The organism is Halopseudomonas salegens (assembly GCF_900105655.1).
GTDB lineage: Bacteria > Pseudomonadota > Gammaproteobacteria > Pseudomonadales > Pseudomonadaceae > Halopseudomonas > Halopseudomonas salegens.
Genome location: NZ_LT629787.1, coordinates 3,445,252 through 3,560,594 on the forward strand (window position 1 = coordinate 3,445,252; position 115,343 = coordinate 3,560,594).

At 58.6% G+C, this 115,343-nt stretch carries 99 protein-coding genes and 1 riboswitch (2 of these 100 only partly in view); of the genes, 59 read left to right on the plus strand and 40 right to left on the minus strand.

Annotation, left to right across the window (positions count from 1 at the left end; all coding sequences use genetic code 11):
• Nucleotides 1-670 carry the 5' portion of a transcriptional regulator HexR gene (gene hexR, locus BLU07_RS15985; protein WP_092388920.1) on the minus strand. 206 nt of this gene lie to the left of the window's left edge, so only the first 670 of its 876 coding nucleotides appear in the window; the start codon lies at nucleotides 668-670; its stop codon lies off the left edge, out of view.
• Between the two features lie 96 nt (nucleotides 671-766).
• On the opposite strand from hexR, the gene zwf reads away from it, so the two are divergent.
• Entirely contained in the window at nucleotides 767-2,239 is a 1,473-nt protein-coding gene (zwf, locus tag BLU07_RS15990; protein WP_092388922.1) for a glucose-6-phosphate dehydrogenase, read from the plus strand.
• Here zwf and BLU07_RS15995 read toward each other — a convergent pair whose 3' ends face one another.
• Nucleotides 2,240-5,077, minus strand: coding sequence for a GGDEF domain-containing phosphodiesterase (locus tag BLU07_RS15995; RefSeq protein WP_092388924.1), 2,838 nt, complete (start codon nucleotides 5,075-5,077; stop codon nucleotides 2,240-2,242).
• Between the two features lie 210 nt (nucleotides 5,078-5,287).
• Here BLU07_RS15995 and uvrD point away from each other — a divergent pair, with 210 nt between their 5' ends.
• From uvrD to BLU07_RS16080, 17 genes are all read left to right on the plus strand, one after another.
• A complete protein-coding gene (gene uvrD / locus BLU07_RS16000; protein ID WP_092388926.1) occupies nucleotides 5,288-7,459 on the plus strand; it encodes a DNA helicase II in 2,172 nt (723 codons plus the stop codon).
• Between the two features lie 289 nt (nucleotides 7,460-7,748).
• On the plus strand, nucleotides 7,749-8,846 hold the full coding sequence (locus BLU07_RS16005) for a TRAP transporter substrate-binding protein (protein ID WP_092388928.1): 1,098 nt from the start codon (nucleotides 7,749-7,751) through the stop codon (nucleotides 8,844-8,846).
• 102 nt (nucleotides 8,847-8,948) lie between these two features.
• Nucleotides 8,949-9,193, plus strand: a riboswitch (cobalamin riboswitch).
• A 114-nt stretch (nucleotides 9,194-9,307) separates the two neighbouring features.
• A complete protein-coding gene (gene btuB / locus BLU07_RS16010) occupies nucleotides 9,308-11,191 on the plus strand; it encodes a TonB-dependent vitamin B12 receptor (RefSeq protein WP_407920081.1) in 1,884 nt (627 codons plus the stop codon).
• A 57-nt stretch (nucleotides 11,192-11,248) separates the two neighbouring features.
• A complete protein-coding gene (locus tag BLU07_RS16015) occupies nucleotides 11,249-11,827 on the plus strand; it encodes a hypothetical protein (protein WP_092388932.1) in 579 nt (192 codons plus the stop codon).
• Nucleotides 11,824-12,435 (plus strand): cob(I)yrinic acid a,c-diamide adenosyltransferase, encoded by a 612-nt coding sequence (gene cobO, locus BLU07_RS16020; protein WP_092388934.1) that lies wholly within the window; start codon nucleotides 11,824-11,826, stop codon nucleotides 12,433-12,435. The genes BLU07_RS16015 and cobO overlap by 4 nt, the downstream gene beginning before the upstream one ends.
• The gene (locus BLU07_RS16025) at nucleotides 12,432-13,724 is read left to right on the plus strand and encodes a cobyrinate a,c-diamide synthase (protein ID WP_092388936.1); all 1,293 of its coding nucleotides are present in this window, start codon (nucleotides 12,432-12,434) and stop codon (nucleotides 13,722-13,724) included. Before cobO ends, BLU07_RS16025 begins: the two co-directional genes overlap by 4 nt.
• The gene (gene bluB / locus BLU07_RS16030; protein ID WP_092388938.1) at nucleotides 13,721-14,371 is read left to right on the plus strand and encodes a 5,6-dimethylbenzimidazole synthase; all 651 of its coding nucleotides are present in this window, start codon (nucleotides 13,721-13,723) and stop codon (nucleotides 14,369-14,371) included. Before BLU07_RS16025 ends, bluB begins: the two co-directional genes overlap by 4 nt.
• Nucleotides 14,368-15,159, plus strand: a complete 792-nt coding sequence (locus tag BLU07_RS16035; protein WP_172830123.1) for a cobalamin-binding protein — start codon at nucleotides 14,368-14,370, stop codon at nucleotides 15,157-15,159. The genes bluB and BLU07_RS16035 overlap by 4 nt, the downstream gene beginning before the upstream one ends.
• Complete coding sequence (gene cbiB, locus BLU07_RS16040; RefSeq protein WP_092388942.1) at nucleotides 15,159-16,088, plus strand: adenosylcobinamide-phosphate synthase CbiB; 930 nt, start codon at nucleotides 15,159-15,161, stop codon at nucleotides 16,086-16,088. Before BLU07_RS16035 ends, cbiB begins: the two co-directional genes overlap by 1 nt.
• A complete protein-coding gene (gene cobD / locus BLU07_RS16045; RefSeq protein WP_092388943.1) occupies nucleotides 16,081-17,100 on the plus strand; it encodes a threonine-phosphate decarboxylase CobD in 1,020 nt (339 codons plus the stop codon). Before cbiB ends, cobD begins: the two co-directional genes overlap by 8 nt.
• Nucleotides 17,097-18,578, plus strand: a complete 1,482-nt coding sequence (locus BLU07_RS16050) for a cobyric acid synthase (RefSeq protein WP_092388945.1) — start codon at nucleotides 17,097-17,099, stop codon at nucleotides 18,576-18,578. The genes cobD and BLU07_RS16050 overlap by 4 nt, the downstream gene beginning before the upstream one ends.
• A complete protein-coding gene (gene cobU, locus BLU07_RS16055) occupies nucleotides 18,566-19,087 on the plus strand; it encodes a bifunctional adenosylcobinamide kinase/adenosylcobinamide-phosphate guanylyltransferase (protein WP_092388947.1) in 522 nt (173 codons plus the stop codon). The genes BLU07_RS16050 and cobU overlap by 13 nt, the downstream gene beginning before the upstream one ends.
• Entirely contained in the window at nucleotides 19,084-20,139 is a 1,056-nt protein-coding gene (gene cobT, locus BLU07_RS16060; RefSeq protein ID WP_092388949.1) for a nicotinate-nucleotide--dimethylbenzimidazole phosphoribosyltransferase, read from the plus strand. The genes cobU and cobT overlap by 4 nt, the downstream gene beginning before the upstream one ends.
• Nucleotides 20,136-20,714: a histidine phosphatase family protein gene (locus BLU07_RS16065; RefSeq protein WP_092388951.1), complete on the plus strand. Its 579-nt coding sequence runs from the start codon at nucleotides 20,136-20,138 to the stop codon at nucleotides 20,712-20,714. Before cobT ends, BLU07_RS16065 begins: the two co-directional genes overlap by 4 nt.
• Complete coding sequence (locus tag BLU07_RS16070; RefSeq protein WP_092388953.1) at nucleotides 20,702-21,445, plus strand: adenosylcobinamide-GDP ribazoletransferase; 744 nt, start codon at nucleotides 20,702-20,704, stop codon at nucleotides 21,443-21,445. Before BLU07_RS16065 ends, BLU07_RS16070 begins: the two co-directional genes overlap by 13 nt.
• 88 nt (nucleotides 21,446-21,533) lie before the next feature.
• Nucleotides 21,534-21,827 (plus strand): BrnT family toxin, encoded by a 294-nt coding sequence (locus BLU07_RS16075; protein ID WP_092388955.1) that lies wholly within the window; start codon nucleotides 21,534-21,536, stop codon nucleotides 21,825-21,827.
• A complete protein-coding gene (locus tag BLU07_RS16080; RefSeq protein ID WP_092388957.1) occupies nucleotides 21,820-22,029 on the plus strand; it encodes a BrnA antitoxin family protein in 210 nt (69 codons plus the stop codon). The genes BLU07_RS16075 and BLU07_RS16080 overlap by 8 nt, the downstream gene beginning before the upstream one ends.
• Nucleotide 22,030: 1 nt before the next feature.
• On the opposite strand, the gene BLU07_RS16085 is transcribed toward BLU07_RS16080, so the two are convergent.
• The 3 genes from BLU07_RS16085 to BLU07_RS16095 are packed head-to-tail and all read right to left on the minus strand — an operon-like array spanning nucleotide 22,031 to nucleotide 24,375.
• On the minus strand, nucleotides 22,031-23,401 hold the full coding sequence (locus BLU07_RS16085; RefSeq protein WP_092388959.1) for a TRAP transporter large permease: 1,371 nt from the start codon (nucleotides 23,399-23,401) through the stop codon (nucleotides 22,031-22,033).
• Nucleotides 23,401-23,970, minus strand: a complete 570-nt coding sequence (locus BLU07_RS16090) for a TRAP transporter small permease subunit (RefSeq protein ID WP_092388961.1) — start codon at nucleotides 23,968-23,970, stop codon at nucleotides 23,401-23,403. Before BLU07_RS16090 ends, BLU07_RS16085 begins: the two co-directional genes overlap by 1 nt.
• Before the next feature lie 12 nt (nucleotides 23,971-23,982).
• Nucleotides 23,983-24,375 (minus strand): acyl-CoA thioesterase, encoded by a 393-nt coding sequence (locus tag BLU07_RS16095; RefSeq protein WP_092388963.1) that lies wholly within the window; start codon nucleotides 24,373-24,375, stop codon nucleotides 23,983-23,985.
• 252 nt (nucleotides 24,376-24,627) lie between these two features.
• Between BLU07_RS16095 and BLU07_RS16100 the strand changes: the two genes are divergently transcribed.
• The 5 genes from BLU07_RS16100 to phoU all read left to right on the plus strand — a co-directional run bounded on the left by BLU07_RS16100 (nucleotide 24,628) and on the right by phoU (nucleotide 31,452).
• Nucleotides 24,628-25,602, plus strand: coding sequence for a PstS family phosphate ABC transporter substrate-binding protein (locus BLU07_RS16100; RefSeq protein ID WP_092388965.1), 975 nt, complete (start codon nucleotides 24,628-24,630; stop codon nucleotides 25,600-25,602).
• A 207-nt stretch (nucleotides 25,603-25,809) separates the two neighbouring features.
• Nucleotides 25,810-28,107, plus strand: coding sequence for an ABC transporter permease subunit (locus tag BLU07_RS16105; RefSeq protein ID WP_197675028.1), 2,298 nt, complete (start codon nucleotides 25,810-25,812; stop codon nucleotides 28,105-28,107).
• A 19-nt stretch (nucleotides 28,108-28,126) separates the two neighbouring features.
• On the plus strand, nucleotides 28,127-29,791 hold the full coding sequence (gene pstA / locus BLU07_RS16110; protein ID WP_092389931.1) for a phosphate ABC transporter permease PstA: 1,665 nt from the start codon (nucleotides 28,127-28,129) through the stop codon (nucleotides 29,789-29,791).
• 88 nt (nucleotides 29,792-29,879) lie between these two features.
• Nucleotides 29,880-30,689 carry a phosphate ABC transporter ATP-binding protein PstB gene (gene pstB, locus BLU07_RS16115; RefSeq protein ID WP_092389933.1) on the plus strand — a complete coding sequence of 270 codons (810 nt, stop codon included), beginning with the start codon at nucleotides 29,880-29,882 and terminating at the stop codon, nucleotides 30,687-30,689.
• Nucleotides 30,690-30,708: 19 nt separating this feature from the next.
• Entirely contained in the window at nucleotides 30,709-31,452 is a 744-nt protein-coding gene (gene phoU / locus BLU07_RS16120; protein WP_092388967.1) for a phosphate signaling complex protein PhoU, read from the plus strand.
• Between the two features lie 64 nt (nucleotides 31,453-31,516).
• On the opposite strand, the gene BLU07_RS16125 is transcribed toward phoU, so the two are convergent.
• A complete protein-coding gene (locus tag BLU07_RS16125) occupies nucleotides 31,517-31,840 on the minus strand; it encodes a c-type cytochrome (protein ID WP_092388969.1) in 324 nt (107 codons plus the stop codon).
• Nucleotides 31,841-32,139: 299 nt separating this feature from the next.
• On the opposite strand from BLU07_RS16125, the gene BLU07_RS16130 reads away from it, so the two are divergent.
• Complete coding sequence (locus tag BLU07_RS16130) at nucleotides 32,140-33,297, plus strand: iron-containing alcohol dehydrogenase (RefSeq protein WP_092388971.1); 1,158 nt, start codon at nucleotides 32,140-32,142, stop codon at nucleotides 33,295-33,297.
• A gap of 57 nt (nucleotides 33,298-33,354) precedes the next feature.
• Here BLU07_RS16130 and BLU07_RS16135 read toward each other — a convergent pair whose 3' ends face one another.
• The 7 genes from BLU07_RS16135 to BLU07_RS16165 form a co-directional block, all read right to left on the minus strand.
• Complete coding sequence (locus BLU07_RS16135; RefSeq protein ID WP_197675029.1) at nucleotides 33,355-34,248, minus strand: metallophosphoesterase family protein; 894 nt, start codon at nucleotides 34,246-34,248, stop codon at nucleotides 33,355-33,357.
• Nucleotides 34,249-34,271: 23 nt separating this feature from the next.
• On the minus strand, nucleotides 34,272-36,242 hold the full coding sequence (locus BLU07_RS16140) for a PhoX family protein (RefSeq protein ID WP_092388973.1): 1,971 nt from the start codon (nucleotides 36,240-36,242) through the stop codon (nucleotides 34,272-34,274).
• A gap of 11 nt (nucleotides 36,243-36,253) precedes the next feature.
• Nucleotides 36,254-37,069, minus strand: a complete 816-nt coding sequence (locus BLU07_RS16145) for an energy transducer TonB (RefSeq protein WP_092388974.1) — start codon at nucleotides 37,067-37,069, stop codon at nucleotides 36,254-36,256.
• A 1-nt stretch (nucleotide 37,070) separates the two neighbouring features.
• A complete protein-coding gene (gene tolR / locus BLU07_RS16150) occupies nucleotides 37,071-37,511 on the minus strand; it encodes a protein TolR (RefSeq protein ID WP_092388976.1) in 441 nt (146 codons plus the stop codon).
• Nucleotides 37,512-37,516: 5 nt separating this feature from the next.
• Nucleotides 37,517-38,197 (minus strand): protein TolQ, encoded by a 681-nt coding sequence (tolQ, locus tag BLU07_RS16155; protein ID WP_092388978.1) that lies wholly within the window; start codon nucleotides 38,195-38,197, stop codon nucleotides 37,517-37,519.
• Nucleotides 38,198-38,286: 89 nt separating this feature from the next.
• Nucleotides 38,287-40,236 carry a phytase gene (locus BLU07_RS16160; RefSeq protein WP_092388980.1) on the minus strand — a complete coding sequence of 650 codons (1,950 nt, stop codon included), beginning with the start codon at nucleotides 40,234-40,236 and terminating at the stop codon, nucleotides 38,287-38,289.
• Between the two features lie 65 nt (nucleotides 40,237-40,301).
• A complete protein-coding gene (locus BLU07_RS16165; protein WP_092389937.1) occupies nucleotides 40,302-42,815 on the minus strand; it encodes a TonB-dependent receptor in 2,514 nt (837 codons plus the stop codon).
• Between the two features lie 331 nt (nucleotides 42,816-43,146).
• Between BLU07_RS16165 and BLU07_RS16170 the strand changes: the two genes are divergently transcribed.
• The 3 genes from BLU07_RS16170 (at nucleotide 43,147) to BLU07_RS16180 (ending at nucleotide 46,156) form a co-directional block, all read left to right on the plus strand.
• Nucleotides 43,147-44,064: a GGDEF domain-containing protein gene (locus tag BLU07_RS16170; RefSeq protein WP_231701652.1), complete on the plus strand. Its 918-nt coding sequence runs from the start codon at nucleotides 43,147-43,149 to the stop codon at nucleotides 44,062-44,064.
• On the plus strand, nucleotides 44,028-45,089 hold the full coding sequence (locus BLU07_RS16175; RefSeq protein ID WP_231701653.1) for an AraC family transcriptional regulator: 1,062 nt from the start codon (nucleotides 44,028-44,030) through the stop codon (nucleotides 45,087-45,089). Before BLU07_RS16170 ends, BLU07_RS16175 begins: the two co-directional genes overlap by 37 nt.
• Nucleotides 45,090-45,196: 107 nt before the next feature.
• The gene (locus tag BLU07_RS16180) at nucleotides 45,197-46,156 is read left to right on the plus strand and encodes a response regulator (RefSeq protein ID WP_092388986.1); all 960 of its coding nucleotides are present in this window, start codon (nucleotides 45,197-45,199) and stop codon (nucleotides 46,154-46,156) included.
• Between the two features lie 9 nt (nucleotides 46,157-46,165).
• Here the strand turns inward: BLU07_RS16180 and phoR are convergent, their stop codons facing one another.
• From phoR to BLU07_RS16200, 4 genes are all read right to left on the minus strand, one after another.
• Nucleotides 46,166-47,470, minus strand: a complete 1,305-nt coding sequence (phoR, locus tag BLU07_RS16185) for a phosphate regulon sensor histidine kinase PhoR (protein WP_231701654.1) — start codon at nucleotides 47,468-47,470, stop codon at nucleotides 46,166-46,168.
• 32 nt (nucleotides 47,471-47,502) lie between these two features.
• A complete protein-coding gene (phoB, locus tag BLU07_RS16190) occupies nucleotides 47,503-48,192 on the minus strand; it encodes a phosphate regulon transcriptional regulator PhoB (RefSeq protein WP_092388988.1) in 690 nt (229 codons plus the stop codon).
• A gap of 110 nt (nucleotides 48,193-48,302) precedes the next feature.
• Nucleotides 48,303-49,190: a 4-hydroxybenzoate octaprenyltransferase gene (gene ubiA, locus BLU07_RS16195; protein WP_092388990.1), complete on the minus strand. Its 888-nt coding sequence runs from the start codon at nucleotides 49,188-49,190 to the stop codon at nucleotides 48,303-48,305.
• An 8-nt stretch (nucleotides 49,191-49,198) separates the two neighbouring features.
• Nucleotides 49,199-49,783 (minus strand): chorismate--pyruvate lyase family protein, encoded by a 585-nt coding sequence (locus BLU07_RS16200; RefSeq protein WP_092388992.1) that lies wholly within the window; start codon nucleotides 49,781-49,783, stop codon nucleotides 49,199-49,201.
• Nucleotides 49,784-50,011: 228 nt separating this feature from the next.
• Between BLU07_RS16200 and BLU07_RS16205 the strand changes: the two genes are divergently transcribed.
• Complete coding sequence (locus BLU07_RS16205) at nucleotides 50,012-50,284, plus strand: HU family DNA-binding protein (protein ID WP_092388994.1); 273 nt, start codon at nucleotides 50,012-50,014, stop codon at nucleotides 50,282-50,284.
• A gap of 69 nt (nucleotides 50,285-50,353) precedes the next feature.
• Here BLU07_RS16205 and BLU07_RS16210 read toward each other — a convergent pair whose 3' ends face one another.
• The 4 genes from BLU07_RS16210 to dauA all read right to left on the minus strand — a co-directional run bounded on the left by BLU07_RS16210 (nucleotide 50,354) and on the right by dauA (nucleotide 56,711).
• Complete coding sequence (locus BLU07_RS16210) at nucleotides 50,354-51,754, minus strand: aminoacyl-tRNA deacylase and HDOD domain-containing protein (RefSeq protein WP_092388996.1); 1,401 nt, start codon at nucleotides 51,752-51,754, stop codon at nucleotides 50,354-50,356.
• 109 nt (nucleotides 51,755-51,863) lie between these two features.
• Nucleotides 51,864-53,948: an ATP-dependent DNA helicase RecG gene (recG, locus tag BLU07_RS16215; protein WP_092389942.1), complete on the minus strand. Its 2,085-nt coding sequence runs from the start codon at nucleotides 53,946-53,948 to the stop codon at nucleotides 51,864-51,866.
• A gap of 4 nt (nucleotides 53,949-53,952) precedes the next feature.
• Nucleotides 53,953-54,873 (minus strand): hydrogen peroxide-inducible genes activator, encoded by a 921-nt coding sequence (locus tag BLU07_RS16220; RefSeq protein ID WP_092388998.1) that lies wholly within the window; start codon nucleotides 54,871-54,873, stop codon nucleotides 53,953-53,955.
• A gap of 77 nt (nucleotides 54,874-54,950) precedes the next feature.
• Nucleotides 54,951-56,711, minus strand: a complete 1,761-nt coding sequence (dauA, locus tag BLU07_RS16225) for a C4-dicarboxylic acid transporter DauA (protein WP_092389000.1) — start codon at nucleotides 56,709-56,711, stop codon at nucleotides 54,951-54,953.
• Between the two features lie 174 nt (nucleotides 56,712-56,885).
• On the opposite strand from dauA, the gene BLU07_RS16230 reads away from it, so the two are divergent.
• Complete coding sequence (locus BLU07_RS16230) at nucleotides 56,886-57,746, plus strand: SDR family oxidoreductase (RefSeq protein WP_172830124.1); 861 nt, start codon at nucleotides 56,886-56,888, stop codon at nucleotides 57,744-57,746.
• A 160-nt stretch (nucleotides 57,747-57,906) separates the two neighbouring features.
• Here the strand turns inward: BLU07_RS16230 and BLU07_RS16235 are convergent, their stop codons facing one another.
• The 3 genes from BLU07_RS16235 to rpoZ all read right to left on the minus strand — a co-directional run bounded on the left by BLU07_RS16235 (nucleotide 57,907) and on the right by rpoZ (nucleotide 60,771).
• Nucleotides 57,907-58,287, minus strand: a complete 381-nt coding sequence (locus tag BLU07_RS16235; protein WP_092389004.1) for a RidA family protein — start codon at nucleotides 58,285-58,287, stop codon at nucleotides 57,907-57,909.
• 18 nt (nucleotides 58,288-58,305) lie between these two features.
• Nucleotides 58,306-60,444 (minus strand): bifunctional GTP diphosphokinase/guanosine-3',5'-bis pyrophosphate 3'-pyrophosphohydrolase, encoded by a 2,139-nt coding sequence (gene spoT / locus BLU07_RS16240; RefSeq protein ID WP_092389944.1) that lies wholly within the window; start codon nucleotides 60,442-60,444, stop codon nucleotides 58,306-58,308.
• A gap of 66 nt (nucleotides 60,445-60,510) precedes the next feature.
• Complete coding sequence (rpoZ, locus tag BLU07_RS16245; protein ID WP_092389006.1) at nucleotides 60,511-60,771, minus strand: DNA-directed RNA polymerase subunit omega; 261 nt, start codon at nucleotides 60,769-60,771, stop codon at nucleotides 60,511-60,513.
• 497 nt (nucleotides 60,772-61,268) lie between these two features.
• On the opposite strand from rpoZ, the gene BLU07_RS16250 reads away from it, so the two are divergent.
• The 13 genes from BLU07_RS16250 to BLU07_RS16310 all read left to right on the plus strand — a co-directional run bounded on the left by BLU07_RS16250 (nucleotide 61,269) and on the right by BLU07_RS16310 (nucleotide 78,515).
• Nucleotides 61,269-62,579 carry a nucleotide sugar dehydrogenase gene (locus tag BLU07_RS16250; protein ID WP_092389008.1) on the plus strand — a complete coding sequence of 437 codons (1,311 nt, stop codon included), beginning with the start codon at nucleotides 61,269-61,271 and terminating at the stop codon, nucleotides 62,577-62,579.
• A gap of 142 nt (nucleotides 62,580-62,721) precedes the next feature.
• On the plus strand, nucleotides 62,722-64,149 hold the full coding sequence (locus tag BLU07_RS16255; RefSeq protein ID WP_092389010.1) for a mannose-1-phosphate guanylyltransferase/mannose-6-phosphate isomerase: 1,428 nt from the start codon (nucleotides 62,722-62,724) through the stop codon (nucleotides 64,147-64,149).
• 53 nt (nucleotides 64,150-64,202) lie between these two features.
• Nucleotides 64,203-65,708, plus strand: a complete 1,506-nt coding sequence (locus BLU07_RS16260) for a glycosyltransferase family 2 protein (protein ID WP_092389946.1) — start codon at nucleotides 64,203-64,205, stop codon at nucleotides 65,706-65,708.
• Between the two features lie 23 nt (nucleotides 65,709-65,731).
• Complete coding sequence (locus tag BLU07_RS16265) at nucleotides 65,732-66,895, plus strand: PilZ domain-containing protein (RefSeq protein ID WP_092389011.1); 1,164 nt, start codon at nucleotides 65,732-65,734, stop codon at nucleotides 66,893-66,895.
• Between the two features lie 9 nt (nucleotides 66,896-66,904).
• A complete protein-coding gene (locus BLU07_RS16270) occupies nucleotides 66,905-68,335 on the plus strand; it encodes an SEL1-like repeat protein (RefSeq protein ID WP_092389013.1) in 1,431 nt (476 codons plus the stop codon).
• Nucleotides 68,332-69,714: an alginate export family protein gene (locus tag BLU07_RS16275; RefSeq protein WP_092389015.1), complete on the plus strand. Its 1,383-nt coding sequence runs from the start codon at nucleotides 68,332-68,334 to the stop codon at nucleotides 69,712-69,714. The genes BLU07_RS16270 and BLU07_RS16275 overlap by 4 nt, the downstream gene beginning before the upstream one ends.
• Nucleotides 69,715-69,728: 14 nt before the next feature.
• Complete coding sequence (locus BLU07_RS16280) at nucleotides 69,729-71,156, plus strand: MBOAT family O-acyltransferase (protein ID WP_092389017.1); 1,428 nt, start codon at nucleotides 69,729-69,731, stop codon at nucleotides 71,154-71,156.
• Between the two features lie 9 nt (nucleotides 71,157-71,165).
• Nucleotides 71,166-72,281, plus strand: a complete 1,116-nt coding sequence (locus BLU07_RS16285; protein ID WP_092389019.1) for an alginate O-acetyltransferase — start codon at nucleotides 71,166-71,168, stop codon at nucleotides 72,279-72,281.
• A gap of 47 nt (nucleotides 72,282-72,328) precedes the next feature.
• A complete protein-coding gene (locus BLU07_RS16290; RefSeq protein WP_231701656.1) occupies nucleotides 72,329-72,934 on the plus strand; it encodes an alginate O-acetyltransferase AlgF in 606 nt (201 codons plus the stop codon).
• 28 nt (nucleotides 72,935-72,962) lie between these two features.
• Nucleotides 72,963-74,375 (plus strand): alginate O-acetyltransferase AlgX-related protein, encoded by a 1,413-nt coding sequence (locus BLU07_RS16295; RefSeq protein ID WP_231701657.1) that lies wholly within the window; start codon nucleotides 72,963-72,965, stop codon nucleotides 74,373-74,375.
• Nucleotides 74,354-75,466: an alginate lyase family protein gene (locus tag BLU07_RS16300; protein ID WP_231701658.1), complete on the plus strand. Its 1,113-nt coding sequence runs from the start codon at nucleotides 74,354-74,356 to the stop codon at nucleotides 75,464-75,466. The genes BLU07_RS16295 and BLU07_RS16300 overlap by 22 nt, the downstream gene beginning before the upstream one ends.
• Before the next feature lie 18 nt (nucleotides 75,467-75,484).
• Entirely contained in the window at nucleotides 75,485-76,975 is a 1,491-nt protein-coding gene (locus tag BLU07_RS16305) for a right-handed parallel beta-helix repeat-containing protein (RefSeq protein WP_092389026.1), read from the plus strand.
• Nucleotides 76,976-77,405: 430 nt separating this feature from the next.
• Nucleotides 77,406-78,515: an alginate lyase family protein gene (locus tag BLU07_RS16310; protein ID WP_092389028.1), complete on the plus strand. Its 1,110-nt coding sequence runs from the start codon at nucleotides 77,406-77,408 to the stop codon at nucleotides 78,513-78,515.
• Nucleotides 78,516-78,585: 70 nt separating this feature from the next.
• Here the strand turns inward: BLU07_RS16310 and gmk are convergent, their stop codons facing one another.
• Nucleotides 78,586-79,209: a guanylate kinase gene (gene gmk, locus BLU07_RS16315; RefSeq protein ID WP_092389030.1), complete on the minus strand. Its 624-nt coding sequence runs from the start codon at nucleotides 79,207-79,209 to the stop codon at nucleotides 78,586-78,588.
• A gap of 244 nt (nucleotides 79,210-79,453) precedes the next feature.
• On the opposite strand from gmk, the gene folE2 reads away from it, so the two are divergent.
• The 4 genes from folE2 to hisI are packed head-to-tail and all read left to right on the plus strand — an operon-like array spanning nucleotide 79,454 to nucleotide 84,309.
• A complete protein-coding gene (gene folE2 / locus BLU07_RS16320; RefSeq protein WP_092389032.1) occupies nucleotides 79,454-80,380 on the plus strand; it encodes a GTP cyclohydrolase FolE2 in 927 nt (308 codons plus the stop codon).
• On the plus strand, nucleotides 80,377-82,407 hold the full coding sequence (gene thrS, locus BLU07_RS16325) for a threonine--tRNA ligase (protein ID WP_092389034.1): 2,031 nt from the start codon (nucleotides 80,377-80,379) through the stop codon (nucleotides 82,405-82,407). The genes folE2 and thrS overlap by 4 nt, the downstream gene beginning before the upstream one ends.
• Nucleotides 82,400-83,782, plus strand: a complete 1,383-nt coding sequence (locus tag BLU07_RS16330; RefSeq protein ID WP_197675030.1) for a dihydroorotase — start codon at nucleotides 82,400-82,402, stop codon at nucleotides 83,780-83,782. The genes thrS and BLU07_RS16330 overlap by 8 nt, the downstream gene beginning before the upstream one ends.
• A gap of 14 nt (nucleotides 83,783-83,796) precedes the next feature.
• Complete coding sequence (hisI, locus tag BLU07_RS16335) at nucleotides 83,797-84,309, plus strand: phosphoribosyl-AMP cyclohydrolase (RefSeq protein ID WP_092389036.1); 513 nt, start codon at nucleotides 83,797-83,799, stop codon at nucleotides 84,307-84,309.
• A 32-nt stretch (nucleotides 84,310-84,341) separates the two neighbouring features.
• On the opposite strand, the gene dksA is transcribed toward hisI, so the two are convergent.
• From dksA to BLU07_RS16360, 5 genes are all read right to left on the minus strand, one after another.
• Entirely contained in the window at nucleotides 84,342-84,746 is a 405-nt protein-coding gene (dksA, locus tag BLU07_RS16340) for an RNA polymerase-binding protein DksA (protein ID WP_092389952.1), read from the minus strand.
• Between the two features lie 90 nt (nucleotides 84,747-84,836).
• The gene (locus BLU07_RS16345) at nucleotides 84,837-86,588 is read right to left on the minus strand and encodes a hypothetical protein (protein WP_092389038.1); all 1,752 of its coding nucleotides are present in this window, start codon (nucleotides 86,586-86,588) and stop codon (nucleotides 84,837-84,839) included.
• Nucleotides 86,575-87,558 (minus strand): glycosyltransferase family 2 protein, encoded by a 984-nt coding sequence (locus BLU07_RS16350; protein WP_231701659.1) that lies wholly within the window; start codon nucleotides 87,556-87,558, stop codon nucleotides 86,575-86,577. The genes BLU07_RS16345 and BLU07_RS16350 overlap by 14 nt, the downstream gene beginning before the upstream one ends.
• Nucleotides 87,559-87,580: 22 nt before the next feature.
• Nucleotides 87,581-87,988: a GtrA family protein gene (locus tag BLU07_RS16355; protein WP_092389042.1), complete on the minus strand. Its 408-nt coding sequence runs from the start codon at nucleotides 87,986-87,988 to the stop codon at nucleotides 87,581-87,583.
• A gap of 80 nt (nucleotides 87,989-88,068) precedes the next feature.
• A complete protein-coding gene (locus BLU07_RS16360; protein ID WP_092389044.1) occupies nucleotides 88,069-89,826 on the minus strand; it encodes a hypothetical protein in 1,758 nt (585 codons plus the stop codon).
• 211 nt (nucleotides 89,827-90,037) lie between these two features.
• On the opposite strand from BLU07_RS16360, the gene BLU07_RS16365 reads away from it, so the two are divergent.
• From BLU07_RS16365 to BLU07_RS16390, 5 genes are all read left to right on the plus strand, one after another.
• A complete protein-coding gene (locus BLU07_RS16365) occupies nucleotides 90,038-92,317 on the plus strand; it encodes a hypothetical protein (protein ID WP_157719230.1) in 2,280 nt (759 codons plus the stop codon).
• The gene (locus BLU07_RS16370; protein WP_092389048.1) at nucleotides 92,310-93,995 is read left to right on the plus strand and encodes a hypothetical protein; all 1,686 of its coding nucleotides are present in this window, start codon (nucleotides 92,310-92,312) and stop codon (nucleotides 93,993-93,995) included. Before BLU07_RS16365 ends, BLU07_RS16370 begins: the two co-directional genes overlap by 8 nt.
• 278 nt (nucleotides 93,996-94,273) lie before the next feature.
• On the plus strand, nucleotides 94,274-98,173 hold the full coding sequence (locus BLU07_RS16375; RefSeq protein ID WP_092389050.1) for an RHS repeat-associated core domain-containing protein: 3,900 nt from the start codon (nucleotides 94,274-94,276) through the stop codon (nucleotides 98,171-98,173).
• Nucleotides 98,158-98,628: a hypothetical protein gene (locus BLU07_RS16380; protein WP_092389052.1), complete on the plus strand. Its 471-nt coding sequence runs from the start codon at nucleotides 98,158-98,160 to the stop codon at nucleotides 98,626-98,628. The genes BLU07_RS16375 and BLU07_RS16380 overlap by 16 nt, the downstream gene beginning before the upstream one ends.
• 963 nt (nucleotides 98,629-99,591) lie before the next feature.
• Nucleotides 99,592-99,975: a hypothetical protein gene (locus BLU07_RS16390; protein WP_092389057.1), complete on the plus strand. Its 384-nt coding sequence runs from the start codon at nucleotides 99,592-99,594 to the stop codon at nucleotides 99,973-99,975.
• A 112-nt stretch (nucleotides 99,976-100,087) separates the two neighbouring features.
• On the opposite strand, the gene BLU07_RS16395 is transcribed toward BLU07_RS16390, so the two are convergent.
• Both BLU07_RS16395 and BLU07_RS16400 read right to left on the minus strand, forming a co-directional pair.
• Complete coding sequence (locus BLU07_RS16395) at nucleotides 100,088-101,293, minus strand: IS256 family transposase (protein WP_092389059.1); 1,206 nt, start codon at nucleotides 101,291-101,293, stop codon at nucleotides 100,088-100,090.
• Between the two features lie 156 nt (nucleotides 101,294-101,449).
• On the minus strand, nucleotides 101,450-102,316 hold the full coding sequence (locus BLU07_RS16400) for a YicC/YloC family endoribonuclease (RefSeq protein ID WP_092389061.1): 867 nt from the start codon (nucleotides 102,314-102,316) through the stop codon (nucleotides 101,450-101,452).
• A gap of 137 nt (nucleotides 102,317-102,453) precedes the next feature.
• Here BLU07_RS16400 and rph point away from each other — a divergent pair, with 137 nt between their 5' ends.
• Nucleotides 102,454-103,173 carry a ribonuclease PH gene (gene rph, locus BLU07_RS16405; protein ID WP_092389063.1) on the plus strand — a complete coding sequence of 240 codons (720 nt, stop codon included), beginning with the start codon at nucleotides 102,454-102,456 and terminating at the stop codon, nucleotides 103,171-103,173.
• Between the two features lie 119 nt (nucleotides 103,174-103,292).
• Entirely contained in the window at nucleotides 103,293-103,670 is a 378-nt protein-coding gene (locus BLU07_RS16410; protein WP_092389066.1) for a DUF4870 domain-containing protein, read from the plus strand.
• Nucleotides 103,671-103,684: 14 nt separating this feature from the next.
• Here BLU07_RS16410 and BLU07_RS16415 read toward each other — a convergent pair whose 3' ends face one another.
• Nucleotides 103,685-104,464 (minus strand): exodeoxyribonuclease III, encoded by a 780-nt coding sequence (locus BLU07_RS16415; RefSeq protein ID WP_092389068.1) that lies wholly within the window; start codon nucleotides 104,462-104,464, stop codon nucleotides 103,685-103,687.
• Between the two features lie 71 nt (nucleotides 104,465-104,535).
• On the opposite strand from BLU07_RS16415, the gene pyrE reads away from it, so the two are divergent.
• Nucleotides 104,536-105,186: an orotate phosphoribosyltransferase gene (gene pyrE / locus BLU07_RS16420; RefSeq protein ID WP_092389070.1), complete on the plus strand. Its 651-nt coding sequence runs from the start codon at nucleotides 104,536-104,538 to the stop codon at nucleotides 105,184-105,186.
• Nucleotides 105,187-105,250: 64 nt separating this feature from the next.
• Nucleotides 105,251-105,853: a hypothetical protein gene (locus BLU07_RS16425; RefSeq protein WP_092389072.1), complete on the plus strand. Its 603-nt coding sequence runs from the start codon at nucleotides 105,251-105,253 to the stop codon at nucleotides 105,851-105,853.
• Between the two features lie 24 nt (nucleotides 105,854-105,877).
• Here BLU07_RS16425 and BLU07_RS16430 read toward each other — a convergent pair whose 3' ends face one another.
• The 5 genes from BLU07_RS16430 to coaBC are packed head-to-tail and all read right to left on the minus strand — an operon-like array spanning nucleotide 105,878 to nucleotide 111,445.
• On the minus strand, nucleotides 105,878-106,309 hold the full coding sequence (locus BLU07_RS16430; RefSeq protein ID WP_092389074.1) for an acyl-CoA thioesterase: 432 nt from the start codon (nucleotides 106,307-106,309) through the stop codon (nucleotides 105,878-105,880).
• A complete protein-coding gene (gene argB, locus BLU07_RS16435; protein ID WP_092389076.1) occupies nucleotides 106,296-107,216 on the minus strand; it encodes an acetylglutamate kinase in 921 nt (306 codons plus the stop codon). The genes BLU07_RS16430 and argB overlap by 14 nt, the downstream gene beginning before the upstream one ends.
• A 22-nt stretch (nucleotides 107,217-107,238) precedes the next feature.
• Nucleotides 107,239-109,734 (minus strand): phosphomannomutase/phosphoglucomutase, encoded by a 2,496-nt coding sequence (locus tag BLU07_RS17995; RefSeq protein WP_092389077.1) that lies wholly within the window; start codon nucleotides 109,732-109,734, stop codon nucleotides 107,239-107,241.
• 29 nt (nucleotides 109,735-109,763) lie between these two features.
• Nucleotides 109,764-110,219: a dUTP diphosphatase gene (gene dut, locus BLU07_RS16445; protein ID WP_092389079.1), complete on the minus strand. Its 456-nt coding sequence runs from the start codon at nucleotides 110,217-110,219 to the stop codon at nucleotides 109,764-109,766.
• Nucleotides 110,220-110,224: 5 nt separating this feature from the next.
• Nucleotides 110,225-111,445 (minus strand): bifunctional phosphopantothenoylcysteine decarboxylase/phosphopantothenate--cysteine ligase CoaBC, encoded by a 1,221-nt coding sequence (coaBC, locus tag BLU07_RS16450; RefSeq protein ID WP_092389954.1) that lies wholly within the window; start codon nucleotides 111,443-111,445, stop codon nucleotides 110,225-110,227.
• Between the two features lie 173 nt (nucleotides 111,446-111,618).
• Here coaBC and radC point away from each other — a divergent pair, with 173 nt between their 5' ends.
• The 3 genes from radC (at nucleotide 111,619) to rpmG (ending at nucleotide 112,874) form a co-directional block, all read left to right on the plus strand.
• Entirely contained in the window at nucleotides 111,619-112,293 is a 675-nt protein-coding gene (gene radC / locus BLU07_RS16455; RefSeq protein ID WP_092389956.1) for a RadC family protein, read from the plus strand.
• Between the two features lie 177 nt (nucleotides 112,294-112,470).
• Entirely contained in the window at nucleotides 112,471-112,707 is a 237-nt protein-coding gene (gene rpmB, locus BLU07_RS16460; RefSeq protein ID WP_092389081.1) for a 50S ribosomal protein L28, read from the plus strand.
• 11 nt (nucleotides 112,708-112,718) lie between these two features.
• On the plus strand, nucleotides 112,719-112,874 hold the full coding sequence (rpmG, locus tag BLU07_RS16465; protein ID WP_092389083.1) for a 50S ribosomal protein L33: 156 nt from the start codon (nucleotides 112,719-112,721) through the stop codon (nucleotides 112,872-112,874).
• A 72-nt stretch (nucleotides 112,875-112,946) separates the two neighbouring features.
• Here rpmG and BLU07_RS16470 read toward each other — a convergent pair whose 3' ends face one another.
• Nucleotides 112,947-113,837, minus strand: coding sequence for a peptidoglycan DD-metalloendopeptidase family protein (locus BLU07_RS16470; protein WP_092389085.1), 891 nt, complete (start codon nucleotides 113,835-113,837; stop codon nucleotides 112,947-112,949).
• A gap of 25 nt (nucleotides 113,838-113,862) precedes the next feature.
• On the minus strand, nucleotides 113,863-115,047 hold the full coding sequence (locus BLU07_RS16475; protein ID WP_092389087.1) for a DesA family fatty acid desaturase: 1,185 nt from the start codon (nucleotides 115,045-115,047) through the stop codon (nucleotides 113,863-113,865).
• 148 nt (nucleotides 115,048-115,195) lie between these two features.
• On the opposite strand from BLU07_RS16475, the gene BLU07_RS16480 reads away from it, so the two are divergent.
• On the plus strand, nucleotides 115,196-115,343 hold the beginning of the coding sequence (locus BLU07_RS16480) for a putative bifunctional diguanylate cyclase/phosphodiesterase (RefSeq protein WP_092389089.1). It continues 2,138 nt past the right edge of the window; 148 of the gene's 2,286 nt are visible here — the first part of the coding sequence; the start codon lies at nucleotides 115,196-115,198; the stop codon falls past the right edge of the window.

Below are 115,343 nucleotides of genomic sequence, written 5' to 3' on the forward strand. Positions count from 1 at the left end.
GAATGTGAATGCCGGCCAGCTCGGCCAGCGGTGTCTGGCTCGGGCACAGGCTGATCAGCGTAGCGCCGGTTTCGCCGACCAGGCTCGCAGAATGCAACAGGTCCTTGGTCCGTCCGGTTTGCGAGATGGCGACCGCGACATCATCCGGCCCCAGGGTGACTGCGGACATGGCCTGCATATGCGGGTCGGAATAGGCAGCCGTTGAAACCTGCAAGCGGAAGAACTTGTGCTGGGCATCGCTGGCCACTGCGCCAGAGGCACCAAATCCGTAGAATTCGACCCGCCGTGCGCGCGCCAGGGCGGCAATCGCCAGTTCCATCGCGGCGGGATCCAGGCGTTCACGTACATCCATCAGCGTTGCCAGGGTGGTGTCGAAGATCTTTTGCGACAGTTCTTCAACATCATCATCTTCACTGATGGAAAACTGGCCAAAGCTGGCGCCGGCGGCGAGATTCTGGGCCAGTTTCAGTTTCAGGTCCTGAAAGCCACTGCAACCGATGGCACGACAGAAACGCACGATGGTCGGTTCACTGACCCCTACCTGCTGGGACAGGTCGGCCATGGACGAATGCATGACCTGCGCGGCCTGGGCGAGCACATAGTCGGCTACTTTGAGCTCGGATTTGCGCAAGACAGGGCGACTGGCGGCGATGTGTTGAAGTAGATTCACAATGGCTTCGTGGTAGTCTGCTAGACGAATGGATCGGGTTTTTTGTAGTTATACTACAAAACGCGCGGCAATGCCTTTTATACGGGGGGATTGGGGATGGCGACGCAACCAGGAATCGCGTGCGATATCGTGGTCTTTGGCGGTACCGGGGACCTGGCCTTGCGCAAATTGCTGCCTGCCCTTTACTACCTGCACCGTGAAGGCCACCTGCATGCCGACACGCGCATACTGGCGCTGGCCCGGCGTAACGAGAGCAACCAGGGCTATCGTCACTGGGTGCGGCGCCAGGTCAGCCAGTATCTGGCGCCCGGCGATTTCAGCGACACCGTCTGGTCCGGCTTTGCCGAACGGCTGGATTACCTCAGTCTGGATGTCAGTCAGCGGGTCGAGTTTCCCCGTCTGGCCAGGCAGCTGGGTCAGCAACCCGGACGAGTGCGGGTGTTCTATCTGGCTACCTTGCCCAACCTGTTTGCCGCTACCGCCCGACACCTGGCTTCGGTGGGTCTGGCAGACGAACAGGCACGCATCGTACTGGAAAAACCTTTGGGTGAGAGCCTGCCCACGGCTGCCCGGATCAACGATGAGATCGGTGAGTATTTCAGTGAGTCGCGGGTCTTTCGTATCGATCACTACCTCGGCAAGGAGGCGGTGCAGAACCTGCTGGCACTGCGTTTTGGCAATGCATTGTTCGAGCCCTTATGGCGCAATGCGCATATCGAACATGTACAGATCAGTGTGCTGGAAACTGTTGGTGTGGAAAACCGCGGGGATTATTACGATCGGGCCGGCGCCATGCGCGATATGGTCCAGAACCACCTGCTGCAATTACTCTGTCTGGTCGCCATGGAAGCCCCGGTGCACTTTGAGCCCGAGGCTGTGCGAAACGAGAAGCTGAAGATTCTGGAGGCTCTGCGACCGATAACCGGCATGGACGTGCAGGATGTCACCGTGCGTGGTCAATATGCGGCTGGCAAGCGTGCCGGTGAAGAGTTGCCGGCCTATTATTTCGAGAAAAGTGTCGACCACGACAGCAACACCGAAACCTTTGTCGCGCTCAAGGTCGAGATCGACAACTGGCGCTGGGCTGGCGTGCCCTTCTATTTGCGCACCGGCAAGCGCCTCGCGCAACGAAAATCCGAGATCATCATCCAGTTCAAATCGGTGCCGCACCGGCTGTTTGCCCAGGGACATGAAACGCCGACCGAAAACCGCCTGGTGATCCGCTTGCAACCGGATGAGAGTATTCGTCTGTCACTGATGGCAAAGAGTCCCGGACGCGGGATGACGCTGCAGCCGGTTGACCTTGATCTCAACTTTGCCAAGGCGTTCAAGAAGCGTCGCTGGGATGCCTACGAGCGTTTGCTGCTGGATGTGATTCAGGGCGATGCCACGCTCTTCATGCGGCGTGACGAGATCGAGGCTGCCTGGCGCTGGATTGATCCGATCCTGACCGGTTGGCAGGACTGTTATCGTTCACCCAAGCCCTATGCCTCGGGTAGCTGGGGGCCTGACGCAGCGAACAGTCTGGTCGAACGCCTGGGGCACCAATGGTTTGAGACAGACGCCTGATTACAGGCTGTCGATGGGTAATTCCCGGGCCAGATGCGGGGTCAGTTCATTGGCCGGCATGGGGCGTCCGATCAGATAGCCCTGCAACTGATCGCATTGGTAATCACGCAGTAATTGCCGCTGCGCCTCGTCCTCGACCCCTTCAGCAACCACCTGCAAACCCAGGCTGTGCCCCATGACGATGATGGCGCGCACAATGGCGGCATCCTGGGCGCCTTGCTGCAACCCGGCGATAAAGGTGCGGTCAATTTTCAGCGTATCGATCGGAAAGCGTTTGAGGTAGGCCAGTGAGGAGTAACCGGTGCCGAAGTCGTCGATTGCCAGGCTGACACCCAGTGCTCTCAGCGCGGCAATATTCTGCTCGACCACATCGAGTTGCTCCAGGAGCATACTTTCGGTCAACTCCAGCTGCAGGTAGTGGGCTGGTAGCTCGGTGGCCAGCAGAACCGCAGCAACCTGTTCGGCAAAGCCGCGCTGGCGCAGTTGCTGTACCGAGAGATTGACCGCGATCTGCATCGGCTGGCCATTCTGATACCACTGGCTGGCCTGAGCGCAGGCCTGCTGAAGCACCTGTTCGCCGAGACGCACGATCATTCCGGTTTCTTCCGCCAGCTCGATAAACGCCGCAGGAGCCAGCAACCCGTGCTGAGGATGTTGCCAGCGCACCAGTGCTTCGGCCGAGCGCAGAGCACCTCCCGGCAAGTCCTGCTTGGGTTGGTAATAGACCACCAGTTGGGCGTCATCCAGCGCCTTGCGTAGCTGGTTTTCCAGCTGCAGGCGCTCGATGCCATGGGTTTGCAAATTGTCCGAGTAGAACTGATAGCCGTCGCCACCAAGGTACTTGGCATGCTGCATGGCCTGGTTGGCCTGGGTAATCAACAGCAACCCGTCGCGCGCAGTATGCGGGAACAGGCTGATGCCTACGGAAGCACTGACAACCAGTTCATGGCCTTCCAGATTCACCGGGCGGCGCAGATTTTGCAGCAGGTGCTCGGCCAGCTGGCTCAGCTCGCTGCGTTGCAGGTTGCCTTCGACAATCAGCACGAACTCATCAGCTGACAGGCGCGCGGTTGCAGCGCTGTCACCGGCGGTTTCCACCAGCCGCTGGGCAACCTGGCGCAGCAGGTTGTCGGCAATATGATGGCCGAGGGTATCGTTGATGTGCTTGAAGCGATCCAGATCCACATGCAACAGGGCAACATCCTGCTTGAACTGTCGGGCCCGGCTGACGGCCTCTTCCAGTTGTTGGGTGAACAGGTTGCGGTTGGCCAACTGGGTCAGCGGATCGAAATTGGCCAGGTACTGCAGCCGCTGTTCGGTTTGCCGGTGGCTGGTCTGGTCACTGAAAAAACCGACGTAATGGGTAATCTGTCCCTGCGGGTTGCGCACAACGGTCAGTTGCAACCACTGCGGATAGCGCTCGCCGCTGCGGCGTTGCTCCATCAGCTCACCCTGCCAGCGGTCTTCCGAATCCAGGGTGCTTTTCAGGTGTTGGTAAAAGCGATTGCGATCCGGGTCTTCACTCAGCTGATGCATCGGGCTGCCGCAGAGATCATCGGCAGCATAGCCGGTGATAAAGCTGAAAGCCTGATTGACGGTAAGAATGTGGAACCCTGGGTCGAGTATGAAAATACCCTCGGCAGTGGCATCAAACACGGTCGCGGCCAGCTGCGCCTGCTGCTCCCGGGCCAATCGTTCACTGACATCACGGCGGGTGCCGATCATCCGGGTGACCCGACCCCGGGCATCCCACTCAACGGCCCGCCCACTGTCTTCCACCCATACCCAATGGCCGTCAGCATGGCGTACCCGATACTCAATCCGGTAGGCCTTGCTGCTGCCCTGCATGTGCTGTATCAGGGTCGAGCGCACCAGCTCCCGGTCATCCGGATGAACCAGCGGAGTGAGGTGGTCCAGCATGCGGGTCACCGCCTCGCCGGATAAACCGAAAATTTCTTCCAGATGCGAGTGGTAGACCTCATCGGTATCCAGATTCCAGTCCCACAGCCCCAGCTGGCTGGCTTCGATGGCCAGGTTAAGCCTCGCTTCGCTGGCTTCCAGCCGCTCGCTGGTAGCTTGCAGGGCCGCAGTGCGATCAGCCACCCGTTGTTCCAGCGCTTCGTGACTCTGGCGCAACTCGCGTTCAGCCAGGCGGCGATGATTGATTTCCCGGGTCAGTTGCCGGTTCAGTTCTTCCGATTGCTGCTTGGCTTCATCCAGCCCGAGAACCAGATCCTTGTTGCGTTCATTCGCGGTAATAATCGCTGTTGCGGTGCGATTGAGAAAGGCGGCTGCAAGCAATATGCAGCCGAACAGGGTAATGCCCATCACCCCCCAATAGGGACTGGTCTGATCATCTTGCCAGAGCAGATACAGGGTGGGTGGCAGCCAGGCTGGCAGGGTAAAACTGAGAAAGGCGACAAACTGCGTTGCATAAATGATGCTGACGCAGAGGGCGATACCGCTGGCCAGAGCATAGGTAACGGCCTGCAATTCAAAATTATCCAGCGGGACAATATAGATATGCACAAAGGCCAGGCTGAATCCGGAAGCCAGATTGCCGAGGTAGAAAAAAGCATACCAGCGTCGTTGTTGCCGTTGTCCCGGAGTGCTGTCACGGTAATGACGAACCAGCACCGCACGCAGCAGGGCCAGGCTGCTTATGACAGCCAACCAGCCGAGCAGCAGGTTATGCGGGGCATGCGGCCACATGACCAGAACCACACCGACGGCACTCAGCAGGATTAGCCATTGTGGCAGGCGCGAGTAGGCATAGAGCAGGTCCAACTGGCGGGTCTGCACCCGGCTGCTGGTGGCACGTAAATCGTTAGAGGTCATAAAGTTGACTGTACCTCAAAACGCAGGGCGTCTCTTGTTATAATTTTGACGTGGCGGACGAGCAGCACCGCCTGAGTATCCCTTAACCTTACACCAGCTGCATGCCCCGGCCCAGCCCCCGGGGGTATGAAATTTTCCTCTGAATGCCTCTAATTGGGACATTTGCGGCTTTTCTTCCGGCGGCGGCACGCAGCCTGCTAGAATGCGCCGATGGATATTTCGCATCTGCTCGACTCACTCAATGAAGCCCAGCGCCAGGCGGTCAGTGCCAGCCCGGGTCAACAACTGGTGCTGGCTGGCGCCGGTTCCGGTAAAACCCGCGTGCTGGTTCAGCGTATTGCCTGGCTGGTCGAGGTCGAACAGGCTTCGCCCTGGAGCATTCTTGCGGTCACCTTTACCAACAAGGCGGCGCATGAGATGCGCCAGCGTATCGAACAGCTGCTGGGCATTTCGCCCCGCGGCATGTGGATCGGTACCTTTCACGGTCTGGCGCACCGCCTGCTGCGCGCCCACTGGCAGGAAGCCGGACTGGTTGAGCAGTTCCAGATTCTCGACAGTGATGACCAGTTCCGGCTGGTCAAGCGGGTGGTTCGTGAACTCGGTCTGGACGAGAATCAGTGGGCGCCGCGTCAGGCCCAGTGGTGGATCAACGGCCAGAAAGACGAAGGCCTGCGGCCCCAGCATATCCAGCCGTCGGGTGATCTCTACCTGACTACCATGGTGCGCATCTACCAGGCCTATGAAGAAGCCTGCGCGCGCGCCGGCTCGGTGGACTTTGCCGAACTGCTGTTGCGTTCGCTGGAACTCTGGCGCGATAACCATGCCCTGCGGGAACAGTATCAGGCGCGTTTCCGGCATATGCTGGTCGACGAATTCCAGGACACCAACGCTGTGCAGTATGCCTGGCTGCGGCTGATCGCCGGCAAGAGCCCGAGCCTGATGGTGGTGGGTGATGATGACCAGTCGATTTACGGCTGGCGCGGCGCCAAGATCGAGAATATTCATCAGTTCCAGCGGGATTATCCCAACGCCGAAATGATCCGTCTGGAGCAGAACTACCGCTCCACCACCACTATCCTCAGCGCCGCCAACGCGCTGATCGACAACAATGCCGGACGTCTGGGCAAAGAGTTATGGACTGACGGCAGCGAGGGCGAGCCGATTTCCCTGTATGCCGGCTTCAATGAACAGGACGAAGCGCGTTTTATCGTTGATCGCATCGAGCAGGCGGTGGGCGAAGGCATGGCGCGCAGTGAAATGGCCATTCTCTACCGCTCCAACGCCCAGTCGCGGGTACTGGAAGAAGCCCTGTTGCGCGCCGGTGTGCCCTATCGCATCTACGGCGGCCAACGCTTTTTCGAGCGGGCGGAAATCAAGAACGCCATGGCCTATATGCGCATGGTCGGCAACCGCGATGACGATGGCGCCCTGGAGCGCATCATCAACCTGCCGACCCGGGGCATCGGTGACAAGACCGTCGAAGCCCTGCGCCAGCAGGCACGGGAGCGCGGCACCTCGATCTGGCAGGCGGCCTGCGACCTGATCGACCTCAAGGCACTGCCGGGCCGTGCCGCCAACGCCGTGCAGGGCTTTCTGCAGCTGATCGAGGAACTGGCCGAGCGTACCGAGGGTTTACCCCTGCACAGCCGGGTACAGCAGGTGGTCGAGCAAAGCGGCCTGCTGCGCTTTCATGAAAATGAAAAGGGCGACAAAGGCCAGGTACGGGTGGAAAACCTCGAAGAGCTGGTGTCCGCCGCACGCGCCTTTGAAAACGATCAGGCGGAGCTGGAAGCGGAGGGCGACGTGCTGATTGCCTTCCTCGCCCATGCCTCGCTGGAAGCCGGCGATACCCAGGCTGATCAATATGAAGACAGTGTGCAACTGATGACCCTGCACAGTGCCAAGGGGCTGGAATTTCCGCTGGTGTTCCTGGCGGGTGTCGAAGAAGGCCTGTTCCCGCACAAGATGAGTCTGGAAGAGCCGGGCCGGCTGGAAGAAGAGCGCCGCCTGGCCTATGTCGGTATCACCCGCGCCATGCAGCAACTGGTGATTACCTGGGCCGAAACCCGCCGCCTGTACGGTAGCGAAACCTTCAACAAGGTCTCGCGCTTTGTGCGCGAAATACCCAGCGAACTGATCCGCGAAGTGCGCCTGGGCAACCAGGTCAGCCGCCCCTTCGGTCCCCGTCACAACATGTTCCAGGCGGAAGCCACTGAAAGTACCGGTTTTGCCCTGGGTCAGCGGGTATTGCACAGCCTGTTTGGTGAAGGTGTGGTACTGAATTACGAAGGCCAGGGCGCACAAGCCCGCATTCAGGTCAATTTTGATGGCGAAGGCAGCAAGTGGCTGATGGTTGCCTATGCCAAGCTTGAGGCGCTCTAGCTTATGAAGTGCCCGAGAGTTTTTTGCTTCAGGCTTAAACGGGCGGGGCTTTAAAGTCTAAAGACTGCACAAAGCTCTGATAGCCCGACTGTCACCCACCGGTTCTGGACCGTTAGATGCCAGGGATGGCATCTACGAGCCCCCAGGGAAGGGTTTACGGCGTGTCCAGAACCGGTGGGTGACAGTTGGGCTAACATGCCGAACCGGTTTAATCGGTATTTTTGGTGTCGAGTAAAAATAACAATGATGTGTGCACAGCTAGCTTGCTGCTGGTTACTTGGAGCTTTAAATGAAAAGACGTGAACTACTGACCGCCGCTGGACTGGGCTTGGGTGCGGCGGCCCTTAGCGGTTGCCGCAGTGATGAGCCGGCAGTAGCAGGCGAGGGCCAGGCACAACAGCGTTTTCGCTGGCGCATGGTCACGTCCTGGCCAAAGAATTTCCCCGGCCTGGGCACCACGGCCGAGTACTTTGCCGACCTGGTCAACCAGCTCTCTGGCGGTCGTCTGCAGGTGCAGCTGTTTGCCGCCGGTGAACTGGTGCCCGCACTGGAAGTCTTTGATGCCGTCGCCGGCGGCACTGCCGAGTTGGGGCACAGTGCAGCCTACTACTGGCGTGGTAAAACCTCCGCCGCCTCCTTTTTTACCGCCGTGCCCTTCGGCCTGAATGCCCAGGAAATGAATGCCTGGCTGTATAACGCGGGTGGTCTGGAGCTCTGGCAGCGCGCTTATGCCGATTTTGGCGTCATGCCCTTGCCCTGCGGCAACACCGGGGTGCAGATGGCCGGCTGGTTCAATCGTGAAATCAACAGCCTGGATGACCTGCGCGGGCTGAAAATGCGCATCCCGGGTTTTGGCGGTGAGGTCATGTCACGCGCCGGTGTTACCACCGTGAGCATTCCCGGCAGTGAAATGTTTACCGCGCTGCAAACCGGGGTTATCGATGCCACCGAATGGGTCAGCCCCTACAACGACCTGGCCTTTGGTCTGCACCAGGCGGGCAAATATTATTATTACCCCGGCTGGCAGGAGCCCTGTGCGGTACTGGAACTGACCATCAACCAGCAAGCTTTCGAGCAACTGCCAAGTGATTTGCAGGAAGTTGTCCGTGCTGCCGCCCGAGCGACCAACCAGGCCATGCTCGACGAATATACCCTGCGCAATGCCGAAGCGCTGGATACATTGGTTAACCAGCATCAGGTCCAATTGCGCAAACTCCCGGATGATGTGCTGACTCGCCTGCACGAACTCTCTATCGATGTGCTGGAAGAAACCGCTGACAGCAGCGAACTCAACCGCGAAATCTGGGACTCGATGGAAGCTTTCCGCAAAAAGGTCTGGCCGAGTCAGCAGTTGGGTGAGCAAGCGATGTATGCCTTGCGCGATTAAGCGTCGCAGGCAGAGCACTACCGCAAGCGTCAAGGGAGCGCTTGCTGTGGCGCGGCCGTCAACGGCTCGCCGGCCGATTGACCCCATCCGCAAAACCCACTAACCTCCATCGCTGCTTCAGGTGCCCAACGGCCAAGTGCCAACGGGTGAAACTGGGAAGCCGGTGCGTTCTGCTATTCAGAACAATCCCGGCGCTGCCCCCGCAACGGTAAATGAGTGCCCGCCACCCTCAGGGTGTGCTGCGGCAGATGATCCTGTATCGCCACTGTGAAAATCACGGGAAGGCGGGATCATCGGACCCAGGTCCGCTCATGAGTCCGGAGACCGGCCTGCTGCATTTCACGACAGTGCGGCGGGCGCTGTGGGTGCATGGCCCGTTTGTGTGGTCGTCTGCCTGTTCGCTAGCTGCCTGTCATCAGCTACCAGTTGTCGTACGGGTGAGTACGACGGAGCGAACACAGATGATGATGTTGCCACGCACGCCCCTGGGAAACCTCTGCAAAACTACCTGCCTTGCTGCGCCTGCCTCGCCTACGTTTTTCAGAGGCTTCTCCGCCCTGGCTTTGATGACCAGTGCCTGCCTTTCCCATGCTGCCCCCCTGCACCTGGACCACCAGGTGGTCACCGCGACCCGCACCAGCCAACCGATCGCCGCCAACCTGGCTGCTGTGAGTGTGATTGATCGCGCCGCGATTGAGCGCCTGCAAGCCACTGACGCGCTGGATGTTCTGCGTCGTACGCCCAGCGTAACGAGAGTCAATAATGGCGGCCCCGGCAAATCCAGCAGCATTGGCATTCGCGGCACCAACAGTGACCATGTACTGGTACTGATTGATGGCGTGCGCGTCGGCTCGGTAACCAGCGGTAATGCGGCCCTGCAGAACCTGCCGATTGAACAGATTGAACGCATTGAAATTGTCCGTGGGCCGCGTTCCAGCCTCTATGGGTCGGAAGCCATCGGTGGGGTCATCCAGATATTTACCCGTCAGGGCAGCACGGGCGCGCCCAAAGCCTGGGCGTCGGCCACGGCTGGTAGCCGCAACCACCATGTTGGCAGCGCCGGGGTGTCGGGCGGTGCGGGTAATGCCTGGTACAACCTCGGGGTCAGCAGCCTGTCGACCCGGGGTATTGATGCTCGCCCGGGGCGGGGGGATCCGGACAATGACGGCTACCGGGAACTCTCCGCCAACCTCAAACTTGGTTATCGCTTCGCCAACGGGCTGGAAATCGACGGCCACGTGCTGGAAAGTCACTCCAGCAATGACTTTGATTCCGGCTTCAAGGCCAACACCGATGCGGTGCTGAAGACGCACGGCGTGAATGCCCGCTTTGCGCCGCTCGACCCCTGGCGTGTCACCCTGCAAGCCGCGCGCAGCGAAGACAAGAGTGACAATTTCAACGGCAGTACCTTCAACAGCCGCTTCGATAGCCGCCGCGACAGCCTGGGTTGGCAGAACGATATTGACCTCGCGCCGGGTCAGTTGCTGACCCTGGGTATGGACCACCTGACCGACCAGGTGAGCAGCACCACCGATTACCGCAAGGCCCGGCGGACCAATCTGGGCTATTACGCCCAGTACCTCGGCCAGCAGGGTCGCCATGAATGGCAACTGGGTCTGCGCCATGACGACAACCAACAGCATGGCCAACACACCACCGGTAATCTGGGCTACGGCTTTCAACTCACCGATAGTCTGCAAGCCGTCGGCAGTATTGGTACCGCCTTCAAGGCGCCGACCTTCAATCAGTTGTATTTCCCCAACTTTGGCAACCCGGACATCAAGGAAGAAACGTCACGCAACGTCGAGCTCGGGCTGCGTGGTCAGCACGATTGGGGGAACTGGGCCGTGAATGTATTCCGCAACGAAGTAGATGACCTGATTGCCAGCGTGAACCTGGGTGGCGGTGTCTGGCAGGCGGAGAACGTCAACAAGGCCGTGATCAAGGGTATTGAGTTGGATCTGGCCGGGCATTGGTGGGGCTGGGATCTGGCCGGCAACCTGACCTTGCAGGACCCGTCCAACCGTTCGCGGCGACCGGGGCAGGGTGATTTGCTCGTCCGTCGGCCCGAGCAGCTGTTCAATCTGGATGTCGATCGCCGCTTTGGCCGTGTCTCCGTGGGTGCCAGCCTGCATGCCGAAGGTCGCCGCTGGGACAACGCTGCCAATACCAACGAATTGTCCGGCTACAGCACCCTTGATCTGCGCGCGGAATATGGTTTCAACCATCAGTGGCGCCTGCAGGCACGGATCAGCAACCTGTTCGATACCGACTACGAAACCGCGGCCAGCTATCAGCAGCAGGGTCGCGCAGGTTATCTGACCGTGCGCTACCAGATGCTCTAGACGGACATTCAGCAAGTAAAAGTAACAGTGGAAACCAAACCATCCAAGGAGGATGACATGATCGCACTATCCAAACGCAGCCAGTTGGCTGTTGGTCTTGTACTGGTGTTGTTGATGGCCATGACGCGCGGCACGCACTTCAGTCTCGTCAATTTGCCCAGCGCCTCCTGGGCGGTGTTTTTTCTTGCGGGGGTGTTCCTGCGACCGCGCTGGGCCTTCCCCGTGCTGTTCCTGCAGGCGGTGGTCATGGACGTGCTCAGCGTGGGCTGGATCAATGCCGGCCACCACTGCATGACGGTGGCTTACTGGGCCTTGTTGCCGGCCTACGGCAGCCTGTGGTTTGCCGGTCGGTTGTACGCCGGTTGGCACCGTGATCACCCGGTAACCCTCCTGGTGTTGGCGCCGACCGTGGCGACGGCAGCCCTGGTGTGCAACCTGTTTTCCAGTGGCGGTTTCTACTTTTTCTCCGGTCGCTTCGAAGAGACCAGCTTCGGCGGGCTGGTCGAGCGCATTGCCACTTACTATCCGCAATACCTGAGCAACCTGGCGATGTATGTAGCGGCAGCGGCGATTGTTTATCTGGTGTTTTACCTGCTGGCTGAACAGGGATTGCTGGGTCAGGACCGCAAGGCATGAGCGAGCCCACCGATCGCGATCAGCGCCATCGCCAGCGCATGCAGCGCAAAAAGGTGGTGGTTGACCAGAAGATAGCCGAGGCGCGGGATGAGCGTGGCCTCTTGCTGGTGCTGACCGGTAACGGCAAGGGCAAAAGCAGTTCCGCCTTTGGCATGGCCGCGCGGGCGCTGGGTCACGACATGCAGGTCGGCATCGTGCAGTTTATCAAGGGCGCCAGCAGCACCGGGGAAGAGGCCTTTTTCCGCCGTTTTCCCGAGCAGGTGCGTTACCACGTGATGGGTGCCGGTTTTACCTGGGAAACCCAGGACCGGCAGGACGATATCGCCAAGGCGCAGGCCGCCTGGGCCATCGCCGTCGAGCTGATGCGTGACCCGGCGGTAGCCCTGGTGATTATGGATGAGCTGAATATCGCGCTGAAATACAAATACCTGGAGCTGGATCAGGTGGTGGCCGATATCGCCGGTCGCCCGGCTCACCAGCATGTGGTAGTGACCGGGCGCGGCGCACCGCCAGCCCTGGTTGAAGCCGCTGATACGGTGACCGAGATGGGCATGCTCAAGCATGCCTTCAAGGCCGGTATCAAGGCGCAGAAGGGAGTGGAATTTTGAGTCAGTTACAGTGCCCGGCAGTTTTGATCGCCGCCCCGGCCTCTGGCCAGGGCAAGACCACGGTAACCGCCGCGCTGGCACGTTTGCACAGCCGGCAGGGGCGGCGTGTGCAAGTGTTCAAGTGTGGTCCGGATTTTCTCGATCCGATGATTCTGGCCCGCGCCAGCGGCCAGCCGGTCTACCAGCTCGATCTGTGGATGATTGGCGAAGCGGAAAGCAAGCGCCGGCTGGCTGCAGCCGCTGCCAGCAATGACCTGATCCTGATTGAAGGGGTAATGGGGCTGTTTGACGGCACTCCCTCGGCAGCTGATCTGGCGCGACGCTTCGGCGTGCCGGTACTGGCGGTCATCGATGGCTCGGGCATGGCGCAAACCTTTGGCGCCATGGCCCATGGCCTGGCCAGCTATCAGGCGGATCTGCCATTTGCCGGGGTGCTCGGCAACAAGGTCGGCAGCGCCCGGCATGGCGAGATGTTGCGCGACTCCTTGCCTGCCGGTATCGCGTGGTTTGGCGCGCTGACCCGCGATGCCGCAGTGGAATTGCCCAGCCGCCATCTGGGATTGGTGCAGGCCGCCGAGTTGGCGGATCTGGATGCCCGACTGGATGCCGCCGCCGATGCCCTGGCCGCCACGGCCGATACCCGCTTGCCCCCCGTAGTCGGCTTTGCTCCGGTAGTGGCAGAGGACATACCACCGCTGCTGGCCGGGGTACGTATCGGTGTGGCGCGGGATGCGGCCTTTGCCTTTCTTTATCAGGCCAATCTGGACCTGCTGGAAGCCTTGGGTGCGCAATTGCACTTTTTCTCCCCGCTGACCGACAGCAGCCTGCCGGAGGTCGATAGTCTCTACCTGCCCGGCGGCTATCCGGAGCTGCACCTGGCGGCCCTGGGCAACAATCAGGCTATGGCCGCAGCCATCCGTGACCACCATGCTGCCGGCAAGCCGATCCATGCCGAATGCGGTGGCATGCTCTACCTGTGTCGACAATTGACCGACGTACAGGGTCAGAGTGCCGAGCTGCTGGGTCTGCTACCCGCCACAGCCAGCATGCAGCCACGGCTGACGGCGTTGGCATTGCAGGACGTTGCCCTGCCGGAAGGCACCCTGCGCGGCCATACCTTCCACCACTCGGCGATCAAATGCGACCTGGAACCCTTGGTGCGCGGCGAATGCCCCAACTACAAGCGCACCAGTGAAGCGGTCTGGCGCCTGGGTCGGCTGACGGCCTCTTACATTCACTGCTACCTGCCGGGGAACCCGCAGGCGGCAGCGGCCCTGTTCAGGCCATGAGCAGCCAGGGCTACTCTGACGCCGAACGCGCGGCCATCTACCGGGTGATTCGCGAGCGGCGCGATATGCGCCATTTCAGCGGTGGCAGTGTCGCGCCTGACGTCCTGATGCGCCTGCTGCAAGCTGCGCATCAAGCACCCAGCGTGGGCCTGATGCAGCCCTGGCGCTTTATCCGCATTACCCAGCCAGGGCTGCGTGAGCAATTGCATGCACTGGTTGAAGAAGAGCGGGTGCGCACCGCGCACGCACTGGCTGAGCGCAGCGATGATTTTATGCAACTCAAGGTTGAAGGCCTGCTTGACTGTGCCGAGTTGCTGGTCGCGGCGCTACCGGACGGCCGTGAAGCCCATGTTTTTGGCCGCCGCACCCTGCCGGAAATGGATCTGGCCTCGCTGGCCTGTGCCATCCAGAACCTCTGGTTGGCCGCCCGTGCCGAAGGCCTGGGCCTGGGTTGGGTGTCCATGTTCGAGCCGCAAGGGGTGGCCGAGCTGCTGGCCATGCCTGCCGGCGCCAGGCCGGTCGCCTTGCTGTGCCTGGGGCCGGTTAACGAATTCTATGCCCAGCCAATGCTGGTCGAGCAGGGCTGGGCACAAGTACAGCCGCTCGACAGCATGCTGTATACCGATCGATGGGGAGAACACACATGAAAGGACCGCAGCGCATTGTCTGTCTGTCCACCGAAACCTGTGAAGTGCTCTACCGTCTGGGTGAGCAGGATCGCATTGCCGGCATCTCCGGCTTTACCGTGCATCCACCCCGGGCGCGCAAGGAAAAGCCCAAGGTATCGGCCTTTACCAGCGCCAAAACAGAGAAAATTCTCGCCCTCAAGCCGGATCTGGTATTGGGCTATTGCGACCTGCAGGCGGACATTGCCGCTGAACTGGCGCGCGAAGGGCTGGAGGTGCACCTGTTCAATCAGCGCGATATTCAGGGCATTTTCCAGATGATCGATACCCTGGGTGCGCTGGTGCGCAGCAGCGACAAGGCCGAGCAACTGATCGGCGAGTTACAGCAGGGCCTGGATCAGGTGCAGGCTCGGGGCGCAGCACTCAAGGCACGACCAAAAGTGTATTTTGAGGAGTGGAATGAGCCGCTGATCAGCGGTATTCGCTGGGTCAGCGAGCTGATCGAGATGGCCGGGGGCGAAGATTGCTTTGCCGAGCTGAGCCATCACGCCCGCGCGCGTCAGCGCTTTATTACCGACCCGCTGGAGGTGGTGCGTCGGGCACCGGATATTATCGTCGGCTCCTGGTGCGGCAAACGCTTTCGCCCGGAGCAGGTGCGTGCCCGTCCCGGCTGGGAGGCGGTACCGGCCGTGCGTAATGGGCAGCTGTTCGAAATCAAGTCTCCGGACATTCTGCAGCCGGGCATTTCCGCCCTGACCATCGGCGTGCAGCAATTGCAGGGTCTGCTACAGGACTGGGACCAGCGCTGATGGTCAGTGCGCCGCTGTTGCTCGCCGGGGTGGTGCTCGATCAATTACTGGGCGAGCCCCGGCGCTGGCACCCGCTGGTCGGTTTCGGCCGGCTGGCCGGCTGGCTCGAGCGGCGCTTGAATCAACCGGCACTAGCGCAGCGGGCAAGCCGGTGGCGTGGTGTCTGTGCCTGGCTGCTGGCGGTGTTGCCCCTGACGCTGGCAACCTGGGCCCTGGCCAGCCTGCCCTGGGTAGGCTGGCTGGTATGCCTGCTGGCACTCTACCTGGCCCTTGGACTACGCAGCCTGAATGAGCACTGTCGACCCATTGCCCGGGCGCTGGAAGCGGGTGAGCTGGACCTGGCCCGCGAGCGGGTGGGCTATATCGTCAGCCGCGATACCCGGGCGCTGGATGCCGAGGGCATAGCGCGGGCAACCACCGAATCCGTACTGGAAAATGGCAGTGACGCGGTTTTTGCCGCGCTGTTCTGGTTTCTCCTGCTGGGCGCGCCTGGTGTGGTGCTGTATCGCCTGGCCAATACCCTGGACGCCATGTGGGGTTATCGGACCACGCGTTACCGGCATTTCGGCTGGGCCGCAGCGCGGCTGGATGATGGCCTGAACTATCTGCCGGCTCGGCTGGTCGCACTGACCTACGCCCTGTGCGGCCATACTTGTCAGGCTCTGGCCTGCTGGCGCACCCAGGCCCCGCAGTGGGACAGCCCGAATGCTGGCCCGGTCATGGCCGCCGGCGCCGGTGCCTTGAATCTGCAGCTGGGCGGTGGCGGTCATTACCACGGCCAATGGCACATCAAGCCAACACTGGGCGCCGGACCTGCTGCCGCCCCGCAGGATATCGGGCGTGCCTTGAGACTGGTACGGCGCGGCGTCGTGCTCTGGGTGGGGCTGGCGCTTCTGCTCTGGTTGGCCGGAGGGTACTGGCATGCTTGAGCACGGCGGGCGTTTGCGCCAGGCGGCGCAGCAATACGGCATCAAACTGGCTGCCTGGCTGGATTTGTCCACCGGGCTGGCGCCCTGGGGCTGGCCCTTGCCCGTATTACCGGCCAGTTGTTGGCGGCAACTGCCAGAACCGGATGATGGCTTGATCGTGGCGGCGCAGGATTACTATCAGGCTACCAGCCTGTTACCGGTAGCCGGCTCACAGGCCGCGATTCAGGCGCTGCCCTGGCTGCGCCCTGCCTGCCGGGTGCTGATCCTTGGCCCTTGTTATGCCGAACATGCCCAGGCCTGGGCCCGTGCCGGGCATCAGGTACAGGTCTGGAATGAGCTGACGGAGAGTCAGCCACCCCTGGATACCTGCGACGTGCTGGTGCTGGTCAATCCGAACAACCCGACCGGGCGTTTGCTTGCGCCGGATACCCTGCTGGCCTGGCATGCCGAACTGGCTGCCCGGGGTGGCTGGCTGCTGGTGGATGAGGCCTTTGCCGATCTGCAACCAGAATTCAGCCTGGCCCGCTACAGCGACCGCCCCGGACTGATTGTATTGCGCTCACTGGGCAAGTTTTTTGCGTTGGCCGGGGCGCGGGTTGGTTTTGTTCTGGCGGAGTCTGCGCTCTTGGCACAACTGGAAGAGCAACTTGGCCCCTGGGCAGTCAATGGTCCGGCGCGTCTAGTGGCTCAACAGGTACTGGTTGACCGCGCTACCCAGCAAGCCTGGCGCCTTCGCTTACAGCGCGACGGCCGGCGCTTGCAGCAGCTACTGAGTGAACAAGGTCTTACCTCCGGCGGCGGCTGTGCCCTGTTCCAGTGGGTACCCCATCCGGCCGCGGCGAGCTTACACCAGCAATTGGCCGGTCAGGGCATTCTGACCCGGCTGTTCGATCAGCCAGCGGCTGTGCGTATCGGCTTGCCGGGCAATAAAGCCGGCTGGGACCGGTTGCAACAAGCACTGCAGGCTCTGGCGCTACCTCCCGCAGACGTTACCGTGGAGAACGTACTATGAGTACATTGATGATCCAGGGCACCACCTCGGATGCCGGCAAAAGTACCCTGGTCACAGCCCTGTGTCGCTGGCTCAAGCGTCAGGGGGTCGCTGTGGCGCCGTTCAAGCCACAGAATATGGCGCTGAATGCCGCCGTCACCGTCGATGGTGGAGAAATTGGCCGTGCCCAGGCGGTACAGGCCGAAGCCGCCGGGCTGCAACCGCACACGGATATGAATCCGGTACTGCTGAAACCCAATACCGATATCGGCGCCCAGGTGATCATTCACGGCCATCCGGTCGGCAGCATGGATGCGGTGAGTTACCACGCGTACAAGCCCACGGCGCTCAAGGCGGTGTTGGCCTCGCACCAACGTCTGTGCCAGCGTTATCAGGCCGTGCTGGTGGAAGGCGCCGGCTCGCCGGCAGAAATCAATCTGCGTGCCGGTGATATTGCCAATATGGGCTTTGCCGAAGCGGTTGACTGCCCGGTGCTACTGATTGCCGATATCGACAAGGGCGGCGTCTTCGCGCACCTGGTCGGTACTCTGGCGTTGCTGTCCGCCAGCGAGCAGGCGCGGGTCAAAGGCTTTGTCATCAACCGCTTTCGCGGCGATATCGCCCTGCTCAAGCCGGGGCTGGACTGGCTGGAGCAGCACACCGGCAAGCCGGTGCTGGGCGTGCTGCCTTACCTGCATGACCTGCATCTGGAAGCCGAAGATGCGGTCAATACCCGCCAGCCGGCCAAACAGGGGCCGGTGCTCAAGGTCGTGGTGCCGGTACTCAAGCGCATCAGCAACCATACCGACTTTGATCCTTTGCGCCTGCATCCCCAGGTGGATCTGCACTTTATCGGCCCTGGCCAGGCCTTGCCGGCCGCTGATCTGATCATTTTGCCTGGCTCGAAAAGTGTGCGCAGTGATCTGCAGTTTATGCGTGAGCAGGGTTGGGATGCGGATGTACAGCGCCATCTGCGCTACGGCGGCAAGCTGCTGGGTATTTGCGGTGGCTTGCAGATGCTGGGTGAACAGGTGGCTGATCCGCTGGGGCTGGAAGGTGAGCCCGGCAGCAGCGAAGGCCTCGGCTTTCTGGCCTTCCGTACCGAGCTGACGGCGCACAAACGCCTGACCCGGGTCAGCGGGCATGTGCAGTTTAGCCCTGAAGGTGCTGATCAGGTGCCACTGACGGGTTATGAAATTCACGCCGGACGCAGTCAGGGACCAGCGCTGCAACGGCCTCTGGTGCGGCTCGACGATGGCACCCCGGATGGTGTGCTCAGTACCGACAACCAGATCGCGGGCAGTTACCTGCATGGCTTGTTCGAACAGCCGGCGGCCAGCGCTGCGCTGCTGCACTGGGCTGGCCTGAAAGAGGCTCAGGCGCTGGATTACTCGGCTCTGCGCGTGCGGGATATCGACCGCCTGGCCGATCTGGTTGAACAGCATCTGGATGTCGAACGCTTGCGGCACTTATGTGGAGTCCAGCCATGCACGAACTGATCCTTGGCGGCGCGCGTTCAGGCAAAAGCCGGCATGCCGAAATCCGGGCTGAAGCCAGCGGCCTTGAGGTGGTGTATATCGCTACCGCCCAGGCGCTGGACGATGAAATGGCCGCCCGGATTGCCCGGCATCGTGGGCAGCGGCCGGCTGAATGGGGGCTGGTCGAGGAGCCGCTGGCGCTGGCCGCCGCCCTGCAGCGTGAAGCCGCAGGAGATCGCTGTTTATTGGTCGATTGCCTGACCCTGTGGTTGAGCAACCTGCTGCTGACCGATGAACCTGACCGTCTGGCCAATGAGACAGAACAACTGCTCGCCCTGCTGCCCGACTTGCCGGGTCATATTATTCTGGTCAGCAATGAAACCGGCCTCGGTGTAGTACCCATGGGTGCCCTGAGCCGGCGCTATGTGGATGCCGCGGGCTGGCTGCACCAGGCACTGGCAGCGCACTGTCAGCGAGTGACCTTCTGCGTTGCCGGCTTGCCGCAGGTGCTCAAGGGTGAGCCGGTATGAACACACGCTGGTGGCAGAACAAGGTAGCCCAGCCGAGCGAGGCGCATGCTGAGCGCGCCCGCCTGCAGCAGGCGCAATTGACCAAACCTGCCGGCTCACTGGGGCAGCTGGAAGCGTTGGCAGTGCAGCTGGCGGCGATGCAGGCCAGCGAACAGCCACGGCTGGAGCGCCTGACCATTGCCATCTTTGCGGCTGATCACGGGGTGGTCGCTGAAGGTGTTTCTGCTTATCCGCAAGCGGTCACCGCTCAAATGCTGGCCAACTTTGCCCAGGGTGGCGCGGCCATCAGTGTGCTGGCGCAGGATCTGCACGCCGACATGCAACTGCACGCGCTGGGCCTGGCTACCCCGCTGGGCGACCTTGCGGGTGTGCGCCACTGGCAGATCGCGCCGGGCACGGCCAATCTGCGGCGGCAACAGGCGATGACGCCGGAGCAATGTATCCGCGCCATGGCGGCAGGGCGTGAGGTGGTGTTGCAAGCGGCTGGCCGGGGTTGCGAGCTTTTTATCGGCGGGGAGATGGGTATTGGTAATACCACGGCGGCTTGCGCCCTGGCCTGTGCGCTGCTGGATCAACCGGCCAAGGCACTGGTTGGCCCGGGTACCGGGCTGAATGCCAAAGGCGTCGTGCACAAAGCAGCGGTGATTGATCAGGCGCTGGCCTTGCATAGGCCAGCCTGCAACGAGCCATTTGACTGGCTGTGCCATGTTGGCGGGTTGGAGCTGGCAGCACTGGTTGGCGCTTATATCAGCGCCGCCCAGTTGGCCTTGCCGGTATTGGTGGATGGCTACATTGCCAGTGCTGCGGCACTCTGCGCCGCACGCCTCAACCCGTCCAGTCGCGACTGGTGGCTGTTCAGTCATCAGGGGGCCGAACCCGGCCATGCCGCGCTCCTGGCCGCCTTGCAGGCAGAGCCTTTGTTGCATTTGGGGTTGCGCCTCGGCGAAGGTTCCGGCGCCGCGCTTGCCGTGCCTTTGCTACGCCAGACCTGTTTGCTGCACAACCGTATGGCCAGCTTTGCCAGTGCTGGCGTGGCGCGGGGGTTGGCATGACCCTTATTCTGGACCTGCTGCGCCATGGCGAAACCAAACAGGGCGGCGGATTTCGCGGCAGTATTGATGATGCGCTGACGCCCCAGGGTTGGCAGCAGATGCAGGCCAGCCTGGCCGGGCGCAATGGCTGGTCGGCGGTGATCAGTTCGCCCTTGCAGCGCTGCGCCGACTTTGCCGCCACAGCGGCTGAAAGCCACGCCTGTCCGATGATTCTTGCACCGGGGCTGCGCGAATTGCATTTCGGCTGCTGGGAAGGCCGTAGTGCCAGTGAATTGATGCAGACCAGCGCCGATGCGTTGGGGCAGTTCTGGGCGGACCCCTATGCCTATACCCCGCCTGAGGCTGAACCCATGGCCGCCTTTGCTGATCGCGTGCTTACCACCATCACAGCATTTCAACAGACGCATCCGCAGCAGCATTTGCTGGTGGTCACCCACGGTGGCGTCATGCGCTTGCTGCTGGCCCGGGCCCGGGGTTTGCCGGCCAAAGACCTGTTGCAGGTTGAAGTCCCCCATGCCGGGCTGTTCCGCCTGCGGCTGGATATCGACGGAGAATTGAGCGAATGCCCTTGCTGATAGCGCTGCAATTTTTGACTCGGCTACCGATTCGTTTGCCGCGCGCGCCCAGCCCGGCGGAGCAGGGGCGTTCATTGCTCTATTACCCCTTGGTTGGTCTGCTGTTGGGTGGTGTGTTGGCGAGCCTGGCCTGGTTGCTCAGCTCAGTCTCCCCGCCGCTGCTGGCCGTCTTGGTGCTGGCTCTGTGGGTTGTCGCCAGTGGCGCGCTGCATCTGGATGGTCTGGCCGATACGGTGGATGCCTGGGTGGGTGGTTATGGCGATCGCGAGCGCACCCTGGCAATCATGAAAGACCCGGCCTGCGGCCCCATGGGGGTCACTGCTCTTGTATTGGTGTTGCTGCTTAAATGGGCCGCGCTCTATAGCCTGCTGCAATACGAGCTTTACTGGGCCCTGCTACTCGCCCCCTGGCTCGGTCGCAGCTGCCTGCCAATCTTGTTGCTCTGGCTACCCTACGTGCGCGCCAACGGCCTGGGCGCGACCATGGCCGCCAATCTGCCGCGAAAAAGCCTGCTCGGCATACTGCTGGTGCATGGCCTGCTGATGTTGGCACTCGGCTGGACTGGCCTGCTGGCAATGGCCATGGCGGCCGTCACCTGCAGCTGGGCCGGCTGGCGCTTCCTGCAACGGCTGGGCGGCACTACCGGTGACACGGCCGGAGCCACAGTTGAACTGGTCGAGTGTACGGTAATGGTTGGCCTGGCACTTTTTCTGACGTTTGGAGTCGCATAAGCCTCTAATCTAGTCAACCAGTGAATCGGCGAGACATGACCAATCGCACCACCTTGAAAATAACTACAATGTAACTACAATATAAGTTATGAGTCAGCTGATATTTGAGTGGGATTTGCGTAAGGATGCGGCTAATCAAAAGAAACATGGCGTTTCCTTTGATGAAGCAAGGTCAGTTTTTACCGATGAGTATGGTCGCTTGATTGCCGACCCCGACCACTCTGGCGAAGAAGACCGATTTATTCTGCTCGGCACCAGTATAAATGCACGTCTCCTGCTGGTGTGCCACTGCATCAGAGATGGCGAATCAATCCGCATAATCTCAGCGCGCAGGGCCAACAAGCGTGAGACCAAGGTATATCAGGAGTATAGATATGCGTGACCATTATGATTTCTCCGAATCGGTCAAGAACCCTTACGCGAAGAAACTGAAGAAGCAGGTGACGATCCGGCTGGATGAGGACACCATTGCCTACTTCAAGCAATTAGCCGAAGAAAAGGATCTGCCCTACCAGAGCTTGATCAATCTCTATTTGCGTGACTGCGCCCAGTCACAGAAAGATCTCAAGTTAAGCTGGCAATAGCTCACATCTTTCCGGGCAGCCAGGTAATCAGGCCCGGCCAGATGGCGGCGATGATCAGCAACAGTATCTGAATGGCAATAAAGGGCAGTACGCCTTTGTAGATCGCTGTAGTGGGCACGCTGAGTGGTGTCACGCCGCGCAGATAGAAGAGCGCAAAGCCGAAGGGCGGTGTGAGGAAAGAGGTTTGCAGGTTCAGCGCAATCATTACACCGAGCCAGATCGGGTCCAGCCCCATGGCCAGCAACACCGGGCCGACAATGGGCACCACCACAAAGGTGATCTCGATAAAGTCGAGAATAAAGCCGAGCAGAAAGATCAGCAGCATCACCAGCAGGGTGGCGGTAAACAGTCCGCCGGGCAGGGCATTGAACAGGCCGTGTATCAGGTCTTCACCACCAAAACCACGGAATACCAGCGAGAAAATCGAGGCGCCGATCAGAATCATGAACACCATGGCGCTGATCAGGGTGGTGGATTCGGCAACTGACTGCAAACGACGTACAGTCAGGCGCCGCTTGAGCAGGGCCAGCAGGCTGGCACCCAGAGCACCGACGGCCGCTGCTTCGGTCGGGGTGGCGATACCGACGAGGATCGAGCCGAGCACCGACATGATCAACAGCAATGGCGCGAACAGGCTGAGCAGTAGGCGCGGCAGACTGATGGTTGGCAGTTCATCAACCGGCAGGGCCGGCATCTTCTCCGGTCGCCACCAGGCCATAAACAGTAGATAGAGCAGATACAGGCCGATCAGCAGAATGCCGGGCAACAGGGCGCCGACAAAGAGGTCACCGACGCTGACCGTCTGCGGCGAAAAAATGCCCTGGCGCAGTTGCGCCTGCTGGTAAGCGCTGGACAGCACATCACCCAGCAACACCAGGACGATGGATGGCGGAATGATCTGCCCCAGCGTCCCGGTTGCAGCCAGGGTGCCGGTGGCGACAGCCGGGTCATAACCACGCTTGAGCATGGTTGGCAGGGCCAGCAAACCCAGAGTGACCACGGTGGCGCCGACAATGCCGGTACTGGCTGCGAGCAGGGCACCGACCAGGCAGACCGCAATCGCCAGCCCGCCGCGCAGGCTGCCGAACAGACGTGACATGGCATCCAGCAGGTCTTCGGCAATGCGCGATTTTTCCAGCATGACGCCCATAAACACGAACAGGGGCACGGCGAGCAATGTCTGGTTGTTCATGGTGCCGAACAGACGGCTGGGCAGGGCGCCGAGAAAACCGGGCTCGAAGACGCCAAACAGCATGCCGGCGCCGGCAAACAGAAGTGACAGCCCACCCAGGGTAAAGGCCACCGGAAAGCCCAGCATCAGCGCCAGGCAGATACAGATGAAAAGCAGGACGGCGATCCATTCGAGGCCCATCAGAGTACCTCGTCCTGGTGGTCGTCAGGGTGCTCAAGGAAGTCGCTGCGCAGCCCACGGCATACGGCCAGGGTTTTGATGACCTGTGCCAGTGCTTGCAAGAAGAGTGTGGCGATCAACAGCAGAATGAAACTTTTCTGAATAAAGACGAATGGCAGGCCGCCGGTATCAGCGGATGTTTCCTGGCGGGCCCAGGAATTGGCTACGTAATCCCAGCAGTTCCATGCCAGGAACAGGCACATGGGCAAAAGCAGGAACAAGGTACCGATGAGATCAATCAGTGCCTGGCGCTGGCGGGAAAAGCGGCGGTAGAACACATCTACCCGCACGTGGCTGTCTCGTTGCAGGGCCCAGGCGGCGGCACCGAGAAACATCAGTCCGTGGGCATACAGGGTAAGTTCCTGCAGGGCCGTGTTGCCCCGTTCAAAGCCATAGCGCAGCACTACCACGGTTACGGTAAACAGAACCAGGAGAACGCTGAGCCAGGCCAAAGCTCGACCCAGTGTACGGTTCAGGCGGTCAATGGCGTTGGCGAGTGGCAGGCCGAGCTGCAACAGGGTATCGGGCATGGTGACCAGTATTCAGGATGGAATGATCCGGGTGCGGCCACGGTCATCAATGGCAACAAACACGAAGGTGGCTTCGGTGACCTTGCGGCACTCGTCATGCGCCAGATCTTCGCTCCAGACTTCGACCTGAATCTTCATCGAGCTGCGGCCAATGTCCTGCACCAGGCAGTAAAACGCCAGCTGCGCACCGACCGGGACCGGGACCATAAAGCCCATACGGTCGATCGCCACGGTGGCGACGCGGCCGCGGGCAATGCGTGAGGCGGTACCCGTGCCGGCGAGGTCCATTTGTGAAACCAGCCAACCGCCGAAAATGTCTCCCCAGGCGTTGGCGTCTCGCGGCAGTGCGGTTACCTTGAGTGCCAATTCACCCTGTGGAATCGGATCCTGATCAACATCATTCATGTCAGTCTCGTAATGGCCATTGTAGTTATTGGGTCACTTAAGCATTCTGTATCATGCTTGACAAGTGGCAGGCGGCGCTATATTACGACCTGCGCTGTCCAGTCTCAATCAAAAGCGCGCAAGAATTTGCCTGCAAGCCTCCTGATCCGGTCGTGATTTAACCAAACTGTCATATTTCGGGCATAGAGTTGTCATATCGCATCCCGATACTGAGCCACGTGATGCCAAACACGTCCTCTCAAGGAGACAAGCATGAAACTGAAGCAACTCTGTGTCGCCGTAAGTATTGCCAGCGCTGCTGCATTCAGCACCGTTAGTGTCGCTGAAGTAGATCCGAACCTGCCCACGTATGAGCGTGTCGGCGGTATCTCGGGCAACCTGTCCAGTATCGGTTCCGATACCCTGAACAACCTGATGACCCTGTGGGCTGAAGAGTTCAACAAGCTCTATCCCAACGTCAATATCCAGATTCAGGGCGCTGGTTCATCTACTGCACCGCCGGCGATCACCGAAGGGACTGCCAACCTGGCTCCGATGAGTCGTGCCATGCGTGACACTGAAGTCCAGACCTTTGAAGAGCGCCATGGCTATGCACCTTATGCTATGCCGGTTGCGGTTGACATGGTTGCCGTATACGTCAACAAGGATAACCCGATCAAGGGCATGACCCTTCCGGAAGTTGACGCGGTTTTCTCAGCCACTCGCCGTTGTGGTGGCAGTGAAGACATTACCCGTTGGGGCCAGTTGGGTCTGACCGGTGCCTGGAGCAACCGTGACTTTGCCATCTATAGCCGTAACGCTGTATCTGGTACCTATGGTTTCTTCAAGGACAGCGCTCTGTGCGGTGGTGACTACAAGTCCAGCATCAACGAACAGCCGGGTTCTTCCTCAGTGGTTCAGGGTGTGACCGAGTCCATCAACGGTATCGGTTATTCCGGTATCGGCTACCGTACTTCAGGTGTTCGCGTAGTGCCACTGGCTGCCGAAGACGGTGGTGAGTATTTTGAAGCCAACTCTGAAAATGCGGCTTCTGGTGACTATCCGCTGGCCCGCTACCTGTACGTTTACATCAACAAGAACCCGAACGAAGATCTGGATCCGTTGACCCGTGAATTCGTTCGCATGCTGTATAGCAAGGAAGGCCAGGGCGTAGTACATCGTGATGGTTTTGTTACTCTGCCCAACTCGATTGGTCAGCGTGTAATGGGCGAATTGGGCATCGACTGATTCGTTCGTTTCCATGGAATGGAAGCTGAAGAGGGGGCCTAACCAGGCCCCTTTTTTTGTGTCTTGTACTGTTGCCGTAGGCAGACTCAAAGGCAACGAATCGCCGTTAGTTGATAGCCAGGCAATTTTTCCCGCGGTGTAACAATCCTGTCATATAAAGCCATTAGCCTGAGCGGCACCATGGCAGTGACCTGCGAGTAGCCCATTATGACTGATCTGACGAGAACCATGGCGGAGAGCGAACCTGCGCCATCTCTGCTTCCCGATACCAATGCGCGGCAACGCTTGCGCAAGCGGCGTGCCCGCAAGGATACGCTGTCACGCTGGGGTATCAGCGCGGCTGGCTTTGGCGTGGTATTCGCCCTGGCGATGATTTTTGTCTATTTGTTCTACGAGGTTGCACCGATTTTTCGCGGTGCAACAGTCACGCCTATGGTGACGCTGGAACTGCCAGTCACCGAGTCTGAGACGCAAGCGCTATTGATTGAGCGCTATGAAGAGCTGGGCTTCCAGTATACGGATGATGGCCACGCCACCTTTTTCCAGTTGGACGATGGCAGTGTGCGCGCCGAGCTTGATATGGGTTTGCCTGAAGACGCCAGCGTTACCAGCTTTGCCTCGGGCAACCCGAGCTCGAACATTGTTGTTCAAGGCCTGAGCAATGGCCAGGTGCTGGTGGTCGAGCACGATTATGACCTGACGTTCCCGGACGGGGTGCGGCACATCGCCCCCATGTTCAAATACCCGCTCGGTAATCAGCCGATCGAGTTGGATGAGCAGGGTGCTGCATTGCGCCATGTCGCCATTGAGCGTCGCACACGCGGCCGGGAGGCCACACTGATAGCCGGTTACACGGAAGATCAACGCCTGGTGCTGGCCAATATTACCACTCGCAGCAACTTGATGACCGGGGAAACCTCCGCTCAGGTAGAGCGGTTTACTCTGCCTGCGGTACCAGGCGAGCCGATGAAAATGTTGCTGGATCAGCAGCTGCGCAACCTGTTTGTGGTCGACACGACCGGTCAGATTCACTACTACGATGTCAGTGAGCCAGCCAAGGCACGCCTGGTGCAGTCGGTGGATGCTGGTAATGGCAGCCCGATTACCGCGATCGAGTTGCTCAACGGTACGGTATCCCTGATTGTCGGCACCGAGCGCGGCGAGCTGAGTCAGTGGTTCCTGGTCCGTGACGAGAACAACAATTACGACCTGGAGCATGTGCGCGACTTCCGCTCGCATTCTGCGGCCATTACCAGTCTGGCGCCGGAATACAACCGCAAGGGTTTTGTTGCCGGTGATGCCGAGGGTCATATCGGCATCCATTACGGCACCTCGGCGCGTACCCTGTATCTGCAACAGTACGTCGATCAGCCGATTACTCGAGTGACCATTTCACCGCTTAATGGCATGTTGCTGGCGAAAACGCCAGATGGAAATATCCACGTCGCTGAAGTCTGGAACGAACACCCGCAATTGTCCCTCAATGCGTTGTGGAATCGTGTCTGGTATGAAGGACGCAGCGACCCGGAATTCATTTGGCAGTCGTCATCGGGGTCGGATGAATTCGAGTCCAAGTTCAGTTTGACGCCCTTGACCATTGGTACGCTGAAAGCCGCCTTCTATGCCATGCTGTTCGCCATGCCGCTGGCGATTGCCGGGGCGATTTATACCGCCTACTTCATGACGCCCAAGCTGCGTGGCTTCGTCAAACCCAGCATCGAAATCATGGAAGCCTTGCCAACGGTTATTCTCGGCTTTCTGGCTGGTCTCTGGCTGGCACCTTTTGCAGAGGACCACTTGCCGGCAATCTTCAGTATTCTGCTGTTATTACCGCCCATCATGCTGTTGTTTGCCTGGTTTTGGTCAACAGTAGTGCCTCGTTCAATCCGTCAGAGTATCCCCGATGGCTGGGAAGCGGCATTGCTGGTGCCGATTATTCTGGCCTTTGGCTGGTTGGCGGTCACCATGAGCCCGCTGATCGAAGTCTGGTTCTTTGGCGGCAGCATGCGCCAGTGGTTTACCGATGTAGGCATTACCTATGATCAGCGCAACGCCTTGATCGTCGGTATCGCCATGGGCTTTGCAGTGATTCCGACCATCTTTTCGATTGCTGAAGATGCCGTATTTACGGTGCCCAGACACTTGACCCAGGGCTCGCTGGCACTCGGGGCTACCAGTTGGCAGACAGTCGTGGGTGTGGTGCTGCCCACTGCCAGCCCGGGGATTTTCTCCGCAGTGATGATGGGCTTCGGGCGTGCAGTGGGTGAAACCATGATCGTCTTGATGGCGACCGGTAACAGCCCGGTGGTCAACTTCAATATCTTTGAAGGGATGCGCACCCTGTCCGCCAATATTGCTGTCGAATTGCCGGAAACCGCAGTGGGCTCTTCTCACTTCCGCGTACTGTTCCTGGCTGCTCTGGTGCTGTTGGCGATGACCTTTGTGGTCAACACCGCGGCAGAAATCATTCGCCAGCGTCTGCGCACGCGCTACAGCAGCCTGTAATCGGCCATAGGGGAATATGATGAAATCCTGGTTCAAGAGTGGTGCTCCCTGGATCTGGCTGAATGCCGGTGCGGTGGCAATATGCATGATCATGGTGGTAGGTCTGATCGGATTGATTGCGGTGCGCGGTTTTGCGCACTTCTGGCCGGCCGATGTCGCTCAGGTGGCCGTGGTCGAGACTGACGGTACGCGCAGTGAGATTCTTGGTGAGGTGGTGCGCTCGCAAACCATTCCGGCCGCTGTAGCGATTGACGCTGGTTACAAGGTGCCCGAGGACAAGGAGTTGGTCACCCGCTTTCTGTTCAAGCAGGGTAACCGTGATCAGACCGGCCGTGATTTTGCCTGGTATACCGAATTCGGTATGGGCGAATTCAAGTATCCGGACAACGTATGGGTAATCGAACGCCGCGAATGGGGCAATTTCTACGGCTATCCGGTCAGCCTGGAGTATGACGGTGAACGACTGACGCCACAGGATGAGAACTTCTGGACCGCTACCCAGGAAACCATTGATCGCAGCCTGCAGCTGCATGACAACATCAAGTCGATCGAGCGTGGCGAGATTGGCCGGATCAACGCAGGTATCGAGCAACTGCGTCTGGACCGGCGTAATCTGGATCTGCGCAATGTGACCGGCACCGAGCGTGCACTGGCTGAGGAGCGGATCGCTCAGCGCAAGGCGGAGCTGGATGCCGATTACGAAGTGTTGCGTGCCGAACTGGATATTCTGTACAACAGTACTCACCGTGACACCTTGCGCATGCGCATGAATGATGGCAATGAGCTGGATATCTCGTTGGCGGATGTCGTGCGAGTAACTGCGCCCAATGCCATGAGTACGCCGGACAAGCTGGGGCAGTATTTTGTCCGCATGGGCGAATTCATCGTTGATGAACCGCGTGAGGCCAATACCGAGGGGGGGATCTTCCCGGCGATTTTCGGGACTGTGATCATGGTCTTCGTGATGTCGATCATCGTCACGCCCTTCGGTATCTTCGCGGCCATTTATCTGCGCGAATATGCCAAGCAGGGTCTGATAACGCGGATCATACGCATCTCGGTGTATAACCTGGCCGGGGTACCGTCGATCGTCTACGGGGTTTTTGGTCTTGGCTTCTTCGTGTACTTCCTTGGTGGCAGCATCGACCAGATGTTCTATGAAGCTGCCATGCCGGCACCCACGTTCGGTACTCCGGGTCTGTTCTGGGCTTCCTTGACTCTGGCCCTGTTGACCCTGCCAATCGTGATCGTGTCGACCGAAGAAGGTCTGGCGCGGATTCCGAGCACCATCCGTCAGGGCAGTCTGGCGCTGGGTGCTACCAAGGCAGAGACTCTGTGGAAGGTCATTGTTCCGCTGGCTACTCCGGCGATGATGACCGGTCTGATTCTGGCCATTGCGCGGGCTGCCGGTGAAGTCGCTCCACTGATGCTGGTGGGTGTCGTGAAACTGGCTCCGACCCTGCCGGTGGATGCCGAATTCCCCTTTATCCACCTGGAACGCAAGATCATGCACCTGGGCTTCCATATCTACGACGTCGGCTTCCAGAGCCCCAACGTAGAAGCGGCTCGCCCGCTGGTCTATGCCACTGCGCTGGTACTGGTACTGCTGATCGTGGCGCTCAACCTGACCGCTATCTCGATCCGCAACCACCTGCGTGAACGCTACCGCAGCGCTTCCGACTAAGCGCACTGACGACAGGAATTATCTTATGACTACTGAGAGCACAGGCATGAACACACCGGCCAACCAGCCCGAGCAGAATCCGATTTCGATGTCCGCCAGCCAGGCGCTGGGACACAAAGGCGAGGTTTTGTCGCTGGCTGATGAAAAAATCAAGATTGAGGTCAACAACCTGGAATTGCACTACGGCAATGACCGGGCGTTGAACGGGATTGATCTGCGTATTCCGGAGAAAAAGGTCACTGCGTTTATCGGCCCGTCCGGCTGCGGCAAGTCAACGCTGTTGCGTTGCTTCAATCGCATGAATGACCTGGTCGATATTTGCCGTATCACCGGCGAAATCAACATGGACGGCAAGAACATCTATGGCCGCGATGTCGATGTTGCCGAGCTTCGTCGCAGTGTCGGCATGGTATTCCAGAAGCCTAACCCTTTCCCCAAGTCGATCTACGAGAACGTGGCCTATGGCTTGCGCCTGCAGGGCGTCAACTCCAAGCGTGATCTTGATGAAGTGGTCGAACGTTCGCTGCGTGCAGCGGCACTCTGGGATGAGGTCAAGGACCGCCTGAACGACAACGCCTTCGGCATGTCCGGCGGCCAGCAACAGCGTCTGGTGATTGCCCGGGCCATTGCCATCGAACCGGAAGTGATTCTGCTCGATGAGCCGGCTTCGGCCCTTGATCCGATCTCTACCCTGAAGATCGAGGAGCTGATCAACGAGCTGAAAAATGACTACACCATCGTCATTGTGACGCACAACATGCAGCAGGCGGCGCGAGTGTCTGACTACACCGCCTTCATGTATATGGGTGATCTGATTGAATATGGTGACACCAACACCCTGTTCACCAACCCGAGCAAGAAGCAAACCGAAGACTACATCACCGGCCGTTACGGCTGATCCCGAGGGGGGATGCACGATGAACAAGGAAACCGAAGGTTTCAGCCAGCACATTTCCCAACAGTTCAATGCCGAACTCGAGGAAGTCCGCACCCAGATGCTGGAGATGGGTGGGCTGGTGGAGAAGCAGATCAATGACGCGGTCAACGCACTGATCAATGGTGATGGCAATCTGGCCGAAAAGGTGCGCGACAGTGATCAGGCGGTCAACCAGATGGAAGTGCAGATCGACGAGGAATGCATGCGCATTCTGGCCCGCCGTCAACCGGCGGCCAGTGATCTGCGTCTGGTCATGAGCATCAACAAGATCATTGTTGATCTGGAGCGGATTGGAGACGAAGCATCCAAGGTCGCCAAGCGCGCCCTGCATCTGGTCGATGAAGGTCAGTCGCCACGTGGTTACGTGGAATGTCGCCACATCGGCGCCCACGTGCGCAAGATGGTTCAGGATTCCCTGGATGCCTTTGCTCGCCTGGATAGTGATCTGGCCTTTGCTGTAGCCCGCGAAGACAAGATTGTCGACCAGGAATACAAGACTGCCATGCGTGAACTGGTTACTTTCATGATGGAGGACCCGCGCTCCATCGGTCGAGTGCTGAATGTGCTCTGGGTGCTGCGCTCACTGGAAAGGGTAGGTGATCATGCGCGCAACATTGCCGAACAGGTGATCTACCTGGTGATTGGTCGTGATGTCCGCTACAAGGGACTCAAGAGCATGGAGGCGACCATCCAGGAAGATCAGGGTGAGGTTGGCAAGTCCTGACATGCTGGTAGCTTGTGAGTAAAAAAACCCGCATTAGCGGGTTTTTTTTATCGCACAGCCTGAATCAGCGGGTCATAACCCACTCGGCAAGAATTTTCGCCTGTTCTTCGGTAATGGCGGCGTTGGCAGGCATGGGAATCTGTCCCCAGTTGCCCACATTGCCGTTTTTGATGCGGCCTGCCAGGGTGGCGACAATGGCTTCCTGGTCCTCATCGGCATAGCGTGCCTGCACGGCAGCCATACCCGGACCCACGCGCTGGCTGTCATCCAGAGCGTGGCAGGCAGCGCAGGCTTTGGTGGCAAACAGTTGTTCGGGATCGTCGGCCATGACGACTGGAGCGGCCAACAGTGCGGCCAGAGACAGGGTAGACATCAGAATTTTCATCATGGTTATCCTCAAGGCATTGAAGCGGATGCAAAATGCGCTGTGATCAGCGCTTATCAGCACGGCAAGCCAGGGATTACTGGTTTGGGCTTACCCGTATGCTCCAATACTTACTGTCTGCAAGCCGGAAAGCAAGTGGCCAATTGTCGCAGCAGATGTTATCGGGCATGGACGTAGGCGGCAGTTTTGGGTATGTTGCGGGACACAAATCGGTTCTGTATCCCGGTAGTCAACTGGCCTGATTGACCGCCCGCAACCACACCGATACCCCCTTCCAATAACGAGCTTTTAGCGGAGACAGCATGGACATCACTTCTTACAGCATGAACTGGCATTACCCGACCTTGATGCGTGTTGGCCCTGGCCGCATCAGTGAGCTGCCCAAGGCCTGCAAGCAGTTGGGCATGAAAGCGCCCTTGCTGGTCACTGACCCGGGCCTGGCAGCGCTGCCAATGGTTGATGCAGCGATACAGTCATGCCGTGATGCCGGACTCCAAGCCGCTGTGTTCAGCGATGTCAAAGGGAACCCGAGCAGCGCCAACGTGCTCAACGGGGCTGCCGCACTGAAAGCCGGCAACCACGATGGCGTGATCGCTTTTGGTGGCGGTTCGGCGATTGATGCGGCCAAGGCGATTGCGCTGTTTGCCTATCAGGGTATCGACTTGTGGGATGCCTTCAAGCCCTCCAATGTCGATGCCAGCAAGATGCTGCCGGTGGTTGCCGTGCCGACCACGGCGGGTACCGGCTCTGAAGTGGGTCAGGCCTCGGTGATTACCGACGAAGAGAACCATGCCAAGCGGCTTATGTTCCACGCCAAGCTGGTCCCGGGCATTGTCATTCTTGACCCCGAGCTGACGATTGGTCTGCCACCCAAAATGACCGCCGCCACGGGTATGGACGCGCTGGCGCACTGCCTGGAAGCCTTCTGTGTACCGCTGTTCCATCCCATGGCTGAAGGTATTGCTCTGGAAGGTATGCGCCTGGTCAAGGAAAACCTGCCGCGTGCCACCAGGCAAGGTACTGATATTGATGCGCGCATGCAGATGCTGGTTGCATCGACCATGGGCTGTACCGCCTTCCAGCGTGGCCTCGGCGCGATTCACGCGCTGTCGCACAGCCTGGGGGCGGTCTACGATGCGCACCATGGCACCCTGAACGCGATTGTGATGCCCTATGTGCTGCAAACCAACCGCAGTGCCATCGAGCCAGAGATGGAGCGTGCCGCCCGTTACCTGGGGCTGCCCAAGCAGAACTTCGATGGCATGCTGGACTGGGTACTGGATCTGCGTCAGGAACTGGACATCCCGAATACCCTGGCCGATATTGGTATCGACGATGCACAGGCGGAAACCCTGGGCGCCATGTCGGTCAAGGATCCGAGTGCCGGCACCAACCCGATCAAGCTGGATGCCGCGCAATACCAGCAACTGTTCCTGAATGCCTTGCAGGGCAAGCTCTGAGCTTGCGTTGAACGAACACAAAACCCGCCGATTGGCGGGTTTTGTGTTTCTGGCACTTCAGTCAGCAGTCGCCCAGGGTTGTATTCTGAAGCGGTAATCGAATTCCGCGATCGGCTCTAATGAGCCGTCGGCAATAAAGGTCTCGACGTCCAGTGTGCCGTCGGCATACAGAGCAAAGGTCCGAAACATCGGGGTGTGGTGTGACTCATCGGGAATCTTGGTGCGCTCCAGAGCCGGGATGTGCAGATAGTGAATATCGCCAATCTGCTTGGAGTGCTCGACTCTGGGCATGTCCATATGCAAGTCACCGGAAATGATCGCAGCCAGGTTGGGTTGGCGGATCACCCGGGCAAAATCCGGGTGAGTAATACCCTTGTCAGGATTTTCCGGATAAACCCCGGTCTGGGCGCCATGCACGACGAGTAACACGGGCTTTGGCGCCAGGGCTTGCAGCTGCTCGGTGACCCAGGCGATACCTTCATCCGCAAAATCGCGGCCATGGTCCGGTGAGGCCAGTACCACAGCAATGTGCTCGAATTCCAGCACATAGCTCGGGACTTCAAGGCCGGCCAGTTCCGGGTTCCAGCGTTGTGCAAACTCCAGGAAGCGCGCCACGGTGCTGCCGTGCTCTTCATTGCCCATGATCGGGTAAAACGCCAGTGACAGCCGTTCCAGCTCATGGCTGGCTGCCTGGTATTGCACCAGCGTCCCTTTGTGGGCGATGTCGCCGACGCCAATGGCAAAATCCAGCTGTTCTTGCTTCGCCAGCAGATTTACGTCATCGACGGCGGCAGCCAGACCCGGAAACCGGGCTTCCGGCTTGGGTTCGGCGTCACCGAGGGCGACAAAGCGCAGTATCGGTTCGCGCACTTGCGTAGCAGGCGCGCCCAGCGCGTGGCTGCCAGCAAATAATAAAACAAGGGTAACAACGAGCTGTTTCATGCTGAACATAGGAATTCCTTTGGGTAAGAAGGTCACGCGCCGATGATGCCGCCATCTTCGCGGGTGATCATGACGGTGGTTGAGCGAGGACGTGAGTGCCCGTCACTGGCCGGGTAGCTGATGCCCGGGTGTTGCACATTGATCCACAACGTCCGGTAATCCGGGCTCCAGGTAATGCCGGTGATCTCAGCCCCCCAGGGGCCAACCAGAAAGCGGCGCACCTCGCGGCTGTTGGGGTCGGCACACAGCAACTGATTGCAGCCCATGTTGTGGGTATGCGGGGCGCTCTCATCGGCATCGGTCTGAATCCACAGCCGGCCATCAGCATCAAACGCCAGGCCATCGGGTGACGAGAAGCTATCGCCCCGGATAGTCCCGATCAGTTCCTCGGCTACCGGGTAGCCATCGGCATCCAGTGCACCGGGTGCGTCGCCGGCAAGCAGGAAAAGCTCCCAGTCAAAGCTGAGTGCGGTCGGCAGGCCGCCATCTTCGCTCCAGCGCAGGATCTGGCCGTGTTGATTATTCGGTCGCGGGTTGGCGGCATCCAGCGCAAAGGTACTGCCGCGCTGATGATTGTTGGTCAGGCTGACATAGACATCGCGATTGAGCGGGCTGACGGCCACCCACTCAGGACGATCCATCGGGGTGGCGCCGAGCAGGTCGGCAGCGCCGCGGGCATTGAGTAGCACGGCCTGCTGGTCGGGAAAGCCGTTGGCGGCAGTCAGCGGCCCCTGGCCGTGGATCAAGGCCAGCCAATGGCCACGGCCGTCGGCATCAAAACGCGCGGCATAAAGGGTGCCTTTGTCCAGCAATGCGCGGCTGGCGCGCGGGTTATCCGGATCGTGGCGGCCATCGGGGATGAACTTCCAGACATATTCTCCCCGCGCATCATCGCCGGAATAGAACGCCATGCTGCCGTCATCAGCCAGTGAACAGACGGAGCATTCACGACCCAGGCGGCCCATCGCGGTCAGCTTGCGCGGTGTGCTCTGCGGGTCGAAGGGGTCAATCTCAACTACCCAGCCAAAGCGATTGGGTTCATTCACATGTCCCTGATGCGGTTGTTCTGGCTGGGGGGTAGCATCAAAGCGCGGATCGACAGATTCCCAGGCGTAGTAGCGGCTACTGGCACCATTGCCGATTCCATAGCGCTGGTGCTCCGGGCGAATGGCATGGTCATTCGGGTCGCGGTTAACGAAGTAGTTGTGGAAGTTTTCTTCGCAGGCCAGATAGGTGCCCCAGGGCGTGACGCCCATGGCGCAGTTGTTCAGGGTGCCGATCACGTCCCGGCCGCCAGGGTCGCTGGCAGTGCACATGCGCGGGTCACCGGCTAGCGGGCCGCTGAGACGCATGGGCGTCAGACTGCTGATACGCCGGTTATAGTCACCCAATACCCGCTGCCAACGGCCGGAATCGTTGCGCTTGAGCTCGATAATGCTGATGCCATGGGCGGCTTGCTCCTTGAGGACCTCTTGCAAGGTTCGTTGACGGCTACCGTCGGCATGCGGGTACTCGGTTGCTCCGTCGGGGTGCAGGGTGGGGTTGATGTATTCATGATTGATCACCAACAGGCCGTGATTGTCCGGGTCACTGGCAAAAGGGAAAAAGTGCATGCCGTCGTGGTTGTCACCGGCTTGCAGCAACTGTGCCTGCCAGTCTTCGCTGGCATCTCCCCGCCAGATTGGCGCATTGGGCAGCACCGGATCACCCCAGGAAAAAAAGGGCTCGGCCCGGTAGCCAGCGGGTACCACGACCTGGTCGAAACTGTCCGAGGTCTGGGCGGCCACCGAGGCAAAGCCCAGCAGCGTGCTGGTTTGTGTGCCCGTCTGGTTTTGGCAGGCTGTCAGCAAGGGCGCGAACAACCCCATCATGCTCAGGGCCAGACCTCCCTTGAGGACCTGGCGCCGACCGAAACTGTCGGGTAGCCCGCGTGGGTTGAGAATACGATCATCACAGGCCTCGATGGCGTTGTGAAAATCCTGATGCTGTTGTCTATCAGGCATGAGAGTTACCTTTATTCGATGCGATAGCGGAAGGTGTTGCGCACGCCAGGCACGCGAATGGCCTCGCCGTTGACCCGATGTGGCTCGTAGCGAAACGCGGCTGCAGCACGTAGCGAAGGGCGCTCGAACAGCGGGTCATCGCAGCTGACGATACTCGGCTGGCTGACACGGCCATTGGGGGTAACGTCGTACTGCACGGTACAATCGCCCTCAATGGAATGATCCAGAGCCCGCCGCGGGTAATCCGGTGCAATCTTTCTGACAGGCTGGTACTGGCTGATCTGCTGGCGTGCCCGGGCCTCTTGCTCGGCGGCCAGACGGGCCTGTTCAGCCTTGGCAGCCAATGCCTGTTGATGCTGCCGTTCCTGCTGACGCCGCTGCTCTTCACGGGCGCGCTCCCGCTCGCGTTCGGCCTGTTGCTCGCGCTCAAGAGCCTGCTGCTGGCGTTCGTGCTCCTTGAGCCGCTCCCGCTCTTGCTCCCGGGCCCGGCGCTCACGAGCAATCGCCGCCTGGTCAACTACCGGCTCGGGCGCCGGCTTGGTGACCGGTGCTGGCTGCGGTGGTGGTTCGACAACTGCTTCCGGCAAAGGTGGTGGCGGCGGGGGTGGCAGCGGCATACTCATCAGGGTCAGACTGACGCTGTCAGGTGCGTGCGCCGGAGCGGGCGCAACTGGAGCCCAGTTCACTGCCAGCGTGGCCAGCGCCAGGCCGTGAACCAGAAGCGTGGCACAGGCAGGCCAGCCCCATTGACGCCATAGCGCTGTGCCCGAGTACGGATTCGGTTGCCGGGTCAGGGAGTCATTGTGCAAGGCCATACGCATGGTCATCTCAAGGAGCCTCGGTGATCAGGCCGAGACGACTCACGCCACCTTGCTGCAATGCCCCGATGGCACTGGCGACATGACCATAGTCGGCTGCGCTGTCAGCACGGATGAATACCTGGGTATCGGGGTTACTCTCGACCACGGCACCGATGCGCGCGCTCATGTCCTGGAGATCAGCACTGCTGTTGCTGTAGCTATCGGTATCGACGGTTTCACCCTGGTTCCAGTGAAACTGGCCATCAGCATCGATCGACAGGGTGACGATGGACAGGGGATCACTGTCATCCAGGGTTTCAGCTGCTACCCTGGGCAGCTCGACCGGGATGCCCTGGGTCAGCATGGGTGCGGTAACCATGAAGATCACCAGCAGTACCAGCATGACATCGATGTAGGGCACTACATTCATTTCTGCTTTGGGCTTGAGTACGGAGCGGGGTGGTCGCATGACAGTTACCCCCGACCCAGATGCAGTTGGCGGTGGACATTCGCGCTGAGCTCCCCCGCCAGGCTGTAATAGCGGGCAATCATCTCTTCACCGCGCGCAGCGAAGCGGTTGTAGGCGATCACGGCGGGAATCGCGGCAAACAGGCCAATAGCCGTAGCGATCAATGCTTCGGCAATCCCGGGAGCGACGGCGGCCAGCGTGGCCTGCTGTACCTGAGACAGGCCGATAAAGGAATTCATGATCCCCCAGACGGTACCAAACAGGCCGATATAGGGACTGACCGAGCCCACGGTGGCAAGAAATGGCAGGTTGCGCCCGAGCCGCCGTTCCTCCCGCGAGATGGCCAGTTGCATGGCACGCTCTACGCCGTCCAGCACGACTTGCGGATTGCCATTGGGTTGTTGCTGATAGCGGTTGAATTCATGGCGGCCGGCCTGAACGACTGTGCTGGCTCCCGTCTGGGCTTCAGCCGATTCAGCGTGGAATGTCAGCAGGTCAGCCTGCTGACACTGTTGTTCGATATTGTCCAGCGCTCGACGTGATTGCTTGAACACTGTGCTGCGCTGGATGATCACGAACCAGGACAGCAGAGAGGCCAGAACCAGGGTCAGCATGACCAGTTGCACCAGAACACTGGCTTCTTCGACCAGCGCCCAGACATACATACTATCGACTGTGGTGGGCATGGGACTTACTCCTCGCGTGGAGCGCCGAGGGCGCTCCGTTTCATCAATGGAATGGAAAAATGGTTACGCTTGTGTGATGCCGGGCCGGATCAGGGCAGTTCGAGCAAGTCGGCGACTGCCTGCCAGGGCACATATTTGTAGTTCTGGTTGTCTTCCGGCATACGCTTGCGACCGTCCTGCACCACCAGCAAACCCTGCTGCCAGGGGCCACCCAGATTGCTGGAAGTAACCTCCAGGCCATCGGTTTCCGAGGCGCCGTCAATATTCAGCTCGGCATTGAGGCCGATGCGAAAGGCACCGCGCTTGGCATAAGGCGGTTCGGCATCAATGACTACATAGCTGTTGTTGCCCTGGCTGGAAATCACCAGGTAGGGGTGGTCAGCGTCCTGATACAGTGCCAGGCCTTCGATATCCGCCTGCACCAGGCCGCCGACATCGATCACCTTGTGCAGCTCGCTGTCAGCCTCGGCTGAGGCATCCAGGGCCCAGACGGCGACGTTTTCCTCACCAATGAATAACCGCTGACGCAGATCGTCGGCAACGCAGCCCTCCGGCTGACTGGCAACCTCGAATTCACGAACCAGCTCGCCGTGGGCCTGACCGTTCGGCGCGCTCAAGCGGTACTGCAGGAAGCGTCCATCCTTGTCATTGACGATGGCGTAGATGTCGCCGGCGGGTGACTGGCTCATGCACAAGCCGTAGATTTCTCCGAGCGGTGTCTCGACCTGGCCGATATCGGTCAGCTCACCGCTGCTGCGGTCAATGCTGAACAGGTGCAGGCTATTGGCGTCACGGTTGCTGGCCACGGCCAGGTCGACCGTCTCTGCCGCAAGGCGAAAGCCGGAGCGGACATCGACATTGTTCAGTCGACCACTGGACAGAAATTGCAGTTGCCGGCCGGCGAGATCATAGACACCCAGACCTGCGCGTTTGTCGGTACCCAGGACACGGCTGTGTTCAGGCTGTTCGGGATGCTGCCAGATGGCCGGGTCGTCGGCAGCGTCACCGACACTGGGTACCGGGTCGGTAGCGACCAGTGCCAGAACCGTTGGCAGCGGCGTGGCAGCCTGTTCGGATTGTGGCAAGTCAGACAATCGAGTCTGGTACAGGGCACCATCGGCATCGTCGACCAATAAAACGTCGACACCCTCGTCTGATGCGCGGCTACTCAGCCATTCCGGTTCTTCACTGACATTCAGATCCAACGGAGGCAGGGACGACCAGCCCTCGGCAGTGGCCTGATAGGTGCGTAACTGACGCGCGCTGGGATCAGTTGCCAGCAGAATGCCCCGGCTCACACTCAGAGCGCCGGCACTGCCGGCGATTGAGCCAAAAGGCTGTCGCAGATCCACCGGTTCGCGGCTCAGCTCTGCCTCAGGGTGGGCGCCATAAGCCCAGATACCGACATTTTCTTCGTTGACGTACAGCAGATGACGGTCATCGTCGACGGCGCAGAATTCGCTTTGCGGTGGCATGCTCAGGCTGCGCACGTGCTGTGCCTGGGCTAACAGGCCGTGTTGGCTGGCAACCAGCCATTGATCACCCAGCCCTTCCTCGCCCAGCGTGAACAGCAATAAATTGTTGGCGTCATCGCGGTACAGGCACAGGCTCTCGACCTTGTAAGGGCTGGGGGGGAGCAACAGTGGCTGGCCGAAACCATGCTGCTGGCTGTCGTAGCGCACCACCAAGGGTTGCTCTACACCGGTCGTTACGCTGGCCAGAATCAGCCCGTCACGGGTGCTACGCAGATCCAGGCCGGCCAGACTTCCGGGCATGTGGGCAATCGATTCGCCGTTGCTGTCGACCAGCCAGAGGCCATCGCTGTTGGCAGCGGCGCGATCAATCGAGCTGCCTGCGGGCACCAGGCGCCAGTGTTCGGACGCAATGACCGCTGACCATGGGCTCAGTGAATGACTGCTGGTGGCTGTTGCGGCGACAGCGGTTTCAGGGGTGTCGGCACTGGGACCGGAACAGGCGCTGAGCAGCAGGCCGCTCAACATCAGGCCGGGCAGCAGGCTGTATTTGTGTGACATAAACATGGAGTAATCCGTTTCCTGCAAAGTGACAGAGTCCCGCCGGGGTTACCCGGCGGGTGACTGGTGAATCAGAAATGGCTGAGCGTCAGGCCCAGCTTGTAGCTCGGGCCGTATTCTTCGTACTGGGCGTTGAAATCATTGCGCCCGGTGAAGACGTAGTAGGATTCATCTGTCAGGTTCTGGGCTTCGAAGAACACCTGCAGTTGATCGGTGATGAAGTAGTTGGCACTGAAATCAACGAACAGCTGCTCATCGACCTGGTAGTCATAGCGTTTGTCGAGAACATCACCGACCTCGTCGAGATAGTCCGACTTGTAGTTGGCCGAGAGGCGCAGGCTCATGCGCCGATTTTCCCAGCCGAGAGTGAGGTTGCCGGTGACGTCCGACTGACCGGGCAGGCTGATGTCGCGCTTGCGTATTTGCCCCAGATCCTCGTCAAACTGTTCAATGCCGGCCCGCGATCGGGTCAGCGTGGTATTGGCGTTGAGCAGCAGGCCGTTCCAGGGTGCCGGCAGCCACTTGAACTGCTGTGCATAGGCCAGTTCCAGACCATAGACGCTGGCTTTGTCACCGTTGACGAAGGTAAAGGCTTCATCGAAATCAACATATTCACCGGTACCTGCCAGGTCGGCCTCGTAGACGAAGTGGCGGATGTCCTTGTAGAAAGCAAAGGCCGAAACGGTGCCGGCACGACCCATGAAGTGCTCGATACCGATATCCAGGTTGCTGGATTCCAGTGCTTTCAGGTCGGGGTTGCCGAATTCCGCTTCATCGCCATCCAGGACAAAGCCGGGGAACAGCTGGCCAAAGGTGGGTCGTACCACGGTGTTGGTCCAGGCGGCGCGTAACTGGGTAGTCGGGCTGACCTGGTAGATAGCGTGCAGGCCGGGTAGCCAGTGGTCGTAGTTGTTGTTGCGTTGAGTGGCCTCAAATTCACCTTCATTCAGGCCAGTACCTTTGGCTTTCAGGCGGGTGGATTCATAGCGTAAACCGGCAATCAGGCGCAGGTCGTCGATATCCAGCGTATTCATCAGGTAGGCGGCGTTGATGTTTTCGCGAATACTGAAGTCGTTGATGCGTGACTCTTCGTCATCGAAGAAGTCATCACGATTCAGGCCGCTGATCAGATGCCGGACTGCGGTGGGTGAAATAGTCGGTCCAAACTGCCCCAGGCCATAGTGGGCGCGGCCGGTGCTGACATTGCCCAGGTTGAGTTGTTCGTCCGTGAAGCCGAGGTCCGCAAAGTCTTCATAGACCCAGATATCCAGATCATTGTCCTTTATGCGTCGGCTGCCCTTGGCGCCAAATTTGAGCTGCGATGGCAGGCCGTTCCAGACAAAATCATGCTGAAGATCAATGCGCAGATTGCGTTCGGTATCGGTGGTGATCTGCTCTTCCCACTCGACGGCGTCCAGGCTGAAGTTGCCCGCCGCAAAGAAGCCCGGGTCGATACTCAGGCGAGGTGTGCGAGTGTTGCTGAAGCCAGCATTGGTGAAGTCGTCGTTGCCGGCAAAATCGGCTCCGCCGATGCCGCCAGGCGAGTCTTCACTGGCCTGGCTATAGCCAGCCTGGCCAGACAGTGTCCAGTCGCCCCAGCGTTTTTTCCCGCCCAGCACCAGGCTTTTGACTTCCTGGGTTTCTTCTCGGGCCTTGAGCGAGCGTTCGGCTTCCGCTGCACCGAATTCACCCGGCAATTGCGGATCGGCAAACTCGATGACATTGCCGACGCGGACTTCATCATCCTTGAATCTGCTGTAGAGAGTCCGCAGGTAGAGCTCGCTGTCAGCGCTTGGGCGGTAGTCGAGGTTCAGGCCAAAGCCGGCCCGTTCGCGGGTAATGTCATAGCGACGCTGTTCGAGTTCTTCCAGCCGCGGTTCTCCGTCGAAGTCCCAGGCACCCCCGGTTTCCACATTGTCGGAGCCGAATTTGCGCTCTTGCCAGCTAATGGCGGCGGCCACACCAACGTTGTCGATGCCGTCGCCGAGACTGAACCGGTTGCTGAATGCGCCAGACAGCTTGGGGCTGTTCTTGCCGGTATTGTCGTCATGGCTGGCTTCGCCGTTAAGACTGTAAAACAGCCCGTCATGATCAAACGCGGAAAGGCTTTCCACTTCGATGGTGCCGCCCAGCGAGTTGGCATCCATATCCGGTGTCAGCGTCTTGACCACTGACAGCGATTGGATCAGCTCACTGGGCAATACATCCATTGCTACTGCCCGACGATCATCTTCAGGTGCGGGAACCAGGGTGCCATTGATGGTGACGGCGTTGAGGTCAGAACCCAGTCCGCGTACCCGGACAAAACGCCCTTCCCCCTGATCGCGCTCAACGGATAGCCCGGGGATTCGTTGCAGTGCCTCGGCGGCATTGTCATCCGGCAACTGCCCAATTGCATCGGCATGCACCACACTGCGAATGGCGTCCGATTTGCGCTGGTCATCCAGCGCCTGTTCTAGCTGGGCTGCCTGACCAATGACCTCGACAACTTCCGGTTGTTGGGCCCAGGTGTGTGTGCTGGTGGCGATGGCCAGCGCCAGGGCGCTGACCTTGAAGCTGAGCAAAGCGGTATTGCGGGCGTGCATAGCCATGTGAATCCCCCTCCCATTGGTAAAAGCGGCCGCTACTTGGCCGTCGTTGGCAGGGGACATTAGGCAGAGTGAATTGCAGTTCTGTGACAGGTTGGCGAGTTACCTGCCTGAAAACCGCTTTTTTACCGGTTTTCAAGGCAAATATGAGCTATTTCGACCCGGTCTATCCGGCTCAATCAGCCGGAATGCTGGCTGTCTGGCTCAAGCTTGGGTGCGGTGCACCTTTGCAGCGGTTGTCGTCTGAGCTGAATTGACCCCCGAGGCTGCAACCGGGCTGTCACACGGGCTGTTTAGCCTGTGGACATTGCTCATGGAGGTGGTTGGCGTGCCGTTCTGGATTCCACACAAAATAAAATTGCTGATATTGCTGGGCCTGACCAACCTCGGTTTGCTGACGCATTTGCTGTTGGGTGATTTGAAACTCTTTGCCGATTGGGACTGGCTGGATATTCTGGGTGAAGGCGGCTCGGCCTTGCTGGTCATGTTGTGGATCGCCTTGCTGTTGAAAAGCCGGCCAGCGGGTTTGGTCACCACCTTGTTGTTCGCCGGTCTCGGCTGTCTGTTTTTCTCCCTGTTCATGGACACTCTGGACGAGTTTATCGCTCAGTCACCAGCGGCGCGCTGGGATGCCTGGCTGGAATCGGGACCGATGCCGTTGGGCTTTATTCTGTTGACGCTGGGGATCTATCACTGGCATCGGGAGCAATTGGCGATCAATGCCCAGATGCGCAATCGCGAACGGGTGTTTCGTGAGCACCGGCAGTTTGATCAGTTGACCCCGCTGGGGGATGCCAACTATTTGCGTGACCAGTTGGAGCTGGCTATGGAGCAGTCGCGTCAGCTGCAACAGCCGCTGTCTTTGGTGATGCTCGACCTGGATGAATTTTCCAGCTTGAACCGGGAAAATGGTCAGGCAGAGGGTGATCGGGTCCTGCAGGTCTTGACCCAACTGGTCCTGCTCAATTTGCGCGCGCACGACTTGCTGTGCCGATTGGCCGGTGATTGCTTTGTGGTATTGCTGCCGAATACGGGGGAGCGTCAGGCGCGAGAAATTGCCACTGAACTGCAGGCTGCCGTGCAATCACTGGCCTATAAAACAGTGAATGAAGGTGAGCGGCTTTTTCTTCGCGCCAGTACTGTCGCGCTCATGGCCCGGCAGGGTGACGCGCACTCGCTGTTGGAGCGGCTTAATCTGGCGATGGCCAGATGCAAACAGTCTACCCAGATGCAGAGGGTTGTCTGATGGAGTTCGGTCTGGAGTGTTCCAGTCCCTTTGTTCCGGCGCACTACCAGCCGGCATGCCTGCTGGATCTGGCGGTTAATCGCGGTGTAGACAGTCATCGACTGCTGCGCGGCACCGGCCTGTTCCATGACGATATACTGCAGGGGAACCGCGCGATCAGCCCGGCAGAGTTCTTTCAGCTGATTGCCAACCTGCGGCAGACGCTGGGCACTGATGACAGCAGCTTTCTGCTCGGTCAGCACTGGCTGCCTGGGCATTTCGGCCCCGCCAGTCATGCCATCCGGCATGCCGACAACCTGCACATTGCATTGCAGCGACTGGAGGCATTGAGTTGTGTACTCAGTCCGCTGCAGAAGCCCCGATTGCGCGTCGACGAGCACTATGCCTATGTGTACTGGCTGGACAGCTATGGCTCAGGGGGGCAACGGGTTTTCCTGCTGGAAGCCTTGTCAGCGGCGCTGACAAGCATGTGCCGCTGGCTTTCCGGCCAGCGCCTGCCCTGGCAATATCAATTCCGTCATGCACAGCCACGTTATATCGAGCAATACTGGGTTCACCTGGGTGAGGATGTCAGGTTTGGCTGCCCGTTGGATCAGATGCGGATTCCGCGCGAGTATCTGAGTCAGCCCTGGAGCAGCGCCTCGGTAACTGCCGGGCAAGTGGCCGAACGTGAAGCCCATGCATGGCTGCAGCAGTTACCGGCTTCGGCGGGTTTTCTCGATCAATTGTATGACTACCTGCAGGAGAACCTGCGGCAACCGCTTGGCCTGGAGCGGGTGGCAGAGGTTTTTCAGGTGAGCCCGGCGACCTTCAAGCGCAAGCTGCACAAGCATGCTACGGGTTTTCAGGAGCAGCTGGATCAGGCCCGAACCAGCGTTGCGGTGTATCTGTATCTGAGTCAGGGCTACAGCAACGACGAAGTGGCCAATTACCTGCATTTCAACGATAGTGCGAACTTTCGCCGTGCCTTCAAGCGCTGGACCGGAATGTTGCCAAGCGAGCTCAAGACGTTTCTGCTTCTCTAGGGCATCTGGCACTTGATGAAAATTGCAGCAGTTTTTACTGCTCGCCTGCGCTAAGCTAGTAGCCATAATCAGCCTTGCCCTGGCGGGCATCAGTGGATACGTGTGTTATGGCAAAAGTTTCCGTCCTGGTTGTGGACGACGCCCCCTTTATTCGTGATCTGGTCAAGAAGGCCCTGCGGAGCTATTTCCCCGGCCTGCAGATCGAAGAGGCGACCAACGGCCGCAAAGCTCAGCAGCTGCTCAGTCGTGTCAGCTTTGACCTGATTCTGTGTGATTGGGAAATGCCTGAAATGAGTGGCCTCGAGCTGCTGGAGTGGTTCCGTGCCCAACCGGACCAGGGCAAGGTGCCTTTTGTCATGGTGACCAGCCGCGGTGACAAGGACAATGTTGTCCAGGCCATTCAGGCCGGCGTGTCAGACTATGTCGGCAAGCCGTTCACCAATGAACAATTGATCGCCAAGGTAAAGAAAGCCCTGCATCGCGCCGGCAAGCTGGCTGATTTTCAGCAGCGCAGCGTGACCCCCAGTGGTGGTACGGCAAAAGACAGTGTGTCTGCACTGATGGGTGGTCGGGCGCCGAGCAGCAAGCCGGCCAGTCCTCCAGCACCCAGTCCGGGTAGCAGTAGCGGCAGCATTGCTGCGTTGACCGGCGGCCCGTCAACCAGTGCGGCCAAACCGGCACCAGCGGCGACCCCTGCAGCGCCGGCAGCGCCACCCAAAAGCAGCCAGCCGGTGCGTGGTCAGGGTCAGTTGCGGGTGGCCGGTGAGCAGTTTGCCTGCGTCGTCAAGACGCTGAGTCTGCGTGATGCACTGGTGGTGGTTCGCCGTGGTGAACGAATGCCGCAGGTGTTTGAAAGCGGTGTGCTGGATCTGGAGCAGGATGGTGACAAATCCGTCGCGCGGATCAATGGCTATATCCATGCCGTTGCTGCGATGGAGCCCAAGGTCGATAGCGAATGGCTCAAGGTCACGGTCAAGTTTGTTGACCAGGACCCGGAGAAGATGGAATACCTGTCGCGCCTGATTGCATCGGGTACCGCGCAATCGCACTATTCGCCCAGCGCCTAGGCGGCCATTCTAGACAGTATCGATCAGCCGTGCTTCCGGGAGGTGACAGGTAAAGGTACTGCCCTTCTCCGGCGTGCTGGCAATGCTCAGGTAGCCCTGGTGGCGCAGCATGACATGCTTGACGATAGCCAGACCGAGTCCGGTACCGCCGGTGCTGCTGTTGCGGCTGGCATCAACCCGGTAGAAGCGCTCGGTCAACCGGTTCAGGTGCTCCGGGGCAATGCCGGCGCCGTTGTCACTGACGCTCAGATGCCCACCGTGCACATCTTCCCACCAACGGATACTGATCTGGCCGCCATCCTGGGTGTACTTCACCGCATTGAACACCAGGTTGGAAAAGGCGCTGCGCAACTCGGCCTCAACACCCTTGAACAGGGCGCCCCCCTGAATCTCCAGCTTGATCTGATGGCCGCGCTCGCCGGACACGTCTCGGGCATCCTGATGGATGCTGTGCAGTAACGGGGCCAGTTGAATCACTTCCTCGTCGCGCCCCAATTCATCATTTTCCAGCCTGGCCAGCAACAGCAGATCAGTCAGCAGCGCCTGCATGCGTCGGGCTTGCTGTTGCATCTGATCCAGTGCCCGTTTCCAGCGCGGGTTGATGGCATCGGCATTGTCGCTGAGGGTTTCCAGGTAACCGACAATCACGGTCAGTGGAGTTCGCAGCTCGTGGGAGACGTTGGCAACGAAATCCTTGCGCATCTGTTCCAGGTTATGCAGCCGGGTCACGTCGCGCACCACCATCAGGCGCTCGCCACGGCCATAGCGGGTGAGGGAAAACATCAGCTGTACATTGGGGTCGATATGCGAAGGGATGTCGAGTCCTTCACGGGCATGATGGGTCAGCTCGAAATAATCGACAAATCGCGGATCACGAATCAGATTGGTTACATGCTGGCCGGCATCGTCCGGACTGCGCAGGCCCAGCAGAGTGTTGGCTGCCTGATTCCACCATTCCAGGTGGCCGTCGCGGTCAATCATGACAACGGCATCACTGAGCGCCGTGGTGGAGCTCTGAATGCGGTTGATCACCGACTGCATGCGTTTGCGCACTTCGTGCTCGCGCCGGCGCATGTGGTGCAAGGAGTCGAAGACTTCACCCCAGAGTCCGCGTGCCTCCGGGACCTGACTTTTGTAAGGACTGTTCAGCCAGTGGAGCAGGCGTTGCAGCTGGTGCAAGTGCCAGACCAGGCAAAGCAGCAGTGCCCCTGCCAGCCCGAGGCCGATATGACCGAGCAGGCCGCCCAGCAAGGCGCCGGCAAGGCTGATCTTGAGCAATTGCAGAATGGCAGAACGCAAGGAACTTGGGGTCACACAGAGTCCAGTCGCCAGCAGTTAAACAACACTCAGCTTCGCGTTGAAAAGCGATAGCCGGTACCGCGTACAGTTTGTACCAGATGTTCGTATTTGTCGCCCAGGGCCTTGCGCAGGCGACGGATATGCACATCCACCGTGCGTTCCTCGACGTAGACATTGCCGCCCCAGACCTGGTCCAGCAGCTGCCCGCGCGTATAGGCACGTTCCTGATGGGTCATGAAGAATTGCAGCAAACGGTATTCGGTCGGCCCCATATCCGCTGGCGATTCGTCGATAGTGACCCGGTGGCTGACCGGATCGAGGATCAGCCCGTCAACCTCGATCGGCGATTCGCTGTCTGCGGGGCCCGCTCGGCGCAACACGGCTTTCAGGCGAGCCACCAGTTCACGCGGCGAGAAGGGTTTGGTGATGTAGTCATCGGCGCCGACTTCCAGGCCCTGGATCTTGTTGTCTTCCTCGCCCTTGGCAGTGAGCATGATGATCGGCATTTCACTGGTCATTTCTTCGCGCTTGAGGCGGCGCGCCAGCTCAATACCGGTGGTGCCGGGCAACATCCAGTCGAGCAGCAGCAGGTCGGGCTGGCGATCAACAATCAGTGCATGCGCGGCCTGGGCATTTTCGGCTTCCAGGCACTCGTAGCCGGCCATTTCAAGGGCCACGGCGATCATTTCACGGATCGGGGTTTCGTCATCGACAATAAGAATGGTCTTGCCAGCCATGCGTCTGTGTCCTGTTACAGGGTTTCCAATACTGCACGATTAGATAACACCAATGTTGCAGTTATATGACGGTTAGGCAAAAGCGTCCATTTCTGGCGCATTGCAGCGCCCTATAACGCATGATCCAGGACAATGCCGATAAATACGACAAGACCGCTCCAATGGTTGAACAGAAAAGCCTGCAGGCAGGCCTGGGGTTCCCGTTCGCGCAATAGCCAGTGTTGCCAACCAAAGGAGACAGCCATGGCAACCAAGCCGAGATGGAAATACAGGCCCAGATCGAAACGTGCGCCGATCAGCAGCAGGCAGATCAGCGTCAGCCCCTGCAACAGGCCGATAATTGCCCGATCGGCTTCACCAAAAATAATGGCAGTGGATTTGACCCCGATCTTCAGGTCATCTTCACGATCACACATGGCGTATTCGGTATCATAGGCCACTGTCCACAGCAGGTTGGCAATATAGATCAGCCAGAGGGTAACCGGCAGAGTGTTGCTCTGGGCGGCAAACGCCATGGGAATCGCCCAGGAAAATGCCGCGCCAAGAACAATCTGCGGATAAAAGGTAAAGCGTTTACAGAACGGGTACAGCGTAGCCAGGAAGACCCCGCCCAATGACAGCAGCGCCGTCAGCCAGTTGGTAAACAGCAGCAGGCTGGCGCTGGCAACGAGCAGGATGACAAACAGTATCAGTGCTTCACGTGGCTGGATTTTCCCGGTTGCCAGCGGGCGTGACCGGGTACGACTGACATGGCCGTCAATATGGCGATCGGCGAAGTCGTTGATCACGCAGCCAGCAGCGCGCATGAGAATTACGCCAAACACGAAGACGGCCAGCAAGTGCCAGTCGGGCACCCCTTCGGCCGCCAGCCACAAAGCCCAGAGCGTCGGCCAGAGGAGCAAGTAGGTGCCGATCGGGCGATCCAGCCGCATCAGCTGGATAAAATCGGTGGCACGTGGATGTACGTGATGCAAAGGTTTGATCAACAGGCCAAGCATGCAAGCACCTAATGAGAAGAAAGTGGGGTAGAAACCAGCTGCTGCCAAGCGCCCAAGAATACTTCACAGACCAGCAACTGCAAGCCACTGCGCCGAAACAGCGAACGCCGGGCCCAGCAACCCTGCTCCTGCCGGCCGATGGGTAACCAGTCTGCAGGATAGCGGCTGATTTCCAGTGGCCCGCGTTGAATCTCCGGGTGACTGAACAGCAGTTCACCCAGGCTGCGCGTACCCAGGCGCTGCAGGTCAAGACCGGCGGCGCTGACACTGGCAGTAGTGGCGGCACTGCGAGCGAATACGCGCGGCTGGCCAGCCGACCAGAGCATTACTTCGCGAATCCATAGCGGACTACCAGTGGGTACGCCGAGGGCCGCCGCTTCGTCAGCACGCGCCGGTGCCTCGCACTGACGCAGAAGTTCGACGGCAAACTCGCCATCGCCCGCTGCGGTCAGACGTTGCGTCAAAGAGCCCTGGTCGGTCAGCCAGTCAATCAGCGGTGAGTCCGGGGCGTCGGAATGGTGGTCGGCGGCAAGCCAGCAGGGTTCAGTCACGGCAATCGAATTCGGGTTATCGCGGGATGCCAAGGGTAGCATGCCAGCGGTCGAACTGCTGCGCGCACTGCCAGACCGTCATCAGTACCGGCATTTGGTCGGGAAAACCAGCCCGGAAGGCCCTGTTTCCGTGGCTGCAGGCTGGCATAAGCGCGCAAGTCATGCCATGCTGACCGGGTTGCCTTGTGTGGCTCGGCAGTCACTTTGGCAGCGCGCCGTCGGCTCGGCGGTAAAACAACAACAACAGTCATACAATACGAGGCATTTTCTATGCGTAAACCGGATCTCGCCCAGGCGATTGCCGACAAGGCCGATCTCAGTAAGGATCAGGCTAATCGGGTACTCAACGCCGTGCTTGATGAGATTACTCAGGCTCTCAGCAAAAAAGACACCGTTACCCTGGTGGGTTTCGGTACCTTCCTCCAGCGTCACCGTGGCGCGCGTACCGGCAAGAACCCGCAAACCGGGGCACCGGTCACTATCAAAGCCAGCAACACCGTATCTTTCAAACCGGGCAAAAGCCTGAAGGATGCCGTCAACTGAGTCCCGTGACCGGAGACCGTCACGGTCTCCGGTCCTTGTCCTGCCGGGCGCTCAGCCCGTTACCCTGACTCAGCCGCGTTGATACTGGTTGACCAGCGTTTTCAGCGCATCTTCCGCAGCAAGCACCTTGTCGACCGCCGCTATGGCATCGGCCCGCTCGATCCCCAGACGTTCCAGCAAGTCATCGCTGATCGGCATGTCCGGTCCGGCACCAATGCCGTTCTCGCGCAGCAGTGCCTGTGCCAGATAGACCAGATTGGCATAGGCGGCATGCTCGCCGGTGTAGCCCGCGCTGTGCTGATGGCGCAGCGCGGTCGCCACTTCTGCGGGCATGTCCCAGTAGCGCATCAGCCAGCTGCCGATCTGATCCCGGGTGACTCCGATCAGGTGTTGATCGATCAGGTGCGGCGGAACGTGCGGATTGGCTTCCTGATGCCGACAGATGGTGCGGAAGTAGGGCGGAAAAATATACGCCAGAACCAGATAGCCGAAGTTGTGCAGCAGCCCGGCCAGGTAGGTCAGGCCCAGTTCCGGGCGCTGTGCCCGTGGAATCTTGCGTGCCAGGCCTTCGATGGTGGCGGCGGTATAGATTGCCTGCTTCCAGTAGGGCGTGGTGCGCTCGGCGCTGTCGGCCGGTAGTTTGAAGGTTTTGCCGAGAGCCAGACCCACAGCCAGGTTGATCACCAGATCAAACCCCAGCACGCGGCCGATGGCATCTTCAACCGAACGGATCTTGCCGGGTGCCGCATAGAAGGGCGACGCCGCCCAGCTGACTACCTGCGCGGCCAGGCTGGGATCGGTTTCTACCACATCAGCCAGGTCATCTACCGTAGCATCCGGGTTGACGCGCAGCTTCATGACCCGCTGAGCGGTTTCCGGCAGCGGCGGAATCTCGATGGTTTCTTCCAGCCGCTGGCGCATGCGCAGGGCGGTGAAATTGGTCATGGCCTGATGCAGGTCAGCGCTGTCTTGCTGCGGGTCATCCGGCAACGGAGGAATACTGCTCAAGGGTACGCCCAGTTTGGCGGCGCTGGCTTTGGCCACCAGCTTTTCCGCATCGGCTTGCTGGATTTGCAGGACCCAGCCATCCAGGCCGCTATCCAGCCAGACTTCATCGTGCTGCAGCAGGCTTTGCTCGTACACGCAGGGCGAACTGAACAGAACGGGCAGGGCAGGTAGCTGATTCAGCTGATGCTTGGCCAGTGTGCGTTGCAGTTCGACATCACGTACCGGCACCAGCTCACGCCCCAGCAGCTCATGCAGACGCTTCAGGTCAAGCAGATGGTCTTTGGGAATCAGCGTCAGCACGTTGCCAATGTTGTCCGAGAGCAGGCAGGCCTGGACTTGGCGAGATGCCGGGCCGGCATGCTGCTGAAGCCGGAGCTGGTAGGCTATGTCCTGATCTTGCAACAGTTTTTCGATCAGTTGTGGCAGGGTGGTCGGGCTATCTTCCAGCGGCAGGGTATTCATGGTCCATCCTTTTCACTGCGGGCGGCATGCGGAACGCAGTGTTCTGTATTGTTGGTAACTGCATGGGCTGATACTAGCATGCTGTTTATGCACGTGCCGTTATCGCTGGTCAGACCTGGGCAAATTGCTGACCGGTGGCCAACCAGCGGTCGATCAGTGGCTGTACCACCTCGGGATGCGCTTGTTGCAGCTGGCGGGCGGCCTGCTGAACGGCGGGTAAAAGATCGGCATCGCGTTGCAGATCGGCAATGCGAAACTGCACCAGACCGGTCTGCCTTGTGCCCAATACCTCACCGGGGCCGCGAAGTGCCAGGTCGCGTTCGGCAATGACGAAGCCATCACTGCTTTCGCGCATGATACCCAGGCGCTCGCGGCCGAGTGCCGACAACGGCGATTGATACAGCAACACGCAGTGGCTGGCAGTATTGCCACGGCCGACGCGCCCGCGCAGCTGATGCAGCTGAGCCAGACCCAGGCGTTCCGGATTTTCGATGATCATCAGGCTGGCATTGGGGACATCGACACCGACCTCGATTACCGTGGTGGCGACCAGCAGATGCAGATCGCCAGCCTTGAAGGCGGCCATGATCTCGACTTTTTCAGCCGCTTTCATGCGCCCGTGAATCAGTCCGATGGACAGTTCGGGCAAGCTGTCACACAGGGTTTGCCAGGTCGCTTCGGCGGCCTGAGCCTGTAATTGCTCGGACTCTTCGATCAGGGTGCAGACCCAGTAGGCCTGTCGCCCTTCGGCGCAGCCAGCCTGCACGCGGGCAATCACTTCTTCGCGACGGTGGTCGGCGACCAGAACGGTGTTGACCGGGGTACGGCCCGGCGGCAACTCGTCGAGTACCGAGGTATCCAGGTCAGCATAGGCACTCATGGCCAGGGTGCGTGGAATGGGTGTGGCGGTCATGATCAGCTGATGCGGGCAGTAGCGGCCGGCCGCACCCTTGTCACGCAGGGCCAGGCGCTGCTGCACGCCAAAGCGGTGTTGCTCGTCAATAATCGCCAGGCCCAGGCGCTGGAACTGCACCTCGGCCTGGAACAGTGCATGGGTGCCGACCACCATGGCCGCATCACCGCTGGCGATCAATTGTAATTGATTGGTGCGTGTCTTGCCCTTGAGCTTGCCACTCAGCCAGGCAACGGAAATACCCAGCGGCGTCAGCCAGTGCTGAAAGTTGTTGAAGTGCTGCTCTGCGAGAATTTCGGTGGGTGCCATCAAGGCGACCTGCCAGCCAGCTTCAATCGCCTGCAACGCCGCCAGCGCGGCGACCACGGTTTTACCCGCACCAACATCGCCCTGTACCAGGCGCAGCATGGGTTTGGGTTGTTGCAGGTCGAGACTGATTTCTTCCCCAACCCGTGCCTGAGCCCCGGTCGGAGCAAAGCCCAGGCGCTGTAAAAACTCCCTGGCCAGTGTGCGGCTCGGTTGCATCGCCGGAGCCTGATGCTGTCGAATCTGCGCGCGCAATTTGCGCATGACCAGCTGATGCGCCAGCAATTCTTCAAAAGCCAGCCGGTGCTGGGACCAGTGGCGACCTTCGTGCAGGGCTTCAAGGTCCACCGAGGCAGGTGGACGATGCAGGGTGTGAATGGCATCCGTCAGGTTGCCCAGCTGGTAGTCAGCACGCAGATCGTCGGGTAGCAACTCAACCAGGCTGTTGCCTTGCTCCAGCCAGGCCAGTGCGGCTTCGCTGAGCGCGCGCAGACGCTGTTGCGACAGGCCTTCGGTGGTCGGGTAGATGGGCGTCAGGGTGGTGCTGACAGGTATGCTGTGCGCACCCTCGGCGGCTTGCAGTTCCGGGTGGTAGATTTCCAGACCGGAGGCGCCGGGACGCACTTCGCCATAGCAGCGCACACGGCTACCGGGGGCCAGTCGCGCCTTGAGCGCGGCAGTGAAGTAGTAGAAGCGCAGGCTGAGGATGCCGCTGCCATCCTGCAGGCGACAGAGCAGGCTGCGCCGGCGCCCCATGACCACATCGCAGGCCGCAACCACGCCTTCTACCACGGCATCGGTGCCGGGGCGCAGCGCACCGATCGGGGTAATGCGAGTGCGGTCCTGGTAGCGCAGCGGCAGGTGAAACAGGATGTCCTGCACGCTGTGCAATTGCAGGCGCTGGAGTTTTTCCGCCAGCGCCGGGCCAACACCCTTGAGCGCAGTCAGCTCGGTTGCGGTGCGCGGGGTGCTCACCACATCAAGCCTGTTGCTGCGGTTTACCAATGGAGCACAATCGAATCGAGTCGCTGAGCATTTCAATGGCTTTTGGCCGCGGGAAGCTGGCACGCCAGGCTATCGCCACGGTACGGTAGGGAGCCGGGCTGGCGAAGGGCTTGGTGATCAGCAGGTCAGAGCTGTAGTAGCGGTCATCGGCTGCGGACATCGGCAAAACCGTCATGCCAATCCCGGAGGCCACCATATGCCTGATGGTTTCCAGTGAGCTGGACTCCACCGTGGTGTGCCTGTGCTGCTCTTCACCCTTGCGCACGCTGGGGCAGGCTTCCAGCACCTGGTCACGGAAGCAGTGGCCCTCACCCAGCAGTATCAGCTTGTTGTCGTCCAGTTCGTCCAGGGTCACGCTGTCGCGCTTGGCCCAGGCGTGTCTGGCCGGCATCAGCAGGCTGAAAGGTTCGTCATACAGTGGCCTGGTCAGGACATCCGGTTCGTTGAACGGCAGTGCAATAATGATCGCATCGAGATCGCCATTGCGCAGCTTGTCACGCAGGATGTGGGTGAAATTCTCTTCGATATACAGCGGCATTTCCGGCGCTACGCGATTCAGTTGCGGCACCAGATGCGGGAACATATAAGGCCCGATGGTATAGATGGCGCCCACCTTGAGTGGCGCGGCCAGTTGATTCTTGCCAGCGGTAGCCAGTTCGCGAATGGCCAGTGACTCTTCCAGCACCTTTTGTGCCTGGGCAACAATCTTTTCGCCGATCGGGGTAACCCGCACAGCGCTTTTGCTGCGCTCGAAAATCATGACGCCGAGCTCGTCTTCCAGCTTTTTCACGCCGACGCTGAGCGTCGGTTGGGACACATGGCAACGTTCGGCAGCATGGCCAAAATGTTGCTCCTGGGCCAGGGTCACGATGTAGCGCAGTTCGGTCAGGGTCATGGCAGCGTCTGTGGCTAATGATTCAGTCGTACTAGCATAGCTGCTTGATCAATAGAGGAAAACAATGATTCAGCGTATCAAGCAGTGGAACTGGTCGTGACTGGTTGTTCCAGCCAGCCCAGCGCCCGTCTGCCGGCATGCTCGAGATCCCGGGCGAATCCCAGCTGACCGGGGATTTTGCGGACCCCTGCGCGCAGCAGCTTGCGCCGAATATGCGGTGCCATTCCGGCAAGAATCAGCTGAATATCGGCTGCCTGCAGGTCGGCAATCAGTGTTTGCAGAGCGACCATGGCGCTGGCATCCATGCTGGGCACGTCATGCAGATCGAGGATGATGACCTTGACCTGTGGCTCGATACGGTGCAGCAGGCGCAGAGCTTTTTCGGCGACCGCAAAGAACAGCGGGCCGTTGATGTCGTAAACGGCAACGCTCTTGGGCAGTGCTGCAATCATCGGGTGTTGCGCGTCGGCCAGCAAGTCGGTCCGGGTTAACTGTGCCATGCGGCGGATAAACAGCGCCGCGGCAAGGCCGACCCCCACGGCCACGGCCAGCACCATGTCGAAGAGCACCGTCAGGCTGAAACAGGTCAGCAGAACGGCCACATCGCCAACCGGGGCCGAACGTATGGTATGCCACACATGACGGGCTTCGCTCATGTTCCAGGCGACGATCAGTAGCAGGGCGGCCAGAGCAGCCATGGGCACCAGCCCCAGCAGTCCGGCCAGCGCCACCACGGCGAGCAAGACGACCAGAGAGTGGATGACCGCTGCAATGGGTGAGCGAGCACCGCTTCGTACATTGGTGGCGGTGCGGGCAATTGCGGCGGTCGCAGTGATACCGCCAAACAGTGGGGCAAGAATATTGCCCAGGCCCTGACCAATCAGCTCGGCATTCGGGTCATGCCGGGTCTTGCTCAGCCCGTCGGCAACGACTGCGCAGAGCAAGGACTCGATTGCTCCCAGCATGGCTATGGCAAAGGCCGGACCGAGCAGGGCACGGAACAGCGCATAATCAATAACCAGCGGCTCGCCGTTCGGTCCGGGTAACTGCCAGGGCGCGATCAGGGTTGGGGGTATGGGGGGAATACCCGTGCCGCTCTCACCCCCTGCCTGCCAGGTAAAACGGGAAGCGATGGTATCGACGACATTGCCGCCGAACCAGTGATTCAGTGCGTAGGCTGCCAGGGCGCCAGCGACCAGGCCGACCAGGGGCGCCGGCAACGGAATGTTCAGGCGCGGCCAGATGAGCATCAGTCCGAGACAGAAAAATGCAAGGGTCAGCTCAAGCGGGTTCAGGGTCGGCAATGCGGCGGCAATCAGGGTGATGTTGTGCAGGAAGTGCTCGCCCAGCTGGCGGGTTTCCAGCCCGAGCAGATCAGGGATCTGCAGCACGGCAATCACCACGGCAATGCCGGCGGTAAAGCCGAGCACCACCGGGTAGGGAACGAACTGTATCAGGCGCCCAAGGCGCGCGACCCCCATGGCCAGCAAAATGACGCCGGCCATCATGCTGGCCAACAGCAAACCACCCAGCCCGAACTGTTTGACGACAGGAAACAGGATGACCACGAAAGCGGCGGTGGGGCCGGACACATTGAAACGTGTCCCGCCGGTAAGCGCGATTATCACCCCGGCAACAATGGCGGTATACAGACCGTGCTGTGGCGGCACCCCGGTCGCAATGGCCAGTGCCATGGACAGGGGGACGGCAACCGTGCCGATAGTCAGGCCAGCCAACACGTCCTGGCGCAGGTCGTTCAGCCCGTAACCCGCCTGCCAGGCAGCACGCATCCCGCTGGCAATGGGCGGCAAGGAAATCGAAAAGCGTCGGCGTGCCATGTGCTCCCCCTGTAGTCAGTCAACTGATGACGAAAGATCATCGGTGGTTGCCGGATCCTGTGATAACGTCGTTTTCAGTTTGATCCGCTCGCCCTTGCCGCACGACCAGACCTTGGTCGGTGTCAGCTGCCCGGGCGGCCTTCACTATCAACTTATCACGCGGACATTATGTATATGCAGCATTTGCTTATCGCCGGTTGTGGCGACCTTGGATCGGAGCTGGCCCGGCGCATGTTGGCGCACGGCTGGCACGTGACCGGACTGCGGCGGGATACGGCACAATTACCGGCTGGGGTAATCCCGCTGGCTGCTGACCTGTGCCAGGACCACCAGCCAGCTGACTGGCCGGCCAAAGTCGACTATATCGTGTACTGCCCGGCGGCCGGCAAGCGCGATGCCGAGTTGTATCAGCAGCTCTATGTCAGCGGACTGCAGCGTCTGCTTGGGTGGTTGCAGGCAGCCGGTCAGCATCCGCGCTATTTATTGCAGGTCTCCAGCACCGGGGTCTATGCCCAGCAAGCCGGCGAATGGGTGACTGAAAACAGCCCGGCGCTGGCGAGCAGCGAAACCGCCAAGGCGTTGGTTGCAGCAGAGGATGTTGCCTTGCGCAGTGGAATTCCGGCGTCGGTTGTACGTTTGGCCGGTATTTATGGTCCAGGGCGTAACCGGCTGATCGAAGCGGTACGTCAAGGTGTGAATGTCCACGCTGAGCCAGCACAATACAGCAATCGTATCCACCGTGATGATGCCGCCAGCCTGCTTGAACATCTGTTGCTGGAAGCGAAAGACGATGAACTGCTGGCACCCTGTTATCTCGGCGTAGATGACGAGCCTGCCCCTTTGCATGAGGTGTGTAGTTGGCTGGCCGAACAGCTGGGCACACAGCTTGACCCGCAGGGCAAGCCCCTGGGTCGTGCGGGCAGCAAACGCTGCAGCAATGAGCTGGCGCGGGAGAGCGGTTGGGAGCCTCGGTACCCGAGTTACAGGGAAGGTTACGCGAGTCTTCTCGAGCTCTCGGCTTCAAGCGACAGCTGAAAGCTAAACGCTGAAAGGCTTGATCAAGGTTGCGTTGTCAGGCTATGAGCGCTGGTCAGCATCGGTTAAACCAGCTTGACGCTAATTGTCGAGACAGGGCTGCTGATTCGCTTCAAGCGGCAAGCAAGGTTAACCCTGCTTGCCGCTGTTGGCCAGCCGGCTAGCCAACCACCATCACCCCATCCATTTCTACCGGCACACCTTTGGGCAGGCTGGCGACGCCGATGGCGGCGCGGGCCGGGTAAGGCTGTTTGAAATAGCGGGCCATGACTTCGTTGACCAGGCCGAAGTGGCTCAGATCGGTGAGGAAGATGTTCAGCTTGACGATGTCTTGCAGGGTGCCGCCGGCGGCTTCGGCCACTGCGGTCAGGTTGTCGAACACACGACAGATTTGCGCTTCGATGCCGTCCACCACTTCCATGGTCGCGGGGTCCAGCGGAATCTGGCCGGACAGGTAGACGGTATTGCCGACCTTGATGGCCTGGGAATAGGTACCAATAGCCGCAGGGGCCAGATCACTGGTAATGACTTGCTTGTTCATCGGAGCTCCGGAGGGAATCTAGTTTTTAAGGCGGGTAATACGCATCACGCCATTGAGCGCGCGCAAACGTTTGATAAGTTGTGACAGGTGCAGGCGGTCGCGAACGCGAACCACCAGTTGTACGACGCTGACGCGACCGTCACGCTCATCGACACTGATCTTGTCGATGCTGGCGTCGGCCATGTTGGTGCTGGCGGCCAGTTGCGCGATGATACCGCGTTGTTGTTCCAGCTCGACTTGCAGCTCGACGGTAAATTCACCGCTGACGTCCTTGTCCCAGGTCAGGTGCAGGGCGCTGTCGGGATGAATCTTGCGCAGGCTGAGTTCGCGGCAGTTTTCCTGGTGAATCTCAAGACCGCGGCCAACCGAGGTCAGGCCGATAATCGGGTCGCCGGGAATCGGGTTGCAGCAGCGGGCAAAGCTGACCACCATGCCCTCGGTGCCCTTGATCGCCAGGGCGGGTTCTTCTTCGCTGTCAGGTTGGGCGCTGTCATCGGCCATGGCCTGATCGTGCTGACTGTCATTCAGAAGCAAGCGGCGGGCTACCACATAAGCCATGCGGTTACCCAGGCCGATATCGGCCAGCAGATCTTCCATCAGATTGAGGCCATATTCGGCCAGTACCGCATTGATGCGCTGTTCGGTGATATCCGCCAGACAGGTCTCGAAACCGGCCAGCACCTTGTCCAGCAGGCGCTCGCCGAGAGCAACGGATTCGGCGTGACGCTGGTGTTTCAGGAAGTGGCGAATATTGCTGCGCGCCTTGCCGGTGGTGACAAAGGTCAACCAGGCCGGATTGGGTCGTGCGCCGGGGGCGGTAATGATTTCTACCGTCTGGCCGCTTTGCAGGGGTTCGGACAGGGGGGCCAGCCGGCGGTTGACCCGGCAGGCAATGCAGCTGTTGCCGATGTCCGTATGCACGGCATAGGCAAAATCGACCGGGGTCGACCCCTTGGCCAGTTCCATGATGCGGCCTTTGGGCGTGAAGATGTAGACCTCGTCCGGAAACAGGTCAATCTTCACGTTTTCGATAAATTCCAGCGAGTTGCCTGCCCGCTCCTGCATTTCCAGCACGCCTTTCAACCACTTGCGTGTGCGCGCATGGTGGCCATTGATGACGTCATCCTTGGATTTGTACAGCCAGTGCGCGGCAATGCCACTGTTGGCGGTTTCTTCCATTTCCTCGGTACGGATCTGGATTTCGATAGGGACGCCATGCAGGCCGAACAGGGTGGTATGCAGGGACTGGTAACCATTCGCCTTGGGGATTGCTATGTAGTCCTTGAAGCGGCCGGGGAAAGGCTTGTACAGGCTATGCACGGCACCCAGAACGCGGTAACAGGTGTCAGGGCTGTCGACGATAATGCGGAAGGCATATACGTCCATGATTTCGTTGAAGGCTTTACGCTTGCCGCGCATCTTCTGATAAATGCCGTACAGGTGTTTTTCGCGGCCCATTACCTTGCCCGGCAGGCCGTGCCGATCAAGCAGTTCCTGCAGCGCATCAAGAATCTTGTTCAGCAGTTCCTTGCGGTTGCCCCGGGCGCTGCGCACGGCGCGATCGATCATGGTCGATCGCATCGGATGCATGGCCTTGAAGCCCAGGTCTTCGAAATCGGTACTCAGGGTATGCATGCCGAGGCGGTGGGCAATGGGCGCATAGATTTCCAGGGTTTCCTTGGCAATGCGGCGGCGTTTGTCCGGGCGCAGTGCACCCAGCGTACGCATGTTGTGCAGTCGGTCAGCCAGCTTGACCAGGATGACGCGAATATCCTTGGCCATCGCCAGGGCCATTTTCTGGAAGTTCTCCGCTTGTGCTTCGGCCTTGGTCTCGAAATCCATCTGGGTCAGCTTGCTGACCCCGTCGACCAGCTCGGCCACGGTGGCGCCGAACTGTTTTTCCAGGGCATTCTTGGGGATGCCGGTATCTTCAATGACGTCATGCAGCATGGCGGCCATCAGGCTCTGATAGTCCATGTGCATGTCGGCAAGAATATTGGCTACCGCCAGGGGGTGGGTCACATAGGGCTCGCCACTGCGGCGTGTCTGACCGTCATGGGCCTGTTCGGCGTAATAGTAGGCGCGACGGACCAGATTGATCTGCTCCGGCTCAAGATAGCTGGTGAGACGGTCGGCAAAGACCTCGATATCGGACATGACGAGGCCAGCCTCTGCGGTCTGCAGAGTGGCTGGCGACTGGTCGGTCACGATACCCAAGGGCGCTTATTCCTCAGGCAGTTCGGCGTCCATTACGTAGAGGCTGTCAGCCTGATCCTGCAGCGCTTCGGCGGCAATGATGTCATTGTTGATCAGGTTCTCAGCGATCTCGCGCAGGGCGACGACGGTCGGCTTGTCATTTTCCCAGGCTACCTTGGGCTCTTTGCCGCCGGTGGCCAGTTGGCGCGAACGCTTGGTCGCCAGCATGACCAGTTCAAAGCGGTTTTCAACATTATCCAGGCAGTCTTCAACGGTGACGCGGGCCATGGGCAGTTCTCCGGGGCGGCAAACAAGAATTGGAATAGATTGCATTCCGGCACAACGCCGGACCTGACAGTTTACTGAAGGTGGGCGCAGCCTGACAAGGGCGCAGCGATGAACGACGCCTGTCACGCAAATCTATCGATAAAATACAGCGCCAATGCTGCAGTGCGTTGGTTGATTGGCGCCAATTTTTAGTTTCTGGTGCTCATTGCGCACAAAAAATGCGCATTATCTTTTATTGAGACTGATTGGTCATGAAGTCGTCGCCAATTTTACGGCTAATTTCCAGCCAAGCAAAGCCATAGTCAAAAAAATAGCCTTTTGTGCTTGCGCAATAATAAATGCTGGGATATAAATTGACCATAAACCTGCTGAATACTGTTTGATGTATCGCCCGATACGCAGTTCACATAAAAAAATTCAAACCAAACCAGACTAAAACAAAACCAACAAGGCTGTTGGGTTTGGCGTTTGCCATTTTTAAGCTATGGAGAGTGACAATGAGAATCAGCATATTTGGTTTGGGGTATGTAGGTGCGGTGTGTGCGGGCTGCTTGTCCTCGCGTGGCCACCAGGTAATAGGTGTCGATGTATCTCAGGTGAAGATTGACCTGATAAATCAGGGCAAGTCGCCCATCGTCGAGCCTGGCCTGGAAGAATTGTTGCAACAAGGGTTGCAGCGCGGTCTGCTGAAAGGCAGTACCGAGGTCGAGCAGGCGGTGCTCGATACCGATATATCTTTTATCGCCGTAGGTACCCCGAGCCTGCGCAACGGCGACCTGGATCTGGGCTACATGACGATTGTCTGTGAGCAGATAGGCCAGGCCCTGCGTAACAAGAGCAAGCGGCATACCGTGGTGGTGCGCAGTACCGTGTTGCCGGGCACCGTGATGAAGGTGGTTATTCCCGCTCTCGAGAAAGCGTCCGGCAAGCAAGCCGGGACTGACTTCGGCGTGGCCGTGAATCCTGAGTTTCTGCGTGAAAGTACTGCCATCAAGGATTACGACTTTCCGGCCATGACAGTGATTGGCGAGCTGGACACCCAGTCCGGTGATCTGCTCGAGGAGCTGTACAGCGAACTTGATGCGCCGATTTTCCGCCGTCCGATTCCAGTGGCGGAAATGATCAAGTACACCTGCAATGTCTGGCATGCGGTCAAGGTGACCTTTGCCAACGAGATTGGCAACATTGCCAAGGCCTGCGGCGTAGATGGGCGGGAAGTCATGCAGATTGTCTGTGAAGACAAGAAACTGAATATCTCTTCCTATTATATGCGTCCCGGCTTTGCCTTTGGTGGCTCATGCCTGCCCAAGGATGTGCGAGCGCTGACCTATCGGGCCGGCCAAATGGACGTTGAACACCCGATGCTGGCAGGCGTCATGGCCAGCAATCGGCACCAGGTACGGGCTGCCTTCGAGCTGCTGGAGAGTTATGACAAGCGCAAGGTCGGCATGCTGGGCCTGAGCTTCAAGGCCGGTACTGATGATTTGCGCGAAAGCCCGCTGGTCGAGTTGGCCGAAATGCTCATAGGCAAAGGCTTTGAACTGCGTATTTTCGACCAGAACGTTGAATATGCCCGCGTCTTCGGCGCCAACAAAGCCTATATAGAATCCAAAATACCCCATGTTTCCTCACTTTTGCACCCAGACCTGCAACAGGTAATCGAGGCCTCTGATGTCATCGTGATCGGCAATGCTGATCCGGTGTTTGCCGAGATTGTCAAAAATCCCCCGCCCGGCAAACAGATCCTTGATCTGATTGGCTTCATGGACAAGCCCACCGAGGGCTTGCTGGAAGGCATTTGCTGGTAATGCTGGGCAAAGTACGGGCTTTCTGAAGAAGCCCTGCGTTGTCGAGGGATGCTTTGAACGGGACGCATATCGATAAACCAATATCAGTTTGACAGTTTGTGCGCACCAGAAAGGCGGTGTGTAGCGGACAGGGAGAAATGACATGATTCCTCTGGTTCTTTCAGGTGGTAACGGAACGCGTTTGTGGCCATTGTCGCGCAAACAGTTTCCCAAGCAGTTTCATGCTCTGACCGGTGACCTGACCCTTTTTCAGCAGACGCTGAAACGTCTGGAAGGCTGTGTGGATGAGGCGCCCATGGTGGTCTGCAATCACCAGCACCGTTTTGTGGTCAATGAGCAGTTGAGAGCACTTGGAATGGATGCCCACAGCATCCTGCTTGAGCCATTTGGCCGCAATACTGCGCCAGCGGTGGCGCTGGCCGCCATGCAGTTGTTGGCCGACGGGCGTGACGAATTGATACTGGTGTTGCCGGCAGATCACCTGATCGCCGATGGCCACAGCTTCCGCGCGGCACTCAAATTGGCCAGTGAAGCAGCCGAGACCGGCGCCATGGTCCTGTTTGGTGTGCCGGCCCGGCATCCGGAAACCGGTTACGGTTACATCAAGGGTGGTCAGTCGGGCAGTGGCCCGGTCAAGGGGTCGGTAGGGGTTGAGGCGTTTGTCGAGAAACCTGACCACGAACGGGCCAGGCAATACGTTGCCGATGGCGGCTACTACTGGAACAGCGGCATGTTTGTATTCCGCGCCAGTCGTTTCCTCGATGAATTGCGCGAGCACTCACCGGATATCTATGACACCTGTCAGCTGGCGCTGAGCTGCAGCAAGCATGATGGTCATCACATCGAGATTGATAGCCAGGCTTTTCAATGCTGCCCGGATGATTCCATCGATTACGCCGTGATGGAAAAAACCCGCTCGGCCTGTGTTGTCCCCCTGATTGCCGGTTGGACCGATGTTGGCTCATGGTCAGCCTTGTGGGAAGTGCAGCCCAAGGATGCCCAGGGCAATGTGGTGCGCGGGGATGTCACCCTGCAGGATTGCCGCAACAACTATGTGCACAGCACCAACAAGCTGGTCTCCTTGGTTGGGCTGGAAGATGTGGTGGTCGTGGAAACCAAGGATGCGGTAATGGTGGCACACAAGGATCGGGTGCAGGACATCAAACAAACCGTCAGCGGCCTGGAAAAGCGGCAGCGACCGGAAGTCATGAACCACACTCAGGTTTACCGTCCCTGGGGCAGTTTTGACTCGGTTGATCTGGGCAGTCGTTTTCAGGTCAAGCGCATTACCGTGAAGCCGGGCGCACGTCTGTCGTTGCAGATGCATCATCACCGTGCCGAGCACTGGGTTGTGGTCTCGGGTACCGCGCAGGTGACCTGTGATGACAAGGTCTTTCTGTTGACCGAGAACCAGTCGACCTACATTCCGGTTGCCTCGGTGCACCGCCTGGCCAATCCGGGCAAGATCCCGCTGGAAATCATCGAAGTACAGTCCGGTGGCTATTTGGGCGAGGACGATATCGAGCGGTTTGAAGATGTCTATGGACGGACTGAGGCGTTGACGCAGTGATACAAGAACCTGTTCGGGGTGTCGAGACGGTTGAGCTCGGCCCCCGTGATTTCATGGAAACAGAGTTTCACAAGCCGGGTTGGCGCAGCCTGTGCGGCTGGGCCTGTTTGTTTGCCCTGATTGCACTGGCCTCGAACATGGTCGATCCAGACCGTCTGGATCCGGCGCATCACACATTCATCTTTCTCATTGGCACCTTGGGGATCTGGCGGTACAGCAACGCCATTACCCATTATCTGCGCGGCATGTATTTTTTACATTGGCGTTTTCCGCAAATCCGTCGTGCGGTCGAGAAAATGGGTGATGCGGCCCTGCCTTCGCACATGTACATGGTGGTTACCAGCTTTCGTATTCCAACGGAAACCACTTTCAAGGTCTATCGCTCGGTGTTTCGCGAGCTGCAGCAATTGCCGGTCCCCAGCACCATTATTGCCTCGATCGTGGAAAAGGCGGACGAGAACTTCATCAAGCAGCTCATGCGTGAGGAGATCACGGACCGCGACGATATTCAGCTGGTCATAGTCCGGGCGCGAGGCACCGGTAAGCGTGATGGTCTGGCGCACGCCTTCCGGGCACTGTCCAGACGTATGCCGGTAGAGGATGCGGTGGTCGGTGTTGTGGATGGCGATACCATCATGCTGCCCGGCTGCATTGAGCGGGCAGTAAAGCTGTTCGCTTATATGCCAAGCGTCGGCGGCGTGACCACCAACGAGTTCTGTGAGGTGGAAGGCGGCAGAATGATGCGCGAATGGCACGCCATGCGGTTTGTGCAGCGGCATATCAATATGTGCTCCATGTCACTGTCCAGGCGGGTGCTGACGCTGACTGGGCGTCTGTCATTCTTTCGCGCCAGCATCATGACCGAGCCGGAGTTCATCAAGGATGTCGAGGCGGATTTTCTCGCGCATTGGCGACTGGGGCGTTTCCAGTTTCTGACCGGCGATGACAAATCATCCTGGTTCAGCTTGATGCGCGCCGGCTGGGATACCTTCTATGTTCCCGACAGCCATACCCTGACGGTGGAGCATCCACCGGACAACAACTTTTTCCGTGCCACGCGGCAATTGATGTACCGCTGGTATGGCAATTCCCTCAGGCAGAACTTCCGTGCCACCCGCGAGCTGGGTTGGTCACGTCTGGGGCTGTTCGCCAGTTATGTACTGTATGACCAACGGATATCCATGTGGACCTGTCTGGTGGGCCTGACCGGCTCCATCGTCGCGGGTTTGTTCCTGGGCATCCAGTATCTGCTGATTTACCTGTTCTGGATTCTGTTGTCGCGCACCCTGGTGTGCCTGTTGTTTTTCCTGACGCGGCATCCGGTGCATCCGCTGTATCCATTTGTTCTTTATTACAACCAGATAGTCGGGTCGTTAATGAAGGTGTACTCGATGTTCCACATGGATCAGCAAAGTTGGACCCGGCAAAAAACCACCTTGGGAAACAGTAATGATTTTGATGCGGGGCTGAACCGCTGGACCTCGAAAATGATGCTGGTGTCATCCATCGCCATTTTCTTCGCTGTCATTTCGGCGCTGTTGGATATTTCGCAACTCTGAATAATGGATTAGGGGCATAGGACATGAGTACATCAATTCTCAAAGAACAGGTTGTCCATGAGGCAATCGACGAGCGTCAGCATATTCGTACCCGCATACCGGCGCAGGCAAGACTGACGGGCAGCCAGGGCGAAAGTATTTCCTGTGATGTGCAGGATATCTCGCTGGGCGGCATCGGGCTGATCTATCCCGAGCCACTGAAACTGGGCAGCCTGTATGAGGTGGCCATCACTCTGGGCATGAGCCGGGTTGACCTGAGCTTCAAGGCCAAGGTCAAGGTGGTATCTCAGAAAGGTGATCAGGTCGGCACCCAGTTTGTTGATCTGGACCCACAGAAAGCGGACATCCTGCGCTATCTCATTTCCTCCTATATGTCCGGTGAAATCGCTGATATCAATGGTCTGTTCAATGTCATGCAGCGGGAAAACTACATCAAGGAGCGCAAGCAGAAACACAGTACCCAGCGCACCCCGGGGGAAAGGCTGAAAGCTGCCGCGGGGTCGTTGCTGTTTCTGTTGATAGGTTTGCTGGCGCTGGCGTATGTGCTGTTCAAGGCCTATGAACTGATGTTCCGCATTCCGGCCAGTCAGGCGCTGGTCAGCAGCAACAGCTTTATCGTCAGCATGCCGGAGAATGGCAATGTGCGTTTTCTGGTTCCTGAAGGTCAGACCCAGGTCACCACCGGACAGCCGCTGGCAAGCATTTCCACTCAGCTTGGCACCAGCATCACCTCGCCAGCAGATGTTGCCGCAATGATGGACCTGGCCCCGGGTGATATCGAAACATTGCTGGGGCAAACCAATATTGAAACGGTTATTTCCAGCCCCTGTGATTGCACGATTTATTATCCGGGTAGCCATTTGAGTGGCTTTGGTTACAAGGGTGACCCACTGTTGCACCTGTTGCCGAATGACCAGCCGTTGTTCGTACAGGCCAGCGTACCTTTCGAAAAGCTCGATACCTTGCGTCGCACCCAGCGCGTCAGCTTGCGCCCCTACGGCGCAGAGCAGGCGATCACCGGCCGCTTGGTCAGCGCTTCGATCAATCAGCAAAACCAGATGGTATTGCTGAATATCGAACCGGAAACGGCCCTGTCCATCGAGGACTACCAAAAGCCCGTGTGGGTTGAGTTTGTCCTTGGGCTGCCCGGAATGCCGGGCTCGGACATCATCAGTGAATTGCGCTAGGTAACGACTATGCGCTTATTCAATCTGGTATTGCCGCTTGCCCTGGTGGGCGTATTGCTGAGCTTGCCGGTCCAGGCCCGGGGCCTTGAACAGATTCGTTACGAGCTGTTCAAGAACCCGCAGGCAGATGTCGAGGCTGATTTGCGCAGGTTGGTGGCGCGTGGTGATCATGCGGCCATGCACCTGCTTGGCGATGTATTGTCCAAGGCAGAGGTTTCGGGTCACGGGGAAACCATATCACTGTTCAAGGCTGCGTTTGATCGTGGGCAGGGAGAGGTGACTGCGTTGGGGGCACTGGCCAGTCTCATGGAGCGCTATCCCTACTGGCGTGAGCAGTACCGGGAGTATTTTCGGCAGGCTTTGCAGCTTTATCCTCACGACCGAGACCGCCAGACACTGGCTGCAACCCTGAGTGTTTTTCTCACCTATCCGGAGCTCTTTGCAGCGGATGACGCCGAGCGTCTGATCGTACTACACCAACGCTCATGTCTGATCGATTGTGGCACTGAGCTGTATTGGGCGATTCTGGCCGAGCGCCAGGGTGATATGCAGACCGCCGATCACCACTACCGCACAGCCATGTTTACCGATGCGCGTGCCGCCGAGCGTTACTACAACTTTCTGGGGCCGCAACAGGATCAGGTATTCCCCCGCGTCGCTCGTGAACTGGAGCCCCACGTTGAGGAGATGTCAGCTGATGCAATCAATCAGATCGGCAGGGTGCTCGATCGTATCAGTGATCTATACCGGATCGATGAAGACGTTGCCGAGTGGAAACGGCGCGAGCAGGCGGAGTTGTTGGGTATCGAGCTGGAGCCCAGCCCACCCGGTTACGTAGCCGAGTCCGAGCGTTTGCGCCATGAAGCGCTGCGCTGGGCCGAGCATGCTGCAGCACGCAACTGGCTGCCGGCCCTGATCTCGCGATTCTACTTCATGACCTCGATGCCGGATAATTTCAGCGGCGCCGAAGCCATGGAGCTGATTGATCGGATCAGCTTGCAGGACCCGGTCCGTGCCCGTTCATTGCGGGCCAGCGCCCTGATGGTGACCAACTGGAAAACACTCAATCCGGGCAAGGCGCATGAGTTGATTCAGGCACTGATTGCTGAAGGCAATACCGAAGGATATATGTTGCTTGCTGATCTCCATACCCGGGGCGGGCTGGATGAGCCGGATCAGCAAGCGGCGCTGAAGCTGTACCAGCAGATGGCCGAACGCGGTTCGGCGGCAGCCTACTACCGGCAGGCGGCATTGTTTACATCGGGTAGGGCGATCTGCCACGACCACACAAGAGCATACGCCTATGCAATGGTCGCCGTCGATTTTGGAACCGTGCGCGCGCGTGGCCTGATGCGTCAACTCGAATCGCATCTGAGTGAAGCCGAGAAGTCCAGAGCGCTGGCCATTCGCAACAGCATTATCAGGGAGTTCGGTATATGAAGGGATTATCACGCAGCCAGGTGATGGTTGCAGGGGTGCTGTTGGTCACTGGCTCCAGCGTCTGGGCACAGGATGAGGCTGCACGGCCTATGGGTGAGCTGCCGTTTGCCGACCAGGTCGTTACCTATGAAGTACGCAACAAGGTGACAGTTCAAGGCGGTATTGGACCTGAGGATTCGTTGCTTGGTGCAGATCGTGAAAGCTTCTACAGCTTGCGATATGAGCCGACGTTCATCTGGTACTCTCCGGAAAAACGCTGGCCACGCTGGCAGGTTTTCACCCGGGGTTGGCTGGCCTATGACTCAAGCTCATCCGTCACCCCCCTGCAGGAAGAAAACCAGGAAAGGGTAGAGGGCTTGAATGCGGAGCTGCGAGAGTTCTATGTACGCCGTAATCTGCTAGGTGATGACCCGCGTTTTGCCGTGACGGTAGGCCGTCAGCGTTTTGCCGACCGGCTGGGCATCTGGTGGGATGATACCTTCGAAGCCGTTCGTTTTGATTACACCGATAGTTACTCACGCGGCTTTGCTGCGGCCGGACAAAAATTCTACTACTACAACTCGGACGTCAATCAGCTGGACCCCCGCGACAAGGATGTATTTTATGCCATGGGCGAGTATGCCTGGGGCTGGCAGAATCGGCATTGGCTCGGTGTGCGAATGCTGTACGAGCATGACTATTCCGGGCGCCAGGCGGACGATCCGGAAGACTTTACCGGCATTCGCTATGGCCTGTTTGCCAGTGGTGACGGCATCCTCTCGCCCTGGCTCAGTGACTACCATGTTGAACTGGCTGCAGTGTACGGAGAGCGCGAGACACCCAGTCTCTCGGGTACGGAGTCTACCGACATCCGTGGTTGGGCCTTGTTGACCGAACTGGGCAAACGGTTTGATGACCGCCCCTGGAGCCCCAGACTGGTCATGCGCGCCGGCTTGACCGACAAGCCGAAAGAAGAAGCTGACGGCTTCTATCTCAACCGTATCCAGTCGGACCGACTGATCAACCAGGAAACCTATAGCACACGCCTGGTCAGTTCCTTCGTGCGCCTGGATATTCGCAACCTGGTGTATGTCGGTCTGGCCGCCGAATTGCAACCGACGGCAAGGACCAGCCTGGATGTGCGGGCCAGTCAGCTCTGGTTGCGCAATCGCGAGCGTGGTCTGCCGGTATTCACCAATACACTGCAGGATACCGGCAGCAAATCGGTTGGTCAGGTACTGGATCTGAACTACTACTGGCAAAGCTTTCCATTGGCCTACCGTGGACGGCACTTTGATATGAACACACTGCTCAGTGCCAGTTACTTTCGTGCGGGTTCAGCCACAGGAGATCTGGATGACGATTACCAGGTTTCCCTGGGCATCGTAATGCGTTACTGACAGGGACGTCGGCCATGGTCTTCAGCTCAAACATATTCTTGTTCATGTTTCTGCCAGCCTTCCTGTTGCTGTATTACGTGGTGGGCAGCCGCTGGCGTTCACTGGTCATTGTGTTGGGCAGCTACCTGTTCTATTCCTGGTGGCGGCCGGATTTTCTGTTGTTGTTTGTCGGCATAACCTACTGGAATTACTGGTTCGGGCTGCGGATCAAGGCCAATCTGGATAGCGACAACAAACAACGGGCGTTTCGCTGGCTGACCGTCGGGGTCATTGGCAACCTGGCGACCCTCGGTTACTTCAAATATGCCAATTTTGGCGTGGATGTCATAACTGCAGCGCTTGAGCCGCTGGGCATCAACACGTTCACCCTGGAGCGAATAATCCTGCCGCTGGGGATTTCGTTCTATGTGTTCCAGGCGATCAGTTACATTGTCGATATTTATCGCAAACAGGCGGAGCCAACCCGCAGCCTGATTGATTTCGCAGCCTATATCGCGTTGTTTCCGCAGCTGATTGCCGGGCCTATTGTGCGCTACAAGCTGATAGATCTGCAGCTCAAACAGCGAACACACTCCATGGAGCTGTTCTCGTTGGGCGTCAGCCGTTTCATGGTGGGTTTTATTCAAAAGGTATTGATTGCTGACTCGCTGGCGCCGCTGAGCGCTATGTTCCTCAGTGAAAGCGAGCCGCAAGTCGTTGATGCCTGGTTGGGATTGCTGGCTTCCGTCGTGCAGCTGACTTTCGATTTCTCTGGATACAGCAATATGGCTATTGGTCTGGGGATGATGATGGGTTTCCGTTTTCCGGAAAACTTCAATCAGCCTTTTATGGCCCAGAGCATTACCGAGTTCTGGCAACGCTGGCACATGACCCTTGGAGACTTCTTGCGTGACTATGTGTATATGCCCATAGTCCGACGTCGCATGGCCGGCCCCTTGGTTGCTTTGGTCTATACCATGTTGTTGTCCGGTTTTTGGCATGGCGCAAGCTTCGCTTTCATTTTATGGGGCTTGTTTTTTGGTGTCACCATGGTGGTGGAACGACGCTTGGGGATAGCCACCAAAATCAATACGCCTTACAACGTCTGGCGCAATGCCCGCACTTTCTTGCTACTCAATTTGAGCATGCCGCTATTCCATACGGGTGATCTTCGCCACAGCCTGGATATTTATGCCGGTTTGTTCGGTTTCAATGGTCTGGGCAATCTTGAAGGCTATGTTTACGGAGCTTCTCTGATGAGCATAAGTTTCCTGGTGGTGGCCCTGACCTGGTGGTTTTTTACCGGACGAATAAATCTGCGCTACTACGCAGGTGAGCAAGAGGGGTACTTCATGCAGCACGTGAGCAGTTTAAGTGCGCTGTTTCTTTGGGCCGGATTTGTGCTTGCACTCACCCGGCTGGCGGCCAATTCATTTTCACCGTTCCTGTATTTCCAGTTTTAGGGGGCCAATATGTTTCCTGTGATGCGTACGGCCAGCAAAGTTAACGGATATATCTTCATCGTGATGTTGGCGGGCATGCTGGTGTATTCGTTGCCTGCCGTATTTGGTTTTGCCCGAACCCAGACGCAGTCTGTCAGCCTGTTTGTCGATGGTCAGTTACTGCGGCAGTTCGAGCAGTTCTACGACAAGCGCTTTTTTCTGCGCGACTTGTCTGTTCGGCATTGGGCCAATCTGCAGTATCTGTTGTTCCGGGAAGGATCCAGTGGCGTGGTATTGGGGCGCGATGGCTGGTTGTTCACCAACCAGGAGTACCATTCGCCCAATGACTTGCAGAGCAATATTGACAACCAGTTGGCAGATATCGATCGGGTCAGGTTACAGCTGCAAGCGGCCGGCAAGCAGCTGATACTCCTTCCGGTGCCGATGAAACTGGATGTGTACCGGCAGCACGCGCTGCAGCAGCCTGATGCCAGACTGGTCAATCTGCATGACGAGTTTGTTGCTGACTTGCAGGCCAGGGGCGTGGCAGTCAGTCCGGTGCGGGCGGCCTTCCTCGAGCAGGGTACCGACGGGGCGCTTTTTGTCCGCAACGACACACACTGGAGCCCGGCCGGTGCCCGCCTGGCGGCCAATGAACTGGCTCGTCAGTACCCGGACTTGCTGGGGCAAAGTGACTATGTCAGTGAAGCGGTGGGTGAAAAGGCCCTGAAGGGCGACCTGGTCAACTTTCTGAATTTTGACCCCCGGCTGGCCCCGGTGTTTTTCCGGACCGAACCGGTGGTGCTCTACGAAACGCTGCAACGTCAGCAGAGCTTTGACGCTGCTGATCTGTTTGGTGAGGTCAAGCATAGCTTGCTGGTAGTGGGTACCAGTTACACCGCCATGGATGACTGGAACTTCGTCGGTTTTCTCAAACAGGCTCTGCAATCCGATCTGCTGGATGTTGCGCTGGAGGCGCGCGGACCTTTCCATGCCATGGATGTCTTCCTCGACAGTGAGGCTTTCGCCAGCCCGGAACTGAAGACGGTCATCTGGGAGTTTCCCGTTCGAACCCTGCTGGCACACCGGACAAACCTGCGCGATTCAAGCCTGGATCCACAGCCCACCCTTGCTACCGAGAGGTAATGACAATGAACAAGTGCGTATTTTTTTCCTGTGTTATGGCTTGCTGGATGCTGATCTTCAGCTCCCTGGCGACAGCGCAGGACGCCAATGCCGACCTCTATGATGCGGTGGCGCCGGCTGATTCTGCCTATATCCGCGTACTCAATCTGAGCGACATCAGCATCGAGGTCGGTTTGACCAGCAAAACCCGGTCCCAGCGCGTGCCGGCGGGGCAGTTCGGTGGTTACCGATTTGTGCCTCCGGGAAGTCATCGCATCAGTATCGGTGAAAAGACGCTGGAAGCCGAGCTGAAAGCCAATACCGCCAGCACCCTGATTTACCGCGACGGGCAGCTGCAGTTGCTTGACGATGCCTTCATCAACGAGCCACGGCGGGCTCAGATCGCTTTTTACAACCTGACCGGGACAGACGCCACGCTGAAAACCGCAGATGGTCAGCACACAGTAGTCGATACCCTGGGGCAGAACCAGACCGGCAGCCGCATGGTCAACGAGGTCAAGATAGGTTTTGCTGCCTATCAGGGTGAGCGCCTGCTGGCCAGCTACGAAGAGCTGCTGCTGCGCAAGGGGCGTTCCTACAGTTATGCGTTGATGCCGGATGCCAGTGGTTATCGAGCCGTGATGTTGGCGAACAGCATTGACCCTTCTGAATAATGATCAGAATACAAGGATGACAACTGTGGTGAGTAAAGCCCTGTGTAGAACAGCTGTATTTCTGAGTCTGGGTTTCCTGGCCCAGACAGTACTGGCCAGCGAGCCGGCGGAAAATTGTACCAGCCTGGATTGTCTGCTCTGCCCGGCAATGCAGGACCCGGACAGCTACCTTGAAGGCAACATGAAGCTGATCAATCAGCTGACCCCGGGCACTGACCGCTGGTTGTTCCGTTCGGATGTCGACCTGACCAACGAATTTGGCATGCCAGCCCGTATGCAGCCAGAATTTGCCCGCCTGGTGGAAACCTTTTCAGCGCAAGGCACCCGTTTGGCGATGGTTGTGCAGCCAACCCGGGGTTTGATGCATCGCGACAAGATTCGGCCAGATTTTACCCAGGGTTTTGATTACGCGACAGCAGCCGACAATCTGCGCACTTACCTGCAACAAATGCGTGATGCCGGGGCCATAGTGCCGGACATCATGCAACTGGTGGAAAATCCGCCGGCTGAAGAGTATTTCTTTCGCCGCGATCACCACTGGACGTCGGCTGGCGCCCGCAACACCGCACGATTGCTGGCCGATCACCTGATGCAGCAGCCGGTATATGCCGAATTGCCACGCAAAGCCTATCGGACTGAAACGGGCGTCACCCTGTTCAAGGACGGCACCCTGAATCTGGCGTTATCCAGTCTGTGCGGCAACAACTATGGCTTTCAGTACGTGCAAGGCTATCGAACAGTGCCCGAAATCAGTGATGCCAGCGCCTTGTTTGATGAGGAGCCGGTGCCCGAAGTGATTCTTGTCGGCACCAGTAACTCGGCCACACGTGACGAGGAAAACAAGCAATTCAATTTTGATGGCTTCATCAAGGAGTTCCTCAGTGTTGATCTGCTCAACTTTGCCATGCCGGGTGCGGGTGAGTACGGCGCATTGATTGAGTATCTGCATTCGGACAGCTACTCGGCGGCTGCTCCGCCCAAATTGATCGTCTGGGAGTTACCGGCCAATTACCGACTGGCTGACCCACTGATGTATCGCCAGTTGATTCCAGCCATCGAAGGTCAGTGCAGTAATGAGGCTGCGCTGCTCAGCAATCAACTGGAAAAAACCAGTGTGCAGGTCAACGAGCGTATCGAGTTACTGAGCAATACCGGGGATGAACGGCTTGAGATGGCGGGACATGACGTGTACCTGGATATTCGTTTGAGTAACGGCAATCTCAAGCATTTTTATCTGATCGTTTACTACGACAATGGCAAGCGAGACAAGGTGTGGATTCGCCGCGAGGCCATCGTCAGTGGCGGCCAGTACTACCTGGAACTGAGCAAGGACCCTGAGTTTCGCAACGCCAACCTGTTGTCGGTGTTCATGGAGCCAACCGAAGCCTTGCAAGCGCCGGTCAACATGGAGGTGCGATTATGCGGGTCAAGAACCTATTGAGCGTCAGTGGCGTGTTGCTGTGTGGCCTGAGCCTGGCATTGCCTGCCGCCGCGACCACGAGTATCTGGCCCGCTCGGGAAACTACCCAGTCGGCCATGATTGTCGACGACTACCTCACCCTGACTTGCCCCAGGACTCCGCCTGCGGCCTACACGGGTCACCTGCAACTGGACAGCAAATATGATCAGTCCGATGCCACCAAGACCACGCTGACTCCCCTCTCCCGGGATACGCGGCGGGTTCGAGATCACATCACCAGCTTCAACCGCGGACTGGTTGAAATCGTCAGCCGGTTTGAACGCGCTGACAATCCGATGGAGGCCAATATTGCCCTGGCTTGCCTGCATGTTTGGCTCGAAGCCTGGGCGCAAGGCAAAGCGTTGCTGAGTACCGATGTCAGCGGCACTGGCCGTGCCGTGCGCAAATGGTCCCTCGCTGCCATCAGCAGTAGCCTGCTCAAGGTCCGGGCCCTCAGCAACCAGCGTTACAGCTTGTCGAGCAGTCAGCTGAGCTGGTTGCAGCAGCTCAGCGAGGCGGTAATGCATGATTACGGTCCACGGCAAACCCTCGATTACGCCTGGTTCAACAATCATGATTATTGGGCGGCCTGGGCGATCAGTGCTACCGGCATGCTGCTGGAGCGTGATGACTATATGCGCTTTTCGGATAAAACCTTGCGTCTGGCGCTGCAGCAGATGCGGCCGGGTGATGGGGATTACCGCTATCTGCCGCTGGAAATGGACCGCGGCAAGCTGGCGATTGAATACACCCATTATGCATTGGTGCCATTGGTGTTCCTGGCTGAAGCTGCCGAGGTCAATGGCGCCAGGCTGACTGCGGACGAATGGACGCGCCTGGGGCAACTCGTCAATCTGGCTGCTTTGGGAGTACTGCGTGAGGAGTCGATAGCCGAATTGACCCATGCACAGAGTGAGGTTCCTGCGCACAAAATGATCTGGTTGCTGCCCTTTATGGCCAGGCAGCCTGAGCATGCTCTGGCGCAGGAACTGTTCGGAGAGTTGGGTAGCAGCATCGGCCACTATGGTCAGGTTGGCGGCGATTTGCGTCACTTATATCCGGGTATCGATTGATTTCGAGGGAATGACAGCATGGGTGTTTCGAGTATGTTCAAGAGTGGCCTGAGTAGCATTATCGCCTGCATGTTGAGTACCTCAATGGCATTGGCCGAGGTCTCGACCCCCTTGGCAGTGGTGGACCCGGGTGCTCATCAGCAGGCACTGGAGAATTATCGTGAACTGACGGATCAGGCCATACAGCTGAACCTGGCCATGCGCGCGGCACCTGCCGGTCGTGCACAGGCATCCTTGCAACCTATGTTTTCTGCCCAGCAGGGCAGTTGGCCCTTTGAACCCTTTGTGCACAATGGCTTGTTCCGCGCCATTGCCGGCTATCAGAATCAGCATCCGCGTGCTGTCGTCATTCGCGGCGGCACAATCAGTCTCGCGCAGCTCCATGCACAGCTGGATAACGAGCGGGTTCTGTCACGCCACGACAATGGCTATCTGTTGCATTTTCCACTGATGATCGAGCCCGATGCGGCCCTGTTGGTGGAAAACACCCAGCTTCACCTCTACAGCAATTCGGGTACCGCCCTGATCAACCGGGGGCAACTGATTCTGCGTCAGGCTGGTTTGCATGGCTACAATGACGGCCAGCCGCACACCACAGATCGCCCATATCGCCCCTTTGTGATCAACTGGGCGGGCAGTCAATTGCAGATAGAGGGGGCCGAACTCAGTCGGTTGGGTTATAACGAGCATCTTTCCCGAGGCATCAGCTCCGCCCGCAGCACTCAGCAGGGCAGCGATATTTCCCCGGCCAGGGTAATGGTCACTGATAGCCGCTTCAGCGACATGTCGGTTGGACTCGAGTTGAGTCAGGCGCTGGCCCGGGTCGAGACAAGCGCTTTTGAGGACATGCAGCAGTATGCGCTGGATCTGGCCGACAGCGGCTTTGTTCTGGCCCACAATCGTGTTGCCGGAGTCCGCAACAATAGCGGTATCCGGATCAGTGGGCGAAGCGATGGTCTGGTTGAGCACAACCGGGTTCTGAAAGCCAGCAAGAGCGCCATTGAGGTCAGCCTGCTGAACGGTAATATCATCGTGCGCAGCAATCAGATAGGCGGCAATTCGGGCTATGGTCTGCTGTTGCGCGATCTGTCGGCCAGCAGCCGGCTGGTGTTCGAGAACAACCTGATCGGCAATACGCAGCTGACCGCCATTGATGGCGGTGGTCTGCATCAGGGCATGCTGGTCAATAATCGCATCATGGGCACGCCGGAATATGCCATCAGTATTCGGAATGAGCAGCGGCTCAGCGGTCCCTTGCAATTGACCGGCAATCACCTTGAGCAGGTGGGCAAAGCCATGATCCGTATTGAAGGTGTCAACCACCTGGTGCTGGGAGAGAATCGCTACCTTGCGAATCCCCTGCAGCAGAACTTGCTGATTGGCGACCTGTTGCCATTTCAGGCCGAATTACTTGAGGCTACCCTGAAACAGGGTTGCCTGGTTGCGGTAGACATGGCCCAGCGCGCAGCACAAGACAGGCCGCCATTGGTGTGTCCGGGGCGTAGCTGAACGCTGAGTCCCGTTCGATGCAGCGACGCCTGTCTGCCGTCGTCTGCATCCCCTCTTGCTCAATTGATTCCCTCCGTTTTATGCCTGGCCAGGATTACCCCCCCCCCTCGCACTGACATCCCCTGAAACGGTCCAGATTCTCGTTCGGTCTGCAGGTCACCGCGGCATAGTGGCGTTTTGATCCGTTGTATACCAGTCATCGGGATATTCAAAAACAATCAAAGAAAAATTTTTGACGTCAATATTTTTACGCTACTCTGTCTGTGCGCTAGCGAACAAAGGCTGAGGAAATCCCCCGGCCTGCATCGATAGCGGCTGATATTTCTTTAATTGAGCAAGGAACCCGAGTTTCGCAATACCAAGATGCAGTCGGTATGCAAGGAGAGCCCAGCGAAGCGCTGCCAATCCTGCTACCCATAGAGGTAAGACTATGCCGACGAAGCACCCACTGACAGCTGGTGTCACCCTGCTGTTGTGCCTTGGAATTACACTGCCTGCCGCTGCGGCCAATACTATCTGGCCTGCCCGTGAAACCCCTCAATCTGCAATGATTGGCGATTACCGCGCGGTGAGCTGTCCGCTGCCCCCGCCTGAGCCCTACACGGGTCATCTCCAACTGGACAGCAAGTATGACCAGTCAGATGCGAGCAAAACCACATTAACTGATCTGTCGCACGACACCCGGCTCATTCGTGAGCACATCAAGAGCTATCACAACGGACTGAATGAAGGCATCAGGCTCTTTGAAGGGGCCAGGAGTCCGGCGGAGGCCAATATTGCCCTGGCCTGTCTGCACACCTGGCTGGAAAGCTGGGCCATGGAAGGGGCATTGTTGAGCTCCAACGTCAGTAGTACCGGGCGAGCCGAGCGAAAATGGTCGCTGGCAGCCATCAGCGGTCGCCTGCTCAAACTCCAGGCCCTGACCAATAATCGCTATAGCCTGACAGCCGCCCAGCGAGACTGGTTACAGCAACTCAGTGGAGCGGTGATGGACGACTATACCCCACGGCAAAGCCTCGATTTTGCCTGGTTCAATAATCATGACTATTGGGCCGCCTGGGCTGTCGCTGCTACCGGCATGCTGGTTGACCGTAACGACTATCTGCATTGGTCGGCAAAAACCTTTGGCCTTGCGCTGAAGCAGATGCAGCCGGGCGTGGGTGACTATCGATACCTGCCACTGGAGATGGACCGCGACAACCTGGCAATCGATTATCACCACTATGCACTGGTGCCGCTGGTGCTTATGACCCAAACCGCTGAGGCCCATGGCCGGAAACTGACGCGCGATGAATGGTCGCGGCTTGGGCAATTGGTCAATCTGGCTGCCTTGGGTGCACTGCGAGAGGAAGAAGTCACCGAGCTGACCAGTCGTCAGGATGAAGTGTCCCGTCACAAGATGGTCTGGTTATTGCCCTTTCTGTCGATGCAGCCCGACCATGCTCTGGCCTTGGAGTTGTACAGCAAGGTGAAGCAGGATGTCGGTTATTACGGCCAGGTAGGGGGCGATTTGCGCCCATTTTATCCGGATATCGATTGATTTCGCGGATTTTACCGTCTTGGTGGCGCGGACCTGACGCAGTCGGCAGGTCCGTGCCGTAACCAGGTATTCAATCCGACAGCAGAGCGCCAATCAGTGAGCTTTGGCGTGTCTGCTGCCCGGTGCGCTGCAGGCGACCGGCACGCAGAATGGCCTGTAAATCGTCCAGTGCGGTATTGAAGTCGTCATTGATCACCACATAGTCATATTCGGTGTAATGACGCATTTCTTCAGTGGCCTGCGCCATGCGCTGGTCAATCACCTCGGCGGCATCCTGCCCGCGCTGGTCCAGACGTTCACGCAGGGCCTCACGGCTCGGCGGCAGAATGAAAATGGAACAGGCGTACGGCAACTTTTTGCGCACCTGTTGCGCGCCCTGCCAGTCGATTTCCAGAATCAGGTCCACCCCTTCCGCCAGGGTTTTTTCCACGGTGCTTTGCGCGGTGCCATAGAGGTTGCCGAACACTTCCGCATGCTCAAGAAAATCACCCTGCTCCACTTGGGCGAGAAAGCGTTCACGCTCGGTAAAGTGGTAATTGACGCCATCAATCTCACCGGGGCGCTGTGCCCGTGTGGTGTGCGACACCGATACGTGCAGGCTGTCGACCTGTTCCAGCAAGGCTTTGACCAGGCTGGTCTTGCCGGCGCCGGAGGGGGCGGAAACGATATACAGGGTGCCGCTGGCGTGGTGCATCGGAAAAGATCCCGTTGGCTGGAAAAGCGCCAGTATAAACCAAGTGACGATGCTGTGTTGTGGCGGGGGTAATGGTCGCGGCGCTGAGCCAGCGTCCGCCTGCGCGCTGGCTGCCGGTGGCTGACAAAACCACCAAATAGTTATAATATAACACTTATATCTGCTGCACCTCGGTTCGCCGGTTGCCCAGCACCCGCTTTTATTTCCCGCCCTGGCGCGGAGATGTCTTAAAGGATCCAGATTTGTGAATGCACCACTTCCCGACGTATCCCTGACCGACAGGGTCACCAACGGTTGCCCGCTGGATTGGGTGGGGATGCAAGGTATCGATATACCGGTCACCCTCAAGGAATCCGGCTACCAGCGTGACCTGCACGCGCGGGCCGACCTGGCAGTGGATCTGCAGCAACCAGAGGTCAAGGGCATTCATATGTCCCGGTTGTACCGCCTGCTGGATGCCTGGAGTGAGCGCGAGGCCCTGACGCCGGCAAGCCTGCAGCAATTGCTGCAGACCATGATTGACAGTCACCTTGATTGCGCCAGCCAGAATGCCCGTGTGGTATTGCAGTTTGATCTGCTGACCCGCCGGCCGGCACTGATTACCCCGGATCTGTCGGGCTGGACGGCCTATCCGGTGCAGATGACCGCCATGCTGCGCCAGGGGGTATTCAGCCTGGAGATGCAGGTCACCGCTTGCTATTCATCCACCTGTCCGTGTTCGGCGGCACTGGCGCGACAGCTGGTGGAGCAGGGCTTTCGCCAGGCATTTGCAGGCCAGCAGCATCTGGATGCGACAGTGGTGGCTGACTGGCTGCGCCAGCATGCCACCCTGGCAACCCCGCATAGCCAGCGCAGTGAAGCCGAGGTGCGGGTACAGCTGGGCGCCGAATCAGGATCGCTGGGCCTGTTCGAGCTGATTGACCGGGTTGAACAGGCGCTGGGTACCCCGGTGCAAACCGCGGTCAAGCGCGCTGATGAGCAGGCCTTTGCCGCGATGAACGGGCAGAATCTGATGTTTGTTGAAGATGCCGCGCGGCGCATTCAGGCCGCGCTGGACGGGCATTACCACCAGCCTCGGGTGCAGGTCCGCCATCTGGAAAGTCTGCACCCGCATGATGCCGTGGCGTCTGCCGGTGTCCGTCGCGCGCCCCGACCGGTGGAACCCGTATGACAGTCAAGCACAGCCAGGACGCCCCGCAACAGACCGCCGAGCAGGGCGTCAGTATCACCTTGCCGGATGGCTCGCAGCGTCACTTCGAACATCCGGTCAGCGTAGCCGAGGTTGCGGCAGCCGTTGGCCCTGGCCTGGCACGGCAAACCCTGGCCGGCCGACTGGATGGCCAACTGGTGGATGCCTGCGACCTGATCAGCAGTGATGCCAGCCTGCAGCTGATCACCCCGCGCGATGCCGAAGGACTGGCGATTATTCGTCACTCCTGTGCCCACCTGCTCGGCCACGCGGTCAAGCAGCTCTACCCGCAGGCGCGCATGGTGATTGGCCCGGTTATCGAAAATGGCTTCTACTACGATATTGCCCATGAGCGACCCTTTACCCCGGATGATCTGGCGGCCATTGAAGCGCGCATGGCCGAGCTGATCGCACGTGATTACGACGTCATCAAACGCATCACGCCGCGCGCTGAGGTGATGGCGCTGTTCCGTCAGCGTGGTGAAGATTACAAGCTGCGTCTGATTGACGACATGCCGGAGCAGGCCGCCATGGGCCTGTACTTCCACGAAGAGTACGTGGATATGTGCCGCGGCCCGCACGTGCCCAATACCCGTTTTCTCAAGGCATTCAAACTGACCCGTCTGGCCGGTGCCTATTGGCGCGGTGACGCCAGGAAAGAGCAGTTGCAGCGCATCTATGGCACCGCCTGGGCGGATCGCAAGCAGCTCAAGGCTTACCTGCAACGTATCGAAGAAGCCGAGCAACGTGATCATCGCCGCCTGGGCCGACAGCTGGATCTGTTCCATTTCCAGGACGACGCCCCCGGCGCGGTATTCTGGCATCCGCGTGGCTGGACCCTGTTTCAGCAATTGATTGCCTATATGCGCCGCCGACAGCAGGACGCCGGCTATGTCGAGGTCAATTCCCCGGATGTGATGGACCGCAGTCTGTGGGAGATTTCCGGGCATTGGCACAATTACCGCGATCACATGTTCACCACCGAGACCGAAGACGGTCGCGCCCTGGCGCTCAAGCCGATGAATTGCCCCGGTAGTGTCTTGCTCTACCGCCATGGCCTGAAAAGCTACCGTGATCTGCCGATTCGCATGGGGGAGTTCGGCAAGGTGCACCGTTACGAGCCTTCTGGCGCGCTGCATGGCCTGCTGCGCGTGCGCCATTTCACCCAGGACGACGCCCACATCTACTGCACCCCGGCACAAATGGATGGCGAGTGCCGCGCCATTATCGAGCTGGTGCTGGATATCTATCGTCAGTTCGGCTTTGACGATGTGCGCATCAAACTGTCGACCCGACCGGATAACCGCATGGGGGATGATGCCAGTTGGGACCTGCTGGAAAATGCCCTGGTCAACGCCTTGGAGGGTATGGGCCTGGCCTGTCAGTTGAACCCGGGTGAGGGCGCCTTCTATGGTCCCAAACTCGAGTTCGTGCTGCGTGATGCCATTGGCCGCGACTGGCAGTGCGGTACCTTGCAGGTCGATATGAACCTGCCCGAGCGCTTTGGCATTGAGTATGTCGCCGAAGATGGCCAGCGCAAGCGCCCGGTCATGCTGCACCGGGCACTGTTTGGTTCGCTTGAGCGCTTCACCGGCATCCTGATTGAACACCACGCCGGCAAATTGCCGGCATGGCTGTCGCCGCTGCAGGTCATGGTGCTGTCGATTACCGATGGCCAGACCGACTATGTCAACGAGGTTGCGCAGTGGCTGGCGGCTGCCGGCGTACGCGCCGACGCCGATGTGCGCAACGAGAAAATCGGCTACAAGGTCCGTGAACAGACCCTCGCGCGTATCCCCTACCTGCTGGTAGCGGGTGCCCGTGAGTGCGCCGCCGGCACTATCGCCATCCGCAGTCGTGATGGTGAGGATCTTGGCGTCATGCCCTTGCAGCAGGCCCTGGACTTTTTACGCCAGCACACCGCAGCGCCGGATCAGGCGGCGCGGCAACAGGCCCAGCAAGCCCGTTTTCAGCGGCTGACCCAGACCATGGCGGTCGAACATGAGTGATGCCATGGACGCTGCAGTGCAGCAACGCCTGGACCGCCGCCACGCGGACCTGCTGGTGCTCGGCGGCACCCTGCTGACGCCCAGTGGCGCCGAGCGGCTGGATCTGGCGTGCCTGGCGGGTCGCATAGTTGCGCTCGGCACCTTGGCCGGGCGATGGACTGCAGACGACACCCTGGATGCCACGGGTTTGCATGTGTTGCCGGGTGTCATTGACAGCCAGGTGCACTTTCGCGAGCCGGGTCTGACGCACAAGGAAACCCTGGAAGCGGGTACCCGTGGTGCGGTACTTGGCGGCGTTACCGGGATTTTCGAGATGCCCAACACCCAGCCATTGACCCTCAAGGCTGAGGATTTGCAGGCCAAACTGGACCGCGCCCGGGGCCGCGCCTGGTGCGATCACGCCTTCTACATCGGTGGCTCGGCGGTGAATGCCGACCGTTTGCCGCTGCTGGAAGCACTGCCCGGGTGTGCCGGGGTAAAAGTCTTTATGGGCAGCTCTTTTGGCGATTTGCTCGCGGACGAAGAGGAAGTACTGCGCAATATCTTGCGCAATGGACGGCGACGTCTGGCGGTACATGCCGAAGATGAGGCGCGCCTGAAGCAACGCAAGGCCCTGGTCGAGGGGTGCGGCGATGTGACCCTGCATCCGGTCTGGCGCGACGAACAGAGTGCCCTGTTGGCGACGCAGCGGATTCTGCGTCTGGCGGCGGAGGCAAACCGCAAGCTGCACGTGCTGCATGTGTCGACAGCGGAAGAAATGGCGCTGTTGGCCCGGCACAAGCGGCGCGCCACCGTGGAGGTAACCCCGCACCATCTCAGCCTGTGCGCGCCCGAATGCTATCAGCGCCTGGGTACGCTGGCGCAGATGAACCCGCCAGTTCGTGAGCAGCGTCATCAGGATGCGCTCTGGCAGGCGATTGCCGAGGGTGTGGTGGATGTGGTCGGCAGCGATCATGCGCCGCACACGCTGGAAGAAAAAGCCCGGCCCTATCCGGATTCGCCGAGCGGTATGACCGGGGTGCAAACCCTGTTACCCCTGCTGCTGAACCATGTGCATGCCGGGCGCCTGAGCCTGCAGCGGCTGGTCGACCTGACCAGTGCCGGGCCGGCGCGTATTTTCGGTATCGCCGGCAAGGGCCGGATTGCACTGGGCTATGACGCCGACCTGACCCTGGTGGATCTGGCCGCGCAACGCACCATCACCAACCAGTGGATTGCCAGCGTCAGTGGCTGGACCCCCTATGACGGCCTGCCGGTCACCGGCTGGCCACTGCATACCGTGGTGCGCGGACACCCGGTGGTCCGCGATGAAGCACTGGTTGGCCAGCCGATTGGCCAGCCGATTGAATTTCTTGATGCCGCGGCATCGCTTTGAACAGGAAAATGGCCATGAACAGCAATGCCGACAACCCACACAAGGCAACGACCGAGGTAGCCTTTGCCGCGCGCAAATCCATCGAACAAGTGGAAGAAGGCCACGAGCTGGCGCCGAAATTTGACCGTGATGGCCTGATCAGCTGTATCACCTGCGATGCCGACAGCGGTGATGTGCTGATGCTCGGTTATATGAACGCCGAGGCGCTGGCCAGCACCATCGAGACCGGTGAGGCGCACTACTGGAGCCGATCACGGCAGGTACTCTGGCACAAGGGTGCCACCAGTGGACTGACCCAGCAGGTCGAGGACATGCTGATCGACGACGATCAGGATGCGGTCTGGTTGCGCGTTCGCGTCGCCGGCAGCGGCGCCAGTTGCCATGTCGGCTATCGCTCTTGTTTCTACCGCCGCGTGCCGGTCGGTGCCCAGCGTCAGCAGGGCACGGCGTTGGTCTTTACCGAAACCGACAAGACCTTTGATCCGCTTGTGGTCTATGGCGACCTGCCCAATCCGACTATTCTCTAGCGCGACGTCTGCGTGTTCGAGCCAGGGGCTGATCAGGCTTCGCGCTGATGCTTTTCGCGTAGCTCCTGGCGCTCCTTGGCTTCAATGCTCAAGGTCGCCGTCGGGCGCAGCAACAGGCGGGGCAAGCCGATCGGTTCACCGGTTTCATCACACCAGCCGTAATCCCCTTTGGCCAGACGATCCAGCGCCTGGTCGATCTTGTCGAGCAGTTTTTTCTCGCGTTCCAGCATGCGCAGCTGCCATTGGCGTTGCTCTTCGGCGCTGCCGACATCAATCGGGTCGCTTTCCGGCTGCATATCGCGCAGGCCCTGGAACTCTTCACCGATACGATCCTGCAATTCCTTGCGTTGTTGCAGCAGCAGGTCGCGGAAGAAGGCCTGCTGGTCAGGGTTCATGTAGTTCTTTTTCGGTTGCGCCAGCAGTTGCTCGCGCGTCAGTAGGGGTGTTGTCATGGCTAAAGTTTCATCCGGGGTGTTATGGTTATAATATAACACGGTAATTGAAGTGTTCTGGTTTATTGCAACGCCTCAGTTATTTTCAAGAACGCCTTGATTGACATAGTAGCGGCCCATGCTGGGGTTGTTGATACTGAGCCCGCCGATTGCCAGTGATTGCCCTGGTGGGCAGTGGAACTCAATCAGCAGCTTGCCTGTTTCTGCCAGATAGCCCAACCAATGCCCACCAATGTGCAGGGTTCGGGGAAAACTCAGATGTCGGGTTTCCAGCCAGTAATCATGAACCTCTCCGTTATCGCGGTGATAAGCGAAGGTTATCCCGCTGCATTGGTCGCCGAGTCTGTTTATGTCCAGACTCACAACGGGGGTTCCTCCTATCACGGGCACCTCCAGTTCAGGCCAGATCAACTGGGCCGGTGACTTTTGTACCCGGCTCTCGGTCAGCATAGGGTCCTCAGTCAATCCCGCGAAATTGACTTGATTGCCGTTGGCCCGCAGTTGCTCAATAGCATGTCCGGTCTCCAGGCGCGGCAGCAGCGGCCCGGCATGACGCAATTGCCAATGACCGAGGAAGATCAGCAGGCTGCATGCCCCCAGTATCAAACCAATCCCGAGATAGCGGTGGTGAGTCTGCCAGATATGAACGGTGCCCATTCCGGCGAGAATGATCAAAGGCAGGTCAAGTGCGCCATGGCTGTACCGTGGGTTGTGCATCACCAGGCTCAGCAGGAGCAACAGAAAAATGCTGATGCCAAACAGCATCCAACCGATCAGGTGCTTGCGACCATGCCAGCAACCGATGAGGGCCAGAAGTAACAACACCAGACGATTGCTGCGGTCGTTGAACAGCTCTGTTGTGAGGTTCGCCTGGCTGAAAAAGAGATTGGCACCCAGCTTGTGGCTATACAGATCCAGCAGTACAGGTAGTGGCATATCCAGCAGCATGGCTTTGGCTACCCGGACCAATTTTGCATCAGAGGCCAAGGTGAGATGGCTTTCCACTCCGCCGGTCACCATCCATTCGTCATACCCCAATCCGCTATACAACGGCTCATAACCGAATGTAATCGGGTTGCTGCCCAGGTAGAGAGCAATACCACCACCCGTAGAGATACCGGCAAAGTCGAAGCGCAACTGATTATGGGTAATGAAGGCAAGTACTGGCAGTACAGCCAGGGCATGCATCAGCAATAACTTGCCTGCACGTTGACGGCTTGCGTCCCGAAGCAGAATGGCAAGTACCGCCAATATGACCAGTGCAATCGGTAGCCAGTACAGATAAAGGCCTCTGGTCAAGACAGAGGCACTCAGAGTCAGCGCCCCCAGCCAGAGCGGCCAGATTCGGTCAGGGTTGGACCAGACCAGCACGCAGCTCCAGAGCCAACAGGCCGTCAAAAACAGGTAGGGAGCCTCGCTGAGTGGCAAGGCCATCAAGGGAGGCAGGCCGCTAAGCGCAACATAGAACCAGCTCATCATGGTACCGGCGAGGAATCCGGACAACCGGCGACCACAATCAAACAGCAGCACAATGATTCCAGCTGACAGCGTCAGATTTGCCCACAGAATGGCGGGTAGATTGGCTTTGAGCAATGCCATGTAAATGGGGGTGCCCGGTGGTACGTAGAGATGCTCGGGATTGGAAAAATAGCCGATGGGGTCTTCAAGCAAGCGTTCAGCATAGGGTAGATAGGTGAGCCGGGTATCGGTGGGCAAGGGGCTTGACTGGGCCAGTTGCCACAGTTCCGGCAGGTGCCAAAGGCCTGGCAATAGAACACCCAGCAGACACCAGCCGAGTACTATCAGCTTCTGCTCAGGTGTTTTCATGGTGACAATTGGTGTTCAGGTGCGGGTGTAATGGTTGGTTTGGGACGCGCTCGATGTCGATATGAATAAATGCGAGCAAAAGTTGTATGCCGATGAGCACCGGCAAGGCCGAGAGCATGACGGTACCGCTGGTCGCGGCGACGCCGGTGCTTACACTCTCCATCCATTGCTGGATGCCGAACAGGCTGCCGCCAGTCAGGAGCAGGAGCCCGAGAAAGCTGTACAGGCTACCCGCATTGAAATCACGCAACCAGTAGTTGTAGGCGTAGCGCTTGAAGAAGCGGCTCAGGTGCTTGCCAAGAAAATCAGGAAGAATCCGGTGGATCTTCAGGCCGGATTTTTCGTCGGCATAGACTGAATCAATGGGTACATCCTGAACGACTGCCCGCAGGGTATTCAATCGAAACAGCATGTCTGTCTCAAAGAAATAACGCTGGGCGAGCTTGTCGAGAGGTACTTCGCGGAGCACGCTGGCGTGAATGGCAGTATAGCCATTGGTCGGGTCCATTATATTCCAGTAGCCACAACTGAGCTTGCTGAGAAAAGACAGGCCGGCGTTGCCTATCAGGCGCAGCACAGGCATGCCACGCAGGGATTCGAGACGATAGAACCTGTTTCCCTTGGTGTAGTCTGCGCGCTCCTGCACGATCGGACGCACAATGCGCGGAATCAATCCGGGATCCATTTGGCCGTCACCGTCAAGTTTGACCACGATGTCCATGCCTTCCTGCAAGGCCTGCTGATACCCGGCAATGACCGCACCGCCGACGCCAAGGTTGGTCTCATTTCGCAAGATGCTCAGGCGTGGATCGATACAGCTGCCTTCAACCAGATCGGCCGTCTTTTCCGGGCAGTCATCATCAACCAGATAGATACGCTCAACCTGCGCTGGAACCCTGGCCAGGACCTCAAGAATATGGCTGGCAACATTGAAGCAGGGAATAACTACGGCAATTCTGGGCTCGGCCACTGACGATCTCCTTGTGTGCGGCTCATTGCCGGGAATAAACCAGCGTGCGTTGCAGGAAAAAGCTGGCTACTGCAATCAATAGTTCAATGATGCTCTTGATCAGGGTTTGTACCCAGGTCTCGGCATCCGCTACCCAGATAACGGCAAGGGCTATCAAGCCGGCACTGACCAGGGTTTGCAGGCACCACAGGCCGGCAAAACGCTGCAATACCGGGCGTATGACCGGCCAACGGATGGGCTGGCCAGAGGACCAATACCTGAAGGTATATCGTCCGTTGAGATAAAAGCCGAGCAGAGCAGCCAATGCGCGAGAAATCACGGTAGCGCCAATGGCGATGATGCCGCTGCTGACCAGAAGGTGAAACAGCAGAACATCAAGTACAAACTGTATGCCACCGATGATGAAAAAAAACAGTAACTGTCGACGCACAGAAAACTCCGCAAAGCAGGGTGTTGATCTTCAGCTACACCAGTACTGGAATCCTGGCCATGCAGGCGCAGCAGGAGTCTTTACATCGGGCAAGCATTCGCCGGAAAACGTGACCAGAGTAGTTGAACGCCGGTTTCTCCTGCTTTCACCGCGTCGGTAATATTGCGGAAGTTGCCAGAGTCTGCGTCATACTCGAAAACGATATCACCATCCGAGGCAACCAGTTCGCTGCCATTCTCACCAAAAGACAAGTACTGTACCAGAGCGCTGCCGACTGTTTGCAGCCCCAGCGGTTGGCCATCCTTGCAGATTGGCCTGAAGGGTCCGCTTCGTGGCACCTGTAATTGCTCGGCGTCACTGGCGCTGTGAATGTTGTACCACGGTGTGCGTTCGGTAGCGATCAGGCAATGGCTGATCGCATGGGCTTGCGCATTCGTCACCAGTGCTTTGATGGTGTTGTCCGAGTAATGCCAGAACTTGTCGGTGAACTGCTCCGTCCCGATAAAGTAGAGCCGGCAAGGAGTCTCCGAGTCGATTTCAGTCAGGTTATCCACGGCTCGGGCTGCGGCCAGGGCTATTCGTTTATCGTCGGCTGCGGTGAACGCCGTCAGGATCATGCCCTGCTCGCGACTGGCCAATGCCCAGTGCCCGCATAAAACTATCAGCAACAGGCCCAGAGCTGCAGTGCCCAGTGGGTGCCGTCGGGTGTGCTCGCGGCTGGTTGACGGGGCTGCTTCGATGAGCAAGTTCAGTAGCCCGGCAAGCCCGATCAGAACGCCGGCGATGGCGAGGTAGTAGAAACGGGCAGCGTAGTAAAACGTGTCATCGAATGGCCCGGTATTGGGGGCGTGCAACGTAACCCAGGACGTAATCGGCGTCTGTATCAGCATTGCCAGCAGTACAATCAGGATACCTGAGAACAAGCTGACCAGATGGCTTCTGGATAAGTGCGGTTTCTTTTGCCGCCCCAGCTGGATCGCCAGTGTTACGCAGCTGATGAGGACCGCCAGAGCAAGCAAACCGGCACCCCAGCCGGGTTGAGCCGGGCTGAAGCCGACATAATAAGGCAAATGCTGCAGCCAGTTGCTGGCGCCACGGATCAGCTGCAAAACAGCGCCGTCAACCGCAAGCAGGCCGCTTTCCGCACCTTGCAAAAGATATAGGCGCATGCCGAGCGCGGCGCATGCAATGGCCAGGGTTAACAGCCAGGGAGCGGTCAACAGGCGCCGCAACAGATTACCTTTGCCATAGCCCAAAGCGAGCAGTGTGACGACGACGGGGACCAGATAGCCCAGCTCTTTTGACGTCACCGCCAACGCAGTACCCAGGCCGGCCAACAGCAACGACGTACGTCTGGTTGCGTCTTGTCGGTACCAGCCAGTGCAGCCGAGCAATGCCAGCAAAATACCAACCGTAGCCAACAAATCGAAGCGGTTGGAAAGCCAACCGGCGGTCATCACGGTGATCGGATGAATTACAAACAGCAAGCCACAGGCACAGGCGATCAGGCGTCGGGAGCCCAGCTTGAGTAACAATGAGGTCAGCAGCCCGCCGGCACTGAGCAGCAACAACCAGTTGACCATCAGGTGGGCTGTCATACTGAATTCCAGCCTGGTGGTCAGCCACCATAATACAAAGACGCTGGGGCGATAAAAGTAACTGCCGGGGAAATGCGAGCTGGTAAAGTAAACCCAGGGGTTGTCGGTATAGCGGGCCAGAGTGATGAAGGCATAATCATCCAGATAGAAGAAACTGCCCAGGGTCGTCCAGAAGCTGAACGCAGACATACTGACTGCGATAAGCAGAAACAGGCTCCAATAGAGAATAGGCTTGCTCATGCTGTCTGTAGTTGCCTGTCCATGCTGGTATGGATATCCATCGGTCGTCGCGACTGGCTGGCATCATATAGTGATTGCAGGTTGCGAACAACGCAGGCTGGTTTCGCACAGCCTCGCCAGATGATGCCGGCACCTGCTCTGAATTTCTTGAACCGGCGCCAAGATACTTGCACTATGCGGACCTCTTATTGCATTGAAGATATGACAGCTGATGTTACGCAAGTTACTCAAGCGCTGGAGCCGTTCCGGGCAGCCACAGCCCGTTGAAGACATGACCGATGCCTTTGGCTTTGTCGATTTGCTGGCTTTTGCCGACGGTCAATTGAGCATCAAGGGCTGGGCGCTGGCTGAGCAAGGCGTGCAAGGATTGGAGCTGAAGCTGGCCGGGCAGGAGATGTCGGTTGCCTATGGCGCACTGCGCCCGGATGTCGCCGCCGCTTTCCCTGGCTATGCCTGTGGCGATGCCTGCGGCTTCGAACAGCGCTTTCCACTGGACTTGCCCCCGGGGCTGCATACTGCCTGTTTGAGCGTGATAGGTCTGCGCGGTGGTCGCAAACTGATTGCCGAGCAATTGTTGCCAGGCCCCAGGGCCCTGTTGCCCTGGCATCAATATCAAACACAAGAGGCGGCGAACGAGCAGGCGCGCTTTCACCTGGTATTTGCTACCAGCGGCGTCGTTCAGGGCGGCACCCAGGGTATTCTCGAAGCCTATCGCCCGTTTGAAAGCCGAACCCTGCGTATCGGCGTACGCTTGCCGGTGCTCTACATGCGCACCACGCATGGGTCGTCACAGGATTACGCCTTTGATCCCGATTTTGACATCCAGCGACAGGCAGCTGGCAGGCCTCTGGTGGATGACAACCTGAGTACGGTGTTGCAGCACTGCGCCGAGCAGCAGCTACCCTTGTTGCTGACGCTGAACGGCGGCATCTGGGCGGATTCCAGCGGCACGGCAGTGGACTGGGACCTGACGGATTTTCTTGAGCAGGACCCGGACAACTGCCAATGGAACCAGCATGACCAGGTCATGCCGGATGATTGCCTGAAAAACCTGACCGGCTCACTGGAATCGCCGGAATTGGGTCGTTGCCTGACCTTCAACTGCTATGCCCAGCAAAACCGCTACTACAAGAAGCGGAACTTGCAGCAGGCGGCGAAAACCATTCTTGAGTTCTATTCTGCGCACCCGGCTTTGCTGATCGGTATCAATCTTGATCCGGACCTGTATCTGAACCCCTTCTTTGATGGTGAGCAGTGGTATGACTTCAACCCGGGAACCGTGAAGCAGTTCCGGCACTGGCTGGCAGGTAGCGGGCCCTATGCGGGCTACTGCGCCGAAGCCGATGCTGACCTCAGTGCTTATCCGGTGCCGGGTTTGACCCTGGAACAAGTCAGCGCTCTGAGCGGGCATGACTGCAGTGACTGGGACCAGATTGACCCGCCGCGTCAACCGCCGGTCCTTGCTGATTCAGGGCAAGACCCGTGGATGCAGTACTGGGAGCGCTTTCGTCGGCACCTGGTGCAATACCATTATGATGAAATGTGCGACTGGCTGGTGGCGGCTGGTTTGCCGGCCAGCAAACTGTTTAGCTCGCAGGGTCTGATGGCGCCGGCCAGTTTTGCCCTGCCGTTCGCTACCCGGGTAGACAGCCCGCTGAAGAACTATGACAGCGGCGGTATGTCGATCGAGGGAGCCAAACCAGCCAAGGGGCATATTGGCGCCATTGTCTATGGCGACAGCGCAGTCAACCGCATTCGCATGGAAGGCACGGATTCACTGTTTGCCACTCTCAGGGCACAGGACCCGGACTGGGCGGTAGTCGAGCACAATACCGCTGATTTGCGCGCGCCAGATCGACTACCCGACCTGGCTGCAGCGCATGACTCACTGAGCGCACTGTTCAACTATGGTGCCCGTTTCGTCTCGCCGATGGCCTGGAATGGCAGTAACGGTATTTTTGTTGGCAGTCCCGAATTCGCGGCTTATACCGCCTACCGCAATACCCCGCTGGAACAAGCGGTCAAGCATTTCATGTACGCACGGGCAGATATTCCCCGTGGCGCCAAGGTCTGGACCTTCGGCACGGGTCAGCACGCAACTGCGGATGGTTGGGAGCTGGCCGGTGCCGATGTCCAGCTGTTACCCGGGCAAGGGCTGCAGCTGCACGTTGGCGAGGGGCAGCAAGTCGGTTTGTTATCACCCTCAGAACTGGATTTCACTGTCAGCAGCACGCCGCTGTTACTGATGGTCTGCGACCAGCCATTGGCGATATCAAACCTGCAGCTCGAGGGGCTGGATGCCGCGGGGGCCAGTACGCCCATTGCTCTGCAAGCTGAGGTTCAGGTGGATCATCTGGCGCTTGCTCTGGCCAGTGACACGCCGCAGCCGGTGTTTGATCGCCTGCGGCTGAGTTTCACATGCCATGCGCCGGCCCTGGTGCTGGAGTGCCTGCTGTTGCTCCCTGCACCTGTGGAGTCCGCGCATGACTGAGGCCCGGCGCTGGATGCTCCGGGGCCTGGCGGGGTGTGCCCTGGCAGTTGTCATTACCAGCGTGCTTGGTGGCATCCGCTTCTACTCACCCGTGCCATTCTGGGATATGTGGAATGGCTACCTGGAATTTTACTACCGCTCCTTCAATGAAGGCTGGCTGCCCTGGTGGGAGTTGCACAACGAGCATCGGCTGGTGTTGGCGAAAGCCCTGTTCTGGCTCGAATTGAGTCTGTTCAAGGGCAACCTGCAGGCGCTGTTTGCTCTTAATCTGGTGTTTGCCGGCCTGATCCTATGGACGTTTGTCGCCTGGCTGCGCAGGCTGCAAGAGGATGACCACCCCGTGTTGCTCGCCCAGCCGGTGTTCTACCTGCTGGTGGTGCTGGCTTTTTCCTGGATGCAGCAAGAGAACTTCACCTGGGCCTTTCAAAGCCAGTTCTTTATGGCCTATCTGCTGCCCTTGCTGGCTTTTTATTGCCTGGCCCGAAGCCGTGGCAGCGATGGCTTTTTCGTGCTTGCCGTACTGCTGGGGGGGCTCAGCGCGCTGACCATGGCCAATGGTTTGTTGGCCCTGCCCTTGCTGGTGCTCCAGGCCATGCTCCAGCGCCTGGGTTGGCGCCCGGTTATCGTATTGCTGGTAACCGGATTCTGCGTATTCGGACTCTATTTCAGTGCATATCAGTCACCGGAATGGCATACACCCTGGTCACAGTCACTGATGGACAATTCTGGCGCTGTGGTGGTGTATTTTCTCGCCTACCTGGGTGGCCCGCTGTATGTGCTGCTGGGCGACTGGAGTCTGATCCCGGCTTTACTGGCCGGGGTCGTGATGATCTGCAGTGCTGCCTGGCTGGCCTGGCCGCTGGTGTTCGGCCAGCGTCACCATCCCATCGAACTCGGCTTGCTGGTGTTTATCCTGTTCATCGGTGGAACGGCGCTCAGTACAGCGTTGGGGCGAGCCGGTCTGGGGAGCGAGATGGCCCAGTTTCTGCCGAGCCGCTATCTAACGCCTGCACTGATGGCCTGGAGCGCCATGGCATTGCTGTTATACAGCCGTGGCTTGATCGGCAACGGCTGGAAGCAGGCTGGCGGACTCTTGCTGCTGGTGCTGGCTTTGGGGAGCGCCCAGCTTGGCGTGTTTGCCGACAACAGCCATATTCAGGCGCGCAAGGCAGCAGTACTGACAGCAACGGTCGGAGTGCGTGATACCGACTTCATTGATCGCATCTATTTCGATCCGGAACGATTCCGTCGGCTGACCTTGCAGGCCTTGGCCAGTGGTCACTCAGTGGGGCGGCTGGAGGCTGTCAGGGCCTCCGCTGACTGGCAGGGACGCACGATGCCGGAGCTGCCAGAGCGACGCTGCCAGGGTTACCTGGATCGCGTAATGGAATGGCCGCTTTTTGCCGGCACGGGCTACGGCTACCGGCTGGAAGGCTGGTTGGTCGATACCGAGCGGCAACGGGTGCCAGCGCATTTTGCACTCTTGGCGAGCGATCAGGTACAGGGCTACGGTTTGACCGGCCTGCCGCGTCCGGATGTTGCCGGAGTTCATGGCAAGAGTGCCGCAGAATCGGGTTTTGTCGCCTGGTTGCGTACCGATAAACCCCTGGCAAGTGCGGAGGTTGTTCGCCTGGTGGCACAACAGGAAGCCTGCGTTGCAGAGCTGACAGTGCCTTGAGTCCCAATGCCTCCTTCAGGTAGACCCTTATTGTCGTAGATGGCGCGGAACAGGCGGCAGTGCAAGCACAGCTGTCTGGAAACCGGGATGAGTATTACCGTCACTAATTAAAGGGGCGCTGTCAGCTCCTCTGCGCAAAAAACCGTGAACTGCATCGCAGTTTGAACATAATCTGATTCCATCACTGGCGGTTTTTGTTATTTTGCCCGTGTCCGCCATGGTCGGCGGTAGTCGGTCCAGACTTTTCTGTTTACCTGCAACAACTACAAGGATGTGTCATGTCAGAGTCCAGCGGCATGCCTGCTGGCCATGTCGGCCAGCAAGTCAAAGGCGGCGCCATTGTCACCGGTTCACCCAACGTTTTCATCGGTTGCACCGCCCTTGGCAAGGCCGACAGTGCTTCGGCCTGCAAGCCTCTGTGCGGTGATCCAGTCAACCCGCTGCTCGGTGCCAAGCTGCTGCCCGGCGAAGTCGACTTTGCCTTGCCTGCCCCGAGCGTGTTTGCCTTCAGCCGCAGCTACCTGTCCCGCGATGCTCGCGTCGGCCCGCTGGGTCAGGGCTGGTCGATCTCTGGCGCCGGACTGGAACTGGAATTGCGCGATGACGCTTGCGTACTGACCGACATGCAGGGCCGCAAGCTGACCTTTCCGGTACTGGACCCCGGGCATTATTACTTCTCCGCCACCGAAACACTCTGGCTGCGCCGTGGCGGTATCCCCGAAAGCGCGCCCAATGGCCAGGCCGTTGGCGTCTTCACCCCGTGGGGCCCCAACTGGGCCGGGGTACCCACCGCCCTGCAGCAGGACCCCACTGCGGTTATTCTGCTCTCCGGCGACAGCTTTCTGCACTTCTCGCCCAGTGCCGAAGGCCCCTGGCGCCTGCGCAGCCAATTCGACCGCAATGGCTATGCCACCCGCTACCGCTGGAGCCAGGACGGCTTGCTCACCAGCGTGCAGGACAGCGCCGATCGCAGCTACGCGATGATCTACCAGCCCCGTTCCAGCGTTGGCAGCGTGGGTGATGAGCCGCCCGAGATGCGCCTGGCCGGGGTGATTCTGGCCAACCCCTGCGGCCCGATCCCGGACGACTTCGACCCCACCGCTAACGGGCACGACTGGCTGGTGCGCTATCAGTACAACACCCAGGGCGATCTGATTGGCGTCTACAACCGCGCCGGCGAACAGGTCCGCCACTTTGCCTGGGACCAGCACATGATGGTCAGCCACGGCCAACCCGGTGGCGCTAGCACCGATTATGAGTGGGATACCCTGAGCCCCGAGGGCAAGGTCATCCGTCAACAGAGCCACTCTGGCCTGACCCGCACTTACCATTATCACAGCGACCACACCGAGGTAATCGACAGCCTCGGCCGCCGCGAATGCTACGAATTCACCGGCGAAGGCCCCGACCAGCGCTGGAGCGCCCACCTGCGCGCCGACAACACCCGTATTACCTACAATTACAACGCCGCCGGCCTGCTCAGCGCCATCCATGATCCACTGGAGCGCTGTTTGCGTTATCGCTTCGATGCCCGCGGCCACCTGCAGGCCATCACCTACCCCGACCGCAGCTCGGAAAACCATACCCGCGACGAGGAGACCGGCTGGCTACTGGAATGGTGCAGCCCCGGCAAGCGCCGCACCAAAATCACCCGTGACGAACGTGGCAACCCGCTCAGCGTGACCACCCCCAGCGGTGACCTTACCCGCTACCACTACGATAATCCGGCCCTGCCAGACCGGCCCACCCGCCTGGAAGACAGCAGCGGCGGTGTGCGCCAGCTGCAGTGGAACCGCCTCGGCCAGCTCAGCCAGTACACCGACTGCTCCGGCCACAGCACCCGCTACCAGTACGATGGCGAAGGACGCCTGACCGAAGTCCGCAGCGCCCTCGACCAACCGGTGCGCTACCACTACGACAGCGCCGGCCGGCTGATCCGCCTGCAACGCCCGGACGAACAAAGCCTGCAATACCAGTACGACGCCCTGGGCCGCCTGATCCGCCAACAGGGCCTCGGCAACCAGCAGCGCAGCCTGCGCTGGAACCCGCGCGGCCTGCTGCTGGAAGAGCGCGACAGTGCCGGCCGTACCCTGCACTATGAATACGACCAGGCCGGCCGCCTGATCCAGCTGACCAACGAGAACGGCGCCCATAGCCGGTTTGGCTACGACGCCCTCGACCGCCTGATCGAAGAGGTCGGCTTCGATGGACGTACCCAGCGCTACCACTACAACGACGCCGGCGAACTCATCGCCCAGGAAGACAACAACGGCCAGACCACCCGGTATGACTACAACCGCGTCGGCCGAATGATCGCAAGACACCTGCCCGCCACCGACAGCGCCCCGGCCCAGACCGAAGCCTTCACCTGGAGCCCTGATGGACAACTGCTCGGCGCCGAGAACACCACCCTGGGTATCCGCATCGAACGGCACTACAACAGGCTCGGCCAGCTCACCCTCGAAGCCCAGCATCTGGGTGACCACTGGAGCTGGCAAGCCAGCCACCAGTACGATGCCCGTGGCCGGCGGGAACAGAGCCAGCTGGGCGACATCCCTCCCATCGACTGGCTCAGCTACGGCCCCGGCCACCTGCTGGGGATCAGCAGCGGCCCGCTGAGTATCCACTTCGCCCGCAACGCCCTGCACCAGGAAACCCAACGCGAACTCTACACCCGCGATGAGGGCGACAACCGGAAGGTACATCTGCACCAGCGCCAGTACGACGCCCTGGGTCGCCTGGAACAGAGTCAACTCAAACCCTCACCCGACAGCCCCGGCGCCCTGCACTGGGAACGCCGTTACCAGTACGACAGCCAGGACCAACTGCAACAGCTGCAGGACAACCGTCACGGACGCATCGGCTACCAGTACGACGCCAGCGGACGACTGACCGGCAGCCTGCATCAGCAGTCAGAGCAATCCAAACAGACTCAAACATACCGCTTTGATGCCGCCGGCAACCGCCTTGATCACGGCCCGCAGGCCGGAGCCGCGCCCGAAGACTGGGCCGCCACCGTCGCCGCCAACCTGCACAACCCCGACTTCAACCTGCTGGGTGAAGGGAAAAGCCAACCGGCCCCCACCGCCGCCTGCTGGCCGGACAACCGCATCCTCAGCCACGAGGGCGAGCAGTACCACTACGACCGCATCGGCAACCTGATCGAACGGCTCAACCCCGACGGCAGCCGCCTGCAGCTTGGCTACGACGGCGCCAACCGCCTGATCCGGCTGGAACGCACAAAGGCCAACGGCGAACGCTGGACCGCCGACTACGGCTACGACCCCCTGGGCCGACGCCTCTGCAAACAGGTTGAGTACACCGACACCAGCGGCCACACACAGCCCACGCAGATCACCTGCTACGGCTGGGATGGCGACCAGCAAAGCGCCGAAGCACGATTAACCGAAGACGGCGAATGGCAGATGCGCACCACCCTGTACGAACCGGGTAGCTTCGTACCGCTGCTGCGCATCGATCAGGACAAAACCAACAACGACCCCATGCTGCTGCAGGTCAAACGCCAACTGGCCAGCGCCGGCGAACCCATGCCCGAGGCCCTGCGCCAGGCCCTGGCCGAAGACGCCAGCGAACCCCGCTACGCCAGCTACCACACCGACCACCTCGGCACCCCGCTGGCTCTGACGGATGAACAAGGCCAACTGCTCTGGGAAGCCAGACCGGATGACTGGGCGGCAATCAAAGACGAACAAGGAAACACCGAACAGCCGATACGTTTTCAGGGGCAATACGAAGACGAAGAGAGTGGGCTGCATTACAACCGCCATCGTTACTACGATCCAGCACTGGGAAGGTATGTGAATCAGGATCCGATTGGGCTGTTGGGGGGGATCAATGTTTATGATTACAGTGAGGGTGATCCGGTCTTGCTTTTTGATCCATACGGATTAACCAGTTCTTCAGATGCAGAAACCGCATGCAATACTTGGATAGATATCTATAGAGACGATTTATCAGAAAAAATGTGGGAGAAAGTTACAAAAGATGTTTGTGAGAATGCATCCAGCTGTAGGGACTTATACCTTAATATATACAGTAAAGGAGGGATTGCAGTGCATCCATTAGCAAGCAAGGTGGCAGGGGATTGCATGGCCATGGGCGGTGTTGAAGCAATATGTTCAAAGCCAGAGGATTCAAAGCAATGCCCAAAAACGTGAGAGTAAGTAAATTGTTTTTAGTGGCTGTCCATATGTCATTTTTAATACTGGCAACACAAGCCTCTGCTCATGAAATTCAATTTCGCTCCGAGTGCAAGCCACCTTATACAATATCTACTTTTGAAGAAATGGTGATTGGTATAACTCCGGTTATAGCGCTGCAAGATTTAATAAATCTGGACGAAACGGAGCGCGCTTCGGAATCAATACAGATTTTTTTAGCAGGATTCATTGAGCCGGCTTACAATTTTATTGAGCGAGGTTGCGAGGTTAGTGTTTCCGCAAAAAAAAGACTGCATGAGCTCACAAGGGTTTTGGCAGTTATGAATGAGAAGTATCCGCAAGAGATATGGGAAAGCAATGAAAATATCATGCGAATATTTGAGGAGGCAAAGAGAATGGATCCCGATCATACGGCCAGACTTCGTATGCGTGATTGGTCAAGACCTTTATAAGGTTCAGTAAGGGAAGGTGGTCTCAAGGTCCAAGTGCAGCACTCTATCTTATGTGTTGCACTTGGACCTTGAGACCGCCCCTCTGAAGGCAGCATTAACTTCTCTCCATGGGACTTTAATTTTCTTGAGTCAGTAGGAAAGAATTGCGTGAGCGTTAGCAGAAGCCCATTGTCGATCAGTGTGGGTGGTGGGTTTCTGGTGGGTGGCGATGGAGAGTTTGATGTCGGTAGCTTTTTTGGAAAACATGTTTTTGGTACTGGGCATAGTGGCGCAAGGAGAAGAGTAAATGACAGCGAATGATTTAAACATAAATAGGTCGCTTGTCAGCTTATTGTTTGTTATTAGTGTTCTCTTTATACTATATTTGCATTTGCTGTATCCACAGCCAAGCCTAGATGGCTTAGTGTTTGCTATTGGCTCCACCTCGTTGATTGTCCATTATTTGTGGATGTTGATTCATGCAGTAAAGTTTGAACAAAGAAAGCTAATGTGGGTTCTCTTGTTCTTCTTGTTTTTTTTCATAACTAGCTTTATTTATCATCTCAAAATTTTCAGGAAAAAATCTCCTAAGGAGACTCTGGATTAGTCCCCGAGCCGGCGACGCCAAGAACTTCTCTGCTCCTAGCTTCACCAAGAAAGACAACCAATGGCACTTCGGCATGAAAATACACATTGATGTCGATGAAATGCTTGGGCTGATTAATGGCAAAGATACCATCTCCGCTAACAATAATCGGAGTCTGGCCTTGCCTTTTTCCTCTACTACGCATGGGCCAGTCCAGAACAATACGGCCCAATGTTACTGCACGTCAAACGCCAACTGGCCAGCGCCGGCGAACCCATGCACGAGGCCCTGCGCCAGGCACTGGCCGAAGAGGCCAGCGAACCACGCTACTGCAACGTTAGAAGTGTGCTATATCTCTGTCACAGAGCAGTGTAGGGATCATTTGGAGTGAGTGTTTTATGTTGTTAAGAGTGTTTTGGGTTTCCCTGTCACTGGGGCTGATATTTTTCTGTGCTGCGCAACAGCTTGTCATTAAGGATTTGAATGAGGCATTGAATCAACAGGGGATAAACACATCCCATGTTGAGATTGTAATGCGGAACATGCATCCTGATATAACCTATAAAGAACTCAAAGATAATATGGTTAGCAGTTTTGGAGAAGGGCTGGTGACGACATATGAAATTAACAGTTCGGGCATGTGGCTAGAGGGTGTGGATGACGCTCTTTTTTTAAATGGGACGGTCTTTTATTTTAAAGATGGCGTGTTTTATGGGACAAGGTTAGAGAAAGGGAGCAGCCTCAAAGACATAGTGTTAGATTTATTTATTGAAAATAACTGAGGGGCGGTCTCAAGATCCAAGTGCAACACATGAGATAGAGTGTCGCCCCTCAGTTAATCGCCTGATCTGATTCTGAGAGGGTGTTCAAAACTCTGTGTCACCGACAGCAGCGTCACAGGCTGATGTATTCGTCCAGGCGCTCGGGGAAGTGGATGGCCATCTGTGACAGCGTCAGGTTCCAGTTCTGAACGGGGTGGGTCCAGCGCTCGGATGCCTTAAGTATACCGGCATAGAGCAGCTTCAGTAAGGCGTTCTCACTGGCAAAGCCGCCCTTGGTCTTGGTCAGCTTGCGGAAATGGCGATGCACAGCCTCCACCGCATTGGTGGTGTAAATCGCAGTGCGGACGTAATCGGGATATTTGAAGTAGGCCGATAGGGTTGGCCATTTGCCCCGCCAAGACTTGATCACCATTGGATATTTCTCGCCCCATTTGGCTTCCAGTTCATCGAGTGCGATTTCTGCGGCGTTCAGCGTTGCAGCCTTGTAGACGGGCTTCAGATCAGCCATGAAGGCTTTCTGGTTTTTCGATGCGACATACTTCAGCGAGTTGCGGATCTGGTGAATCACGCAATGCTGGATTTCCGTTTTCGGGTAAATGCTCTCGATGGCTTCCGGGAAGCCTTTCAGGCCATCTACACAGGCGATCAGGATGTCCTTAACGCCACGATTGTAGAGGTCTGTCAGCACGGAGAGCCAGTGATGGGCGCCTTCCTGGTCGGACAGATACAGGCCAAGCAGCTCCTTCTTTCCCTCGATGTTCAGGGCGAGAATGGTGTAGATGGCCTTGCTGACGTAACGCCCGTTTTCCTTGATTTTGTAGTGAATGGCGTCAAGCCAGACAATTGGATAGATGACTTCAAGATCACGCTCTCGCCATGCCTGTAGCTCTGGCAGAAGTTTGTCGGTGACAGCATTGATGGTGCCGTTGGACAGCTCAATATCATATAACTCAGCAATGTGAGCGCGGATGTCCTGGTAGCTGTTGCCGAGCGCAAACAGGGCCAGGATTTTGCGCTCCAGCTCATCGGTCAGGTGCGTCTGGTGTTTCTTGATAAGCTGGGGCTCGAAGGTGCCGCTGCGGTCACGGGGCGTCTTCAATTCGAAGCTGCCGACGGGGCCTTTCATGGTCTTGCCAGTCGTGCCATTCTTGCGGTTCGGCGTGGCCTCTTTGGCAAGATGATTGTCCAACTCAGCCTGCATGGCGGCTTCGGTGAGTTGCTTGATCAACGGCGTGAGAATGCCGTCTTTACCGGTCAAATCCTGGCCGTCACGCAGGGCTTGCAGGGCGGCGTCAATGTCGAATGTGGGTTTGCTCATGGTTCACCTCTCTGATGAGTAGATTAAAGAGGTGACACAGAATTATGAACACTACCGATTCTGATTTATCCTGGTTGTACGAAAAATACCCGCCATGTTGCGGTGATTTTATTCCTGATGTTAGTCGTGTGCCGGTCCTATGCCGGTAAATCTTTTTTATTCGATGTTCTGCACCTGCTCACGCATCTGCTCGATAAACACTTTCAAATCCACCGCCGCCTGGGTGCTGCGGCTGTCGATGGCCTTGGAGCCGAGGGTATTGGCTTCACGGTTGAATTCCTGCATGAGAAAGTCCAGCCGCCGGCCCATGGCTTGACGACTGCCCAGTACGCGTCGGGTTTCATTGACGTGGGTGTCGAGGCGGTCGAGCTCTTCGGCAACATCGATTTTTTGTGCCAGTAGCACCAGCTCCTGCTCGACCCGGGTGTTGTCCAGTTCCAGCTGAGCCTCACGGAAGCGATCGACCAGCTTCTGTCGATGCGTTCCGAGCAACTCGGGCATCAGTTCGCGCAAGGTGGCCACACACTGGCTGATGCCATCCAGCCGCTCTTCCAGTAGCTTGGCCAGTTCATTGCCTTCACGCCCACGCTGGGTTTTGAGCTCATCCAGCGCCTGATCAAAGGCAGTGCCGGCAATTTTCATCAGGCCGGTCTGGTCTGCTTCACTGCTATTGAGTACGCCGGGCCAGGCGAGCAACTCCAGAGGGTTGATGGCGGCAGGGTTGTCCAGCTGTTGACTGATCTGCTGGCTGGCGTTGATCAGTTCCTGCAGTAACGGCTGGTTCAGGTTGATGCTCTCAGCTTGCTCCGCAGCCGGGTGAAAGCGCAAGGTGCATTCAACCTTGCCCCGGGCCAGGTGCTTGCGCACCCGCTCGCGCAGTGGGCCTTCAAGCTCGCGGAACATGTCCGGCAGGCGCAAGCTGGCTTCCAGGTAGCGGTGATTGACCGAGCGGATTTCCCAGACCACGGTGCCCTGGTCGGTGGGCTGCTCGCAACGGGCAAAGGCAGTCATACTGTAAACCATGGTGTTCTCCTGAAGGCCGGCGTTATCGTCCAAGGCAGGCATTGTAGCGCAATCGTGGCAGATGGCTGTCGTCAACACCGGCCGACCCGTATACTGGGCGGTCAGCACTGCAATTCATTCGCAATCAAGGAATTTTCATGCAACGTCCCAGCGGCCGTCAGGCCGATCAAATGCGTCCGGTTACCCTTACCCGGCATTACACCAAGCACGCCGAAGGTTCGGTACTGGTTGAATTCGGTGATACCAAAGTGATCTGTACAGCCAGCGTCGAGGCAGGTGTGCCCCGTTTTCTGCGCGGCTCTGGCCAGGGCTGGATTACCGCAGAATACGGCATGTTGCCGCGCTCGACCGGTTCACGCATGCAGCGCGAAGCGAACAAGGGCAAGCAGGGCGGTCGTACACTGGAAATTCAGCGTCTGATCGGCCGTTCGCTGCGCGCCGCGGTAGACCTCAAAACCCTGGGCGAAAACACCATTTATTTTGACTGTGATGTCATTCAGGCCGATGGCGGTACCCGCACGGCCTCCATTACGGGCGCCTGTGTGGCTCTGGTTGATGCGCTGCGCAGCATGAAAAAGCGCGGTGCGATCAAACAGATCCCGCCCGTACAGATGATTGCCGCCTTGTCAGTGGGGATTTATCAGGGTGTTCCGGTGATGGATCTGGATTACCCGGAAGATTCGGCTGCCGATACCGACCTGAACGTGGTCATGACCGACAAGGGTGGTTTCATCGAGGTGCAGGGCACCGCAGAAGCGGCGCCGTTCCATGCCGAAGAACTGAACGCCATGCTGGAACTGGCCCGACAGGGCATCGAACAGTTGTTTGTCGCCCAGCAGGCTGCACTGGTCGACTGATGTTTGCTTGATGGCGCCGTTCGTTGCCGGGCAGGATTGCGCCCGCCTCGGCAACGGGCTATGTTTCATAGGTGCCAATTGCCAACAACCACCTGCAACAGCAACACAAGGAGTGCGTCATGACTGAGGATAACCCACAGCCCGTTCCACCCGCCGGCCCCGATGAAGAAGCCCGCAAATGGGCTCTGATCGCGCATTTGTCCGGCCTGGTCGGCTTTCTGATTCCGTTTGGCAGCCTGATTGGCCCCTTGTTGGTCTGGCAACTGAAAAAAGATGCCGATCCCTTTATCGATGATCAGGGCAAGGAAGCGTTGAATTTTCAGATCACCGTGGCGATTGCCGGATTGATCTGTGTGTTGCTGATGGTGGTATTGATCGGCTTGTTGCTGATCTGGGTGGTTATTATTGGCGCGCTGGTGTTGATGGTGATCGCTGCGGTCAAGGCCAATGAAGGTCAGGCCTACCGTTATCCGTTCGTCTGGCGGGTCATAAAATAATCCGCCAGTCGACGTTAGATCGTTAGTGTCCAGTCGTAATCGACCACGACCGGAGCATGCTGCGAGAAGCGTGCGTTCTGCGGAATGTGCGCGTCCTTGACGAAACGGCGCAGGCCGGGGGTGAGGAACTGGTAGTCGAAGCGCAGGCCGAGGTTGAGGCTTTCTGCTTGCTCGCTGTCCGGCCACCAGGTGTATTGGTCTGATTCGCGGGTGATTTCGCGCAGGGCATCAACATAACCCAGGTTACCGAAAATCTCGTCCATCCAGGCGCGCTCGGGCGCCATGAAGCCCGGTTGATGCTGGCAATCACGCCAGTTTTTCACATCCAGCTTGAGGTGGGCGGAATAGAGTGAGCCGCAGTAGATAAACTCGCGCCGCTTGCGCCGTTGCTTGTTCAGATAACCGGTAAAGTCATTCATGAACTTGAATTTCTGGTTCAGGTCGGCGTCACCGTCGCGCCCGGAAGGCAGCAGCAGCGAACCGATACTGACCTTGTCGAAGTCGGCCTGGATAAAGCGACCATAGCGGTCGGCCAGCTCGAAACCCAGACCCATGATGATGGCCTTGGGTGCGGTGCGGGTATAGATGGCAACGCCACCCTGGCTGGGCACTTCGGCCTCGAAGCAGTACTGCCAATAGCCGTCGATCCAGTACGGGTCCTGTTCCAGTTCCGGCGCAGTAACACGGATATCCTGCAGGCAAATAACATCGGCATCCTGCGCACGCAGCCAGTCAAACAGACCGTGCTGTGCGGCGCGCTCTACTCCATTGACGTCAAGACTGATTATTCGCATGCGTGGTCCCCTGAAAACCGAGGGTGTATGATAACCGAGGTGGCAATCATTTTGTTAACAAGAAGGTGAGGATGCACGAGTATCAGCGCGAATTTATCCGCTTTGCCCTGGATCACGGGGTATTGCGCTTTGGTGGCTTTACCCTGAAATCAGGGCGGAAGAGTCCGTATTTTTTCAATGCGGGCTTGTTCAATAGTGGTGGCACATTGTCCCGTTTGGGGCGATTCTATGCTCAGGCGCTGATACACAGTGGCAAGCAGGATGTCGACGTCATCTTTGGCCCGGCCTACAAGGGGATTCCCCTGGCGGCGGTAACCGCAGTGGCGTTGGCCGACAGTTTTGATCGCGATCTGCCATACTGCTTCAATCGAAAGGAAGCGAAAGACCATGGCGAGGGTGGTACCTTGGTCGGTGCCGAACTCAAGGGCAGGGTGCTGATTGTCGATGATGTCATCACCGCCGGCACTGCCGTGCGCGAGGTCATGCAGATCATTCAGGCCGCAGGCGCAACGCCGGCAGCGGTGATGATTGCGCTGGACCGGCAGGAACGTGGTCAGGGTGAGCTGTCGGCGATTCAGGAGGTCGAGCGCGACTTTGGTATTCCGGTGATCAGTATTGTCAGCCTGAATCAGGTCATGGACTTCCTGCAGGAAGATGCCGAATTGCAGGCCCATTTGCCCGCAGTCGTGGCCTATCGGGCGCAATACGGCATTCAGGATTAATCGCCAGGTACAACAAGCCTGGCACGTAGTTGGAGTCGTTGGCTCCTCGGACAAGGGTGTCCCTATGCGTAAGCTGTGGCAAATCTCTGCGTTGCTGGCACTGCTGTTGACGGCAGGGCTGAGTATCGCCAAGTCAGGTGAGTTGTACCGCTATATCAATGACCAGGGGGTAACGGTACTCGACCGGCGTGTGCCGCCGGAGGCTGTTGCCCGGGGTTATGAGGTGCTGGATGCCCAGGGCAGGGTACGCCGCACTGTACCCGCTGCGCTTACACCTGAAGAGCGTCAGGCCAAACGTCGGGCGCAGGCGGAGCAGGCTGAACGCGATGCGGCCGATGCCACGCTGCTGCGCCTCTACAGCAGTGTGAAAGATCTTGATCGGGCGCATGCCCGGCAGATCGAGCAGATTGACAGCCTGATTGCCAGTTCGGAAACGAATATTCTTGACCTGCAAATCCAGCGAGAAACACTCGAGAGCCGTGCCGCTGCCGCAGAGCGTGCCGGACGCGAGATCGATCCGCGTATTCTCGACCAGCTTGAGGAAGTGGACAACGAATCGCTGCGCCTGCAACGGCTGATTCTGAACAAGGAAGAAGAAAAGCTTGACGTGGATGCCGAGTACGCTCGTCAACGTGAACGCCTGAAACAGCTGCTGGCAGACGACTGAACGTGTCTGCCAGCGAGCGCCTGCTCATGCCTCGGGTGTGGTTTTCTCGAAACGCACAATAGCCTCACGGAAACTGTCCGGAATCCGCATCGGCTGCCGGCTGGTCTGGTCGGCATGCACATAGACGATCTCACCAGTGACCAATAGCTCATCCGCACGATAGATCCCGATCAGGAACTGCATGCTGCTGTTGCCCAGTTTGGCGATACGCACATGGATATCCAGCATATCGTCATACAGCGCCGGGGAACGGTATTCCAGCAGGGTACGCACGGCAAAGAAATCACTGCCATTGACGCTGCTGCCGGCATTGGCCTCGCTCAAGGCACGAAAATACTCGGTAATGCCGACGTCGGCATAGGTCAGGTAGTGCCCATTGAAAACGATGCCCTGCATGTCGGCATCCGACCAACGCACGCGCAGCGGTGTGGAAAACTGAAACTCACTGCGTTGCATTGATCAACTCCGACTGCTGGTTGGTGATCAGGGTGCCGACCCCGGTATTGGTAAAGATTTCCAGCAATACTGCGTTGGGCACACGTCCGTCGATGATGTGCGCGCTGCTGACGCCACCCTGCACTGCATCCAGGGCGCAGCGTATCTTGGGCAGCATGCCGCCATAGATGGTGCCGTCGGCAATCAGCTCGTCGACCTGTTCGGTGGTCAGGCCGGTCAGCACCTTGCCATCCTTGTCCATCAGCCCGGCGATATTGGTCAGCAGCATCAGCTTTTCGGCTTTCAGCGCTTCAGCCACCTTGCCGGCAACCAGGTCGGCATTGATGTTGTAGGAGGCACCCTCGGCACCCACGCCGATCGGCGCAATGACCGGAATATAGTCATCCGAGACCAGGCGATTGATCAGCCCGGTATTGACGCTGGCCACTTCGCCGACGTGACCGATGTCGATGATTTCCGGTTTGTCCATGCCGGGTGTGCGCCGGGTGACGGTCAGCTTGCGCGCCTTGATCAGGTTGGCGTCCTTGCCGGTCAGGCCGATGGCGCTGCCGCCATGCTGATTGATCAGATTGACGATGCCCTTGTTGACCTGACCGCCGAGGACCATTTCGACCACGTCCATGGTCTGGCTGTCAGTCACCCGCATGCCTTCAATGAATTCACTCTGGATGTTCAGCCGCTTGAGCAGGTCGCCAATCTGCGGCCCACCGCCATGCACCACCACCGGATTGATGCCGACGGTTTTCATCAGCACGATGTCGCGGGCGAAGCTGTTCTGCAACTCTTCGCTCTCCATGGCGTTGCCGCCGTATTTGATCACGATGGTCTTGCCGGTAAAGCGCTGGATATAGGGTAGCGCCTCGGTCAGTACCCGGGAAACATGGGCGGCGTCGTCACGGCTCAGCATGGTGTGGGTCAAGCTCCTCAGTTCAGAAAATGAAAGGTAAGTCTGGCGCTATTTTGGCCATCTGGTCACGGAATATCTGCTTCAGACGTTCCAGTTCTTCGGTATTGCTGGCTTCAAAGCGCAGCACCAGCATGGGCGTCGTGTTGGAGGCACGCACCAGGCCCCAGCCATTCGGGTAGTCGACACGCAGGCCGTCTACGTCACTGACCCGGCCATCACCCCAGTCGGCACCTTTGCGCAGCTGTTCAATCAGCGTGAACTTGCGTTCATCGCCTACTTCGAGGGTCAACTCCGGTGTGGTCAGGCCGCTGCGGTAACGGGAAAACAGCTCCGTGCTGCTGGCGTCCTGCAGGGCCAGCAGTTCCAGCAGTCGGCAGGCTACATAGAGGCCATCGTCAAAGCCGAACCAACGTTCCTTGAAGAAGATATGCCCACTCATTTCGCCGGCCAGCAAGGCACCGGTTTCGCGCATCTTGGCCTTGATCAATGAATGGCCGGATTTCCACATCAATGGGCGGCCACCCTGTTTGCTGATCAATGTTGACAGCTGGCGGGTGCATTTTACATCGAAAATGATGTCGGCACCCGGGTTGCGGGCCAGAATGTCTTCGGCCAGCAACATCAGCAGGCGATCCGGGTAGATCAATTGGCCGCTATTGCTGATCACGCCAACGCGGTCGCCGTCACCATCAAAGGCAAGGCCGATATCAGCCTGCTCTGTCTTCACCGTGGCAATCAGCTCCTGCAGGTTTTCGATATGCCCGGGATCCGGGTGATGGTTGGGGAAGTTGCCATCCACCTCGGTAAACAGCGGGATGACCTCGCAGCCAATTTCTTCCAGCAGTTGCTGGGCGATAATGCCGGTTACGCCGTTGCCACAATCGATCACTACCTTCAGAGGGCGTGCCAGCACGATATCGTCGACGATATGTTCTCGATAGGCGTCCAGCATCTGCAGTGACTTGCGACTGCCACCACCCTGGCTCAATTTGCCCTGTTCCAGGCGCTCGAGGAGTGCTGTGATCTGTTCGCCATACAAGGTCTGCCCGGCGATAACGATTTTGACGCCATTGTAGTTGGGCGGGTTGTGGCTGCCGGTGAGCATGACGCCGGAGCGGCTGCCACTGGTATGGGTGGCGAAGTAGACCACCGGAGTTGGCACCATATCCAGATCGGTTACCTGGCAACCGCTGTCGACCAGGCCCTGAATCAGCGCTTCGACCAGCTCCGGGCCGGAGAGGCGGCCATCCCGGCCGACCACAATGTTGGGCTCGTCGGCATCCAGCGTGGCGCTGCCGATGGCACGGCCAATCCAGTACATGCTGTCGGCATTCAACTGCTCGGGTACAGTGCCGCGAATATCATAGGCGCGGAAAATACTGGCTGGCAGCGAAGGGGCGCTGGCATCCATGCTGTCATCGTTGTTGGTGAAGGGGTCACTGTCTTCTTCGACAATATCGATATCCAGCACGTCATCGGACTGAAAAATCGGGTTCTGCAGCTCTTCGGTGGTGGCTGGCGCGGCTTCCCGTTTCGGGCTTGGCCCCACCGTCCTGCCACTGTTGCGGGCCAGGTTCATGATGCACTGGGCAGCGGGTTCCAGGGGCCCCAGTTCCAGACCGGCAGCCTTGTGCCCCTCGGATAGCTGGCAAAGGGTGTCAGCATCCGCTTTCAGTTTGCGGCTCCAGCTGCTCTGCAATGCCAGCAAGGCAATGACACTGGCGAGCAAGGCAATCACCGCCGCCGCCAGCAGCAACAAGGGGTTCAGCAGCCCGCCATCCAGTTGTGGTCCGGGCCGGAATTCTAGTTGCCAGGCCGGGTGACTGGTTGGCATTTGCTGTACTTCGCCGTCCCCATGCCCGTGCTGGAACAGCGTTTGGGGTGCTGCGGTGGGAAAGTTCTGGATCAGTCTTATCTGGCCGGCGCCCTCAGGCAGGGGCGGCAGGTTGCTGGTGATGCGTTTCAGGTCATAGACAACCAGCAGGGTACCGCCAATGGGTGCGCTGGGCGAAGCGCGCAGGGGCTTCACCGCATACAGGCGCCAGGCTCCGCCAATTCGATAGGCTTCCACAGGAACCGTCAGGCCGCGTTCTGCCCGACGAATCATGTCCAGAGAGCCGAAGTTGACCGGGGCTTCGGGGTCGTCGGTCACATTCGCTCGCCCTGGCGCATGGGTATAGATGGCCAGCGAATGGGCAAAGGTATGTCGCAAGCTGCGATCAATGATCGGGTTTTGCCCTTGCTGCACAGCAACCTGAAGTTGCGGATTGGCGGCCAGGCGGGTCAGGTCGGCATCAATCTGTTCGAGCAGGCGATCCAGGCTGCCTTGCTGCTGGCTGCCGTAAGCGGCACTCAGATCGGCCTGATAACGCGTGTTGCCACTGCCCAGCAGGGTCAGCCAGAGCAGCACCCCGGCAATCACCAGTCCGGCAATGGTGATCAACAAGGGTAGCAGGGTCGAGGGCAGTCCCTGTTGGGACTTGCCGGTTGTCGCAGACTGCGTGCGCTTTAGCATCATGAGCCTCCTTGCATGACTGTCTGTTCGGGTCAGTGGCTACCGGTATGGCCGAAGCCGCCAGCACCGCGTTCACTATCGTTAAATTCGTCAACAATGCTCAATTCGGCCTGGACTACCGGCACCAGCACCAGTTGGGCAATACGCTCACCCGGCTCAATGGTGAAGGCCTGCTGACCGCGGTTCCAGCAGGACACCATCAACTGGCCCTGATAATCCGAATCAATCAGGCCGACCAGATTGCCCAGCACAATACCGTGTTTGTGACCGAGTCCGGAGCGCGGCAGGATCATTGCTGCAAGACCCGGATCGGCTATGTGGATGGCCAGCCCGGTGGGCAAGAGTTCGGTCTGCCCCGGTTCGAGCAGCAGCGGTTGTTCAAGCATGGCGCGCAGGTCCATACCGGCCGAGCCCTGGGTCGCATAGTTCGGCAGCGGCCAGCTGCTGCCCAGGCGGGAGTCGAGAATGCGTGCTTGCAGAGCTGGCATACGGCTTAATGTCCTTCAGGTTGGGCGGGCAAGTACCCGGCGATCAGATGAATGATTTCGCGCGCCAGCTTGCTTTTGCTGGCCTGCGGCAGATGCTGCTGGTGCAGTGAGCGATCAATCAGGGTCACGCTGTTGTCATCACTATTAAAGCCGATGTCGGGCTGGCTGACATCATTGGCAATGATCAGATCGAGATTCTTGCGCTGCAGCTTGTCACGGGCATAACTCAGCACGTCATGGGTTTCGGCGGCAAAGCCGACGCACCAGGGGCGCTGGGCATGAGCCGCAAGGGTAGCGAGAATGTCCGGGTTGCGCACCAGCTCGAGCTGCATGCCGCTATCGCTACCGGGATCTTTTTTCAGCTTGGCATCGGCTGCTTCGGCCGGGCGGTAATCCGCTACCGCCGCCGAAGCAATGAAGACATCGGCCGGCAGTGCCATTTCACAGGCGGCGAGCATGTCGCGGGCGCTGACCACGTCGATGCGCTCCACGCGAGGTGGGGTGGTCAGGTTGACCGGGCCGGCGACCAGTGTCACACGGGCACCCGCTTCTGCCGCAGCTTCAGCCAGGGCAAAACCCATCTTGCCCGAGCTGTAATTGGAGATATAACGCACCGGGTCAATCGCTTCGCGTGTTGGCCCGGCATTGATCAGAACGTGGCGACCGGCAAGCAGGCCGAGGGCAAAGCACTCGGCGGCCTGAGCAGCAATCTCGGTCGGTTCCAGCATGCGCCCGAGGCCAACATCGCCACAGGCCTGCTCGCCGGCTGCCGGGCCGAATACGCTTACGTTTCGCTCAAGCAGGGTTTGCAGGTTGGCCTGGGTGGCGGCATCACGCCACATGGCCTGATTCATTGCCGGGGCAATGGCGATGGGCGCGTCGGTGGCGAGTACCAACGTGGTCAGCAAGTTGTCGCCCCGGCCCTGGGCCAGGCGGGCCATGAGTTCGGCAGTCGCTGGCGCAATCAGGATCAGGTCGGCCCAGCGCGCCAGTTCAATATGCCCCATGGCGGCTTCGGCAGCGGGGTCTAGCAGGTCACCGTGTACCGGGTGACCAGACAGGGCTTGCAGGGTCAGTGGAGTGATGAATTCCCGTGCTGACTGGGTCATGACCACACGCACCTCTGCACCGGCATCCCGCAGCCGGCGCACCAGTTCGGCACTTTTGTAGGCGGCAATACCGCCACTGACCCCAAGCACTACCCGTTTATTGAACAACCGCTGCATCATAATCCCCTGCTGCCATCTGAGAATGCGTCCGGCAGGCATCAAAGCTTCAAGATAGCATATCGCCGCCACGCGCGCGGCATGCGGGCGCTCGACGCCTGCCGGGCCTGCTTTTATACTCTGCTTTCGCTTGCAGGAACAGGATGTACCTGCCCCAACAAAAGGAATTGATCATGCCGATTACTGATTGGCCGCTGGCTGAACGCCCGCGGGAAAAGCTCATGCGCCAGGGAGCACAGGCGCTGTCTGACGCCGAACTGCTGGCCATATTTCTGCGCACCGGCTTGCCGGGGCGAAGTGCGGTGGACCTGGCGCGGGACCTGCTGGCCGGGTTTGGCAGCTTGCGTGCGCTGCTGCAGGCAGACTTGCAAGGCTTCTGTCGGCATCCCGGCCTGGGTCCGGCCAAGTTCGTACAGCTGCAGGCGGTGATGGAAATGGGCCGCCGGCACCTCTTTGAAGAATTGCAGCGTGGTGATGCACTGACCTCGCCCGGCGCAGTGCGGCGTTATTTGCGCAGTCAGTTGGCCAATCTGCCCCATGAGGTCTTTGCCTGCCTGTTTCTGGATAGCCAGCACCGGGTCATTGCTTTCGAGGAATTGTTCCGTGGCACGCTCGACAGTGCCAGCGTGTATCCGCGTGAAGTACTCAAACGCGCACTGGCGCACAATGCCGCGGCATTGATTCTGACGCATAACCATCCGTCGGGTGTCGCCGAACCGAGTCAGGCCGATTTGCATTTGACTCGTCGGCTGCGAGAGTCGCTGGCGCTGGTGGATATCCGCGTGCTGGACCACCTGGTGATCGGTGATGGCGAGCCGGTTTCCTTTGCCGAACGTGGCCTCTTGTAGGCGAAAAACATTGCTTGCCGTGGCTCGTTTTGGTATAAAGCTCCGCTCTTCTCGGGGCTGCGCCTGTTTGGCGGTATTTTTTCAGGTGCACATGATGCGTTTGCCCCGGCTGACAACAGAATTCTTTTATGGCTTCCAACCAGTTCGGGTTGGGCAAGTGGTTGGAGAGGGTTAACCATGTCTCGAGTATGTCAGGTCACCGGCAAGCGTCCGGTCGTCGGGAACAATGTTTCCCATGCAAACAACAGAACCAAGCGTCGTTTTCTGCCTAACCTGCAGCATCATCGCTTTTGGGTAGAGTCTGAGAAGCGCTTTGTACGCCTGCGCACTTCCACCAAGGGTATGCGCATCATCGACAAGCGTGGCATTGAAGTCGTGCTGTCAGAAATGCGCGCCCGCGGCGAAAAAATCTAAGGAGTCCCAGCATGCGTGATTTGATTCGTTTGGTATCTTCTGCCGGTACTGGTCACTTTTACACTACCGACAAGAACAAGCGCACTACACCCGACAAGATCGAAATCAAGAAGTACGATCCGGTTGTGCGCAAGCATGTGGTCTACAAGGAAGCCAAGATCAAATAAGATCTGGCATCCAGAAAAAACCCGTCGCTTGCGACGGGTTTTTTTATGCCTGCGACAAAGTGGTTTGCCGGCTTACTCACCACCCAGGGAAAAATTGGGCAGGCTGTTGACCGGTTGGGCAAAGTCGAAGGGAATTGACACCGTATCCAGGCCAACATTTTTCTGTACCACGAAATGCAAGTGCGGGCCGGTGCTGTTGCCGGTATTTCCCGAGCGGGCAATGATCGTACCGGCACGGACGCGCTGGCCCTCGGCAACCGTGATCGAGCGATGTTGCAAATGCAGATAGACGCTCATGGTGCCGTCATCATGCAGCAAACGCACATAGTTACCCGCCGGGTTATCCCCACGACCGCGCTGGTGGTTGCGAACCCGCACCACCATGCCATCGCGCGCGGCGAGAATCGGTGTGCCCTCCGGCATGGCAATGTCTATGGCATAGCGCCCCTTCGGGCCAGTGTGGCTGTAGCGCCCGCCAGGGCCCTGGGATTTACGGAAGGGGCCACCTTGCCAGGGTAGCGGGTAATGTGACTGGCGGTGCTCCGCGCGGGGATCACCCATGGCGTAGCGCAAGCGGTGCTCGAAACGTGGCGTCCCGGTACCGGTCGGGTGCAGGGTCAACAGCCGAATCTGGTCACGTGGCGGTATTACCCAGCGGATCGGTTCCTCGGGGGCATTGCTGATGTGCTCGACCTTGCTGACGCTCAGTTCGATCTCGACCGGGGCAAACAGGTCATTGTGAACGATCAGGGTTTCCCCGCCCGGGTGGGTGCGTGTCTGGACGTAAACCGCACTTTCCATCGGCTCTTCGATGGTGTCGTTGAATACAATGACTTCAGCGCCCTCCACCCGGCGGTCGGTGTAGGTAACCACGCCATTCTCGTCGACATACTTGTAGATGCTTGAGGCAAGAGCGCTGCTGCTCAGCAGCAGACTCAGGACACACCCGATGAAGGCTCGCATTCCCTTGCTTCCGTTCCGGCCCGGGTCAGCCGCGATTCGGCTGCAGGGTGTAGGTACGCAGGCTGTCGGCAAAATCCTGCAGCGCCTTGATGCCACTGGCTTCGGCTTGTTGGCACCATTCCCGCAATGCATGCAGACGCTCCTGGCCACTACTGCTGGTGCGGCTCCAGATCTGTTGCAGTTCCAGTCTCTTCTGATAAATCAGCTGCAACCGCTGATTGCTTGCCAGTATCCGGTCGAGACGTTCCCGGTGCTGTGGTTTGAGCAAATCGGTATCACGCCAGAGCAGCTTCTTGGTGCGCTTCAGCAGGCGCTGCATCGACGCATCAACGCGTTCACGCTCAGCCTTGACCAGGGGGGCAATGACCATGCGGCGGTACTGTGCCATGACCTGAAAGCGGTTGCTCAACAGAGCACGGGCACTGTCCATATCCAGCACGGTTTTGTTGGGTTCGCGCACAGGAACTGGCGCCACACGGCGTACATTGGCCAGCCTCAGCATGCTGAACAGGCGGATCCACATCCAGCCAATATCGAACTCCCACGGGCGCACGGACAGTTTGGCCGAGCTCGGGTAGGTGTGGTGATTGTTGTGCAGCTCTTCGCCGCCAATCAGGATGCCCCAGGGCAGAATATTGGTGGCGGCATCCTTGCATTCGAAATTGCGATAGCCCAGGGCGTGGCCAATACCATTGATCACCCCGGCAGCCAGCAGCGGAATCCACAGCATCTGCACGGCCCACACGGTAATACCGATGGCCCCGAACAAGGCCAGATCAATCAGCGCCAACAGGGTAACGCCGGCATAGGGCGCCCGTGAGTAGATGTTGCGCTCCAGCCAGTCATCCGGGCAATGCTTGCCGTAGGTGTCCAGGGTCTCCTGGTTTGCCGCTTCGGCCTGATACAGCTCGGCACCCTGGCTGAGAACCTTCCACAGGCCTTTTTGCACCGGGCTGTGCGGGTCATCCGGGGTTTCACACTTGGCGTGATGTTTGCGATGGATGGCAGTCCATTCGCGGGTAACCATGCCGGTGGTCAGCCACAGCCAGAAACGGAAAAAATGTTGCAGCGCCGGATGCAGCTCCAGCGAGCGGTGAGCCGAATAGCGGTGCAGATAGACCGTCACGCTGACAATAGTGATGTGCGTCATCACCAGGGTCGCCAACACCACCTGCCACCAGGAAAATTGCAGAATACCGTCATACCACATAAAACTGATTACCTCTGATTGCCGTCACACTCCGGGTGCAACTCTCTCATTATGGACCACAAGAGCGCTGGCTGATAGCCATTCTGTCGGACAGTAAGCTGCTATAGTCTTCGTTGGCATTGTATATAATCAGAGGACAAGTATCCTGATGAGTTCCAACCGCGGCGCATGGCAGATTACGCTGATTTACCTGGTAGTGTCGGCGCTGTGGATTCTGCTCAGTGACAATGCCCTGACATTGGTCGGTCTCAGTACCGAACTGCAACAACGCCTGCAAACGGTCAAAGGGCTGGCGT

Bases quoted from the DNA above. Each gene is read 5' to 3' on its own strand.
- zwf (WP_092388922.1), top strand. From the start codon at position 767: ATGGCGACGCAACCAGGAATCGCGTGCGATATCGTGGTCTTTGGCGGT.
- BLU07_RS15995 (WP_092388924.1), bottom strand. From the start codon at position 5,077: ATGACCTCTAACGATTTACGTGCCACCAGCAGCCGGGTGCAGACCCGC.
- uvrD (WP_092388926.1), top strand. From the start codon at position 5,288: ATGGATATTTCGCATCTGCTCGACTCACTCAATGAAGCCCAGCGCCAG.
- BLU07_RS16005 (WP_092388928.1), top strand. From the start codon at position 7,749: ATGAAAAGACGTGAACTACTGACCGCCGCTGGACTGGGCTTGGGTGCG.
- btuB (WP_407920081.1), top strand. From the start codon at position 9,308: ATGATGATGTTGCCACGCACGCCCCTGGGAAACCTCTGCAAAACTACC.
- BLU07_RS16015 (WP_092388932.1), top strand. From the start codon at position 11,249: ATGATCGCACTATCCAAACGCAGCCAGTTGGCTGTTGGTCTTGTACTG.
- cobO (WP_092388934.1), top strand. From the start codon at position 11,824: ATGAGCGAGCCCACCGATCGCGATCAGCGCCATCGCCAGCGCATGCAG.
- bluB (WP_092388938.1), top strand. From the start codon at position 13,721: ATGAGCAGCCAGGGCTACTCTGACGCCGAACGCGCGGCCATCTACCGG.
- BLU07_RS16035 (WP_172830123.1), top strand. From the start codon at position 14,368: ATGAAAGGACCGCAGCGCATTGTCTGTCTGTCCACCGAAACCTGTGAA.
- cbiB (WP_092388942.1), top strand. From the start codon at position 15,159: ATGGTCAGTGCGCCGCTGTTGCTCGCCGGGGTGGTGCTCGATCAATTA.
- cobD (WP_092388943.1), top strand. From the start codon at position 16,081: ATGCTTGAGCACGGCGGGCGTTTGCGCCAGGCGGCGCAGCAATACGGC.
- BLU07_RS16050 (WP_092388945.1), top strand. From the start codon at position 17,097: ATGAGTACATTGATGATCCAGGGCACCACCTCGGATGCCGGCAAAAGT.
- cobU (WP_092388947.1), top strand. From the start codon at position 18,566: ATGCACGAACTGATCCTTGGCGGCGCGCGTTCAGGCAAAAGCCGGCAT.
- cobT (WP_092388949.1), top strand. From the start codon at position 19,084: ATGAACACACGCTGGTGGCAGAACAAGGTAGCCCAGCCGAGCGAGGCG.
- BLU07_RS16065 (WP_092388951.1), top strand. From the start codon at position 20,136: ATGACCCTTATTCTGGACCTGCTGCGCCATGGCGAAACCAAACAGGGC.
- BLU07_RS16070 (WP_092388953.1), top strand. From the start codon at position 20,702: ATGCCCTTGCTGATAGCGCTGCAATTTTTGACTCGGCTACCGATTCGT.
- BLU07_RS16075 (WP_092388955.1), top strand. From the start codon at position 21,534: ATGAGTCAGCTGATATTTGAGTGGGATTTGCGTAAGGATGCGGCTAAT.
- BLU07_RS16080 (WP_092388957.1), top strand. From the start codon at position 21,820: ATGCGTGACCATTATGATTTCTCCGAATCGGTCAAGAACCCTTACGCG.
- BLU07_RS16085 (WP_092388959.1), bottom strand. From the start codon at position 23,401: ATGGGCCTCGAATGGATCGCCGTCCTGCTTTTCATCTGTATCTGCCTG.
- BLU07_RS16090 (WP_092388961.1), bottom strand. From the start codon at position 23,970: ATGCCCGATACCCTGTTGCAGCTCGGCCTGCCACTCGCCAACGCCATT.
- BLU07_RS16095 (WP_092388963.1), bottom strand. From the start codon at position 24,375: ATGAATGATGTTGATCAGGATCCGATTCCACAGGGTGAATTGGCACTC.
- BLU07_RS16100 (WP_092388965.1), top strand. From the start codon at position 24,628: ATGAAACTGAAGCAACTCTGTGTCGCCGTAAGTATTGCCAGCGCTGCT.
- BLU07_RS16105 (WP_197675028.1), top strand. From the start codon at position 25,810: ATGACTGATCTGACGAGAACCATGGCGGAGAGCGAACCTGCGCCATCT.
- pstA (WP_092389931.1), top strand. From the start codon at position 28,127: ATGAAATCCTGGTTCAAGAGTGGTGCTCCCTGGATCTGGCTGAATGCC.
- pstB (WP_092389933.1), top strand. From the start codon at position 29,880: ATGTCCGCCAGCCAGGCGCTGGGACACAAAGGCGAGGTTTTGTCGCTG.
- phoU (WP_092388967.1), top strand. From the start codon at position 30,709: ATGAACAAGGAAACCGAAGGTTTCAGCCAGCACATTTCCCAACAGTTC.
- BLU07_RS16125 (WP_092388969.1), bottom strand. From the start codon at position 31,840: ATGATGAAAATTCTGATGTCTACCCTGTCTCTGGCCGCACTGTTGGCC.
- BLU07_RS16130 (WP_092388971.1), top strand. From the start codon at position 32,140: ATGGACATCACTTCTTACAGCATGAACTGGCATTACCCGACCTTGATG.
- BLU07_RS16135 (WP_197675029.1), bottom strand. From the start codon at position 34,248: ATGTTCAGCATGAAACAGCTCGTTGTTACCCTTGTTTTATTATTTGCT.
- BLU07_RS16140 (WP_092388973.1), bottom strand. From the start codon at position 36,242: ATGCCTGATAGACAACAGCATCAGGATTTTCACAACGCCATCGAGGCC.
- BLU07_RS16145 (WP_092388974.1), bottom strand. From the start codon at position 37,069: ATGACCATGCGTATGGCCTTGCACAATGACTCCCTGACCCGGCAACCG.
- tolR (WP_092388976.1), bottom strand. From the start codon at position 37,511: ATGCGACCACCCCGCTCCGTACTCAAGCCCAAAGCAGAAATGAATGTA.
- tolQ (WP_092388978.1), bottom strand. From the start codon at position 38,197: ATGCCCACCACAGTCGATAGTATGTATGTCTGGGCGCTGGTCGAAGAA.
- BLU07_RS16160 (WP_092388980.1), bottom strand. From the start codon at position 40,236: ATGTTTATGTCACACAAATACAGCCTGCTGCCCGGCCTGATGTTGAGC.
- BLU07_RS16165 (WP_092389937.1), bottom strand. From the start codon at position 42,815: ATGCACGCCCGCAATACCGCTTTGCTCAGCTTCAAGGTCAGCGCCCTG.
- BLU07_RS16175 (WP_231701653.1), top strand. From the start codon at position 44,028: ATGCAAACAGTCTACCCAGATGCAGAGGGTTGTCTGATGGAGTTCGGT.
- BLU07_RS16180 (WP_092388986.1), top strand. From the start codon at position 45,197: ATGGCAAAAGTTTCCGTCCTGGTTGTGGACGACGCCCCCTTTATTCGT.
- phoB (WP_092388988.1), bottom strand. From the start codon at position 48,192: ATGGCTGGCAAGACCATTCTTATTGTCGATGACGAAACCCCGATCCGT.
- ubiA (WP_092388990.1), bottom strand. From the start codon at position 49,190: ATGCTTGGCCTGTTGATCAAACCTTTGCATCACGTACATCCACGTGCC.
- BLU07_RS16200 (WP_092388992.1), bottom strand. From the start codon at position 49,783: ATGCTACCCTTGGCATCCCGCGATAACCCGAATTCGATTGCCGTGACT.
- BLU07_RS16205 (WP_092388994.1), top strand. From the start codon at position 50,012: ATGCGTAAACCGGATCTCGCCCAGGCGATTGCCGACAAGGCCGATCTC.
- BLU07_RS16210 (WP_092388996.1), bottom strand. From the start codon at position 51,754: ATGAATACCCTGCCGCTGGAAGATAGCCCGACCACCCTGCCACAACTG.
- BLU07_RS16220 (WP_092388998.1), bottom strand. From the start codon at position 54,873: ATGACCCTGACCGAACTGCGCTACATCGTGACCCTGGCCCAGGAGCAA.
- dauA (WP_092389000.1), bottom strand. From the start codon at position 56,711: ATGGCACGCCGACGCTTTTCGATTTCCTTGCCGCCCATTGCCAGCGGG.
- BLU07_RS16230 (WP_172830124.1), top strand. From the start codon at position 56,886: ATGCAGCATTTGCTTATCGCCGGTTGTGGCGACCTTGGATCGGAGCTG.
- BLU07_RS16235 (WP_092389004.1), bottom strand. From the start codon at position 58,287: ATGAACAAGCAAGTCATTACCAGTGATCTGGCCCCTGCGGCTATTGGT.
- spoT (WP_092389944.1), bottom strand. From the start codon at position 60,444: ATGTCCGATATCGAGGTCTTTGCCGACCGTCTCACCAGCTATCTTGAG.
- rpoZ (WP_092389006.1), bottom strand. From the start codon at position 60,771: ATGGCCCGCGTCACCGTTGAAGACTGCCTGGATAATGTTGAAAACCGC.
- BLU07_RS16250 (WP_092389008.1), top strand. From the start codon at position 61,269: ATGAGAATCAGCATATTTGGTTTGGGGTATGTAGGTGCGGTGTGTGCG.
- BLU07_RS16255 (WP_092389010.1), top strand. From the start codon at position 62,722: ATGATTCCTCTGGTTCTTTCAGGTGGTAACGGAACGCGTTTGTGGCCA.
- BLU07_RS16260 (WP_092389946.1), top strand. From the start codon at position 64,203: ATGGAAACAGAGTTTCACAAGCCGGGTTGGCGCAGCCTGTGCGGCTGG.
- BLU07_RS16265 (WP_092389011.1), top strand. From the start codon at position 65,732: ATGAGTACATCAATTCTCAAAGAACAGGTTGTCCATGAGGCAATCGAC.
- BLU07_RS16270 (WP_092389013.1), top strand. From the start codon at position 66,905: ATGCGCTTATTCAATCTGGTATTGCCGCTTGCCCTGGTGGGCGTATTG.
- BLU07_RS16275 (WP_092389015.1), top strand. From the start codon at position 68,332: ATGAAGGGATTATCACGCAGCCAGGTGATGGTTGCAGGGGTGCTGTTG.
- BLU07_RS16280 (WP_092389017.1), top strand. From the start codon at position 69,729: ATGGTCTTCAGCTCAAACATATTCTTGTTCATGTTTCTGCCAGCCTTC.
- BLU07_RS16285 (WP_092389019.1), top strand. From the start codon at position 71,166: ATGTTTCCTGTGATGCGTACGGCCAGCAAAGTTAACGGATATATCTTC.
- BLU07_RS16290 (WP_231701656.1), top strand. From the start codon at position 72,329: ATGCTGATCTTCAGCTCCCTGGCGACAGCGCAGGACGCCAATGCCGAC.
- BLU07_RS16300 (WP_231701658.1), top strand. From the start codon at position 74,354: ATGCGGGTCAAGAACCTATTGAGCGTCAGTGGCGTGTTGCTGTGTGGC.
- BLU07_RS16305 (WP_092389026.1), top strand. From the start codon at position 75,485: ATGGGTGTTTCGAGTATGTTCAAGAGTGGCCTGAGTAGCATTATCGCC.
- BLU07_RS16310 (WP_092389028.1), top strand. From the start codon at position 77,406: ATGCCGACGAAGCACCCACTGACAGCTGGTGTCACCCTGCTGTTGTGC.
- gmk (WP_092389030.1), bottom strand. From the start codon at position 79,209: ATGCACCACGCCAGCGGCACCCTGTATATCGTTTCCGCCCCCTCCGGC.
- thrS (WP_092389034.1), top strand. From the start codon at position 80,377: ATGACAGTCAAGCACAGCCAGGACGCCCCGCAACAGACCGCCGAGCAG.
- BLU07_RS16330 (WP_197675030.1), top strand. From the start codon at position 82,400: ATGAGTGATGCCATGGACGCTGCAGTGCAGCAACGCCTGGACCGCCGC.
- hisI (WP_092389036.1), top strand. From the start codon at position 83,797: ATGAACAGCAATGCCGACAACCCACACAAGGCAACGACCGAGGTAGCC.
- BLU07_RS16345 (WP_092389038.1), bottom strand. From the start codon at position 86,588: ATGAAAACACCTGAGCAGAAGCTGATAGTACTCGGCTGGTGTCTGCTG.
- BLU07_RS16360 (WP_092389044.1), bottom strand. From the start codon at position 89,826: ATGAGCAAGCCTATTCTCTATTGGAGCCTGTTTCTGCTTATCGCAGTC.
- BLU07_RS16365 (WP_157719230.1), top strand. From the start codon at position 90,038: ATGTTACGCAAGTTACTCAAGCGCTGGAGCCGTTCCGGGCAGCCACAG.
- BLU07_RS16370 (WP_092389048.1), top strand. From the start codon at position 92,310: ATGACTGAGGCCCGGCGCTGGATGCTCCGGGGCCTGGCGGGGTGTGCC.
- BLU07_RS16375 (WP_092389050.1), top strand. From the start codon at position 94,274: ATGTCAGAGTCCAGCGGCATGCCTGCTGGCCATGTCGGCCAGCAAGTC.
- BLU07_RS16380 (WP_092389052.1), top strand. From the start codon at position 98,158: ATGCCCAAAAACGTGAGAGTAAGTAAATTGTTTTTAGTGGCTGTCCAT.
- BLU07_RS16390 (WP_092389057.1), top strand. From the start codon at position 99,592: ATGTTGTTAAGAGTGTTTTGGGTTTCCCTGTCACTGGGGCTGATATTT.
- BLU07_RS16395 (WP_092389059.1), bottom strand. From the start codon at position 101,293: ATGAGCAAACCCACATTCGACATTGACGCCGCCCTGCAAGCCCTGCGT.
- BLU07_RS16400 (WP_092389061.1), bottom strand. From the start codon at position 102,316: ATGGTTTACAGTATGACTGCCTTTGCCCGTTGCGAGCAGCCCACCGAC.
- rph (WP_092389063.1), top strand. From the start codon at position 102,454: ATGCAACGTCCCAGCGGCCGTCAGGCCGATCAAATGCGTCCGGTTACC.
- BLU07_RS16410 (WP_092389066.1), top strand. From the start codon at position 103,293: ATGACTGAGGATAACCCACAGCCCGTTCCACCCGCCGGCCCCGATGAA.
- BLU07_RS16415 (WP_092389068.1), bottom strand. From the start codon at position 104,464: ATGCGAATAATCAGTCTTGACGTCAATGGAGTAGAGCGCGCCGCACAG.
- pyrE (WP_092389070.1), top strand. From the start codon at position 104,536: ATGCACGAGTATCAGCGCGAATTTATCCGCTTTGCCCTGGATCACGGG.
- BLU07_RS16425 (WP_092389072.1), top strand. From the start codon at position 105,251: ATGCGTAAGCTGTGGCAAATCTCTGCGTTGCTGGCACTGCTGTTGACG.
- BLU07_RS16430 (WP_092389074.1), bottom strand. From the start codon at position 106,309: ATGCAACGCAGTGAGTTTCAGTTTTCCACACCGCTGCGCGTGCGTTGG.
- argB (WP_092389076.1), bottom strand. From the start codon at position 107,216: ATGCTGAGCCGTGACGACGCCGCCCATGTTTCCCGGGTACTGACCGAG.
- BLU07_RS17995 (WP_092389077.1), bottom strand. From the start codon at position 109,734: ATGATGCTAAAGCGCACGCAGTCTGCGACAACCGGCAAGTCCCAACAG.
- dut (WP_092389079.1), bottom strand. From the start codon at position 110,219: ATGCCAGCTCTGCAAGCACGCATTCTCGACTCCCGCCTGGGCAGCAGC.
- coaBC (WP_092389954.1), bottom strand. From the start codon at position 111,445: ATGCAGCGGTTGTTCAATAAACGGGTAGTGCTTGGGGTCAGTGGCGGT.
- radC (WP_092389956.1), top strand. From the start codon at position 111,619: ATGCCGATTACTGATTGGCCGCTGGCTGAACGCCCGCGGGAAAAGCTC.
- rpmB (WP_092389081.1), top strand. From the start codon at position 112,471: ATGTCTCGAGTATGTCAGGTCACCGGCAAGCGTCCGGTCGTCGGGAAC.
- rpmG (WP_092389083.1), top strand. From the start codon at position 112,719: ATGCGTGATTTGATTCGTTTGGTATCTTCTGCCGGTACTGGTCACTTT.
- BLU07_RS16470 (WP_092389085.1), bottom strand. From the start codon at position 113,837: ATGCGAGCCTTCATCGGGTGTGTCCTGAGTCTGCTGCTGAGCAGCAGC.
- BLU07_RS16475 (WP_092389087.1), bottom strand. From the start codon at position 115,047: ATGTGGTATGACGGTATTCTGCAATTTTCCTGGTGGCAGGTGGTGTTG.